The organism is Pseudomonas nabeulensis (assembly GCF_004682045.1).
Classification (GTDB): domain Bacteria; phylum Pseudomonadota; class Gammaproteobacteria; order Pseudomonadales; family Pseudomonadaceae; genus Aquipseudomonas; species Aquipseudomonas nabeulensis.
In genome coordinates, this window is record NZ_QUZT01000021.1 from 1 (window position 1) to 90,318 (window position 90,318).

Here is a 90,318-nt window from a genome sequence, read left to right on the forward strand (position 1 = left end):
GAAAGCCGCTCATCTGCTGTTTCCTTAACTGACTGGCATTAGGGCAAGCCCCCTCCCACAAAAAGAAAACCCCCGGCAAACCCAAAGGTTTGGCGGGGGTTTCGTTTACCGGTTCAGCTTATTGGCAAGCTTCGCAATCCGGCTCGTCAATCGCGCAGGCTTTAGGCACTGGTGCTGGACCGGCTGGCGCTGCAAGCACCGAGTCATCACCGTGGTTGCCGCCGCTGGAAACAGCGTTCAGCTTGCCGGTGTTGATGGTCGACTTCTCGGTGCTGGTCGCGGCCAGGGCACGGAGGTAGTAAGTGGTTTTCAGGCCACGGTACCAGGCCATGCGGTAGGTCACGTCCAGCTTCTTGCCCGAAGCGCCGGCGATGTACAGGTTCAGGGACTGGGCCTGGTCGATCCACTTCTGACGACGGCTGGCGGCGTCAACGATCCACTTGGTGTCCACTTCGAACGCGGTCGCGTAGAGCTCTTTGAGTTCTTGCGGGATACGCTCGATCTGCTGCACGGAACCGTCGTAGTACTTCAGGTCGTTGATCATGACCGAGTCCCACAGGCCGCGGGCCTTGAGGTCGCGAACCAGGTACGGGTTGATCACGGTGAATTCGCCCGACAGGTTCGATTTCACGTACAGGTTCTGGTAGGTCGGTTCGATCGATTGCGACACGCCAGTAATGTTGGCGATGGTCGCGGTCGGTGCGATGGCCATGATGTTGGAGTTACGAATACCTTTTTGTACACGGGCACGTACCGGCGCCCAGTCCAGGGTTTCGTTCAGGTCAACGTCGATGTACTTCTGGCCACGGGCTTCGATCAGGATCTGTTGCGAGTCCAGCGGCAGGATGCCCTTGGACCACAGCGAACCCTGGAACGTCTCGTAGGCGCCGCGCTCATCGGCCAGGTCGCAGGAAGCCTGGATCGCGTAGTAGCTGACCGCTTCCATGGACTTGTCGGCAAACTCGACCGCAGCATCCGAACCGTAAGGAATGTGCTGCAGGTACAGCGCGTCCTGGAAGCCCATGATGCCCAGGCCCACTGGACGGTGCTTGAAGTTGGAGTTCTGCGCCTGTGGCACCGAGTAGTAGTTGATGTCGATAACGTTATCGAGCATGCGTACGGCGGTGTTGACAGTGCGCTCCAGCTTGGCGGTGTCCAGCTTGCCGTTGACGATGTGGTTCGGCAGGTTGATCGAGCCCAGGTTGCAAACGGCGATCTCGTCCTTGTTGGTGTTCAAGGTGATCTCGGTGCACAGGTTCGAGCTGTGGACCACGCCCACGTGCTGCTGCGGGCTGCGCAGGTTGCACGGGTCTTTGAAGGTCAGCCATGGGTGGCCGGTTTCAAACAGCATGGACAGCATTTTGCGCCACAGGTCTTTGGCCTGGATGGTCTTGAACAGCTTGACCTTGCCTGGGTACTCGGTGAGGGCTTCGTAGTACTCGTAGCGCTCTTCGAAGGCCTTGCCGGTCAGGTCGTGCAGGTCCGGTACTTCGGATGGCGAGAACAGGGTCCACTTGCCGTCGTCGAAGACGCGCTTCATGAACAGGTCAGGGATCCAGTTGGCCGTGTTCATGTCGTGGGTACGACGACGATCATCACCGGTGTTCTTGCGCAGCTCGATGAACTCTTCGATGTCCATGTGCCAGGTTTCCAGGTAGGCACACACAGCGCCTTTGCGCTTGCCACCCTGGTTTACGGCTACGGCGGTGTCGTTCACCACTTTCAGGAACGGTACAACGCCCTGGGACTTGCCGTTGGTGCCCTTGATGTATGAACCCAGTGCACGCACCGGGGTCCAGTCGTTACCCAGGCCGCCAGCGAATTTGGACAACATGGCGTTGTCGTGGATCGCGTGGTAGATGCCCGACAGGTCATCCGGCACGGTGGTCAGGTAGCAGCTGGACAGCTGTGGACGCAGGGTGCCGGCGTTGAACAGGGTCGGGGTCGACGACATGTAGTCGAAGGACGACAACAGGTTGTAGAACTCGATGGCGCGGTCTTCTTTCTGCTTCTCTTCAATCGCCAGGCCCATGGCCACGCGCATGAAGAACACTTGCGGCAGTTCGAAGCGGATACCGTCCTTGTGGATGAAGTAACGGTCGTACAGGGTTTGCAGGCCCAGGTAGGTGAACTGCTGGTCGCGCTCGTGGTTGATCGCCTTGCCGAGTTTTTCCAGGTCGAAGGTAGCCAAGACCGGGTTCAGCAATTCGAATTCGATACCCTTGGCGATGTAGGCAGGCAGGGCCTTGGCGTACAGGTCGGCCATTTCGTGGTGGGTGGCGCTTTCGGCGACTTTCAGGAAGCCCAGGCCTTCGGCACGCAGGGTGTCCATCAGCAGGCGCGCGGTCACGAACGAGTAGTTCGGCTCACGCTCGACCAGGGTACGGGCAGTCATCACCAGGGCGGTGTTGACGTCGGTCAGGGCCACGCCGTCGTACAGGTTTTTCAGGGTTTCGCGCTGGATCAGGTCACCGTCGACTTCTTCCAGGCCTTCGCAGGCTTCGGTGACGATGGTGTTCAGGCGGCCCAGGTCCAGCGGTGCAAATGTACCGTCGGCCAGGGTGATGCGGATCGATGGGTGAGCCTGTACCGCAGCAGCTTCGGCGGGGGAGCGTACGGCGCGCTCCTTGGAACGGGCGTCACGGTAGATCACGTAGTCGCGGGCGACTTTCTGCTCGCCAGCACGCATCAGGGCCAGTTCAACCTGGTCCTGGATTTCTTCGATGTGGATGGTGCCGCCCGAAGGCATGCGACGCTTGAAGGTGGCGGTGACTTGTTCGGTCAGGCGGGCAACGGTGTCGTGGATGCGCGACGAGGCAGCAGCGGTGCCGCCTTCAACTGCAAGAAACGCTTTGGTGATGGCGACGGTGATTTTGTCATCGGTGTAAGGAACGACAGTGCCGTTACGCTTGATCACACGCAGTTGGCCAGGTGCAGTGGCGGACAGATCCAGGTTCGAATCAGCGGCCTGCGGCACGGAGCCTTGCGGGTTCTCGCGAGTTGTGTCGGTTTGCATGGGGGGTTGTCTCCACGTTCTATATTTGATTGCGAGTGTCAGGCTCTTCCTGCAACACCCGTACCGTTTTCCATATCGGGGGATGGGAAACAGCTGCCATCCGCGTGAGCGGTTTGGTCTACTGATTAATCTGTTGGTTCCACGTTGCGCTAGCAATAAAACGCTTGAGTTTTTAGCCACTTGTGTGGTTGGGCGCTGTCGTCGAAAACCCTACATATAGGGTCTTCTGTAGCGCCGAGGTACAAGATAATGCGTTTCGTGGGGGTTGGCAACGCAGTAACCTGTGGATAACGCTGTGGGTAAAATGTGTAAGAAAGGTGGAATGCACGTGTAGGCCGCATTACTGCTGGATTGCACCGTTTGTCATTAAATATTTCGGGCATAAAACCGCCTGCCCATTTTCGAAGGGCGCGAACCCTATCACAAAAAAACACGATCACCGAATGGATTTCCTGGCTTGTGTTTGGGCACTGGCCCATGGCTACAATCGGCCTCCGTTATGCCCTCAAAACATTACAAATAAGGTATGGCCCGTGGAGCAAGAAGCCTGGCAGGTATTGATTGTCGAAGATGACCAGCGACTGGCTGAGTTGACCCGCGATTATCTGGAGAGCAACGGCCTGCGGGTTTCGATCGAGGGTGATGGCGCGCGGGCTGCGGCGCGCATCATCGCCGAGCAACCGGACCTGGTAATCCTCGACCTGATGCTGCCCGGCGAAGACGGCCTGAGCATCTGTCGCAACGTACGCGAACGCTACGACGGCGTGATCCTGATGCTCACCGCCCGCACCGATGACATGGACCAGGTGCTCGGCCTGGACATGGGCGCCGACGACTATGTGTGCAAACCGGTGCGTCCGCGCCTCTTGTTGGCGCGTATCCAGGCCCTGTTACGGCGCAGCGAACCGGCAGAACCCGCGGTCGTGGAAAGCCAGCGCCGCCTGCAATTCGGCCCGTTGGTGGTAGACAACGCCCTGCGCGAAGCCTGGCTGCACGACGGCGGCATTGAGCTGACCAGTGCCGAATTCGACCTGTTGTGGTTGTTGGTGGCGAATGCCGGACGCATCCTGTCCCGCGAAGAAATCTTCATCGCCCTGCGCGGCATCGGCTATGACGGCCAGGACCGTTCCATTGATGTGCGCATCTCGCGCATTCGCCCCAAGATCGGCGATGACCCGATCCATCCGCGCCTGATCAAGACTATTCGCAGCAAGGGTTACCTGTTCGTCCCTGAAGCCTGCGCCGATATGCCGCTGTGAACTCGATCTTCCTGCGCATTTACGGCGGCATGTGCGCGGCGCTGATCCTGGTGGCGCTGTTGGGCGTGCTGGCCCTGCATATGCTCAATGAAGTGCGCAGCGGCCAGTACCGTGAGCGCCTGGCCCACGGCACGTTTGCGTTGATGGGTGACAACCTGCAACCCATGAGCCCCATCGAGCGCAAACGCGCCCTGGCCGTATGGGAGCGCCTGCTGGGGATCCCCCTGGAATTACGCACGCTGGCCGATGCCCAGCTGGACCTCAGCCAGCGCAACCGCCTGCAACGTGGCCAGGTGCTAGTGGAGCAGACCGGGCCCCATGCGGCGCGGGTGCTGCGCTTGGTCAGCGAACAAGAGCAACTGGTGCTCACCGGTGAAGTCCAGCAGATCAGCGAACAACTGGCCCGCGCAACCATTTACCTGCTGGCCGATGAGCTGGTGCGCTTTCCCGTGGCCGAGCAGCCGCAACGGCTGGCAGACATAAAAGAGGCCAAGGGCTTTGGTTTCGACATGCACCTGATGCCCATCGACCAAGCGGATATGGACGACGATCAGCGGCGTCGCGTCGCCGAAGGCGACACGGTGATGGCGTTGGGCAAGGGCGGCGATTCGATCCGCGTGTTTGCCGGCATGGTCGGTACACCGTGGGTGCTGGAGATCGGTCCGCTGTTTCAAATGAACCCGTACCCCGCGCAGTGGTTGATCCTGATTGCCTTGATCGGCCTGACCCTGATCGGTTTGATCGTCTATCTATTAGTGCGCCAGCTTGAGCGTCGGCTGAAAGGTCTGGAGGCCGCCGCCACTCGCATTGCCAAGGGCAGCCTGGAAGTGCGCGTGCCGGCGCGCGGTGCTGACTCGGTAGGGCGCCTGGCGGCAGCGTTCAACGGCATGGCCGAGCACTTGCAGCAACTGCTGGCGATCCAGCGCGAACTGGTACGCGCTGTGTCCCACGAGCTGCGCACACCGGTAGCACGTCTGCGCTTTGGCCTGGAGATGATCGGCGACGCCGCCACTCCTGAAGCCCGGCGCAAGTATATGGAAGGCATGGACAGTGATATCCAGGATCTGGATGGGCTGGTGGACGAGATGCTCACCTATGCCCGCCTGGAACAGGGCGCGCCAGAACTGAATTTTCAGCGGGTCGACCTTAGCGCTTTGCTCGATCAAGTCATCGGCGAATTATCGCCACTGCGCCCGCACGTGGAGGTGGCGCGTGGGATTTGCCTGTCCTCGGCCCATTGGGATGACGCGTGGGTAGACGCCGAACCGCGCTACCTGCACCGCGCCCTGCAAAACCTGGTGAGCAACGCGATGCGTCACGCCCAGGGGCGGGTGTTGATCAGCTATCAAGTGGGCCAGGTGCGCTGCCGCATCGACGTGGAGGACGACGGCCCTGGCGTGCCGGAAAGTGCCTGGGAACGTATCTTCACGCCGTTCCTGCGCCTGGACGACAGCCGCACCCGTGCTTCGGGCGGGCATGGCCTGGGGTTATCGATTGTGCGGCGGATTATCTATTGGCATGGCGGGCGCGCGTTGATCGGCAAGAGCAATAATTTGGGCGGGGCGTGCTTCAGCTTGAGTTGGCCCAGGGATCAGCAGAAACCCTGAGGGCGCTATCGGGGGCAAGCCCCCTCCTACATTTTGATCTGTGAACACATTCAAGTGTGGGAGGGGGCTTGCCCCCGATAGCGATAGATCAGGCACCGACAGCCACCAGACTCAACAACTGCCCATCCACCACCGCAAACTGCCCCACCAACTCCGCACCATCACACCACTCGCTGGACAAATCCGTCAGCAACCGCAACCTCACAGTCCCTGACTCAGACCACTCCACCACCTCGGCATGCTCAAAGTAAAAGCGCTTCTGCACAATGGGGTAGAGCGCCTTGAACAAACTCTCCTTGACCGAAAACGTCAGCGTCACCAGCAAGGCCATCTGCTCGCGGGGAAGCACGGCCATGCGCTGCATTTCATCGGCGGTGAGAATTTCTCCCGCCAACCGCTCCGCCCGCTCCAGGCTCAGCAGATTTTCCAAGTCCATCCCCAGCCCGCGCCACTGCGCCTTGTGCCCGACGATCGCCGCCGCATGCCCGGTGCTGTGGGTGATGGAACCACTGATGTGCCCCGGCCACACCGGCGCCCGGTCTTCGCCGATGGCCGGAATGAAATCCAGATGATCGAGCTGTTGCAATGCAGCTCGCGCGCACAGGCGACCCGCCAGGAACTCGGCCTGACGCTTGGCTACCGAGCGCTGGATGCTCGCCGGCGGTGGCACCGCGTATTGCTGGAAATCGCCAGGTGCCAATAAGGCAGGATCAAAGCGGGTGCCGAGAAACACCGTGCCCGGCAAGGGCTCGGGCAGCGGCCAATGGGCATCAAGTGGGGTGCAGCAAGCGGGTAGGGGAGTCATGGGCGGTAGTTTGCCCAGTTGCTGCGCCAGAGGCTAGCCCGCAACGGTTCAGCTAAGGTTCAGAGCCTGTTCAGGGGGAGTTCAGGGGCGCCTGCGTAGTCTGGCCTTAACAGCCAAACGCGTAGAGGTAAGCACCATGACTGCGATCAAAAAGCTGATGTTGGCGTTAACCATGCTCAGTGCTACTGCTGGGGTCCAGGCGTCCGATAGCGATTTCGCTGCATTCGGCAGCCAGAAAACCAAGAAATCCAGCACGTTGATCCAGCGTGTCAGCTTCGAAGACGCCGGCAGCCAGCCCACGCCCTGGGGCCAGTCCCTGGGCCTTGGCGCGCCGCAGCCAGCCTATCGCACCGGTTATGCGCACCTGACCGGCCAGTTCAATGGCATTAAACTGCGCCCGCAAGACCTGCAGGGCCGCTATGATATCCCTCTGTCGGACAGTTGATTTGCTTTGGAGAGCCCTATGAAATTGCTGGTGGTGGAAGATGAGGCGCTGCTGCGTCATCACCTGTTTACCCGCCTGACCGACAGCGGCCACGTGGTCGAGGCCGTGGCCAATGCCGAGGAAGCCTTGTACCAGACCGGCCAATTCAACCATGACCTGGCGATCATCGACCTGGGCCTGCCGGGCATGAGCGGCCTGGACCTGATCCGCCAACTGCGCACCCAGGCCAAGACGTTTCCGATCCTGATCCTCACCGCCCGCGGCAACTGGCAGGACAAGGTCGAAGGTCTCGCCGCCGGTGCCGACGACTATGTGGTCAAGCCGTTCCAGTTCGAAGAGCTGGAGGCGCGAATGAACGCCTTGCTGCGCCGCTCCAGCGGTTTTACCCAGTCGACCATCGTTGCCGGGCCCTTGCTGCTGGACCTCAACCGCAAGCAGGCGTCCCTCGACGAACAGCCGCTGGCCTTGACTGCCTACGAGTACCGCATCCTTGAATACCTGATGCGCCATCACCAACAAGTGGTCGCCAAGGACCGTTTGATGGAGCAGCTGTATCCGGACGATGACGAGCGTGATCCGAACGTCATCGAAGTGCTGGTCGGCCGTTTGCGCCGCAAGCTGGAAGGCCCGGCGGGGTTCAAGCCGATTGATACCGTGCGTGGCCTGGGCTACCTGTTCAATGAGCGCTGCCGTTGATCCGCTCGCTACGCGTGCGCCTGATGCTGGCGGCCGCCACCCTGGCCGTGTTGTTCATGCTGGGCTTGTTGCCTGCGATGCAAGGCGCATTCAGCCTGGCGTTGCAGGACTCCATCGAGCAGCGCCTGGCGTCGGACGTCACCACCCTGATCTCCGCCGCGCGGGTGGAAAATAACCGCCTGCTGATGCCGGCGCAGTTGCCGGACGAGCGCTTCAACCTCGCCGATAGCCGCTTGCTCGGCTATATCTACGACCGCGAAGGCCACCTGGTGTGGCGCTCGCGGGCGACCAAAGAAGAGAACATCAACTACAAGCCGCGTTACGACGGGCGTGGCAACGAGTTTGCACGGATTCGCGAGGCCAACGGCCAGGAATTCTTCGTCTATGACGTCGAGGTCAAGTTGCTGGGGGGCAAGAGCGCGGCGTTCAGTATCGTCGCCCTGCAACCGGTGCGCGAATACCAACTGACCCTCGAAGGCCTGCGCGAGAATCTTTACCTGGGCTTCGGTGCCGCCCTGTTGGTGCTGTTGACCTTGTTGTGGCTGGGCCTGACGTGGGGCCTGCAAGCCTTGCGACGGTTGAGTCAGGAACTCGACCAGATCGAAGGCGGCACCCGCGAAAGTCTTTCCGAAGAACACCCGCGCGAACTGTTGCGCCTCACCGGTTCCCTCAACCGCCTGCTGGTCAGCGAACGTGAGCAGCGTGCGCGTTATCGCGATTCTCTCGACGACCTTGCCCACAGCCTGAAAACTCCGCTCGCCGTATTGCAGGGCGTGAGCGAGGACATGGCGCAACGTCCCGAAGAGCGCGACCAGGCTCGGGTGTTGCAATCGCAGATCGAGCGCATGAGCCAGCAGATCAGCTATCAATTGCAGCGCGCCAGCCTGCGCAAAAGCGGCCTGGTACGCCATCAGGTACGCCTGGAACCGGTGCTGCAAAGCCTGTGCGATACGTTGGGCAAGGTCTACCGCGATAAGCGCGTCACGGTGTCGTTCGAGTTGCCGGAAGAGTGCGATGTGCCTATCGAGAAGGGCGCCTTGCTCGAACTGCTCGGCAACCTGTTGGAAAACGCCTATCGCCTGTGCCTGAGCGAAGTGCGGATCAGCCTGGTGGAAGGTCCTGAGGGCACTGAGCTATGTATCGAAGATGACGGCCCCGGTGTGCCGCCGGACCAGCGCGCGCGGATTCTGCAACGGGGCGAGCGCTTGGATCGCCAGCATCCGGGGCAGGGGATCGGGCTGGCGGTGGTCAAGGACATTATTGAAAGCTATGGCGCGCGGTTGACCTTGGGGGATTCGTCGTTGGGGGGGGCGGCGTTCAAAATTCACTTTCCGGCCTTGTGATCTTTATTGGTAGTGCCGGCCTCATCGGGGGCAAGCCCCCTCCCACACTTGAAGGCATTCACAAATCAAAAATGTGGGAGGGGGCTTGCCCCCGATGAGGCCCGTTCAGGCAGCACACCTCTAACTGCCTTGGGCCCGATAAGCTCCCGGCGTCACCCCCGTCCACTTCTTGAACGCTCGGTGAAACGCCGACGGCTCAGAAAACCCCAACTGCTCGGCAATCGCCTGCAACGACAAATCCGCCCGCCCCAAATGATAGATGGCGATGTCCCGCCGCAGCTCATCCTTGAGTGCCTGAAAGCTGGTGCCTTCCTCGCGCAAATGCCGGCGCAGGGTCTGTGGGCTGATATGCAGGTGCTGGGCGACGGCCTCCAGGTCTGGCCAGGGCGTGCGGTCGCGGCTCAGCAGGCGGCGCAATTGGCTGCTCAGGCTGTCGCCTTCATCCGGCCGGGACAGCAAGTCGGCGGGTGAGCGCTCCAGAAAATGCTTGAGGGTGCGTTCGTCCTGCAACAGCGGCAGGCTCAGGTAGCGGGCCGGGAACACCAGGCTACTGCTCGGCGCGCCGAACACCTGGGGGCAGGGGAACAGCAGGTCATATTCACCGGCATGCGCCGGCATCGGATAGCTGAAGGTGACCTGTTGCAGGCGGATGCGCTGGCCAATCAACCAACTGCCGAGGCGATGCCAGATCACCAGCAGGCATTCGCTGAGAAAGTGATCCGGATCCCACAGGTGCGAATCATCCAGGCTCAAGCGGGCCATTTCGCCCTCTCTCGTCAGCTGCCAACGCGGACCTTGCGGGAATAGGCTATAAAACAATAAGCCGCGTTCCAGAGCCTTCTCCAGGGTGCGGCAGTGGATCAGCGCGTGGCACATCATGGCGAAGGTGCCGCGTTTGCTCGGGCCTTCGGCAAATCCCAGGTACTCGTCGTCCAGCGCCAGCCACAGCATTTGCAACAGCCGGGTGAATTGCTCCGGTGCGATGCGGGCACGGGGTTCGGTCAGCAGTTCCGGGGTGATGCCCAGCTGTTGCAACAGGCCCGAATAGTCGTAACCGGCCCGGCGCGCACCGCCCAGTGCGGCCCGGGCGTAATGGCTGGCGATGGTACGTTCACGCATGCGGGGCCCTCGTCCATGGAATGGCCGATGGTAGTCATCGCCGGGCAAGGCAACAAGGCGGATATCCGCCAAATTGTAGGACGGGATTGGGTGAGTGGGCGGAAATCCGCCACGTGCTTGTGTGCGTTGCAGGCCGCTCGAAAGGGCCAAGGCCTGATGTCTAAAGGCCTCCAGGGATTTTCGACAAAGTGGCACGGCGTTTGCGATATAGATCGCAGCGCAGGACTGGTCCTACAGACTTCGCAAACAACAAATCCCTCCAGTGCAGGAGGGTTCGCAATTCAAGTGTCGTGGGCAATGGCGGATATTTGCCACACGGGACGATTGAGGAAACTTGCAATGACGACTCGTCAGCCAATCTACAAATCCCTGTATTTCCAGGTGATCGTTGCAATCGTTATCGGTATCTTGCTCGGCCACTTCTACCCGCAGACCGGCGTGGCCCTCAAGCCACTGGGTGACGGCTTTATCAAGCTGATCAAAATGGTCATTGCCCCAATCATCTTCTGCACCGTTGTCAGCGGCATCGCTGGCATGCAAAGCATGAAGTCGGTGGGTAAAACCGGCGGCTACGCGCTGCTGTACTTCGAAATCGTCTCCACCATTGCCCTGCTGATCGGCCTGATCGTGGTCAACGTTGTGCAACCGGGCGCCGGCATGCACATCGACGTCACCACCCTGGACGCTTCGAAAGTCGCGGCCTACGTGACTGCCGGTGCAGACCAGAGCATCGTTGGCTTCTTGCTCAACGTTATCCCTAACACCATCGTCGGCGCCTTCGCCAACGGCGACATCCTGCAAGTGCTGATGTTCTCGGTGATCTTCGGCTTCGCCCTGCACCGCCTGGGTGCCTACGGCAAGCCGGTACTGGACTTCATCGATCGCTTCGCCCACGTGATGTTCAACATCATCAACATGATCATGAAGCTCGCGCCAATCGGTGCCCTGGGCGCCATGGCGTTCACCATCGGTGCCTACGGTGTAGGTTCCCTGGTGCAGTTGGGCCAGCTGATGATCTGCTTCTACATCACCTGCATCCTGTTCGTGCTGGTGGTGCTGGGCGGTATCTGCCGCGCTCACGGTTTCAGCGTGATCAAGCTGATCCGCTACATCCGTGAAGAGCTGCTGATCGTTCTGGGTACTTCCTCCTCCGAATCCGCACTGCCACGCATGCTGATCAAGATGGAGCGTCTGGGCGCGAAGAAATCCGTAGTCGGCCTGGTGATCCCAACCGGCTACTCCTTCAACCTCGACGGTACTTCGATCTACCTGACCATGGCTGCCGTGTTCATCGCCCAGGCGACTGACACCCACATGGACATCACCCACCAGATCACCCTGTTGCTGGTGCTGCTGCTGTCCTCCAAAGGCGCTGCCGGTGTGACCGGTTCGGGCTTCATCGTATTGGCAGCCACCCTGTCGGCCGTAGGCCACCTGCCGGTTGCCGGCCTGGCGCTGATCCTGGGTATCGACCGCTTCATGTCCGAAGCCCGTGCACTGACCAACCTGGTGGGTAACGCCGTTGCCACCATCGTTGTGGCCAAGTGGGTCAAGGAACTGGACACCGACAAGCTGCAAAGCGAGCTGGCGTCTGGCGGTACTGGCATCTCTGACACCCGTCAGGAAGATGACCTGGGCGTGGCCGAAGGCCCTGCACCTGCCGTCAAGTAATGCGCTGATGGCGTGAACTGACGCCGCAGCCACTCACAAACGCCCCGACTTGTTCGGGGCGTTTGCGTTTCTGGCGATCTTTTGTTTTACAGTGAGTGAATCTGTTAGCCGTTGTAACGCTTGCTGGAGGTTGTGTGGACAGTGTGGATCTGAACGTCCTGCGTAGCGTGTTGGAGTGGCGTCGCGCCGGGCAGCGAGTGGTGTTGTACAGCGTGGTCCAGACCTGGGGCAGTGCACCGCGCCCGCCGGGGGCGATGCTGGCCCTGCGCGGTGATGGCGTGGTGATCGGTTCCGTTTCCGGTGGCTGCATTGAGGATGACTTGATCGCTCGCCTGCACGATGGGCGGTTGCCAGGCGATGGACCGTCGGTGCAGCTGGTGACCTATGGTGTTACCCGCGACGAGGCCGCGCGTTTTGGCCTGCCGTGCGGCGGCACGCTGCGCCTGACCGAAGAGCGCGTGGACGAGTGGGAATGGGTGGGCGAGTTGCTCGCCCGCTGTGAGGATCATCAGATCGTCGCGCGTGAATTGGACCTGGCCAGCGGGCGCGTGACATTAAGCCCCGCGAGCAAGACTGACGTGGTCAGCTTCGATGGCGAACGCCTGCGCGCGATCTACGGCCCGCGCTGGCGCCTGCTGTTGATCGGCGCGGGGCAGTTGTCGCGCTATGTGGCAGAAATGGCGCGCTTGCTGGATTTCGAAGTGCTGATCTGCGACCCGCGGGAAGAATTCGTCTATGGCTGGGAAGAACAGCACGGCCGGTTCGTACCAGGCATGCCCGATGAGGCGGTGCTGAATATCCAGACCGACGAGCGCACGGCCATTGTCTGCCTGACCCACGACCCGCGCCTGGACGATATGGCGTTGCTGACGGCGTTGAATTCGTCGGCGTTCTACATCGGCGCACTGGGTTCGCGAGTAAACACTCAGAAGCGCCGAGAAACACTGGAGGCGTTGGGCTTGTCGGCGGAGGCGATTGCGCGTTTGCATGGGCCGATTGGTTTGCATATCGGCAGTCATACTCCGGCGGAGATTGCGCTGTCGTTGATGGCGCAAATCGTCGCGATCAAGAATGGTGTGGTGCAGTGAATGTGACGGCAATTGTGCTGGCGGCGGGGCGAGGCAGTCGTTTTCGCGCTGAGGCCGGGGCTGATCAGGACAAGTTGCTGGCCGAGTGCGTAGGGCTCGATGGCGTAACGCGGCCGGTGATCGAGCAGGTGTTGAGAAATTTGCCTGCGCGTGCCGTTGAGCGCTGGTTGGTGACGTCACCCGACCGTATGGACGTTATTCGTCTGGCCCAGGCCTATGGCTGCGAAGTCTTGCTGCTGGACTCTGCTGGTATGGGCGACAGCCTTGCAGCGGCGGTGACCGCCAGTGGGCCCGCTGATGGGTGGTTGGTGGTGCTGGGGGATATGCCGTTTATTCAGTCGTCGAGTATTGAGCGGGTGATTGATGGGCTGGAGGGAGATGGCATCAGTGTGCCGGTGCAGGATGGTCAGTATGGGCATCCAGTGGGATTTGGTCGGGCGTGCGGAGCAGGGTTGATGACGCTGAGTGGTGATCGTGGGGCCAAGTCGTTGTTTGCGAAGGTGAGAGTACATGCGGTTGTCGTCGAAGATCCCGGTGTACTCTGGGATGTCGACTTGCCGCAATTCTTGAGCTTCAAGCAGGACTAAATGTGGGAGGGGGCTTGCCCCCGATAGCGGCGGGTCAGTTGGCCCATCTACCAACTGACCCGCCGCTATCGGGGGCAAGCCCCCTCCCACATTGGCATTGCGAAAATTTCAAGAATGCATAAAAAAGCCCCGCCTGATCACTCGGGCGGGGCTTTTTAGTTACTGCGCGAGGGATTTAGTCTCGTGCTTCTGCTTCCTGTGCAGCGGCGGCTGCGGCAGCTTCGGCTTCCTTGCGACGACGACGCACTTCACGTGGGTCGTTCGGCGCACGGCCGTTTTCGGTCAGGGCGCTGGCCGGTGCGGCTTCAACCACAGGGGCTGCCACTTCGGCAACGACCGGTGCTTCTTCAACCACTGGCGCAGGTTCGACGACCGGAGCGGCCTCAACCACTGGCGCCGGCTCGGCAACCACGACTTCGGCAACCGGAGCTGGCGCTTCTTCTACCACGGGGGCAGGGGCTGGCGCTTCAACCGGAGCGGCTGGCTCGGCATGCCATTGGAAGGCGGTCTGTTCTTCACGAACTTCACGAACTTCTGGCGCTGCTTCGACAACCGGCGCTTCAAACACTGGCTCAGGTTCAACCACAGGTGCTGGCTCAACCACAGCCACTTCAACTTCTGGCTGGGCTTCTTGAACCGGGGCAACTTCCACTTCCGGTACAACCGGTGCTTCGATTGGAGTGGTTGCTTCAACGACCGGGGCTTCTACCACTGGGGCTTCAACAACCGGTGCTTCGACCACCGGCGTTTCGGCAACCGGCGCTTCAACAACGACGGTTTCTTCAACGACAGCAGTAGCACGTTCAGCCTGCTCGTGAGCCTGGGCTTCGGCAGGTGCGCTGATCACCGAGCTGGCAACAGCGGCGGTAACGGCCAGGCCGGCAGCCAGTTCGGTAGTGGTTGGTTCGCTGGTCGCGGTTTCTGCGTTCTCGCCGGTCTCTTCCGAGCCTTCGATCACGTTGCCGTTGGCATCACGCTGACGCTCGCGACGGTTGCTGCGACGACGCTGGCCACGGGAGCGGCGGCGTGGACGATCGCCTTCGGCGCCTTCCTGACCGTCTTCCTGCAGTTGCTCGTCGCCAGTCAGTACTTCTTCTTCGCTGGCAGCCGCGGCTTGCTCGGCACGTGGTTGACGCTCTTCACGCGGGGCGCGTGGTTGACGCTCCTCACGTGGCGCACGTTCTTCACGCGGCTGGCGGGCAGGGCGCTCTTCGGCGACAACGGCAGCAGCGGCGACTGCTGGCGCTGCGTCCAGTGGCTCACGCAGTTCACGTACGCGCTCTTCACGTTCGCCGCGAGGCTTGCGATCTTCACGCGGCGCACGTGGGGTACGTGGAGCGCGCTCTTCACGCGGTGCACGTTCTTCGCGGGCTACGGCTGGCGTGTCTTCACGGGCTTCGCGAGGCGCACGTTCTTCACGCGGTGCGCGTTCTTCACGTGGAGCACGCTCTTCGCGCGGCTTGCGCTCTTCGTCACGGCGACCGTTACGGTTGCGGCTCTGCTGGCGACCGTTGCGACGCTCTTCGTTGCGTGCAGGGCGTTCGGTGGCAGGTTTTTCAACCACTACCGGGGCAGCAGGCTCTTCCTTGGTGGCGAACAGGCTGACCAGCGACTTCACCAGGCCTTTGAACAGGCTTGGCTCAGGCAGGGCGGCCGGCGCGGCAGCTGGAGCGGCGGCTTCGGTCGGCACCGGTGCGTTGGCACGGGCTGGCGCAGTCTTGACGGCCGCTTCCTGGCGAACCAGGGTGCGGGTCGCAGCGGCTGGCTGGACTTCTTCCACTTCGGCAGCCGCAGCAGCGATTTCGTAGCTGGACTGGTTGTTATGGGCTTCCGGGCTGTCATCACGCAGGCGCTGCACTTCGAAGTGCGGCGTCTCGAGGTGATCGTTCGGCAGGATGACGATACGGGCACGGGTGCGCAGTTCGATCTTGGTGATCGAGTTGCGTTTTTCGTTGAGCAGGAAAGCGGCAACCGGGATCGGCACTTGCGCGCGGACTTCGGCGGTGCGGTCTTTCAGGGCTTCTTCTTCGATCAGGCGCAGGATCGCCAGGGACAGCGACTCGACGTCACGGATGATGCCGGTGCCGTTGCAGCGCGGGCAGACGATGCCGCTGCTCTCGCCCAGGGATGGACGCAGGCGCTGACGGGACATTTCCAGCAGGCCGAAGCGCGAAATGCGGCCAACCTGTACGCGGGCGCGGTCAGCTTCCAGGCATTCGCGGACTTTCTCTTCCACGGCGCGCTGGTTCTTGGCCGGGGTCATGTCGATGAAGTCGATCACGATCAGGCCGCCGATATCACGCAGGCGCAGCTGGCGGGCGATTTCTTCAGCCGCTTCCAGGTTGGTCTGCAGGGCGGTTTCTTCGATGTCACTGCCTTTGGTCGCACGCGCCGAGTTGATGTCGATGGACACCAGGGCTTCGGTCGGGTCGATCACGATGGAGCCGCCGGAAGGCAGTTCGACCACGCGCTGGAAGGCGGTTTCGATCTGGCTTTCGATCTGGAAACGGTTGAACAGCGGCACGCTGTCTTCGTACAGCTTGATCTTGCTGGCGTACTGCGGCATCACCTGGCGAATGAAGGTCAGGGCTTCGTCCTGGGCTTCAACGCTGTCGATCAGCACTTCGCCGATGTCCTGGCGCAGGTAGTCGCGGATGGCGCGGATGATCACGTTGCTTTCCTGATAGATCAGGAACGGCGCGGAACGATCCAGGGACGCTTCTTTGATGGCGGTCCACAGTTGCAGCAGGTAGTCGAGGTCCCACTGCATTTCTTCGCTGCTGCGGCCCAGGCCGGCAGTGCGCACGATCAGGCCCATGTCGGCAGGTGCGATCAGGCCGTTCAGCGCTTCGCGCAGTTCGTTGCGCTCTTCGCCTTCGATGCGACGGGAAATGCCGCCGGCACGTGGGTTGTTCGGCATCAGGACCAGGTAACGGCCAGCCAGGCTGATGAAGGTGGTCAGGGCGGCGCCCTTGTTGCCACGTTCTTCTTTTTCGACCTGGACGATGACTTCCTGGCCTTCGCTCAGGACGTCCTTGATGTTCACGCGGCCTTCAGGGGCTTTCTTGAAGTACTCGCGGGAGATTTCTTTGAGGGGCAGGAAGCCGTGGCGCTCGGAGCCGAAATCGACAAAGGCAGCCTCAAGGCTTGGTTCGATGCGAGTAATACGGCCTTTATAGATGTTGGCCTTCTTTTGCTCGCGTGCACCGGATTCGATGTCCAGGTCGTAGAGGCGCTGGCCATCTACCAGTGCAACACGCAACTCTTCGGGTTGAGTTGCGTTAATCAGCATTCTTTTCATGTTGTACCGTCGGTTTCCGGGCTGCCGGAAACGGCGTTCGGCACACACGACTTCTCACGGTCGGTGTCAGGTGCGTCAAGAGTGGTTGGCCACTCCAGTGTCCAGCAAATACCAGCCAATTGGGCCGGTATCGCGACGGACGCGTCCTGCTTGTTAGCGGTGGTGACAAAGGCACCACTTCAACAAAAGCTAAGGTCAGGAGGAGGAATCAACCGGCGACTGTGGACGAGATGAAGCGTCTAAATATAAGCCTAGTGCTACACGGTCCGACGGTTGTGCATCTCCACCCTACACGTATCCCTGATAATTCGGGTGCTGCCGCGCGCAGAATCCGCAGCGGGTTGGCATTTACCGTGTTCTCCAATGGGGAGTCCACGCTCATGGCTAAACAAGACTAGGTGTGGGCGACTGCGCTCTCACTCAGCTCTTAACAGGCGTTGTTTCCGAAACATTCGCCATGGTCTGGCTCAAGACTGACTGCACTTTGTGAACTGGCCGTAAATATCGGCGCAAAACGCGAGTATTCACTCTGCTTTCTGCACTCGCTTCAGGCCTCATGTCACCTGCGCTTGTTACAATCCTGAGCCTTCCAAGGTGGCGAAAGCCCCGTAGGACGGCCTCGCGTCCTGATGAATTGCGATGGTCAGGGCCGGCTGTATGCCGCATGTCCTCTGGCCAGGCCGCTTTTGGCGGCGTTCGCGACTATAGCAGCAATGATTAAGTGCTTCAATTCCATAAAAAATTGTTATCATCGCCGCCATGACGACTACCACCCCCCCGACCCCCAGCGTCCAGCTGCTTGAGGTCTCGCCGGAATATGCCGGCCAACGCATCGACAATTTTCTCCTGGCCAGGCTCAAAGGCGTGCCCAAGACCTTGATTTACCGCATCTTGCGTAAAGGTGAAGTGCGGGTGAACAAGGGCCGGATCAAGCCCGAGTACAAGTTGCAGGCGGGCGATATCGTGCGTGTTCCGCCGGTGCGCGTGCCTGAGCGCGACGAGCCCGTGCCGTTGGCCCAGGGCCTGTTGCAACGCCTGGAAGCCTCGATTGTCTTCGAAGACAACAAGCTGATCGTGATCAACAAGCCGTGCGGCATTGCGGTTCATGGTGGCAGCGGCTTGAATTTTGGCGTGATCGAAGCCTTTCGTCAGTTGCGCCCGGATGCCAAGGAGTTGGAACTGGTCCACCGTCTGGACCGCGATACCTCCGGCCTGCTGATGATCGCCAAGAAGCGCAGCATGTTGCGTCACTTGCACACCGCCTTGCGCGGTGATGGCGTGGACAAGCGCTACATGGCGCTGGTGCGCGGCAACTGGGCCAGCTCCGTCAAAAGCGTGCGTGCGCCGTTGCAGAAGAGCAACCTGCGTTCCGGCGAGCGCATGGTGGAAGTGGACGAGGAGGGCAAAGAGGCCCTGACCCTGTTCAAGGTGCTTCGCCGTTTCGGCGACTTCGCCACCATGGTCGAGGCCAAGCCGGTCACTGGGCGTACCCACCAGATTCGTGTACATACCCTGCATGCAGGCCACTGCATTGCCGGTGATACCAAATACGGCGACGAGGATTTCTCCAAGGAAATCCGCGACCTGGGCGGCAAGCGCCTGTTCTTGCACGCCTACATGCTCACTGTGCCGCTGCCCGATGGTGGCGAATTGAAGCTGCAGGCCCCGGTCGATGAGATGTGGGCCAAGACCGTGGAGCGTTTGAGTGTCGCACCTTGATTACAAGCTGCTGATTTTCGATTGGGACGGCACCCTGGCCAACTCCATTGGCCGGATCGTCGAGTCGATGCATGCGGCGTCCACGCGTTCGGGTTATGCGCTGTGCACTGATCATGCGGTCAAGGGCATTATCGGCCTGGGTCTGCCCGAGGCGATTCGCACCCTGTACCCCGAGATCAGCGACGCTGAGCTGGCGACGTTCCGTGATCACTACGCCGATCATTACATTGCGTTGGAGGCCACGCCTTCGCCGCTGTTTGAGGGTGTGGTGCAGTCCCTTGATGCGTTCCGCGCCCAGGGTTACCACCTGGCCGTCGCCACCGGCAAGGCTCGTCGCGGCCTGGACCGTGTGCTCAAGGCCCATGGTTGGGAAAGCTATTTCGACATCACCCGTGCCGCCGATGAAACCGCCAGCAAGCCCCATCCTCTGATGCTGGAACAGATCATGGCGCATTGCGGTGTGTCGCCACGCGAGGCGCTGATGGTGGGTGATGCGTCCTTCGACCTGATGATGGCGCGCAACGCTGGCATGGACAGCGTCGCGGTCAGCTACGGTGCTCAGGCGGCTGAGTCGTTGCAGCAATATGAACCCAGGGTGACCATTGATCATTTTTCCGAATTGCAGGCCTGGCTCAGCCGGGCCCGATAAGTCTTTGCTGGGGGTAATGGCATGAGTGACGAGTGGAAAGCGCCGGAAAAGGCCGAAGATCGCGATGACAAGAGCTGGAAGCTGCTGGAGAAAACCCTCTTGGCCAGCGTTCAGGAACAGCGCCGTGCGCGGCGTTGGGGGATTTTCTTCAAGCTGCTGACCTTTATTCTGTTGCTTTCCATGCTGGTGTTGTTCAGCCCGTTGATGGACATGGAGAAAAACGCGACCCGTGGTGCCAACTACACGGCCTTGATCGAAGTGCGCGGGGTGATTGCCGACAAGGAGTCGGCGAGTGCCGACAATATTGTCACCAGCCTGCGTGCGGCGTTTGAAGATTCCAAGGTCAAGGGTGTAATCCTGCGCATCAATAGCCCTGGCGGCAGCCCGGTTCAGTCGGGTTATGTGTATGACGAAATTCGCCGCCTGCGAGGCCTGCACCCGGATACCAAGCTGTACGCGGTGATTTCCGATCTGGGCGCTTCGGGGGCTTATTACATCGCCAGCGCCGCTGACCAGATCTACGCAGACAAGGCGAGTCTGGTGGGCTCCATTGGTGTGACTGCCGCCGGCTACGGCTTTGTCGGCACCATGGAGAAGCTGGGGGTAGAACGCCGCAGCTACACTTCGGGTGAGCACAAGTCGTTCCTCGACCCCTTCCAGCCACAAAAGGCGGATGAGACTGCGTTCTGGCAGGGCGTGCTCGACACCACCCATCGCCAGTTCATTGCCAGTGTGAAGCAGGGGCGTGGCGATCGCTTGAAAGACAAAGACCATCCGGAGTTGTTCTCCGGTTTGGTGTGGTCAGGCGAGCAAGCGTTGCCGCTGGGCTTGATCGACGGTCTGGGCAGTGCCAGTTCGGTGGCGCGGGACGTGATTGGCGAGAAAGAGCTGGTGGACTTCACCGTGCAGGAATCGCCGTTTGATCGTTTCTCCAAGAAGCTGGGGGCCAGCGTGGCGGAGAAATTGGCGCTGTGTATGGGCTTCCAGGGCCCGAGCCTGCGCTGAGATCTTGAGGCTGATGTAGATCAAAATGTGGGAGGGGGCTTGCCCCCGATTGCGGTGTGTCAGTCATAGATAAGCTGGCTGGTCCACTGCTATCGGGGGCAAGTCGAGTCGTCGCACCGCCCCTCCCACATTTGGTTTGTAGTGTGCTTAAGGAATCTGTATGCCTTCCGCCAGGAGCATGTCTACCAGTCGGATGAGCGGCAAGCCAATCAGGCTCGTAGCATCCGGCCCTTCCGTGCTCTGGAACAGGCTCACACCCAGCCCCTCAGCCTTAAAGCTCCCCGCACAGTCATACGGCTGTTCAATCCGCAGATAGCGCTCGATTCGCTCCACGTCCAGCTCACGCATCTGCACGGTAAACGGCACACAATCGACCTGGCAGTGCCCTGTCTTGGTATTCAGCAGTGCCAACCCGGTCAGAAAGCTGACCCGCTTGCCGCTGGCGGCCAATAACTGTTCGCGGGCATTTTCAAATGTGTGGGGCTTGCCGATAATACGCCCCTCAAGCGCTGCCACCTGGTCGGAGCCGATGATCAAATGCCCGGGATGATCAGCAGCGAGCGCGCGTGCCTTCTGTTCAGCCAGGCGCTTGACCAGCTCCACGGCTGACTCGTTCGCGCGGTGGCTTTCGTCGATATCCGGCGAGCTGCAGATGAATGGCAAGTGCAGGCGGCTCAGCAATTCCCGGCGATAAACCGAGCTGGAGGCGAGTAATAAAGGCAGCATGGGCATCTCCTCAGGGCAGCCGGGGATTCTAGCTGCGTGACCGGCTGACGCACAGGGCTGAATTTCCTTTGACATGGCTGGGTGCATCCCTATAATGCTGCGCCTATGTTGAATGACCCGATTCCACCTCACGTTGACCCGCGCAAATTGGCTGATCGTGGCACTTCCCTTCAAGGTGAGTTGCTGCTGGCCGATTTGGAGAGACTCTGCGACCCGCTTTCCGACACTGTCGGTACGGTCCAGGCCAAATTCGTTTTTGAACGAGATGAACGTAAATCTGTGGTAATCCACAGTTTTATCGACACCGAAGTCAAGATGGTTTGCCAGCGTTGTCTTGAGCTGGTCACCCTGCCGATCCATAGCGAGTGCAGTTATGCTGTGGTGAAGGAGGGTGCGAATACCCAGTCGTTGCCGAAAGGTTATGACGTGCTGGAACTGGGCGAAGATCCTTTGGATCTGCATGCACTGATCGAGGAGGAGCTTCTGCTCGCCTTGCCCATTGTGCCTGCTCATCATCCGGAAGAATGCCAGCAGCCGGCGGGCCTCGATGACGAGCCCGAACCGAGCGAGGACGAGGTAACGCGGTCCAACCCGTTCAGTGTATTGGCGCAGTTAAAGCGTGACCCAAACGTTTAGGAGTTAATCAATTATGGCTGTTCAGCAGAACAAAAAATCCCGCTCCGCCCGTGACATGCGCCGTTCGCACGACGCTCTCGAGGCAAGCACCCTGTCCGTAGAAAAGACCACCGGTGAAGTTCACCTGCGTCACCACGTATCGCCAGAAGGCGTATACCGTGGCCGTAAAGTGATCGACAAGGGCGCTGACGAGTAATCACTTGTCTGCTCTAGTCATCGCGATAGACGCAATGGGCGGGGACTTCGGTCCCCGCAGCATTGTTCAGGCCTGCATTGCCAGCCTGTCCGCTACACCCTCGCTGCACCTGACCCTCGTCGGTCAACCCTCCTTACTTGAAGAACTGATTGCCAGCCATCCGGCGGTGGATCGCGCGCGCCTGACGATTACGCCAGCCAGCGAAACCATCACCATGGATGAAAAGCCGGCGGCGGCCCTGCGGGGCAAGCCTGACTCTTCGATGCGGGTGGCCCTTGAGCTGCTGCGTGATGGCAAGGTGCAAGCCTGTGTCAGTGCGGGCAATACCGGGGCGTTGATGGCGTTGTCGCGTTTTGTGCTCAAGACGTTGCCGGGGATTGACCGGCCGGCGATGGTCGCAGCGATCCCGACGCAGAAGGGCTATTGCCAGCTGCTGGACCTGGGCGCGAACGTTGATTGCAGTGCCGAGCACCTGCTCCAGTTTGCCGTGATGGGATCGGTGGCCGCCGAGGCTCTGGGCGTGGCTCGGCCGCGCGTGGCCTTGCTGAATATCGGCACCGAGGACATCAAGGGCAACCAGCAGGTCAAGCTCGCCGCTACCTTGTTGCAAGGTGCGCCGGGCTTGAATTACATCGGCTTTGTCGAGGGTGACGGGTTGTACCGTGGCGAAGCGGATGTGGTGGTGTGTGACGGGTTTGTCGGCAACATCCTGCTCAAATCCAGCGAAGGCTTGGCGACCATGATCGCTACGCGTATCGAAGCCCTATTCAAACAGAATCTGGTTTCGCGCATTGTTGGCGCCTTGGCGTTGCCGTTGATGCGCCGCCTGCAGGCCGACCTGGCGCCAGCGCGGCATAACGGTGCGAGTTTTCTTGGTCTGCAAGGCATCGTGGTGAAAAGCCATGGTTCGGCCGGCGTGGAGGGCTTTCAAAGCGCCATCGCGCGGGCGGTGATCGAGATCCAGGAAAACCTGCCGCAACGCTTGCACGGCCGTCTTGAGGACTTGTTGCCTTAGGCGAATCGGCCCGGAAATGCTTAAATGTGACCGGCCAGTTCAATTGACCATCCAATCTGTCAGTTTCGTGCGCTCCCACCGTAGGAGTGCGCATTTTTGACGACCAGATCATTAGGGGCTTGTTACATGTCTACATCCCTCGCATTCGTCTTTCCAGGGCAGGGTTCGCAGTCCCTCGGCATGTTGGCCGAGCTGGGCGCGCAATACCCGCTGATCCTGGACACCTTCAAGGAAGCTTCCGATGCCCTGGGCTACGACCTGTGGGCACTGACCCAGCAAGGGCCGGAAGAGCAACTCAATCAAACCGATAAAACCCAGCCGGCCATCCTGACCGCCTCGATCGCCTTGTGGCGCTTGTGGCTGGCAGAAGGCGGCGCGCGCCCGGCGTTCGTGGCCGGTCATAGCCTGGGCGAATACAGCGCCCTGGTAGCGGCGGGCAGCCTGACCCTCGGCGAAGCGGTCAAGCTGGTCGAGCGTCGTGGCCAATTGATGCAAGAAGCCGTTCCGGCGGGGCAGGGCGGCATGGCCGCGATCCTGGGCCTGGACGACGCGGTAGTGATCGAAGCCTGTGCCGAAGCGGCCCAAGGTGAAGTGGTCAGCGCGGTGAATTTCAACTCCCCTGGCCAGGTGGTGATCGCCGGCGCCAAGGCTGCCGTTGAGCGTGCCATCGAAGGCTGCAAGGTCCGTGGCGCCAAGCGTGCGCTGCCGTTGCCGGTCAGCGTACCGTCGCACTGCGAGTTGATGCGTCCGGCGGCCGAGCGTTTTGCCGAGTCCATTGCCGCCATCAACTGGCAGGCGCCGCAGATTCCGCTGGTGCAGAACGTCAGCGCGGCCGTGGCCGCCGACCTCGACACCCTCAAGCGTGACCTGCTGGAGCAGCTCTACAAGCCCGTTCGCTGGGTTGAATCGGTCCAGACCCTGGCGGCCAATGGCGCCACAGAGCTGGTCGAATGCGGTCCGGGCAAGGTCCTGGCCGGTCTGAACAAGCGCTGCGCCGACGGTGTGTCGACCGCTAACCTCAATACCCCGGATGCCTTCGCTGCCGCTCGTGCGGCACTGGCCTGAAGAATTAGGAGAAGCCTGCATGAGTCTGCAAGGTAAAGTTGCACTGGTTACCGGCGCAAGCCGTGGCATTGGCCAGGCGATCGCCCTGGAACTGGGCCGTCAAGGCGCCGTTGTGATCGGCACCGCCACTTCCGCCTCGGGCGCCGAGCGTATCGCCGCGACCTTGAAGGAAAACGGCGTGCAAGGCACTGGCCTTGAGCTGAACGTGACCAGCGATGAGTCCGTGGCTGCAGTGCTGGCCGAGATCACTGCACAGTTTGGCGCGCCGGCGATTTTGGTGAATAACGCCGGTATCACCCGCGATAACCTGATGATGCGCATGAAAGACGACGAGTGGTACGACGTGGTCGACACCAACTTGAACAGTCTGTTTCGCCTGTCCAAGGGCGTTTTGCGTGGCATGACCAAGGCGCGTTGGGGTCGAATTATCAATATTGGCTCCGTAGTGGGTGCCATGGGCAACGCAGGCCAAGTAAACTACGCCTCCGCCAAGGCCGGCCTGGAAGGTTTCAGCCGTGCATTGGCACGTGAAGTCGGTTCGCGGTCGATTACGGTCAACTCGGTGGCCCCTGGGTTCATCGACACCGATATGACCCGCGAACTGCCGGAAGCACAGCGTGATGCGTTGCTGACGCAGATTCCGCTGGGCCGTCTGGGCCAGGCTCAAGAGATCGCGAATGTGGTGTCTTTCCTGGCATCCGACGGTGCGGCATACGTGACTGGGGCTACAATCCCGGTGAACGGCGGGATGTACATGAGTTAAATTGTGACGGATCGCTTCAAAAAAATGTCATACGAGCTGTCTAAAATCCGTTATAAAGCTGCAACTTAATTTATAGGCAGATGGTTGGGCGGGTACGTGGTGAAGCTTTCAGTTGAAAAGCTGAAAAGGCTTTCTATACACTTACCCACTGGCCAGCTGCCTGAATTTGTCCATTAGGAGTTAAACAAGGTATGAGCACCATCGAAGAGCGCGTCAAGAAAATCGTCGCCGAGCAACTGGGCGTTAAAGAAGAAGAAGTGGTCAACACTGCTTCCTTCGTAGAAGACCTGGGTGCCGATTCCCTTGACACCGTTGAGCTGGTGATGGCTCTGGAAGAGGAATTCGAGACCGAAATCCCGGACGAAGAAGCTGAAAAAATCACTACTGTTCAAGCTGCTATCGACTACGTTACTGCCCACCAGGCGTAATAGTTTTTAGTCGTCGCTTGCTGTTGGGAAAAACCGCACTGCTGTTACAGCGTGCGGTTTTTTCTTTAGCTCTAAAGCAAAGTGTCGTCATTAGAAAAAGGAGAGTGCTGTGTCGCGTAGACGCGTCGTAGTCACCGGTATGGGTATGTTGTCGCCACTGGGTACGGATGTGCCGAGCAGTTGGCAGGGCATTCTGGCTGGCCGCAGTGGTATTGGTCTGATCGAACACACGGACCTTTCTGCCTATTCCACCCGTTTTGGCGGCTCGGTAAAGGGTTTCAATGTCGAGGAATACCTCTCGATCAAAGAGTCCCGCAAACTCGACCTGTTCATTCAATACGGCCTGGCAGCCGGTTTTCAGGCAGTGCGTAACGCTGGCCTGGAAGTCACCGACGCCAACCGTGAACGCATCGGCGTGGCCATGGGTTCGGGTATTGGTGGCCTGACCAATATCGAAGAAACCAGCCGCACGCTGCACGATACTGGCCCCCGTCGAATTTCACCGTTCTTCGTGCCGGGCTCGATCATCAATATGATTTCCGGCTTCCTGTCCATCCACTTGGGTGCACAGGGGCCTAACTACGCCATCGCCACCGCGTGTACCACCGGTACGCACTGCATCGGCATGGCGGCGCGCAACATTGCCTACGACGAAGCTGACGTGATGATCGCCGGCGGCGCCGAGATGGCCGCCTGCGGCCTCGGCATGGGCGGCTTTGGCGCGTCCCGTGCGCTGTCGACCCGCAACGACGAACCCACTCGCGCCAGCCGTCCGTGGGACAAGGGCCGTGATGGTTTCGTCCTGTCCGACGGCGCCGGTGCCCTGGTGCTGGAAGAGTTGGAACACGCCAAGGCGCGTGGTGCCACCATCTACGCCGAGCTGATCGGCTTCGGCATGAGCGGCGACGCCTACCACATGACTTCGCCACCGTCCGACGGTGCCGGTGCGGCGCGTTGCATCACCAATGCCCTGCGCGATGCGAAGGTCAATGCCGACCAGGTGCAGTACATCAACGCCCACGGCACCTCCACGCCGACCGGCGACCTGGCGGAAGCCGAGGCCATCAAGTCGGTGTTTGGCGAGCACGCCTACAAACTGGCGGTCAGCTCCACCAAGTCCATGACTGGTCACCTGTTGGGTGCGGCGGGCGCGGTCGAGGCGATCTTCAGCGTGATGGCCATCAAGGATCAGGTCGCGCCGCCGACCATCAACCTCGATGAGCCGGACGAAGGCTGCGACCTGAACTTCGTACCGCACGAAGCGCAGCCGATGCCGATCGATGTGGTGTTGTCCAACTCCTTCGGCTTCGGTGGCACCAACGGTTCCCTGGTGTTCCGCCGGTTCGCCGAGTGATGGACAGCTGGGTCGACGGTCAGCCAGCGGACAGCGTGCCCCTGAAAGATCGCGGCCTGGCGTATGGCGATGGGCTTTTTGAAACCATCGCCGTGAAGGCCGGGCAGCCTGTGCTGCTCGACCGTCACCTGCACCGTCTCGATGAGGGATGCAGGCGCCTCGCTTTGGTTGCGGATCACGGGGTGATCCGCAACGAAGTGCTGGCCTATGCCGCCGCCCTCGGTAACGGCGTTCTCAAGTTGATCCTGACCCGTGGCGACAGCCTGCGCGGTTATGGCATCAACCCCGGCGCCCCGGTGCGCCGTCTCTTGCAGGGCAGTGCGCCCGCGACCTATCCCCTGGCCCATGGAACCGACGGCATTTGCCTGTTTCCGTGCGCTACCCGTTTGTCTGAGCAACCGTTGCTGGCCGGGCTCAAACACCTCAATCGCCTGGAGCAAGTGATGGCCCGTGCCGAATGGCAGGATGCCGAACACGCTGAAGGCTTGATGCTGGACATGTCCGGTCGGGTCATCGAAGGCGTATTCAGCAACCTGTTCCTGGTGCGTAACGGCTTGTTACTAACCGCCGATCTGAATCGCTGCGGTGTTGCGGGCGTAATGCGCGCCGAGATCCTGGCTCAGGCGCAAACCCTGGGCATCCCGGTGGCCGTGGCCGACATCAGCGTTGAGCAGTTGCAACAGGCCGACGAAGTGTTTGTCTGCAACAGCGTCTATGGCATTTGGCCGGTGCGTGGCTGCGCTGAGATGAGCTGGTCGGTTGGGCCGCTCACCCGTAAACTGCAGGGCATTGTTCGCGCGCTATTGGATATTTGAGTTGATACGAAAACTGGTTGTACTGCTGCTGGTCGGTGTGTTCTCGGCGGCTTTGGTGTTGGGCTATGGCGCCTGGAAATACGACTCTGCCCTCAAGCAGCCTTTGCACCTGACCGAGGAGCAATTGCTCGACGTGCCTGCGGGGGCCACACCCACTGGCACCTTCAATCGCCTGGAAGCTGACGGTGTACTCGACGGCGCCTTCTGGTTGCGTCTGTACTGGCGTTTCAACCTCGATGGCCAGCCGTTGCACAGCGGCGAATACCGCATGTCCCCCGGCATGACCGCTCAGGAGTTGATCGGCCTGTGGCAGCGTGGCGAAGTGGTGCAATACAGCCTGACCCTGGTGGAAGGCTGGAATTTTCGCCAGGTCCGCTCGGCCCTGGCCAAACACGAAAAAATCGTACAAACCCTGTCGGGCCTCAGTGACAGCGAAGTCATGGAAAAGCTCGGCCACGCCGGCGTGTTTCCCGAAGGACGATTCTTCCCCGACACCTATCGCTTCGTGCGTGGCATGAGCGATGTCGAGTTCCTGAAAAAAGCCTACAACCGGCTGGACGATGTACTCGCCCAAGAGTGGAGCAAACGCGCCGCCGATGCGCCGTACACCGAACCCTATCAAGCGCTGATCATGGCCTCCCTGGTGGAGAAAGAGACCGGCGTACCCGAGGAGCGTGGGCAGATTGCCGGCGTCTTTGTCCGCCGCCTGAAAATCGGCATGCTGTTGCAGACCGATCCCACGGTGATCTACGGCCTGGGTGAGCGCTACAACGGCAAGTTGACCCGCGCGCATCTCAAGGAAGCCAACCCCTATAACACCTACATGATTGCCGGGCTGCCGCCGACGCCCATCGCCATGGTGGGCCGCGAGGCGATCCATGCGGCGCTGAACCCGGTGCCGGGCAGCAGCCTGTATTTCGTCGCCCGTGGCGATGGCAGCCATATTTTCTCCGATGACCTGGATGCGCATAATGCGGCGGTGCGCGAGTTTCAGCTCAAGCGCCGTGCCGATTACCGCTCCAGCCCGGCACCGTTGGTAAAACCGGTGGAAGAGGCAGCACCCGCTGCCGAACCTGCGCCGGAAACGGCCGCGCCGCAAAGCCCGCAATGACTCTGACTAAGGACTGCCTGTGACTGGCTTGTTTATTACCCTGGAAGGCCCGGAAGGCGCCGGCAAAAGCACCAATCGCGATTACTTGGCTGAACGCTTGCGCGCCGAGGGCATCGAGGTGGTGCTGACCCGTGAGCCCGGTGGTACGCCACTGGCTGAGCGCATCCGCGAAGTGCTGCTGGCGCCAGGCGAAGAACAGATGAACCCGGATACCGAGCTGCTGCTGGTGTTCGCCGCCCGCGCCCAGCACCTGGCCGAAGTGATTCGCCCGGCGTTGGCTCGCGGTGCCGTGGTGATTTGCGACCGTTTCACCGACTCCACCTACGCCTACCAGGGCGGTGGCCGTGGCTTGTGCCTGGAACGCATCGCTACGTTGGAAACCTTCGTCCAGGGCGATCTGCGCCCCGATCTGACCCTGGTATTCGACCTGCCGGTAGAAGTCGGCCTGGCCCGCGCCAGCGCTCGTGGCCGCCTCGACCGTTTTGAGCTGGAAGGCCAGGCGTTTTTCGATGCAGTGCGCACGGCGTTCCTCAAGCGGGCCGAGGCGGAACCCGCGCGTTATTACCTGCTGGACGCCGCGCAGCCGCTGGCTCAGGTGCAGCAGGCCATTGACGCACTGCTGCCGACACTGCTGGAGCGCGCTCGTGGCTGAAGCCTACCCGTGGCAGGACAGCCTTTGGCAACAGCTGGCCGGCCGGGCCCAGCATGCCCACGCCTACCTGTTGCACGGGCCGGCGGGTATCGGCAAGCGCGACCTTGCCGAACGCCTCATGGCCAGCCTGCTGTGTCAGCGGCCGGTCAACCTTGAAGCCTGCGGTGAATGCAAATCCTGCCTGTTGCTCAAGGCCGGCAGCCACCCGGACAACTACCTGCTGGAACCCGAGGAAGCCGACAAGGCGATCAAGGTCGACCAGGTACGCGACCTCGTCAGCTTCGTGGTGCAGACCGCGCAGTTGGGTGGGCGCAAGGTGGTGTTGATCGAGCCGGTGGAGGCGATGAACATCAACGCCGCCAACGCCTTGCTCAAGAGCCTGGAAGAACCGTCGGGCGATACCGTGCTGTTGCTGGTCAGCCACCAGTCCAGCCGTTTGTTGCCGACCATCCGCAGCCGCTGCGTGCAGCAGGCGTGTCCCTTGCCGAGTGAGGCCATGAGCCTCGAATGGTTGGGGCAGGCATTGCCCGATTGCAGCGCAGAAGAGCGCACCGAGTTGCTCACTCTGGCTGCCGGTTCGCCATTAGCCGCCGTGAAGCTGCAAGCCCAGGGCGTGCGCGAACAACGCGCGCTGGTGGTGGAGGGCGTGAAGAAACTGATCAAGCAGGAGCTTTCCGCTACTCAATTGGCTGAGAGTGCCTGGAAGGATATTCCGCTGCTGCTGCTGTTCGACTGGTTTTGCGATTGGTCCAGTCTGATCCTGCGCTATCAGTTGACCCAGGATGAAAATGGCCTGGGCCTGCCAGATATGCGCAAGGTGGTGCAGTACCTGGCGCAGAAAAGCGCCCAGGACAAGGTGCTGAATATCCAGGACTGGATCCTCGCCCAGCGCCAGAAGGTGCTCGGCAAGGCCAACCTCAACCGCGTGCTGCTGCTCGAAGCGCTGCTGGTGCAGTGGGTTGGCTTGCTCGGCCGCCGTTAAATTCCGTGGCCGACGGGTGTATCGTTGGCCAGACACTTTCCGTGACTCAAGTTGTAACTTCCTATGCTCGTAGATTCCCATTGCCACCTTGATCGCCTCGACCTTGCCCAGCACGGCGGTTCCCTCGATGCGGCCCTCGACGCCGCACGCCAGCGTGGGGTAGGGCACTTCCTGTGCATTGGCGTCAGCGCCGAAAACGCCGCCGACGTCAAAGCCCTCGCCGAGCGTTATGCCGATGTGGACTGTTCGGTCGGCATCCACCCGCTGGACCTCAAGCCCGGCGAAGCCCCGGCCCTCGATTGGCTGTTGGGCGAGCTCAACCATCCGCGCGTGGTGGCGATTGGCGAAACCGGCCTGGATTACCACTACGAACCCGAAGCCGCCGAGTTGCAGCAGGCGTCCTTCCGCCTGCACCTGCACGCCGCCCAGCAGACCGGCAAACCGGTGATCGTCCACACCCGCGGCGCCCGTGCCGACACCTTGACGCTATTACGCGAAGCCGCGCTGCCTCAAGCGGGCGTGCTGCATTGCTTCACCGAAGATTGGGAGATGGCCAAGGCCGCGCTGGACCTGGGGTTCTATATTTCCCTGTCGGGCATCGTCACGTTCCGCAATGCCGATGCGTTGCGGGATGTGGCGCGTCAGGTGCCGTCTGACCGTTTGCTGGTGGAGACTGACTCGCCGTACCTGGCGCCCATCCCCCATCGTGGCAAACCGAACTTGCCGGAATATGTGCGTGATGTAGCGGATTACCTGGCCATGCTGCGCGGTGAGTCCGTAGAGCGCTTTGCCGAACAGACCACCGAGAACTTCAAGCGCCTGTTCCCGCTGGCCCACGTCAAATCCTAGGCAAAAAAAACCCGGGTTCTGGGGGGTGAATCCGGGCTAAGACCATTAGGAGTAAAACAAGGGTACGCGGTCCGTTGGTACCCAGGTCGGCGCGTCACTTGGGGGAGATGTCACGCCGACAGTTCAAGTATTGATCAGTATCCGATTCAGTCCAGTCGCGACTGATCGTTTTTTAAACAGATTTGGAATACTCGCGCTTCGCTTGAGTTCTCATTAAGCAGGTGCACGGCAATAGTTGTTGCGTATTATTTCTGACTGTAAGGCGATGATTCGTTGGCGAGGGGTCAGGAAAGTGCGCAGATTGTTCACATAGGCGTTGCTCGGCGACCGTTCAGTCGGGATAATCCCTCGCATCGGCTAAATCGTATCGCCACATATCCGTGGCCCTGCGCATCCCGCCCCCCATTCACCTTTGCAGACTTCTTCCTCATGCACAAAGAACCCCGTAAGGTCCGTGAGTTTCGCCGCCGTGAGCAGGAAATTCTCGACACCGCGCTCAAGCTGTTCCTCGACCAGGGTGAAGACAGCGTCACCGTCGAGATGATCGCGGATGCCGTGGGTATCGGCAAAGGCACGATCTACAAGCACTTCAAGTCCAAGGCCGAAATCTACCTGCGCCTGATGCTCGACTACGAGCGTGACTTGAACGAGCTGCTGCATTCGGCCGATGTCGACAAGGATAAGGAAGCTCTGTCCCGCGCCTACTTCGAATTCCGCATGCGTGACCCGCAGCGCTATCGCCTGTTCGACCGCCTGGAAGAAAAAGTGGTCAAGGGCCACCAAGTGCCGGAGATGGTCGAGGAGCTGCACAAGATCCGAGCCTCTAACTTCGAACGCCTGACTTTGCTGATCAAGGGCCGCATCAGTGAAGGCAAGCTGGAAGACGTCCCACCGTACTTCCACTACTGCGCCGCCTGGGCGTTGGTGCATGGCGCCGTGGCGCTGTACCACTCGCCGTTCTGGAGCAATGTGCTGGAAGATCAGGAAGGCTTCTTCCAGTTCCTGATGGATATTGGCGTGCGCATGGGCAACAAGCGCAAGCACAGCGGCGAGCTGCCACCGGCCGAAACCCCCGCCGTGTAAGGATTTGCTGCCACACCGAGTAACCCAGGAATATACTCAGGCAAGGACTATTGCTAAAAGTTGATTTATCAGTCAGCTTTTAGCGCGCCCGAACTATCCTCTGCCGGAGTGATCCATGATCGTTGATCGTCAAGGCAGGCGTTTTCGCAATTTGCGGATCAGCCTGACCTCAGCCTGCAATTATGCGTGTACCTACTGCGTGCCCAACGGCAAGCGGCTGGTGGCTGCCCAGGACGAACTCTCGGCCGAGGCCATGGCCCGTGGCGTGGCTTACCTGATCGAAGCGGCCGGTATCGACCGGCTGCGCATCACTGGCGGTGAACCGCTGGTCAGCCCCAAGCTGGAAGCCTTCATGGGCGCGGTGGGGCAGATGGGCCTCAGTGATATCAGCCTGACCACCAACGGCCAACTGCTCGCCCGCAAGCTGCCGTTGCTGGTGGATGCCGGCATCAAGCGCATCAATGTATCCCTCGACACCCTGGACGCCGACGCTTTCCGCAGCATCGCCCGTGGCGGCGACCTGGCCACTGTGCTCGACGGCATGGACCAGGCCCGCGCCGCCGGGATCAAGATCAAAGTCAATATGGTGCCGTTGCGCGGCCAGAACCTCGACCAAGTGATGCCGCTGCTCGACTACTGCCTGGAACGTGGCTACGAACTGCGCTTTATCGAGCTGATGCGCATGGGCCACCTGGCCAAGGACTCCAATGCATTCCTGCAACAGTTCGTCAGCTTGCAGCAACTGCTCAGCCTGATCGGCGAACATCACGAATACCTGCAAGCCAACGCGCCCGTGGACGCCACGGCCGTACGCTATGAAGTGCCGGGCAAGGGTTATTTTGGTGTGATCGCCAATGAAAGCGTGCCGTTTTGCCGTACCTGTTCGCGGCTGCGCTTGTCCTCTACCGGTTGGTTGCATGGCTGCTTGTCGTCGAGCAATCGGCATTACGTCGGTGACTTGCTGGACTTGCCACGTCATCAGGCGTTGCCTGCGCTGCAAGGCCTGCTGATGAAGGCGTTGGGGGATAAGCAGGAAGTGGCCTTTTCGGGCGGTGCTACTGTCATGAAGATCATTGGCGGCTGAAACCACTTTTTAAGATCACACCGAAGCCCTGTGGGAGGGGGCTTGCCCCCGATAGCGGTGTATCAGCCAACTAATTTATTGCTGACCCACCGGCATCGGGGGCAAGCCCCCTCCCACATTTGACCTATGTTGATCTTAAGCTGGCGCAGAATCTGCATCTCACGCCCATTCGCCGGTTTTCCGTCACCGGCTTCTGGAGGAATAGGATGCGTAGTCTGGTTTTGTTGCTGGCGTCGTTGGCGCTGAGTGGTTGCATGACCGTCAGCGATATGGCCGAAGGCACCCGCTATCAGATGAGCGACGCCGGGCTGCTGGACCACAGTGATACGCGCCGGACCAACTCGGTTCGCGTGCAGCCGGACTCGTTTATCTTCATCGCCCAAGGCGCCTTTGTGCCGCCGGGCAGCGCCTACCCACGCCCGAACGTGGTGGCCGAAGAAGCCTTCAACGGTTTTGTCGAATACTTCCCGATGGTACGCCGCGCCCGTCAGGCCGAGGGCCTCGAAGAAGCGATGGCCGAAGCCCGTGGCGCCGGCGCGCATTACCTGCTGTATTGCCGTTTTGCGGCAGCCGATGACCGCATTGGCAATGCCGATGAGTGGTCCGACCAGGAGGCCCTCGACCGTCTTGGTCTCGACAGCGGCGTGATACAGGTCATGTTGATCGAGACCAGCACCCAGTATTTGATCGATACTGTGCGCATTCGTAGCCGTGGCGGTTTACTGACGTTCCACGACAACACGCCACAAGACCTGATCGCTCGCCCCCTCGCGCAGTACGCGCGCAGCCTGTTGGGCATGGGGGATCAATAAATCCAGAGGAGAAGCCCATGACCGATTCCGCCAAGGCCAATGATCTGTTGGCCCAACTGCCCAAGGGCAAGGGACCGGCGCCGGTGCACCTGTGGAACCCGGATTTCTGCGGCCATATCGATATGCGCATCGCCCGTGATGGCACCTGGTTCTACCAGGGCACGCCGATTGGGCGTAAGCCGATGGTCAAGCTGTTCTCCAACATCATTCGCCGCGATGGCGATGATTACTTTCTGGTCACCCCGGTGGAAAAAGTCGGCATCACCGTCGATGATGCGCCGTTTGTCGCCGTCACTCTGGACGTGGAAGGCGAGGGCGAAAACCAGCTGCTGCGCTTCACCACCAACGTCGACGAGCCCATCGAGGCTGGCCTGGAACATCCGTTGCGGGTGGTGACCGACCCCGTCACCCAGGAACCGTCCCCCTATCTGCGGGTGCGCACCAACCTCGAAGCCCTGGTACACCGCAATGTGTTCTACCAATTGGTCGAGTTGGCGGTGAGCCGTCCGATCAACGGTCAGAACTGGCTTGGCGTGTGGAGCGGTGGGGAGTTTTTCCGTATTGGCCTGGAGCCTTGAGGCCGGTTTTTCGATTCCCTTGAAATAATTCGCTTGCTGCAAATGGGCGCTTTCGGGTATCAATTTGTACATGATTAGACATGTCCGATTTGATAAGAAAAAACGCGTCGTCGACGAACTTATCCGCCGTATCGAAGGTGGGGTGATGGTCCATGGTTTCCTGCTGCCCGGCGAGCACCAACTGGCCGAGGAGTTTGCGGTCAGCCGTGGCACCTTGCGTGAAGCCCTTGCCGAGCTCAAACGCCGCAACTACATCGCCACCCAGAGCGGCGTCGGATCTATCGTCACATTTGACGGCATGGTGCTCGACCAACGCAATGGTTGGGCACAGGCCCTGGCCGACACCGGGGCACGGGTCAACACCGACATCCTGCGCCTCGAAGCCGTGACCCGTACGGACCTGTCCAGCCGTTTCGGCACCGATCAATTTATCGCCCTCGACCGTCTGCGCTACACCACCGATGGCACCGCAGTGTCGCTGGAACGCTCGCTGATGCCTGCGTCCGGCGGCCTGGAAAGCCTGCCAAGCGTAGGGCTGATCGATAACTCCCTGACCATCACCCTGGCGGCCTACGGTTATGTCGGCGCCGAGGGTGACCAATGGATCGGCGCCGAACCCCTCAGCGATGAAGATGCCGAACTGCTCGGTCGCCCGGCGGGTACGGTGTTCCTCAAGGCCTCACGGACCACTTACGACCGACGCGAGCGCTTCATGGAACATGTCGAAAGCCTGCTCGACCCTCTGCACTTTCGCCTGCACCTGCAATTTGGAGCATTGAAATGACCCCGCAAAACCGCGCGCTTGGCGCGTTTTATGGCTTGGCGTTGGGCGATGCCTTGGGCATGCCCACCCAATCCCTGAGCCGCGAGCAAGTGCGTGCGCGTTTCGGTGCAATCACTGCGCTGGAAGACGCGGATGCAGACCAACCCATCGCACCGAACATGCCGGCCGGCTCCATCACCGATGATACCGAGCAGGCCATCCTGGTCGGTGAGCTGCTGGTGGAAGGCCAAGGCACCATTGAGCCGACCGTCCTCGCCCAGCGCCTGATCGACTGGGAGGCCGTGATGCGTGCCAAGGGTTCCCAGGATTTGCTCGGGCCGTCGACCAAGCGTGCCATCGACATGATTCTGGCCGGCCACACGCCAGAAGAGTCAGGACGCTACGGCACCACCAACGGTGCGGCCATGCGCATCACGCCGGTGGGGATCGCCGCCGATGTCAGCGACCCGGCGCAGTTTATCCAGGCGGTGATCCAGGCCTGCCAAGTCACCCATAACACCACCTTGGGCATCTCCAGCGCGGCAGCGGTGGCGGCGGTGGTTTCGGCGGGCATCAACGGTGTTGACCTCGGCGAAGCCCTGAACATCGGCACCCAGATCGCCCAGCAGTCCGAAAGCCATGGCCACTGGATTGCCGGCGGGCGCATTTCCACCCGCATCAGTTGGGCGCGCACCTTGAGCGTGGGCAGTGGCGACAAGGCGCTGTTCGCGGATTTGCTCTACGAATTGATCGGCACCTCCGTGGCGTCCCAGGAGTCGGTGGTGGTGTCGTTTGCCCTGGCGCAGCAAGTGGCGGTGGGGGACATGAATGCGTTTGAGGCGTTGTGCCTGGCCGCGAGCCTGGGTGGGGACACCGATACCATCGCCGCCATTCTCGGCGCAATGCTCGGTGCCTGTTTGGGCATGCAGTGCTGGCCGGAGGCGATGGTCGAACAGGTCAAACGCGTCAATGGTTTGGATCTGCAGCCACTGGTTCAAGGGCTACTCGCAATGCGCTAATGCACTAAGCGCCGCAGGCAAACATGTGGGAGGGGGCTTGCCCCCGATAGCGGTGTATCAGTGAGCACACCTGTTTCAGATACACCGCATTCGCGAGCAAGCCCGCTCCCACATTAACCGTGTATGAACAAAAAAATGTTTATTTGCCACAACCACAACAATACAGGCACCAGGAGCACCCTTTCATGAGCAGCACCTCTTCCGGCCAAAGCGCCGGGCAATTGGAAACACGCGGCATCGAGCCGGTCCCGGAAGGTGAGTGCAATGGTCACCCACTGCAACTGTTCTGGGTGTGGTTTGCAGCCAATATCAGCATCCTCGGCTTGCCGCTGGGCGCAACCCTTGTCGCGTTCCGTGGCCTGGCCATCTGGCAGGCAATCATCGTGGCGATCCTTGGCGCTGCCGGTTCGTTTGCGGTGGTGGGCATTATCTCCATCGCCGGTCGTCGTGGCCGCGCACCGAGCCTGACCCTGTCCCGTGCCATCTTCGGCGTGCGCGGCAATATCGGGCCGACGCTGGTGTCGCTGATGTCGCGCCTGGGCTGGGAAACCGTCAACACCACCACCGCCGCGTTTGTGCTGCTGTCGTTGTGTTCGATCCTGTTCGGCTCTGCGGTCGAGGCGAAAAGCTCGCCGATCCTGACGCTCATCTTCATCGCCATTTTTGTGCTGCTGACCCTGTCGGTTTCCGGCCTGGGCCATGCCACCTTGCTGGTGATCCAGAAGTGGGCCACTTACGTATTCGGCGCCTTGAATATCCTGGTCGGCGGCTTCCTCTGCGCCACCATCGACTGGAGCGCGGTGTTCAATGCAACGCCGGCACCGCTGAGCGCAATGATCATCGGCATCGGCACCATGGCCGCCGGCACCGGCATCGGCTGGGCCAACGCGGGTGCCGACATGTCGCGCTACCAGCACCGCAGCGTCAAGGCCGTGCGCCTGGTGGCCTCCGCCGCGTTCGGCGCGGGTATTCCGCTGGTGCTGCTGATCACCCTCGGCGGCCTGCTGTCGGTGGGCAACAACGACCTGGCCTCGGCCACTGACCCGATCATCGCGATCCGCGACATGCTGCCGACCTGGATGGCCGTGCCGTACCTGATCACCGCGTTTGGCGGGCTGCTGCTGTCGAATAACCTGTCGGTGTACTCGGCGGGCCTCACCACCTTGACCCTGGGTCTCAAGGTCAAGCGCGTGCATGCGGTGATCGTCGACATCGTGGCGATTTTTGCCGGTTCCATCTATTTCATGCTGATTGCCGACAGTTTCTACGGCCCGTTCATTACCTTCATCTCGTTGCTGGCGGTGCCGATCACCGCGTGGGTCGGGATCTTCGTGGTCGACCTGATCCACCGCCACTACTACAGCCCCAACGACCTGCTGGACGTAAGCCCCAGCAGCGCCTACTGGTATCGCGGCGGCGTGGAATGGCGTGCCTTTGGCGCGTGGGCCGTGGCGATTGTGCTGGGGTTCAGCTTCACCACCATCGGCACTACCGCCGAAAATATCTGGTTCGCCGGGCCGTTGTCCGACTCCTGGCTGGGCCACAACGGCCTGGGCTGGATTGTCACCTTCCTGGTGGCCGGCGGGATTTATGCAGTACTGGGCGGCGCCGCTGATCGTCGTCCGGCTTTGGTAGAGAGTCACCATGTCTAGATTGCTGCACACCGGCCAAGTCATCGTCGACTTGGTGATGGCCCTCGACACCTTGCCTGCGACTGGCGGCGACGTGCTGGCGCAATCCGCCAGTTTTGAAGCAGGCGGTGGTTTTAACGTCATGGCCGCTGCCCGGCGCAATGGTTTGCCGGTGGTGTACCTCGGGCGCCATGGCAACGGCCGTTTCGGCGAACTGGCCCGTGCGGCCATGCAGGCCGAAGGCGTGGAGATGGCCCAGGCGGCCAGTGCCGATAAAGACACCGGTTTGTGTGTGTCGCTGACTGAGGCGACCACCGAGCGCACGTTCATCTCCCATATCGGCGCTGAAGGTGACTTGAGTGCCGAGGACTTGGCGAACGTGGTGCCGCAAGCGGGCGACTACGTGTACGTCAGTGGCTACAGCCTGATGCTGGAAGGCAAGGCGCAGGCGCTGCTCGATTGGGTGTTGGCGTTACCGCGTGATATCCGCGTGGTGTTCGACCCGGGGCCACTGGTCAAGGCACCGGATTCGGCGCTGATGGTAACGTTGCTGCCGCGTATCGATATCTGGACCAGCAACGGTCCGGAGGCCTTGGCGTTTACCGGCGCGGGGTCGCTGGCGGATGCATTGACCGAACTGAAACAACTCCTGCCCGACGACGCATTGTTGGTCGTGCGGGATGGCCCGAATGGTTGCTGGGTGAATGCCGAGCATGTGCCGGGTTTCAAGGTAAAAGCCGTAGACAGCAACGGCGCAGGCGATGCGCATGCGGGTGTGTTTATTGCGGGTTTGGCCAGTGGTTTAAAACCGGCTGACGCGGCGCGCCGTGCCAATGCGGCAGCGGCGTTGGCGGTAACGCGATGGGGGCCAGCGACATCCCCAGGCACTGCTGAAATCGACGCGATTTTAGCTGGCTGAATACGGACAAAATTGTGGGAGGGGGCTTGCCCCCGATAGCAGTGGGTCAGCAACAGATGTGCTGACTGAGACTCCGCTATCGGGGGCAAGCCCCCTCCCACATTGGGTTTTGCATGAGGGCTACTGACGGGGCTCAGATTCGAGCTTGCGCGCCTCGTCCACCCCTGACGCCGTCAGCTTGATCGGCAAGTTCAGCGAGTACTCACCGTCATCGCCGGTGGTCACATGCCCATCCTTGATGAACCCGCGGTCTTGTAGAAATGCCAGCACACTGGCCACCACTTTTTCACCGCGGTAGTTATCCAACACCTCCTTGCCCAAGCCATTCGGGTGGGCGTGCAGCAGGCGGGTGAGGACTTCTTTTTCAAGGTTTCGATCAACGTTCATGCGTACCTCTTCACTGGGGAATGATCGGGTGTCGGATTATGGCGCAGGCTGCTTGGGTGCCCCTGGGACATTGGAGTCGTCGCCCTTGTTGATGTTGGGCTGATTGATCCCCGGACCCATTTTGCCGTTGCCCACGGCTGCAGGCGCCTGGCGTTGGGTGTCGTTGCCTTTGGTGCGCGGGTCGGCGCTGTTGTCGATGATTGCACCGCCGTTGGTGTCCATCCCGGTGCCCATCGAATCCTGGGATTCCTGGGTCGCTGGGCTGGGTGGGCTGCCGACGGGGTTGGTTTTACCGGTCGACGAATCCGCCGCAAATACGCTCAACGAAGCAGCAGACAACAGGCCGGTGAGGGCGAGGGCAACAAACTTGGAATTCTTCATGAGAGTGTCTCCATAGAATTAATGTCCTTACCTTCTATTGGTCCGCCGGCTCTTTCCGTTCGTGCCGGGGTGGCGACGAACGGTCCTGGGTTACCTGTAAGATTTTGTGTGCCGGCGTGGCTCGATTTCCTCCGGTCATCAAAGCGCCTTAGTATGTGTGCTTTGAAATTGCCAAGGCTCGCCCATGACCATCGAGATTCGCCCCGCCGTGCCCAGCGATGCTGCGCAGATCCTGACCTTCATCACCGAACTGGCCGAATACGAAAAGGCCCGGCATGAAGTGATCGCCAGTGTGGTGGACATCGAGCGCAGCCTGTTCAGCGAAGGCGCCACCGCCCACGGCCTGATCTGTTTGCGCGATGGCTTGCCGATTGGTTTTGCGGTGTTCTTTTTCAGTTATTCCACCTGGCTTGGCAGCAACTGCCTGTACCTCGAAGACCTGTACATCAACCCGGAACAACGCGGCGGCGGAGCGGGCAAGAAGTTGCTGCGTCACCTGGCCAAGATCGCCTTTGATAACGGCTGCGGGCGTTTCGAGTGGAGCGTGCTGGATTGGAACGAGCCGGCGATTGCCTTCTACAAATCCATCGGTGCCCAGCCGCAGGAAGAGTGGGTGCGTTACCGCATGGAAGGGGATGCATTGCGAGATTTTGCGTTGGGTTGAATAACACTGAAATTCAAATGTGGGAGGGGGCTTGCCCCCGATGGCGGTGGATCAGTCAGCTTATCTGTAGCTGACCCACCGCTATCGGGGGCAAGCCCCCTCCCACATTGTTTATGTGTATATCTCAATATGTGGGACTCAAATTTATATATTGAGATATTTCAAACGATGGGTTTATAGTCGCCTGCATCAGCACTCACTACCAAAAATAAAACAGGTGAAGCGATGCAGGCACAACCGTTGTCACTCCCCGCCGTGCCCGAGCCCACCTATGGCGAGCGGCTCAAGGGCAAAGTGGTGATCATCACCGGTGCCGCCCAAGGCATTGGCGAGGCAATCGTCGCGTGTTTCCAGGCCCAGCAGGCGCGCCTGGTCATCGCGGATATCCAGGGTGACAAGGTCGAGAACGTCGCCGCCCATTGGCGTGAACGTGGTGCCGAGATCTACGCACAACCGGTCGATATCACTTCAAAGGATCAATGGCAGTCACTGGTCAACCTGACCCTCGAGCGCTTCGGCCGTGTGGATGTGCTGGTCAATTGCGCCGGGGTCAACGTCTTCCGTGATCCGCTGCAAATGACCGACGAAGACTGGCGCCGCTGCTTCGCCATCGACCTCGACGGCGCCTGGTTCGGCTGCCGTGCGGTGCTCCCGCCTATGATTGAGCAGGGCATCGGCAACATCATCAATATCGCGTCTACCCATTCCAGCCACATCATTCCCGGCTGCTTCCCCTATCCCGTGGCCAAGCATGGCTTGCTCGGCCTGACCCGTGCGCTGGGCATCGAATACGCGCCCAAGGGCATTCGCGTCAATGCCATCGCACCGGGTTATATCGAGACCCAACTTAACGTCGATTACTGGAACGGTTTCCCCGACCCCCACGCCGAGCGCCAGCGTGCGTTCGACCTGCACCCGCCCAAGCGTATCGGCCAGCCGGTGGAGGTGGCGATGACCGCGCTGTTCCTGGCCACCGACGAGGCGCCCTTTATCAATGCAACCTGCCTGATGATCGATGGCGGGCGTTCTGTGATGTACCACGACTAGATCTTTTCCAATAACAAGAAGAGGTGGTTCATGTTCAAGAAGACACTCGGCACCCTGGCGCTCGCCCTGGCTTTCAGCGGCGTTGTCTCGGCGGAAGAAGTGAAGATCGGATTTTTGGTCAAGCAGGCCGAAGAACCCTGGTTCCAGACTGAATGGGCGTTTGCCGAGAAAGCCGGCAAGGAGCACGGGTTCACCGTGATCAAGATCGCCGTACCCGACGGCGAAAAAACCCTCTCGGCCATCGACAGCCTGGCCGCCAACGGTGCCAAGGGCTTTGTGATCTGCCCGCCGGACGTCTCGCTCGGCCCGGCCATTGTGGCGAAAGCCAAGGCCAATGGTTTGAAAGTGATGGCCGTGGATGACCGTTTTGTCGATGCCAAAGGCAACTTCATGGAAGACGTACCTTACCTGGGCATGGCCGCCTTCGAAGTCGGCCAGAAGCAAGGCGCCGCCATGGCCGCCGAAGCGAAAAAACGCGGCTGGGACTGGAAAGACACCTACGCCGTGATCAACACCTACAACGAACTCGACACCGGTAAAAAACGCACCGATGGCTCGATCAAATCCCTGGAAGATGCGGGGATTCCCAAAGACCACATTCTCACCGCGGCGCTCAAGACCCTCGACGTGCCGGGCAGCATGGACGCCACCAACTCGGCCCTGGTGAAACTGCCCAGCGGCGCGAAAAACCTGATCATCGGCGGCATGAACGACAACACTGTCCTCGGCGGCGTGCGCGCCACTGAAAGTGCCGGCTTCAAGGCTGCCAACGTGATCGGTATCGGTATCAACGGCACTGACGCTATCGGCGAGTTGAAGAAAGCCGACAGCGGTTTCTTCGGCTCGATGCTGCCCAGCCCTCATATCGAAGGCTACAACACCGCGAAAATGGTGTTCGATTGGGTTACCAAAGGCACTGAACCACCGAAATACACCGCGATGGACGAAGTGACCCTGATCACCCGTGCCAATTTCCAGGAAGAACTGACCAAAATCGGTCTTTGGAAATGACCGGCGCGGCCTTGCGCTTCAACAGCATCGGCAAGGAATTTCCCGGGGTGAAAGCCCTGGCGCAGATCAGCTTTGAAGCGCGGCCGCATCAGGTGCATGCGCTGATGGGCGAGAACGGCGCGGGCAAGTCCACGCTGTTGAAGATCCTCGGCGGTGCCTACATGCCCAGCAGCGGCTCGCTGCAGATCGGCGAACAGACCATGGCCTTCAAGAACGCCGCCGACAGCATTGCCAGCGGCGTGGCGGTGATTCACCAGGAACTGCACCTGGTGCCGGAAATGAGCGTCGCCGAGAACTTGTTTCTCGGGCATTTGCCAACGCGCTTTGGCGTGGTCAATCGCAGCCAATTGCGCAAGCAGGCACTGGCCTGCCTCAAGGGCCTGGCGGATGAAATTGATCCGGACGAGAAGCTCGGTCGCTTGTCGTTGGGCCAGCGCCAACTGGTGGAAATCGCCAAGGCGTTGTCCCGTGGCGCTCATGTGATTGCGTTCGATGAACCTACCAGCAGCCTGTCGGCGCGGGAGATCGACCGCTTGATGGCGATCATCACGCGCCTGCGGGACGAGGGCAAAGTGGTGCTCTACGTGTCGCACCGCATGGAAGAGGTGTTCCGCATCTGTAATGCCGTCACGGTGTTCAAGGACGGTCGCTACGTGCGCACGTTCGATGACATGCATGCGCTGACCCACGACCAATTGGTGACCTGCATGGTCGGTCGCGATATCCAGGATATCTATGACTATCGCCCGCGCGAGCAAGGCGAGGTGGCATTGAAAGTGGATGGGTTGCTCGGCCCCGGGTTGCGTGAGCCGGTCAGTTTCCAGGTGCATAAAGGCGAAATCCTCGGCCTGTTCGGCTTAGTGGGTGCGGGGCGTACCGAACTGTTCCGGCTGCTGAGCGGCGTGGCCCGCAGCACCGCCGGCAGCCTGGAACTGTGCGGGCAAGACCTGCCCTTGCAGTCACCCCGCGACGCCATTGCCGCCGGCGTGTTGCTGTGCCCGGAAGACCGCAAGAAGGAGGGCATCATCCCGCTCTCCAGCGTCGCCGAGAACATCAACATCAGTGCGCGGGGCGCGCATTCCGCGTTCGGCTGGTTGCTGCGCGAGGGCTGGGAAAAGCGCAACGCCGACCAACAGATCAAGGCGATGAGGGTCAAGACGCCCAACGCCGAACAGAAAATCATGTACCTGTCCGGCGGCAATCAGCAGAAGGCCATTCTCGGTCGCTGGCTGTCGATGCCGATGAAAGTCTTGCTGCTGGATGAGCCGACGCGGGGCATCGATATCGGCGCCAAGTCGGAGATCTACCAGATCATCCATAACCTGGCTGCCAGCGGTATTGCGGTGATCGTGGTGTCCAGCGACCTGATGGAAGTGATGGGCATCAGCGACCGCATCCTGGTGATGAGCGAAGGCGCCCTGACCGGCGAACTCAGCCGCGACCAGGCCGACGAAGCACGGCTGTTGCAACTGGCTCTCCCGCGCTCGCGGGCTTGAAGAATGCGAGGTGAATGATGTCCGAGGTAAAGACTGCAAAGGGCTTCTGGCCGGGTTTCAACCAGCGCAAGTTTCTCGATGACTGGGTGATGCTGCTCGCGGCGTTGAGCATTTTTGTGCTCAGTGCATTGTTTATCGATAACTTCCTGTCGCCGCTGAACATGCGTGGCCTGGGCCTGGCGATTTCCACGGTGGGCATCGCCGCCTGCACCATGTTGTTCTGCCTGGCGTCGGGGCATTTCGATTTGTCGGTGGGCTCGGTGATCGCCTGCGCCGGTGTGGTGGCGGGCATCGTGATTCGTGACACCGACAGCGTAGTGCTCGGCGTATCGGCGGCATTGGCCATGGGCTTGGTGGTGGGGCTGATCAACGGCATCGTCATTGCCAAGCTGCGGATCAATGCGTTGATCACCACGTTGGCGACCATGCAGATTGTGCGTGGCCTGGCCTACATCTTCTCCAACGGCAAGGCGGTGGGGGTGATGGACGAAGGCTTCTTCGTGTTCGGCAACGGCCAGCTAATGGGCGTGCCGGTGCCGATCATCATCACCGTGTTGTGCTTTGTGTTTTTTGGCTGGTTGTTGAACTACACCACCTACGGGCGCAACACCATGGCCATCGGCGGCAACCAGGAAGCCGCATTGCTGGCCGGGGTGAATGTTGATCGCACCAAGATCATCATCTTTGCCGTGCACGGTCTGGTGGGCGCGTTGGCCGGGGTGATCCTCGCGTCGCGGATGACCTCGGGCCAGCCGATGATCGGCCAGGGGTTCGAGCTGACGGTGATCTCCGCGTGCGTGTTGGGCGGGGTGTCGTTGAGCGGCGGGATTGGCATGATCCGGCATGTGATTGCCGGGGTGTTGATCCTGGCGATCATTGAGAATGCGATGAACCTGAAGAATATCGATACCTTCTACCAGTACGTGATCCGGGGCTCGATCCTATTGCTGGCGGTGATCATCGACCGCCTGAAACAACGCTGAAATCCTTGGTGTACGAGGTTCAAATGTGGGAGGGGGCTTGCCCCCGATAGCAGTCTGTCAGATACACATGTGCAAGCTGACACACCGCTATCGGGGGCAAGCCCCCTCCCACATTGGATCTCCACTGTATTGAAATCCGGGTTTTGCCATCCATAATGCCCACGCTTTCATACTGAATAGGCCCGATATGCAGGAAAACGCCCCCACCCCCACCAAAGACACCGCCCCCACCGGCACCCAAACCCTGCTGCGTGGCCTGGGCGTGGTGCAAGCGGTGGCGGCCGGTGCGCGCGACTTGAAAGAGATCGCCAAACGCATCGGCACCACCCGCAGCACCACCCACCGCCTGGCCAGTTGCCTGGTGGACGAGCGTTATCTGCGCGTGGTGCCGCAAGTCGGTTACCTGCTGGGACCGAAGCTGATTGAGCTGGGTTTCCAGGCACGTGAAGAGTTGCCACTGGTAACCCTGGCCGTGCCCTATCTGGATGAGCTGTCGGCACTGACCGGCGACACCATCCACCTGGCCATCCGCGAATACGACGACGTGTTGTACCTGCACAAGAACCCTGGCCGCAACGGCCCGGAAATGCGCTCACGGGTCGGCCACCGCATGCCGCTGGCGCGCACCGGGATCGGCAAGGCGTTGCTGTTGGATGACACCGTGCAGGAATGGCAGCGCTTGTACGACGTGAGCCAGCCGGTCGCCGGCAAAAGCCAGCAGTGGCCGCAGCACCCGGAGCAGTCCTGGGCGCAGTTCGAGCAGCGCATGCACGAGTACGTGGTGGGGGGCTTTGCGTTCGATCTGGAAGACAACGAACCGTCGATCCGTTGCGTGGCGGCACCGGTGCGCGATGCCAGCCGGCGAATCGTCGCCGGCATCAGCATCGCCAGTACCGTGCCCTACATGCCGCTGGAAAAAATGGCCGAGCTGATCCCTGTGATCAAACAGGTCGCAGCGCGGCTGTCAGCAGAGTTGGGCGCGAAGGCCTGATGATCGTTCCCACGCTCTGCGTGGGAACGCAGCCCCGGACGCTCCGCGTCCATCGCCGTCAGACTTTCAAAGTCGCCATGTCGATGACAAAACGGTACTTCACATCACCGGCAATCATGCGGCTGTAGGCTTCGTTGATGTTGCGGATATCGAGCATCTCGATGTCGCAGCTGATGCCGTGTTCCGCGCAGAAATCCAGGACTTCCTGGGTTTCGGCAATGCCACCGATCAGGGAGCCGGCCAGTACCTTGCGGCCCATGATCAGCTTGGCGGCGTTCACCGGTGGGTCCACCGGCTCGATCAGGCCGACCAGGATGTGCACGCCGTCAAAGCGCAGTACGTCGAGGTAGGGGTTCAGATCGTGCTGCACCGGGATGGTGTCCAGCAGGAAGTCGAAGTGCCCGGCAGCGGCTTTCATCTGCTCGGCGTCGGTGGACACGATCACATGGTCGGCGCCCTGGCGACGGCCTTCTTCGGCCTTGCTCGCGGAACGAGTGAACAGGGTCACTTCGGCGCCAATCGCCTTGGCCAGCTTGATACCCATGTGGCCCAGGCCACCCATGCCCAATACGCCGACTTTGTCGCCAGCCTTGATGCCGTAGTGCTTGATCGGCGAGTACATGGTCACGCCGGCACACAGGATCGGCGCAGCGCTGGCCAGGTCGAGCTTGGCCGGGATCTTCACCACGAAATGCTCGCTGACCACGATGCTGTCGGAGTAGCCGCCCATGGTGTTGGTGCCGTCGACACGGTCCGGGGTGGCGTAGGTCATGGTCGGGCCTTCGAGGCAATATTGCTCCAGGTCCGATTTGCACGCTTCGCAGTGACGGCACGAGTCGACCATGCAGCCCACGCCCACCAGGTCGCCAACTTTATGCGCGGTGACGTTGGCGCCGACGGCGGTGACCTTGCCGACGATCTCGTGGCCCGGCATCAGCGGGTACACGGCGATGCCCCATTCGTTGCGCGCCTGGTGGATGTCGGAGTGGCACACGCCGCAGTAGAGGATCTCGATGGCCACGTCATCCACACGCGGGCTGCGGCGTTGGAACGACATAGGGGCGAGGGGAGTGGTGGCCGACTGGGCGGCATAACCGATGGCGGTGTACATGGCGGAACCTCGCTAAAGCAATCACAAGAGAGGCGGCGCATTCTCCGCGCCGAGCCCGTGGGCGGCCATGGCGATTGCTCCGAGTCTCATGCCTATTCGTCCGGCAGTGCCTCGAATTTGGATTTATGTGCCCTCAGACCTGCGATGATGCTCCAATCCCTTTTTCGCGAAGTTTTTTGCCATGTTGTTGACCCGCCATCTCGACGCCAACGCCACGCTGGTTGCCTTGATTGAGGGGCTTACGCCCTGCGACGGTTTTTCGCCCACTCACTTGCCGGGCGTGAAGGTCTTGCGCGCCAGTTGCGACGTGGCGCGCGGGCCGCAGATCTACGAGCCGAGCCTGATGTTCGTGGCCCAGGGCAGCAAGCTCGCCTACCTGGGCCCGCGTACGCTGGAGTACGGTGCCGGGCACTACCTGATCCAGGCGATGCCGGTGCCGTTCGAGTGCGAGACCTTTGCCATGGCGCCGGATGCGCCGCTCTACGGGGTGACCGTGGGCATCGACCGTGTAGTGTTGGGCGAGTTGGTCATGGCCATGGGCATTCAGGCCGGGCCGCCGCCGGCGGCGCAAACGCTGGAGTCGATGAGTTCGGTGGTGCTGGACGATGCCATGCGCGGCTGCGTCGAGCGACTGTTGCAGTGCCTGCACGATCCGCTGGAAAGCCGGATCATGGGCCCGGCGCGGGTGCGCGAATTACTCTTCACCGCACTGCGCGGGCCACAGGCGGATGTGTTGCGCGCGCTGGTGGAACAGCAAGGGCAGTTTTCGCGGATCGCCACGTCGTTGAATCACCTGCACGCACATTTTGACGAACCGCTGAATATCGAGACGTTGGCCGGGTACGCGCATATGAGTGCATCGACCTTTCATGAGCATTTCAAGCGCTGCACCTTGTTGTCGCCGGTGCAGTACCTCAAGCGCTTGCGCTTGCTCAAGGCCCAGCAGTTGCTGCTGGTGGAGGGCATGGGGGTAGCGCAGGCGGCGCATAGCGTGGGCTATCAGAGTACCTCGCAGTTCAGCCGTGAATACAAGCGCTACTTCGAACGCAACCCCGGCGAAGAGCGGGCTGCCTAATCATCCCAGGCAAAACACAGATCAAAATGTGGGAGTGTTGGCCATAAAAAAGGCTCCCATTTGGGAGCCTTTTTGAGGTTTACATATTCGGGTAAGTCGGCCCACCCGCGCCTTCCGGCGTAACCCACGTGATGTTCTGCGAAGGGTCCTTGATGTCACAGGTCTTGCAGTGCACGCAGTTCTGGGCGTTGATCTGGAAGCGCTTCTCGCCGTCTTCTTTCGTGATCACTTCATACACCCCAGCCGGGCAATAACGCTGTGCCGGTTCATCGTAGAGCGGCAGGTTGGTGCCGATCGGGATGCTCGGGTCTTTCAACTTCAAGTGGCACGGTTGTTCTTCTTCATGGTTGGTGCTGGAGAGGAACACCGAACTCAGCTTGTCGAAGCTCAGCTTGCCGTCGGGTTTCGGGTAATCGATTTTCTGGCTGTCCTTGGCGAGCTTCAAGCAGGCGTAGTCCGGCTTGGTGTCGTGCAAGGTAAACGGCATTTTGCCGCCGAGGATGTTCTGGTCGAACCAGTTGAAGCCGGCGCCGATGATCGGACCGAACTTGTGCATCGCCGGGCCGAAGTTACGGGTGGCAAACAGTTCTTCGTACAACCAGCTGGCTTTGAAGCTGTCGACGTAGTTGGTCAGCTCATCACCGCCTTCGGACTCCGCGAACAGGCGCTCGGCCACGGCGTCGGCGGCGAGCATGCCGGATTTCATCGCGGTGTGGCTGCCCTTGATCTTGGCCACGTTCATGGTGCCCAGGTCGCAGCCGATCAACGCGCCGCCCTTGAAGACCATCTTCGGCAGCGAGTTGATGCCGCCTTTGGCCAGGGCGCGGGCGCCGTAGCTGATGCGCTTGCCGCCTTCCAGGTACTGGGCCAGCACCGGGTGATGCTTGAGGCGCTGGAACTCATCGAACGGCGACAGGAAGGTGTTGCTGTAGGACAGGTCGACGATCAGGCCGACGACCACCTGGTTGTTTTCCAGGTGATAGAGGAACGAACCACCGGTGTTTTCGTTGCTCATGATGTCCAGCGGCCAACCAGCGGTGTGTACCACCAGGCCGGGCTGATGCTTGGCCGGGTCGATTTCCCAGATTTCCTTCAGGCCGATGCCGTAGTGCTGCACATCGCTGTCGCTGTCCAGGTTGAAACGCTGGATCAGTTGCTTGCCGATGTGACCACGGCAACCTTCGGCGAACAACGTGTACTTGCCACGCAGCTCCATGCCTGGGGTGTACACGCCTTCTTTCGGGTTGCCTTCGCGGTCGACGCCGAGGTCACCGGTGATGATCCCGCGCACCACGCCGTTTTCATCGAACAGCGCTTCCTGGGCGGCGAAGCCTGGGTAGACTTCCACGCCGAGGTTTTCGGCCTGTTGGGCCAGCCAGCGGCAGAGGTTGCCCAGGGAAATGATGTAGTTGCCTTCGTTGTGCATGGTCTTGGGCACAAAGAAGTCTGGAACCTTGGTGGAGGCTTCCGGGCTGCGCAGTACATAGATGTCATCGCGCACCACGGGGGTGTTGAGCGGGGCGCCGAGCTCTTTCCAGTCCGGGAACAGTTCGTTCAGGGCGCGGGGTTCAAACACGGCACCAGAGAGGATGTGGGCGCCGACTTCGGAGCCTTTCTCGACCACGCAGACGCTGATTTCCTTACCGGCTTCGGCGGCCTTCTGCTTCAGTCGGCAGGCGGCAGACAGGCCCGCCGGGCCAGCGCCGACGATGACCACGTCGAATTCCATGTATTCGCGTTCCACAGGTTATCTCCTACTCAAGGCTCAACAGGCTTTTTTTCTAATGGGTGGAGGTTCGGTGTCGTCTGGCGCCAAGGCCCGACCCACCTCTCTCTCTAGGTGGCGCATTATATATAGACCACTGTCAGCGTCCAATACAAACGTTTGTTTGAATTGCCCGCAGGCTAGGTAAATCAAAGCAACGCGGCTTATGACTGGCTATTTTGCCGTATTGACCAGAATAGGTGTTCCGGTCAATATACGGGCGGTTTTGCGCTTACCGTAGGCAGACAGCAGGTTTCAAGAGCACGTCCAAAAGCAAGACAGGTGACGCGCGCGCAAAGAATGGCGCGCAGTTTACACGCTGCGATAAAGAATGACCTCTCAGTCACCGCTGACGAACGGTCATCATTTCCCGTGAGCAAGGTCATCCGCCGACGTTTTTGGAGGTGCCCTTGTGTGCCGATGAGCATCAACCGCCAGGTTCGCCTAGGCGACTTTCTTTTCACCGGAGAGTAACGAGGAATCCATGAAGGTTCTTGTAGCTGTCAAACGCGTTGTCGATTACAACGTGAAAGTTCGCGTCAAGGCGGACAATTCCGGCGTCGATCTTGCTAACGTCAAGATGTCGATGAACCCTTTCTGTGAAATCGCTGTGGAAGAAGCCGTACGCCTGAAAGAGAAAGGCGTGGCGACTGAAATCGTCGTGGTTTCCATCGGTCCGACCACTGCTCAAGAGCAGCTGCGTACCGCCCTGGCCCTGGGTGCCGACCGCGCCATTCTGGTCGAGTCCGCTGAAGACCTGACCTCCCTGGCCGTTGCCAAGCTGCTCAAGGCTGTTGTCGACAAGGAACAGCCTCAGCTGGTGATCCTCGGCAAACAAGCCATCGACAGCGACAACAACCAGACCGGCCAGATGCTGGCTGCACTGACCGGTTACGGCCAGGGCACCTTCGCTTCCAAAGTTGAAGTGAGCGGCGACAGCGTTGCGGTCACCCGCGAAATTGACGGCGGCGCACAGACTGTTTCCCTGAAACTGCCGGCCATCGTCACCACCGACCTGCGTTTGAACGAGCCGCGCTACGCGTCCCTGCCAAACATCATGAAAGCCAAGAAGAAGCCGCTTGAGTCGGTTACTCCTGACGCTTTGGGCGTTTCCACTGCCTCCACCAACAAGACTGTAAAAGTTGAAGCACCGGCTGCACGCAGCGCGGGCATCAAGGTCAAGTCGGTGGCTGAACTGGTCGAGAAACTGAAAAACGAAGCGAAGGTAATCTAAAAATGACTATCTTGGTAATCGCTGAACACGACAACAAGGTCGTGGCCCCGGCCACCCTGAACACCGTGGCTGCTGCCGCTAAAATCGGTGGTGACATCCACGTACTGGTTGCTGGCCAAGGCGCAGCCGCAGTGGCTGAAGCCGCTGCGAAAATCGCTGGTGTGAGCAAAGTACTGCTGGCCGACAACGCCGCTTACGCTCACCAGTTGCCGGAAAACGTTGCCCCTCTGATTGCAGAGCTGGGCGCTGGCTACAGCCACATCCTGGCTGCCGCGACTTCCAACGGCAAAAACATCCTGCCACGCGTTGCCGCGCAGCTGGACGTTGACCAGATCTCCGAGATCGTTTCGGTTGAAAGCGCTGACACCTTCAAGCGCCCGATCTACGCCGGTAACGCCATTGCCACCGTGCAATCGACCGCCTCGGTAAAAGTCATCACCGTGCGTGCCACCGGTTTCGACCCGGTTGCTGCTGAAGGTGGTTCGGCTGCCGTTGAAGCCGTTGCCGCTGCCCACGACGCTGGCACTTCCAGCTTCGTTGGCGAAGAGCTGGCCAAGTCGGATCGTCCTGAACTGACCGCTGCCAAGATCGTCGTTTCCGGCGGCCGTGGCATGCAGAACGGTGACAACTTCAAGCACCTGTACGCCCTGGCCGACAAGCTGGGCGCTGCGGTCGGCGCTTCCCGCGCGGCCGTCGACGCAGGCTTCGTACCCAACGACATGCAGGTCGGCCAGACCGGCAAGATCGTGGCGCCACAGTTGTACATCGCCGTCGGTATCTCCGGCGCGATCCAGCACTTGGCCGGTATGAAAGACTCCAAAGTGATCGTTGCGATCAACAAGGACGAAGAAGCGCCGATCTTCCAGGTGGCCGATTACGGCCTGGTGGCGGACTTGTTCGAAGCCGTCCCTGAGTTGGAGAAGCTGGTCTAATCCAGTCGCTTCACTTATAAAGAGCCCGGTCCTTGTGACCGGGTTTTTTTTGACTGGCTGGAGAGCTACCCAATGGAATTGCGCCCCTGGACCGTATTGCTGGGCCTCACGCTGCTACCGAGCCTGGCGCTGGCCGCCGGCAAATGTGAGCGCCTGGTGATCACCGGCAGCCCGGACACACCGCCCTTGCTCTGGCGCGATCCCCAAGACCCCACGCACCTGATCGGCGCCACTGCCGATGTGTTGCAACAAGTGGGCAAGGACCTGGGCCTGAAAGTCGACCTGCTCTACGGCGGCAAACGCTCGCTAGCCTTGGACGAAGTGCGCAGCGGGCGCATGGACATCCTCGCCGATGCACCGTTGAACCTGGGCGAGTTGGAAACCCTCGACTACGTTCACCCCGCGTTGGTAAAGCTCGACTACCTGGTATGGACCCGCAAGGATTCGGTGCTGGCCTACACCACGGCCGGCGACCTGCACGGCCATAAGGGCGCCGTTTCGGAGCGTGCGCGCCTGAGCGCCGGTTTCGAAACGTTCGCCAGCCAGCAACTCACCCTGCAACGCCTGCCGAACCTGACCCCGGCGTTCCAGAAACTGCTGCTGGGCGAAGTGGACTACGTGCTCGCCGGGCGCTATTCCGGCATGGCCATGGCGCAGACCCTGGGGATGAGTAACGACTTGGTCGCCCGCGAAGTACCCGTCGATCAGCCCGGCCTGTACCTGGCCATTTCCCATAACTCCGCCTGCAATGATCCGTGGCTGCGCGGACAGCTCGCTAAAAAGATGACAGAATTGTCCGCCTCCGGTGTGGCCCAAGCCGCGTTGCAGAGCAATCTGGAACGCTGGAAAACGCAATTGCAGCAACCCGTCGGCACCCCAGCAAAGTAAGGATTTACAGTGATTATTCGACCTCTTTTCGCGGCCCTCGCCGTTGTCGCTTTGACGGGATGTGCCACCGATCCTGCGCCGAATGAACAAATGCGCCTTACCCAGCAAGCCCTGGAACAAGCCAGTGCCGTCGGTGCCAACGCGGAGGATTCCCCTGAGTTGAAACTGGCCGAGACCAAGTTCGCCCGAGCCCAGGGCAATATGGCCGACGAGTCCTACAAGAACGCGCGCATACGTGCCGAACAAGCCGAGCTGGACGCACGTCTGGCGGAGGCCAAAGTGCTGACCCGCAAGAGCCAGGAACAGTTGAACGTGCTGAACACCCGCATCACGCGCCTGCGCAAGCAATTGCAGTTGGGGGAAGCCCAATGACTTCGATGATCCGCGGATTGAGCTGTGCGTTGCTGCTGGGCAGTGCAGTATTGGGCGGTTGCGCCACTCACCCCGATAGCGAGCAGGCGTTGCAACAGGCCGGCAATGACTTCCAGAAGGTCAAGGAAGACGCCAATGTGCTGCGTTTTGCACCGAAGGATGTGATCCGCGCCGGGGAATCCCTGGCCCGTGCCGACCGCTTGTCCAGCTACTGGGGCAGCGGTGCCGACGTGGCGCATTACGCCTACTTGAGCCAGCGCTACAGCGCCATTGCCCGCGAACACACCGAGCAGGCACTGAATGCCGAACGCGGCACCAAACTCGAACTGGAACGCCAGCGCCTGCAACTGGCCCTGCGTGAAAGCAAGCTGATCAGCGTGCAGCAGCAGGGCAAATGGCTCGAAGAACAAATCGCCAGCCTGGCCACCACCCAGACCGACCGTGGCCTGGTGATGACCCTGGGGGATGTGCTGTTCGACACCGGCGAAGCGGAGCTGAAAAACTCGGCCAATCGCACCGTGCTGAAAATCGTACAGTTCCTGCAACTGAACCCCCGGCGCGTGGTGCGTATCGAGGGTTACACCGACAGTACCGGCGGAGAGCAGGAAAACCTCAAACTGTCCCGTGACCGGGCGCAGTCGGTGGCCGATGTGCTGGTTGACCTGGGGATCGATGAAAAACGCATCCAGGTCGAAGGTTACGGCGACCAGTATCCAGTGGAGGCCAACGCGTCGGAGCGGGGCAGGGCGCAGAACCGCCGGGTGGAGATTGTGTTCTCCGATGAAAAGGGCCAATTGGGCGCTGCGCGCTAAAGGTCTGGCATCGTTCAAAATGTGGGAGGGGGCTTGCCCCCGATTGCAGTGGGTCAGCTACAAATTTGCTGACTGGTCCACCGCTATCGGGGGCAAGCCCCCTCCCACATTTGTTTTGTGTGTATGCCCAAAACTCTATTTGTCACCCCCACAGTTTTCTATTGTCACTCCCGCCCGCGCTCGACTATTGTGTGAACTGTCCCCGTACACTTTCCAACTGTGCCGGTATGTTTCACACAAAAATAAAATACCCGTGAAATCGAGTGCTGCGTCATGACCAATCTGTTGCTCTACCAACGTATCGCCCAGCAACTGGCTGAGGATATCCGGCGCGGTGTCTATCAACCGGGTGAGCGTGTGCCTTCGGTGCGCAAGATGAGCTCCCAGCTCAATGTGAGCCATGCCACGGTATTGCAGGCCTACGCCAACCTGGAAGACCAGGGGCTGATCCGCGCACGGCCACAGTCGGGCTACTACGTGCACCAGACGCCTGCGCTGACGGCACCGACCCCGGATATCGCGCGGGTCGAACGCCCTGGGTTGGTCACCCGCAGCAGCATCATTCAGCAGGTCTTGGTTGAATCGCGCCGCGAAGGCGTATTCCCTCTGGGCGCTGCGGTGCCGAGTGTGGATTACCTGCCGGTGCGCGCGCTGCACCAGCAATTGGCCAAGGTCACACGCTTCCAGAGCCCACGGGCGTTCAGCTACATGTTCAGCCCCGGCTTTGAGCCGCTGCGCCGCCAGGTCGCGATCCGCATGCGCGATGCGGGCGTGGTGGTGGACCCTTCCGAAGTAGTGATTACCCATGGTTGTGTCGATGCGTTGCAGATGTCACTGCGCGTCTTGACCCGTCCCGGTGACCTGATCGCCGCTGAGTCACCGACCTATTACGGCTTGCTGCAATTGGCGGATTTGCTCGGCCTCAAGGTCATCGAGATCCCCAGCGACCCGTCCACCGGCATGAGCCTGGAAGCCCTGCAACTGGCCGCCAACCAATGGTCGATCAAGGCGTTGGTGCTGACGACGCGCCTGAGCAACCCACTGGGCGGCACCATGCCCGAGGAGCGCCAGAAGCAGTTGCTGCGCCTGGCGTCGGACTTCGATATCCAAGTGGTCGAAGACGATATCTACGGCGAGCTGATGTTCGAAGTCGGTCGCACCAAGGCCCTCAAGGCCTATGACCGCCTGGACCGGGTCATCTACTGCTCCAGCTTCTCCAAGACCCTGTCCCCCGGTGTGCGCATCGGTTGGATGATCGCCGGCAAATACCAGCAAGAGATTCAGCGCCTGCAGATGTTCAGTACCCATTCGGCCTGCAGCGTCACGCAGATGGGCGTCGCGGCATACCTGGAAAACGGCGGTTACGACCGGCATCTGCGCTACATTCGCCAGGAGTACCGCAAGAACCTCAACGCCTTCCAACTGGCGGTGCAGCAGTATTTCCCCGAAGGCACCCAGATGACCCGTCCAAGTGGCGGCTTCATCTTGTGGGTCAGTTTGCCGGGGCGGGTCAATACCCAGGAACTGCACGTGCGTGCCCTGCAGCAGGGCATCAGCATCGCGCCGGGGCTGATTTTCAGTAACACCGAGCAGTTCAACCACTGCATCCGCCTCAACTGCGGCACGCCGTGGAACCGCGAGGCAGAGCGGGCGCTGATGACGTTGGGGATGCTGGCGAGCCAGTTATGCCAGGAAACGGCCGCGGGCTTTTGAGCCAAGGAACCGGGACAACGCCGATAGCAGGCTAATCACCACGCTTGTCATGCCGCCCACAACAAGCGAGCATATGGCCCTCTGCCGTTAATGCTGTTGGCGATATGACCTCTATTTTTCGTGCTGCCCTGGTGATTGGCCTGTTAAGCCTGTGTAACGTCAGCCCCCTGCTGGCCGCATCACCCGTGACGCCGAACAAGCCCGCTGCCAGCACCCAGCCAAAATCCCCCGCGAAAAAAGCCGCTCCCGTTAAAAAGGCTGCGGTTGCGAAGAAAAAAGCCGCCCCCGTGAAAAAACGTGCGCCGATTGCGACCAAGTCCAAGTCGGCCCACGAAGTGGCGCAAACCAAACTGCCAGCGGCACAGTTGGACCTGTCGTTGCCGTCCGACATGGTCAGGCACTTGCAACCGATTGGCACCATGCCCAAGCCCAAGAGCGCACCCCTGTTGCCGCCGATGTTTGGCGAGAAGCCCACCGACAACAGTGCCTTCCAGATCAACGGCCGCCTGATCAGCAACGAGATGAAGCTGCAACTGCGCAACGAAGAACGGCGCGAGGTGGAAGGCGCCGCATTGGAATTCGAGTTCAAGCAGTAATCTTTTCCTGCAAACGTGACGTCACTCTTCGACCATGTGTCGGAGACTGGTCGGTCATTTTTGTTTTCTGCGAAAAACCCCTGTTAACCCATTTTAAAACGGCTGTTTAAGGGCGTACTCTAGCCCGGCCATCCACATTGAGTCGTCGAGGACCTGTTGGTCATGAATTGCCGTGAAGGCTGTGGCGCTTGCTGCATCGCCCCCTCCATCAGCTCGCCATTACCGGGAATGCCCCACGGCAAACCCGCGGGTGAACGCTGCCTGCACCTGTCAGTCGAACAGCTGTGCCTGCTGTTCGGGCAACCGGAGCGACCGGCGGTGTGCAGTGATTTCAAGGCAGACGTTGAGGTCTGTGGCACCGACCAGGCCGATGCAATCCGGCTGATCGGCTGGTGGGAGCAGATGACGGCGGCTTGATGGGCTTTACTATCGGAACTTCAACAATAAGGAATACAACAATGGGTTCGCTGAAACGAATGGCTGTGTTGTGCGGTTTTACGGTGTTGTTCGCTGCCACTGCCCAGGCAGAGGATTGGCAGGTCGCCAAGGACGAAGACGGTATCAAGGTGTCCCTGAGCGAAATTGCCGGTTCCAAGTACAAGGCGTATCGCGGCGTTACGACGATCAAGGCGCCGGTCGCCAAGATCCAGGCGTTGCAGGAAGACGTGGCCGGTGCCTGCGCCTGGATTCACGAGTGCAAATCGCAAAAGCTCATCGACAAGAAGGGCGATGAGGCTTGGACATACACCCAATTCAAGGCGCCATTCCCGGTGACCGACCGTGACTCGTATATCCATGTCACCACCACCAAAAATGCCGACGGCAGCGTCACCCGCACATTGCAGGGTGTGCCAACCTACAAGCCTGAAGAAAAAGGCTACGTACGTGTGGCCCAGGTGGAAGGCTTCTGGAAGCTGGTTCCCAAGGGCGACAACCTCACCGAAGTCACCTACCAGGTGCACACCGAGCCAGGCGGCAGCGTGCCATCGTGGTTGGCCAACAAGTTCGTGGTGGACGCCCCGTTCAACACCTTGAAAGCCCTCAAGGAACACGCTGAAAAGTAAGCGCAGTTGATCAGGTGCCTCCGGCCTTGGGTGGAACGTTTGGCGACCGCCCAAGGTCCAGATGGATGTAGGCCCACACACGGGTTTTATCGAGGAGGCACCGATGAAAAAGTGGCAAATTACCTTCGTTGACGATCACGGTGAAAAAGCCGTGGAACAGGTGACCTGCGATCAACAGCCCAGCCTCGAAGACGCTGCGCACATGATTCGCAACAAGCTGGTGCCTGTCGCCGCCGAACTCGACCTCAATGACCTGGAGGGCCGCAAGCCCGAGCCCACGGTCAAGATCCTCAAAGACCAGAACAGCATTCAAATCCTCGACATCTCGCCTGCCGTCTGAACATTCCCTGTATGCCATTAAAGCGCCTCTGGTGGAGGTGATAGCTTCGCGCTACTCTGCAATCGAGATCAGCGAATGAATCGCTAAGGTCTGGTCTTGTCAGCTACATGCTTGTTTTCCAGCGGTGAGGTCATTGCCGTAGCCCCCACGCCAGTCAGGTGCGGGCTCGGGAAGCACGGAAAGTCTATCCATCGGTTAGAGGAGCACTTTTCATGAGCACAGCCTATCAAGAAGACATCAGCACCAACGTTCTACGCCGCATGAAAGAGGGCGGCTTCGACTTTTCACGTTTCCACCCCATCGAGTTCTACGCCATTTTCCCGGATGAGGAACGGGCGCGCAGGGCGGCGGGCGAGTTTCGTGGGGAATCCCTGAATGCCCAGGTCAGCGCGCGCGACGATGGCGCCTGGTACCTGGAACTGAGCAAAATCATGTTCGCGACCTACGACGGCATAGGAGACTTCGAGCAAGACTTTGGGGCGGTGGTCGAGCCTTTGGGCGGAATCATCGAAGGCTGGGGCGTCAAGCAGGAAGTGCGCGGGCGTCCCATGTAATTGCAGTTGAAACAGCGCATAACGGCTGACCTTCGGGTCGGCCGTTTTTGTTTGTGCAGTAGGAAAAGTATTCGGAACTTGCGCGTCATTTTTACGCACCAAAAAAAAGGCCACCCGACAAGGGTGGCCCAAAGGGAAGAGCGATGCGCTGAAGGTCGTTCAGCAGATGGCGCGATTATCCGCAGACGTGGCCGGGCAGTGAAATCAACTCTGACTATGCTGTTGATAGTCAAAGCCCGCCTTGCGATGAAGCGCGGGACATGGCAGCGGGCGTTCTGCGCACCAGGATGGTGCGGTCAGATTCTCGCTTATATTTAACCAATTGATTCTTAAGTGTTTATGCCGCTGGCACGGGCCTTGCGATGGTTCTTGCGCCCGGGTGACAAGGAGTTCGGCATGATCCGCACTTATTACGACGAAATGTACGACGGGGCAGGCCAGGTCCGCCCTCACTATCGGGAGTTCGCCCGCTGGTTGGCCGACACCCCCGCTGAACTGCTGGCGCAGCGCCGGCGCGAAGCCGATTTGCTGTTTCACCGCGCCGGGATCACGTTCACCCTGTATGGGGACGAGCAAGGCACCGAGCGACTGATTCCCTTCGATACCATCCCGCGCAGCATTCCTGCCAGTGAATGGCGGATTGTTGAGCAGGGCTGTATTCAACGGGTCAAGGCGCTGAACATGTTTCTCGCCGACCTCTATCACGAACAACGCATCATCAAGGCCGGGATCATCCCTGCCGAACAGGTGCTGGCCAACGAGCAATACCAGTTGGCGATGCAGGGGCTGAACCTGCACCGTGACCTGTATTCCCACATCTCCGGTGTCGACCTCGTACGCGATGGCGACGGCACGTACTACGTGCTGGAAGACAACTTGCGCACACCGAGCGGCGTCAGCTACATGCTCGAAGACCGCAAGATGATGATGCGTCTGTTCCCCGAGTTGTTCGCGGCCCAGCGCATCGCGCCCATCGATCACTACCCCAACCTGCTGCTCGACACCCTCAAGAGCTCCAGCCCGCTGGACAACCCCAGCGTGGTGGTGCTGACCCCTGGCCGCTTCAACAGCGCGTTTTTCGAGCATGCGTTTCTGGCGCGGGAAATGGGCGTGGAGCTGGTGGAGGGTGCCGATCTGTTCGTGCGTGACGACCGTGTGTTTATGCGTACCACCGATGGCCCCAAGGCCGTGGATGTGATCTACCGCCGACTTGACGATGCATTCCTCGACCCCCTGGCATTCAACCCGGCTTCGATGCTCGGCGTGCCCGGCCTGCTCGCGGCGTATCGTTCGGGCAACGTGGTACTGGCCAATGCCATCGGCACCGGGGTGGCGGATGACAAATCGGTGTATCCGTTCGTCACCGAGATGATCCGTTTCTACCTGGACGAGGAACCGATCCTGAAGAATGTGCCTACCTACCAATGTCGTAAGCCCGACGAACTGTCCCACGTACTGGCGAACCTGCCGGACCTGGTGGTGAAGGAAACCCAAGGTTCCGGCGGCTACGGCATGCTGGTGGGCCCGGCGTCCACGAAGGCAGAGATCGAAGCCTTTCGCGCACGTATCAAGGCCAAGCCCCACGCGTATATCGCCCAGCCGACCTTGTGTTTATCCACGTGCCCGACCTTTGTTGAAAACGGCATCGCGCCGCGCCATATCGACCTGCGCCCGTTCGTGTTGTCCGGCAAAGAAACCCGCGTAGTCCCCGGCGGTTTGACCCGCGTGGCGCTGCGCGAGGGTTCGCTGGTGGTCAACTCATCCCAGGGCGGCGGCACTAAAGACACCTGGGTGGTCGAGGACTGATGCCATGCTGAGTAGAACTGCCTCGGATTTGTACTGGATGTCGCGTTACCTGGAGCGCGCGGAAAACCTCGCGCGCATGCTGGATGTCAGTTACTCGCTGTCGCTGATGCCCCAGGACGGGCGCGGTGATGGCCTGCACGAACTGGCCATGCCGCTGCTGATCACCGGCACCCTGGATGATTACCTCGAACGCCATGGCGAACTGCACGCCGAACGCTTGCTGCACTTTTTCGCGTTGGACGCGGCCAACCCGGCCAGTATCTATAGCTGCCTCGGTGCCGCGCGGGCCAGCGCCCATGCGGTGCGTGGGCGGATTACCGCCGACATGTGGGAAAACATCAACGCCACCTGGCTGGATATTCGCGACATCGCCCAACAAGGGTTGAGCCGCTACGGCATGAGCCGGTTCTGTGAGTGGGTCAAGGAGCGCTCCCACCTGTTCCGGGGCGCCACCTACGGCACCATCATGCGCAACGATGCCTTTCGGTTTATTCGCCTGGGCACCTTTATCGAACGTGCCGACAACACCCTGCGCCTGCTGGACGCCCGCTACGAAATGGCCGGCGACCGCGCCGAAGCCGTCACCGATGGCACGGCCCACGCCTACTATCAGTGGAGTGCCTTGCTGCGGGCCTTGTCGTCCTTCGAGGCCTATACCGAGATCTATCGCGATGCACCGGGCGCCCGGCAAGTCGCCGAGTTATTGCTGTTGCGCGCCGATGTACCGCGCTCGCTGCGTGCCTGTACCGAAGAGATCGACCAGATCCTGTCCAGTCTGCCCGGCCTCAACGGTCGCCCGGCCCAGCGCCTGGCCGCCGAGATGGACGCTCGTTTGCGCTTTACCGCGATCGACGAAATCCTCGAGGAAGGCCTGCACGCCTGGCTGACCGACTTTATCCCCTTGGTGCGCCAGTTGGGCGACGCCATCTACAGCTCCTACCTGGAGGCCGCATGAGACTCTCCATCAGCCACGAAACCACCTACCACTACGACGACCAGGTGCGTGCCAGCATCCAGTACCTGCGGCTTACGCCCCACGACAGCGAGCGTCAGCATGTATTGAGCTGGCAGCTCGACCTGCCGCGGCCGGTGCGCGCCCAAGTGGACCCGTTCGGCAATATCCTGCACGTGCTGACCCTGGACGAGCCCCACGACGCCATCATCATCGGCGCCCGCGGCCAGGTGGACATTGACGAGCTGCGCGAGGCCGAACACGAGAGCCAGTCGGCGTACCCGTTCCTGCGCAGCACGCACCTGACCGAAGCCGATGACGCCTTGCGCGGTTTTGCCGAGCAGCATTGCCATCAACGGCGCGACCGTACCGCGTTGATCGACCTGATGCAGGCCCTCAACCACACCATGGTCTACACCCCCGGCGCCACGGAAGTCGACACCAGCGCAGCGCAAGCCTTCGCCGGGCGGGCAGGTGTGTGCCAGGACCATACCCACGCATTCCTGGCCTGCGCGCGCAGCCTGGGGATTCCGGCGCGGTATGTGTCGGGGTATCTGTACAGCGAAGACAGCACGCACCTGGCCAGTCACGCCTGGGCCGAGGCCTGGCTGGATGACGCCTGGTACAGCTTTGACGTGACCAACCAATTGGCGCGGCCGGAGCGGCATCTGAAGTTGGCGGTGGGGCTGGATTACCTCGATGCCTGCCCGGTTCGCGGCATGCGCCGAGGCGGCGGGCATGAGCAGATGCATGCGAAGGTGTTTGTGGCGCCGACGCCGGTTATCTCGGTGCAGCAGCAATAAAAATGTGGGAGGGGGCTTGCCCCCGATGACTGTGGGTCAGCAAATATTTCATTCACTGAACCACCGCTATCGGGGGCAAGCCCCCTCCCACATGTGACCTAGACACATTTCAGGGCTGTTGTTTACGCCCCGCCATATGCTTCAAATACCCCACCAGCAACTCCAGCTCATTGTCGGGCAACACACTCTCCGCAAACGCCGGCATCTTCGCCTGCGGCCAATGCCGCAGGCTCTGCGGATCGCGGATATATCGCTTGAGGAAATCCCCACCGAAATATTCGGTGGGGTTGTACGGAATATTCAGATCCGGCCCCACCTGCGCGTCCCCGGCGCCATTCAGCCTGTGGCACGCCAGGCAATTCTTCTGGAACAGCGCAAAACCCTGGTTGATCGGATCATTCGCCGCCAGTTTTGGGTCGGGCAACAACGCCGGAAAACGCTCGGCCACGGTCTTCAACTGCTTGATCCGCGATATCTGGAACGGCCACTGCTCCGGGCTGATATGTCCGGCTTGCGGGTCGGTCCATACCAGATAGAACGGTCCGGCACTTGGCTTGCCGTCCGCCAGAGCCGGCCAGGGATGCGCCGGATCTTCCACCGCCAACCATGCACGGGCCCCGTTTTTTTCCAGCAACGGTGCGGCCGCAAGTTCAGCGGCGAAGCCATCCAGGGCGACCGCTTGCAGATGACTTTCTGGCGTGAGGCCGGGCAGGAGCATTGCCAGCGGCACCGCGCGATACGTCATGTCGCGCTTGTAGGAAACGTCATCAACGATCTGCACGGTCTGCGCCTGCTTGAGCAAGTCGGCGGTTTGCCAGGTCTTGCTGGCGTGGTCCAGTTCGATGGTCAGTTGCGCCGCTGAAACAGGCAGGGCGAGCAATAAAGCGAAGAGGGCGAGGATCGATTTCAAGAGTGGGCCCAAGGCAAGGTGACAATAGGGCTCACGATACCGGAAATTCACGCGCAAAAAGACAGCCCCTGCAACAGGACCGCTATGCGCAGTGTCCCGGCAGGTGCTGCCAAAAGCTGCAGTCCCGGTGCTGTGTGTGCACGAAATGTGAGGGTTGGACCTTCACCCAATAACCTTGGTTAAATTGGGCAAGATCAGAATCAGTGTGGTGGCGAAGAGAATAAGCCCCGCCTGGCGTACTTTCGTATGTTTGAACATGGCTGACTGCCTTTTGTTGTTATTCCTGAGCGTCAAATGCGTGCCGGTCAATTTCAGTATCGCGATGTGACGTGACATTTTTCTTACAGCTACTCCGGCAAAACCCGGCAGCAACTTCCTACTGATTGAACCTTAGAGCCCTCGTTCTGCGTGGCTTAGATCCATTTCGTATCAGCTAATCAGAATTTCTGCTGAAAACGGCATGAGGCTTAACGCCATCTTGGCGCCAGCCCCTTGGCTAGACAGCTAAATCGATTAATCGAGCGGCGCCGCTGTATGCCTACCGTTCGTCCGAGCAAGAGGGTCAAAAGCAATGAGCGCATCCGTCATTGAAACCGTGTCAATCGGGCCTAAGGTAGGGGCACACACGCACAGCGGTTCGAGGACATCATGACCCAAGCTTTGATCTTTGATGCGATACGCACGCCCCGTGGCAAAGGCAAGCCCGACGGCGCCTTGCACAGCGTCAAGCCGGTGAACCTGGTGGCGGGATTGCTCACCGCGCTGGCCCAACGCAACGACCTCGATACCCATCACGTCGATGACATTGTGCTTGGCTGCGTCACTCCCATTGGCGACCAGGGCGCCGACATTGCCAAGACCGCCGCCCTGGTCGCCGATTGGGATATCAGCGTCGCCGGCGTGCAGATCAACCGCTTCTGCGCCTCAGGCCTGGAGGCGGTGAACCTCGGTGCGATGAAGGTGCGCTCCGGGTTCGAAGACCTGGTGGTGGTTGGCGGTGTGGAGTCCATGTCCCGCGTGCCCATGGGCAGCGATGGTGGCGCCTGGGTAGTTGACCCGCAGACCAACCTGCACAGCCACTTCACGCCCCAGGGCATTGGTGCGGATTTGATCGCCACCCTCGAAGGCTTCACCCGTGAGGACGTCGACGCCTTCGCCCTACAGTCCCAGCAGAAAGCCGCCAGGGCTCGCGCAGACGGTTCCTTCAATAAGTCACTGATTGCGGTGCAGGACCAGAACGGCATTGTCCTGTTGGACCACGACGAATTTATCCGCGCCGACTCCACCCTTGACGGCCTGGGCAAGCTCAAGCCCAGCTTCGAAATGATGGGGCAGATGGGCTTCGATGCCACCGCATTGCGGGTCTACAGCCACGTGGAGCGCATCCACCATGTGCACACGCCGGGCAACAGCTCCGGCATCGTCGACGGCGCGGCGCTGATGTTGATCGGTTCCGAGGCCAAGGGCCGTGAACTGGGCCTGCAACCGCGAGCGCGCATCGTCGCCACGGCGGTCACCAGCACCGATCCGACCATCATGCTCACCGGCCCGGCGCCGGCTACGCGCAAGGCGCTGGCCAAGGCCGGGCTGCGGGTCGAGGACATCGACCTGTTTGAAGTCAACGAGGCGTTTGCTTCTGTCGTCCTCAAGTTCATCAAGGACATGGGCATCGACGCCGGGCGGGTCAACGTCAATGGCGGGTCCATTGCCATGGGCCATCCGCTGGGGGCCACCGGCTGCGCGATCCTCGGCACCTTGCTCGACGAACTCGAAGTGCGCCAGCAACGCTACGGCTTGGCCACGCTGTGTGTCGGCGGTGGCATGGGTATCGCCACGATCATTGAACGCCTCTGAGCCCAAGGAATTTGTCATGACCCAAGCCATTCGTTACGAAAAAGGCCAGGACCAGATCGTGGTGCTGACCCTCGACATGCCCGGCCAGAGTGCCAACACCATGAACGGCGTGTACCGCGAAGCCATGGCCGCCACCGTGGCGCGCCTGGAAGCGGAGAAGGACACACTGGCCGGCGTGGTCATCACCTCGGCGAAGAAAACCTTTTTTGCCGGCGGCGACCTCAATGAGCTGATCAAGGTCGACAAGGCCCACGCCAAGGATTTCTACGACGGCGTGTGCGAATTGAAGGCGCAACTGCGCCGCCTGGAAACCCTCGGCAAACCGGTGGTGGCGGCGATCAACGGCGCGGCCCTGGGGGGCGGTTGGGAGATTTGCCTGGCGTGCCATTACCGGGTCGCGCTGGACGATAAATCGGTGCAACTCGGCCTGCCGGAAGTGACCTTGGGTCTGCTGCCGGGCGGTGGCGGGGTGGTGCGCATGGTGCGCCTGCTGGGGCTGGAGAAGGCGCTGCCGTATTTGTTGGAAGGTAAGAAGGTGCGGCCGCAACAGGCCCTGCAAGCCGGTTTGATCCATGAGTTGGCGGCGGATCGCGACGCGTTGCTGGCCAAGTCCCGTGCGTGGATTCTGGCCAATCCACAGGCCAAACAGCCTTGGGACAACAAGGGGTACCAAATCCCCGGTGGTACGCCGTCCAACCCCAAAGTCGCGCAGATGCTCGCCATTGCCCCGTCGATCCTGCGCAGCAAAACCCACGGTTGTTTCCCTGCTCCGGAGAAAATCCTCTGCGCCGCCGTGGAAGGCGCCCAAGTGGACTTCGACACGGCGCACTTGATCGAAACCCGTTACTTCACGGAGCTGGTGACGGGGCAAGTGGCGAAAAACATGATCGGCACGTTCTGGTTTCAGCTCAATGAAATCAATGCGGGCAGTTCGCGTCCGCAAGGTTATGCGCCCTGTGTCACGGGCAAGGTGGGCGTACTGGGTGCCGGGATGATGGGGGCCGGTATTGCCTATGTCAGCGCCAGTGCGGGCATCGAGGTGGTGCTCAAGGACATCGACCTGGCAGCAGCCGAAAAGGGCAAGGCACATTCGGCGGCGTTGCTGGACAAGAAGGTCAGCCGTGGGCAATTGACCGCTGAACAGCGGGAAACCATTTTGGCGCGGATTCATCCTGCGGCGTCTGACGCCGACCTGTCCGGCTGTGACCTGATCATCGAAGCGGTATTTGAAGATCGCGAACTCAAAGCCAGGGTTTGCGCGGCGGCTCAGCAGGTGGTGGGTGCCGATGCAGTGATCGCCTCCAATACTTCAACCTTGCCCATCAGCGGATTGGCCAAGGCGGTGCCCGATCAAGCCAAGTTCATCGGTCTGCATTTCTTCAGCCCCGTGGACAAGATGCCCTTGGTGGAGATCATCAAGGGAGCGCAGACCTCAGACGAAACCCTGGCACGAGGTTTCGACTTCGTACTGCAAATCAAGAAAACCCCGATTGTGGTCAACGACAGCCGTGGCTTCTTCACGTCGCGGGTGTTCGGCACCTTTACCAACGAAGGCATCGCCATGCTCGGCGAAGGCGTGGCCGCGCCGATGATCGAGACCGAGGCGCGCAAGGCCGGCATGCCGGTGGGGCCGCTGGCGGTGTCGGATGAAGTGTCCCTCAGCCTTATGAGCCATATCCGACAGCAAACGGCCAAGGATCTGCAGGCCGAAGGCAAGGCGCTGCCGACGCATCCGGCGACCGTGGTGATCGATCTGTTGGTGAACGAGTACAAGCGCACGGGCAAAGCGGCGGGTGGTGGTTTTTACGACTACCCCGCCGGTGGCCAGAAGCACCTGTGGCCTGAGCTGAAAAACCGGTTTGAACGGCCTGACCAGCGGATCTCGCCGCAGGATGTGCGCGACCGTTTGCTGTTTATCCAGGCCATCGAAACCGTGCGCTGTGTGGAGGAGGGGGTGTTGATGTCCACGGCGGATGCCAACGTCGGTTCGATCTTTGGTATTGGCTTTGCCGCATGGAGTGGCGGCGCGTTGCAGTTTATCAACCAGTACGGCTTGAACGACTTCATCGCCCGCGCGCGTTATCTGGCGGAGCAGTATGGCGAGCGTTTTACGCCGCCTGCATTACTGCTCGAGAAGGCGGCGCAAGGCTCAGTTTTTTAGGCAATCAACGTGTGGGAGGGGGCGTGCTCCTTCCACAGCGGGACTTGCTTTGCAGGTGGGTTTCAAGGCAGGCTTGGGTGTGCATTATTCCAATCGCCGTGTCAGGTATTTTTTATGTCGCTACGCGTCTGCATCCTGGAAACCGATATCCTGCGTCCAGGCTTGATCGATCAGTACCAAGGTTACGGGCAGATGTTCAAGCGCCTGTTCGCCAAGCAGCCGATTCCTGCCGAGTTTGTCGTGTACAACGTGGTCAACGGTGAATACCCGGCGGACGAGGAACAGTTTGACGCGTACCTCATCACGGGCAGCAAGGCCGATTCCTTCGGCACCGATCCGTGGATCCAGACCCTCAAGACCTACTTGCTCGAACGTTACGAGCGTGGCGACAAACTGCTGGGCATCTGCTTTGGTCACCAATTGTTGGCACTGTTGCTGGGCGGCAAGACCGAGCGCGCCGGCCAGGGCTGGGGCATGGGCATCCACGATTACACCCTGGACGCCAAGGCGCCCTGGATGAGCCCGGAAGTGGAGGAGCTGACCCTATTGATCAGCCACCAGGACCAGGTCACCACGTTGCCGGACAATGCCACCGTCATCGCCTCCAGCGCATTTTGCCCGTTCGCCGCGTACCACATTGGCGATCAGGTGCTGTGCTTCCAGGGGCATCCGGAATTTATCCAGGACTATTCCCGCGAGTTGCTGGAGATTCTTCAGACGACGCTGGGGGAGAAGGTCTACACAGACGGCGTCGCCAGCCTGGAACGCGACCACCACGGTGCCACCGTGGCGGAATGGATGATGCGCTTCGTGGCCCACAAGGCCTAAAGCCAGCCCGAGCGCTTGAAGCTGGCCCACAGGCCAGTACAGCCCACCGCAATAAACCCGAGCACCGCAAAGTAGCCGTAGTGCCATTGCAGCTCGGGCATGTTCTGGAAATTCATCCCATAAATTCCCGCCACCGCCGTGGGGAACGCGAGGATCGCCGCCCACGCGGCGAACTTGCGCTGCACCACGCTTTGGCGCGACGCCTCCAGCAACACACCGATCTCGATGGTCTGGCTGGCCATATCGCGCAGGGTGGTGAGGTCTTCCATCTGCCGCGTCACGTGGATCTGCACATCACGGAAGTAGGGGCGCATGTTCTTGTCGATAAACGGGAAACTCAGCTTCTGCAGCTCCTGGCTGATCTCCACCATCGGCGCCACATAGCGCTTGAGCCGCAGCACATCGCGGCGCAGGCCGTGGAGGTTCTGGATATCACCTTCGCTCAGCGAACTGCACAGCACGTTGCGCTCCAGCTCATCGATCTCGGCATGGATCGCTTCGCTGACCGGCTGGTAGTTTTCGGTGACGAAATCCAGCAGCGCATAGAGTACGAAATCTTCCCCGTGCTCCAACAACAACGGCCGCGCCTCACAACGCTGGCGCACAAAACCGTAGGACGCCGAGTGACCATTGCGTGCGGTGATGATGTAGCCATTGCCGGCAAAGATATGGGTCTCGATAAACTCTAGCTTGCCGTTCTCGCGCACCGGTGAATAGGTGACGATAAACAGCGCATCGCCGAAGGTTTCAAGCTTGGGACGGCTGTGTTTTTCCAGGGCGTCTTCGATGGCCAGTTCATGCAGGTTGAACTGGCGTTGCAGGTTGGCCAGTTCCTGGGCGCTGGGTTCTTCCAGGCCGATCCATACAAAGTGGTCGGGTTTGGCGGCCCAGGCGGCGCCTTCGTCAAGGGTGATATCCGTGACTTTCTTACCGGCGCTGTACACAGCGGCCGCAACAACTCTACCCATGGTGCTGATCACTTCTTATTGGGAGGACAGGTGTTGGGCAGCTTAGCCTGAATGACGTTCCATTGCGGCCGTCGTTGTGATGGGCTTTTGTAGTGAGCGAGCTTGCTCGCGCTGGGGTGCGAAGCGCCCCCAATCAGGCCGCCCCCAACTCCCGATCCATCTGCGCAATACAAGCGTCCATCTGCGCCTGACACGCCTGCATCAACCCCGGGACGTCATCCGCCGTCATACCAGCCGTAGGAATCGGCGCCAGCGACCGTATGAGCACATCCCCACTGTGCCAGCGATTGAGCTTCATCTGCGTCACGTAATTACTCACGCACACCTGCACGATCGGCACCCCGGCGGCAATCGCCATATGGAACGCGCCTTTCTTGAACGGCAGCAGCCCCTTGCCCAAGTTGCGCGTACCTTCCGGGAACACCCAGATCGACGTGTCCTCATGTTGCAACGTGTGCGTCGTGGTCAACATCGCCCGGCGTGCCTTGTGCGCATTGCCACGGTCGATCAACACATTGCCCGCCAGCCAGAACAACTGGCCGAACAGCGGCACCCATTTCAGGCTCTTCTTGGCGATGCACACCGTGCGGTGCGGCACCACGTTGCCAAACACAAACAGGTCATAGTTGGACTGGTGGTTGGCGATGACCACGCAGGTGCCGGGCTTGTTGCGCAGTGAGTCCACATCGGCCTTCACGTTCAGCCCAAGAATCCGCATGGCCGGCAGGGCGTACAGGCGAGCGCACAAGCGGCTGTTGTCCGGATTGAATGGCCGGCAGATACCGATCAATACGCCCAGCACACCGGCGATCATAAAGTGCAGGCCCATCAACAACATACGCAATAGAAACAGCATCGACACGGCCTATCCGGACAAAAGGTGGCGCAGTGTACGGATGTGCACTGTATTCGGCAATTAGCCGGGCAGAGGGAGGAGATAGGCGATGTTTAAGCACATGTTTCAACATATACGGATACCACCCGGCTAGAGCGGCTAAGGAGGTTTCGGATTTGTTTGTAAGAAAAAGCCCGACACTAGATCGGGCTTTGGTGTGGAGGCTGTAAGGGCTTAGCTCAGAATATGGCCCTGATCCTGAATGATCGCGTCATCCAACGCTTCCAGCAGTGCCTTACGGACTTTCAGCTTGGTGTGTTTGTGGGCGTTCATATTGATCTTCTTCAGCTGACGCGCCGCTTCCAGCGCTGCGGCATGCAGCTCTTCCGGTGCCACCACCTTATCCAGGAAACCGGCCTGCAACGCGCCCTGCGGATCAAACATCTCGGCATTGATCACCGAGCGATGAAACGCCGACTTACGCAAACGATCCCGTGCCAGTTCAATCCCGGCATGGTGCATGGTCATGCCGATGGCCACTTCATTCAGGCCAATGCTGAAGGGGCCTTCCACACCAATCCGATAATCCGCCGACAACAGCAGGAACGCACCCTTGGCCACCGCATGCCCAGGGCACGCCACAATCACCGGGAACGGATGCGACAACAACCGCCGCGCCAACGTCGAGCCGGACGTCACCAGGCCGATGGCCTCTTTCGGGCCGGCCGTCATCACCTTCAAATCATAACCACCCGACAAAATCCCCGGCGTACCGGTGATCACCACCACCGCCCGATCTTTCTCCGCCTGGTCCAGCGCTTCATTAAACGCACTGACCACCGCCGGAGAAATGGCATTCACCTTGCCGTTGCTCAAGGTCAGGGTCGCGATACCGTCTTCGAGGTGGTAAGCAATCAACTCACTCATGACGCGGTTCCTTGTAGGATTTGTTATAGAAGGCTTGTTAATAGCAGTGCATGCGCAGACGTTACCCACCACGCCCGCCCCGGTAAAGCACGATGACTGACTACCCAGTCAGACTTTTCCCGCCGACCCCACGCTGCGCAGCCTACGGCACGGCGCAGTAACCGTTCTAGACGCCGGCCCGTGATGCCTGAGAATGGCAGAATCATCACCCTTTGGCGCACGTGTTCCGGCATATCCAGCTAACCGCATGAAAATTCTGAAAAAAACCTTTGCCATCAGAAAGGCTTTCGACTACATTAGCGCGCCTCGACAGACTGAACTGGTTTGACGAGATACGGTGAAGTGTCCGAGTGGCTTAAGGAGCACGCCTGGAAAGTGTGTATACAAGAAATTGTATCGAGAGTTCGAATCTCTCCTTCACCGCCAAATTCTTGAAGAAATCCCGCGAGTTAGAAGCTCTGCGGGATTTTTTTTGCCCGCGATTTGAAAACGTACCCCCGTCTGTACCCCCGTTCGTGGCAGGACTTGAGGGGGCGCCTAGGGCCGGTACGAAGGAAAGTCTGGGCGTGAAATGGATCGCCGCCCTGGCAGAGCTGCACGTTCGCTTGCGTTCATAAAAACGGCTTGAAGGCAATGGAACGGAAAACTACTATTTATTGGTAGTTAGGGTCGTCACGGGAGAGCCACATGTCCACCAGCGTTGTCTTGAGTTCGCATTTCGAGTCCTTTGTTCAGCAGCAGCTGGACACGGGGCGCTTCAACAACGTCAGTGAGGTCATCCGAGCAGGCTTGCGCCTATTGGAAGAGCAGCAGCAACAGTTTGCGACCAGGACGCTGGAGTTGAAGGCGGCGCTGGCCGAGGGTACGCAGAACGGACAATCGCGACTGGTCGACGAGGTTTTCGACGAAATCGAGGCGCACGTGCGTGAGCTGGCCAAGTCCCGGCACTGATGTCGGTGGAGTGATCTATCTGCAAGATATCGGCACGTGCTTGGGCTGACAGGCCTCAACATCCCGGGCCATTTGTAAGCTGGGGCAAGAGTCTAGGTCCATTGCAGCCGGAGTCTGAAGCATGAGCGCGTTGCTTTCTGTAGTGCTGCTTGCGCGAGCAGGCCCGGGCTTATAGCTTAGATCTATTGAGCCCCTCGTGGCACTTGACCTTCTTAAAAATCAAGCAGAGTCAACAGGTTGCCATTCATCTGAGTTCTGCCAAGGGCCAGGAGGAGCCATTGTGTTCTGGAGTGACGGCAGGTAAATTTGACGTTTGGCCTGAACAAGTGGGTCGATGCTCCTCTATCCACGGTTCGACGATGCTCTGCGAGCCCATGATCGCTTCAAGCCGCTATTACTGCACCCTGACAGTCTCGCATTCTCAGTGCTTTGCTGTCCGAGGCGTCGATCTGAATCCTGGGAGGCCAGAAGGCAATGGCTACGAGTATTCTGAGTTTTGAGGTTGCACGGAAAATTTACTCAAACTCTTTCGCCATGGAAGCGCGATGAAGTACGCCTATGAAGACCTAAGTGATGCACAGTTCGAGAGCCTTATCGTGTTCTTGTGCCAACGGCTGCTTGGCATTTCCGTTCAGGGCTTTGCTAAAGGTCCGGACGGAGGGCGTGATGCGAAATTTGTCGGTACCGCCGAGTTGCACCCTAGCAAGGCTGCACCCTGGATAGGTACGACCATCATTCAAGCCAAGCATACCAATGGGTACAATCGGAATTTTTCCGAGCCTGATTTTTACAGTGCTAAAGCTGCCAATACCGTACTGAATAAAGAGCTTCCCCGGATTCAGAATCTGCGGGCTAAAAAACAGCTAGATCACTACATGCTGTTTGCTAATCGACGTCTTGCCGGTAATGCCGAAAGTGAGATCCGCAAGCATATCTCGATTCAGTGCGGTTTGCCGGAGTCATCTATTTATTTGTGCGGTTTGGAGCAGCTGGAAGTATTTCTTAAGGTATTTCCGGAAGTCGCGGCCTTGGCAGACCTCGACCCAATCGATTGCCCATTAATTGTCAGTCCGGATGATCTGGCTGAAGTTGTTCAAGCACTCGCAAGCCATAAGGATGCGGTAGGTGCCTTGTTGGATGACCCTCCTACTGCGCGAGTCTCCTATGAAACAAAGAATGCGCTGAACAATATGAGTGCGGAGTATGCCAAGGCACAGCGCAGACGTTTCCTAAAAGAAACTGCCCAGATACGTGCGTTTTTGGCTGCGCCGGAAAACCTTGAGCTGCTTCACCTATATGAGTCTGTAGTTGACGAGTTTCAATTCAAGGTCATCGCAAAGCGTAAGGACTATCAGACCTTCGATGAGGTTATGGAGTACTTGATTGATCTTTTGTTCAGTCGCGATCCTGTTTTGCGTCAGCACGCGCATAAACGGCTTACGCGAGCTGTACTGTTCTACATGTACTGGAACTGCGACATCGGTGAGGTGGATGATGCTGAGACCGACTAAACACTCCCACCCAGATCGCACCGTGATCAATGTCTCATTGCTAATACTCGCGCGGCTGAGGTCGCGTAGAGTCGACGAGTATGATGCGTTGCGAAGATATGCGAAAAAAGCAGTCACCGGTGGTGATGTTCTGTTTTTGCCAGCATTGAATTTTCTTTATCTACTGGGGCTTGTTGACTATCGCCCTAAAACAGATGCCGTGGAATACGTGGGTCCGAATGAAACTCTCTAAAATCTATACTAATAAACCGGAGCTGTTTGCTCCGGTGGAGTTTGTTGAAGGGCTTAATGTTGTCCTGGCCGAGATTCGTTTGCCCGAGAATAAGGCCAAAGATACCCATAACCTTGGAAAGACTACGCTTGGGCGTCTGCTCGACTTCGGTTTTTTGTCTGGGCGCGATGCTAAGTTTTTCCTCTTCAAACATTCTGAGTTATTCAAGGATTTCGTTTTCTTCTTGGAAATCGAGTTGAATGACGCCTCCTTTATCACTGTGCGGCGTGGCGTGAAGGATGCGACGAAGATCGCTTTCAAGAAGCATGAGGCGGGTAAGCAGGATCTTTCATTGCTGCAAGCTGCTGAATGGGATCACTACGATGTCCCATTTGACCGTGCGCGGGACCTGCTGGATGGCTTGCTTGATTGGCGAGCCTTGAAACCATGGTCATACCGCAAAGGTCTGGGATACTTGTTGCGCGCCCAAGAGGACTATCGTGAGGTTTTTCAGCTTCGCAAGTTCGCGTCCAAACATGCCGATTGGAAGCCGTTTCTCGCGCATTTGCTGGGCTTCAATGCGCAGCTGATTTCTCAGCACTACCTCAAAGAAGAAGAGTTGGCGAAAAAGCAGGAAATAGCTCAGACGATAAAAAATGAGCTTGGCGGTTCTGTTGAGGACGTCAGTAAAATTGAAGGCATTCTGCTTCTTAAGAAAAACGATGCTGATAAAAAGCAGAAGCTGCTGGATGCGTTCGATTTTCGCTCCCAAGACAAGGACCATACTAAGCTGCTAGTTGAAGGGATTGATGAAAAAATTTCTGTGCTGAACGCAGAGCGTTACTCGTTGAGTCAAAATCGAAAGAAAATTCTTTTGTCGCTGGAGGACGATCAAATTCTGTTCAATCCTGATGAGGCGCAGCAATTATTCAGCGAAGTAGGAGTGCTCTTTCAGAATCAGATCAAAAAGGATTTTGAGCAGCTGATTGCGTTCAACAAGGCCATCACAGAAGAACGCCGCGGATACTTGCAAGAAGAGCGGGTCGAGATTGAGGCAGAGTTGAAGCGTTTGAACGCGGAACTCAACACTCTCGGGAAGAAGCGTTCGGAGATGCTTTCGTTTTTGAGCGGCACCGATGTCTTCACCAAATACAAGCAGGTGGCTGATGAGATGGTGTTGCTGCGTGCGGACATCACTTCACTTGAGCGTCAGCGTGGCTTCGTGCATCGGCTGCAGGAACTGAGGGCTGAGATCCGGACGTTGACGGAAGAGCGGAGCCATCTGCAGACGCAGATTGAAGAAGATGTTGAGCGTCAAAACTCGACGCAGGACAGCCTGTTTTCGGTGATTCGTGTCTACTTTAATGAAATCGTTGAGGAAGTTATTGATCGCAAAGCACTGTTGAGCGTATCCCCAAACCAGCAAGGACATCTGGAATTCAAGGCTGAGATTTTGGATGAGTCAGGCAATGCTACCAGTGCTGACCAGGGGCATACCTATCGTAAGCTGCTCTGCATTGCTTTTGACATGGCAGTGCTGCGCGCCTATATCGATGAGAAGTTCCCGCGCTTTGTTTATCACGATGGTGTATTCGAGTCGTTAGACGATCGCAAAAAAGAGAACCTGTTAACGGTTATTCATCGATACGCTGAATTGGGACTGCAGCCAGTCATTACTTTGATTGATTCGGATCTTCCTATTCGCATTGGTGAAGATCCAGTGTTCTCGGATGATGAAATTGTACTGTCCTTGAACGATGAGGGTGAACAAGGTCGCCTTTTCAAGATGCGGACATGGTAGGTGCCTATCCTACGTCGGTGGAGCGGAGAAGCGCGTATTTTAGCCTCACCCTGTTGGTGATCTGTACGGGTTGCTTTCGCTCTTGAATCGGCGATGTCGATCACTGTTTTTGTAACTTGATATTGGTTCACTGGAAGCATTGGCGACATCGTCGTATAAAACGCCGATGGCAGATGTGCTTTTCGCCCACCTCCTGTGGCCGTCCAGCTCGCATCTGCAACCTGTTGATCGGAGGTGTGCGATGCGTAAGTTGATCTTCTTCAGCTTTCTTTTCGTAGGCGCCGGGTTCGGCTTTCTCTGGGGGCCGCCTGACGATTGGCTCACGCGCTTGTTGATGATGGGCATCAGCATGATATTCGCTGGCGCGATAGGGGGGCGGCAGCGGATATCGGTCGAGGTAAGGCGGAGCCTGATGCCCATGATTGGTACGAGATCCATCGGCCAACGGGATCTGGCATTCATGCGAATGACTACGCGACCAACTATTGGCGAGATAAGTGGCACGCTCCTTTTTCAAACCCGAAGAACTTTGAGCACGAGCCTGCAGAGCGGTCCCACATTCCACATAAGTGGTAGTCGCATCATTTTTTAAATAGGTCCGTCACGGCATCCTTCGCGCGCTTGAAGGTGGAGCGACCATCATTGCTGACTTGCTTTGCGGCTTGCTCCACCTGCGACCTGTTCGACGCGAGCGTTCCGTCATCGGTGTCTACCAGATCCGCGCGGCGGTCAAAGCCTGCTTGGTCGGTTTGGGTTTGATCGCGCATCTCATCAGCACGCGTTTGCACTTGTTCCCGGACGGGCGTGCTGAATGCCGGTGGTGCTTCTGGTAGCGCATTGTTCCAGCCTGCGACGGCACGTCGCTGTTGAGCAAATGTGCTGGTGGGATCGCTCTGTTGGTTCACTTGCTGCTGCATTGTGTGGTGACGATTGCTCATTTCGCCGAACGAGGTGGGCATTGCGGTGCCATCGGAGAACACTCGGTTAGGTGACAGGGCTTGGCGTGCCAGTTCGGCGTCCATCATCACCTTGGCCGCCGCACTGTTGCCGCCATACTGTCCGGCATAGCGCATGAACATGGCCAGATTGTGCGGATCCTGCGCGACGTCAATGGCGATTGATTCGCCCTGCTCGTAGGCCGAGGACATGCGTTCGGCATAAGCTACGCGCTCGGTCAGGCTTGCTTGTGTCTGCTCTGCGCGGGAAGCGCTGGTCGCAAGCCGAGTACTCAGGTCTTGTGCCTCACTGGTACTGTTCGTTATCGCACCGCTGTAGCCCGTGCTGTTTGAAATCTGATCTGCAAATTGCTTGAAGCTGTCCACCTGTTCTTGGCTCATGCTGGCAAGCGCCTTTTCCTCCTGGTCCGCCGCTCCCACGGACTGATATTGTAACCACCGCCAACTGTCAGGATGCCTGACAGCAACCAGAGTAGTCATAACCGTGGTGCCAAGGAGCAAGTATGCGAAGGATCAACCGGCCCAAGGAGTCTCCGCGGTTCTTGAGGTCCGACCACGTCAAGAGCGAGCGCAACCGGGTGCTCGCCTACCTGCGGCGCGAACCTGAGGAGCGGCGCCAGCGACGTGACCCGCTGAATGATGACATCTTTTTTGATTCGGAATTACGAGACGAGCTTTCGTCCGTCTTCCATGAGAAGTGTGCGTTCTGCGAGACGCATATTGGTCGCGATGGAGGCGTAATCCATCTCCGGCCGCTTCGTTTTGCGGCAGAGGGTACGGGGCTCGACAAGAACTACTACCTTTGGATTGCATTTGAGTGGCGAAATTTGTTTTACGGCTGCCGTCGGTGCATCAAGTCAAAGGGCGACCGATTTCCGGTGGCGGGACAACGGGCGTCCTTTCTAGCGACATTTGACGATATCGTTGAAAGTGAAGATGCGCTTCTTATAGACCCTACGGCAGAAGATCCTCACAAGGGTCTCCGGTTCCTATGTGACGGCAGCGTTGTTCCACTTTCACCCAAGGGCACGGAGTCAATTGAGGTGTTCGACCTCAATAGGCACGATCTTGAGTACGAGCGTAGGTATCTTGTTGAGGGGATGTTTGCTTCGCTTAAAAATGAGGATGATGGTGCGCTGCGGCGTATGCTGAGCAGCGGTGAGGCTCATTCTGGTGCATTGCTCAACATCCTTAAACGGATCGCAGCGGCGTGGCTCGTAGCGGATCGCCCAATCAAAGGGAGTGGTGATCTCTTTGTGAGCCGGTTCTTTGAGCGATGGATGACTGCAAGTAGTGCACAGCACAGACAGTTGTCCAGTGCCGTCAGGCAAGTAGAAGGGGCGGATGCGGATGCGCGGAATCAGCCCAGTATGTTGCCAATCTTTTCAATTGTAGATACAGACAAAGAGGAGTTCTGGATCGCGGATGGAGAGATTGCGCGCATTGATATATCGAATTTCAAGGCTATCAGCCGTTTGGGTATCGAAATGCCTCCAGCTCGTTCGGCTCGGTCGGGTGCGCCAGCATTGATGATCCTTGGTGAAAATTCTACCGGTAAGTCGAGCACCCTTGCGGCCATTGCTCTAGCCCTGATTGGCCGCCGAGAAGCGGGCAAGCTCAAAAGGTTCCTACCCACGCTTGTGCATAGCACCGGGACGGATCGCTTTGACCAGTTAGACTCTCCGCCTGTTGAAGTCCGTATTGATTTCCACTTCTCTTCGGCCCATTCCTCGTTTCTATTCGACGGCTCCCAACAACTTATCGAGGGGGATGCGGAGCCGCCAATGCTCGTCCTGGGGTACGGTGCACGTCGGTTCTTCAACACTAAAAAGCGCCAACGCCCACGTGGTGGTGCAGCGCGTGTACGGACATTGTTCGATCCCCTGGCGACGATTCCCTATCCAGCGGATTGGCTGCGTGCCCAAACTGGCTCACGTTTCGATACGGTTGCGGCGGCCTTGAGAGTTGTACTGGCACTCAACGAAGAGGACGAGCTGATTGTTGAGCCGGACTTTCTTGCTGTGCGCGCGAATGGGCGAGTGACGCCCATTGATGCGTTGAGTGAGGGCTATCGGTCCGTATTTGTCATGACCGTCGATATCATTCGTGAGCTTCTAGACCACTGGGGAAATCTCGAACAGGCTCAGGCAGTGGTGTTGATTGATGAGCTGGAGACGCATCTGCACCCGCGCTGGAAAATGCAGGTTATGACGTCGCTGCGCCGGGTCCTGCCTCGTGTCCAGTTCATCGTGACGACACATGATCCACTTTGCCTGCGTGGGATGGATGACGGAGAAGTCATCGTGCTTCAGCGCGATGATAAAAAACACATACAGAAAGTTGAGGACTTACCCACCATCTCAGGGATGAGCGCCGAACAATTGCTGACTTCAGACTACTTTGGACTTGCCAGCACTGCGGACCCTGGGACCGAATTTGCGTTAGCGCGAATGGCTGGTGATGTCGCGCGCCGCAACACTTTTGGTGAACAAGAGGTGGCGCCGTCAGACGCGGCTATGGAGGTGGTGAGGCGGCTGGTGGTGGGGAATAGCCAGAGCGAGCAGATCGTCCAGGAGGCGATGGTTAAGTACCTGGAGGAACGAGAGCGCCGGAGTGGTTCGGCTCTTGCTACGCTGCGAGCGGACGCCGTCTCGGCAGTGATTGAAGCCCTTAAGGCGGATTAGAGATCAGATATGCGCTACGTGAATCGAAAGGACATCGCAGAGCCGGATTCGTTAAGCAAGCCCTCTGCAGCGGTGAAAGACGAAAAGGACGCGGCTGAATTGTTCTATGCGACATTTGACCCGACGCAGTCGCCGAGGCCAGCCGCCTTCACGTTCAAGGCCTATAAAAGTTACGATGTTCAGCATGCATTGCGGCAGTTGTTCCTAGCTAAATGTGCCTACTGCGAATCCCATCTTGGCGATAGCTTGGAAGTGGAACACTTCCGGCCCAAAGGTGGGGTGACGGAGGATCCTTTGCACTTCGGTTACTGGTGGCTGGCCCACAGCTGGGAGAACCTACTGCCCGCGTGCCCGGGTTGCAACAAGAACCTCTGCCATCACCTCGTTACCGAACATACGACCGAGGAAGAGTTCAAGGCAGCGCAATTGAAGAAGTCCAAGAGCAGTTATGGGAAGGCAAATCAATTTCCAGTCTCGGGCAAGCGTGCTACTGACACAACCCATAGGCTCAAGGATGAGGCTCCAGACTTGCTGGATCCGACTGTCGATGATCCTGCCTCATTTCTGGGGTGGTCCAGAGCGGGCCATTTCAGTGTGGCGATTGCGAAGTCTTCAACGGCGAATGTGGCCAACCGCGCGCTCGCGACGATCAATGTTTTTGCGCTCAATCGTGCGAGCCTGGTCCGCACACGTACTGAGGTGTTGACCGAGCTGCGATTTCAGAGAGTGGAGATCCTCAGTGAGCTTGAGGAAGAGCTGGCTCAGGGGATCTCTGCAGCTCGTATCGCTCGCATCATGAGGAGAGTGGAGGTGATGCGACGGATGCAGCAGCCGGAGAAGCGGTATTCTATGCTGGTCCAAGAGTTCATTGACGATTTCGTGGCTGAGCTTTCGACTCATCCGGGACTGGCAGCTATCTAAGTGTGGGTAGATGGAATAGCTGCTGTTCGATTGAAGTTTGAAAGATGGGGTTCCTATGGTCATCCGAGTGCCGACGCTTGACGAGTACCTGAGCCACACCGGGCTTCACTATCATCAGCTATGGAAGCAAATTGGCCCTGACTGGTATTGCATCAGTTGCCGCAGAAGTCGTTTTCAAATTATGCGATGGAGTAAGCGTTTCCCAAGATCGCCCAATGCGTTCATGGATTGGGTGGCAATCGTTAACACGCATCATGACCATGCAGGTGATTATCCCGGGTGCGCACCGCGATTTCCCCGCACCGTACTGTGCAATCAATGTAACGCTGCGGATGGCGCTGCAAAAAGACGCCTTCAGCTTCCACAGAACTTCTCCTACAGTCCTGAGGAGCTAGGCCGAATCATCACGGCGGTACCCCATTCGGCGCACAAGCTTGACTATGATGTCGCACTTGCTATCTATCAAGACTTGTTGGTTTCAAAGTTGTTCACGCCGTGTGCTGGTTAATTGGGTTTGAAAGCTGCCGCTCGCCTGCGGGGCTATCTGGTTGTGCCGTAATGCTTGTTTTACATTTTGCGCCACTCGATGCTTGAGCAATGGGCTCGCTCAAAGGTGGCGAAGATGCGGCGGCAGTGCCCGGCTCGGTTGACCGAGTGCCTCTAAGAACAGGCGTCGGATCCGGTTTTGATTGAACTGCACGATGAGGCGATAACCCTGTACGCAATTCATGTAGTAGAGCTCACTGCGTGGGCCCGATGCTGTTTCCAGCTTGCTTAGCTGTGGCTTTCGCCCCAAGGCAGACTCGAGGGGGAGTCGCATGTTCAGTCCCTCCACCTGGCAGCGCATGGAGAAGTTACCGTAGAACCAAACTGACAATAACCGGTCATCGTCCCCTATGCGTGCCATAAAGCCATCTGAGTACCTGGCGGGTCGCCACCAACCGTCATCGTCCACACAGGGGGCTGACCACGACGCTCCCAGTGCGGCTTGCAGTCGGTCCTTGGTGTGGCCTGGACGCAGCAAGGCAAGGCTGGGGTAGTCGAGGCGGGTGTCCGAGGCTGGCATAGTGTGATGCAGCACGCAGAACTGTGTGGCGAGGCTTTCACAGCGTGTCGCGGTAACGGGAGGAGGGCAATAGGAATGGTACGAAAAGGGCGGCTTTTCCTACTTAGGCGATACGCGGACGATGAACTCGCTCACATGTTGATTTGCGTGTCCGCCTAGATGGCGCCCAAGCGTCATCGCAGAACATCTGCACGAACTGCTTATGCTTCGCAAAAGCGTGTAGGAAGCCTGTATTCTTCCGTTATTGATATCTGGCCGTATAACAGGAGCTCAGGGAATGGCAGGAATACGGTATGTGGAGATTCAGAACTTCCGAGGCATTGAACAGCTGAGTTGGGCTCCCAACGAAGGCATCAATTGCCTCATCGGGCCCGGAGATAGCGGGAAGACTTCAATCCTGGATGCAATCGAAGTCTGTATGTCGGTGCGCCGCAATGTAGATTTCTCGGACGCAGACTTTTTTGGAATGAATGTTGCCAAGCCGATAATCATCAGAGTGACAGTCGGTGCGCTCCCAGACCACTTGATGGACCTAGACAGTCTGGGTGACGTGCTACGTGGTTTCAATAATGCCAGCGGCTGTGTTGAAGATGAGCCCGGTGATGGGCTTGAGGTCGTTTTGACGTTTCAGCTGGTAGTTGGAGACGACTTGGACCCCAAGCGGGGCTTGTACTCGGAGCGGACAGAGTCTGATCCCTATCAACGGCAGTTGCCGTGGAAGGAAAGAGCAATTCTTGCACCGAGCCGCATAGGCAATCACTCGAGCACTAATCTGTCATGGAGCCGAAGCTCTGTATTGGCGCGCTTATCAGAAGAAAAGCTTGCTGTCGGGAATGACCTGGTGTCGGCGGCAAGAGAAGCTCGGCTCGCGTTTGGTGACAAGGCTGGCGCCAACATTGGTGACATGCTTGATCTAGTCACGACCAAAGCAAAAGAGATGGGCGTTGACGTCGGCGCGAAAGCAAAGGCTTTGCTGGATGCGGAGGCGCTTTCTTTCTCTGATGGGGCGATTACGCTGCATTCCGACGGTGGAGTGCCCTTGCGCAACCTTGGCACGGGCTCCAGCCGCCTGTTGCTGGCAGCCCTTCACCGTGAGGCATCATCTGCAGCAAGCTGTTTGTTGGTTGATGAGGTCGAACATGGGCTTGAGCCTCATCGCGTGATCCGCCTACTGCACTCCCTCGGGTCAAAGGATACAGATGTCCCGTTCCAGGTCTTCATGACAACCCACTCGGCAGTGGTGGTGAGGGAGCTCAGTGGTGATCAACTCGTCATAGTTCGGAAAGTTGACGTCGGACAGCACCAGATGCGCTTGGTCAGTAGCGAGAACGCAATCCAGGGGGTAGCTCGTCTCTACCCGGAGGCATTCCTTGCAAAGACTGTGATCGTTTGTGAAGGCGCTAGCGAGGTCGGGCTCCTTCGAGGCATTGATCGATACCTGGTGTCGAAAGGAAGGCAATCGGCGTATGCAAGCGCGACTTCGTTTGTCGATGCCGGAGGCAGGAGTCCAGAGCATATCTTGGAGCGGGCGCGGGTCTTCGCGCAGTGGGGCTACCGAACCAAGGCGTTCTTGGACGCAGATGTGGACATTCCCGCAAAGGCAAGAAAGGCTGCTGAAGCAGATGGTGTTACGGTTTGTACTTGGGGCGATTCTCTAGCTCTTGAGGAGGCCTTGTTCAGATGGCTCCCTGACCATGGGGTGGACGATCTCATTGAACTGGCGATTGAACTCAACTCGGAGGAGTTGGTTGGTGGTGCGCTGGAGGAGGTTTCGAAGAAGAAGCTCGATTTGGAGCGTGTGTTAGATCTTGTGCGTGGCGATGCCCAGTACGAAGACGAAGAACGGGCGTTTTTGGGGAGGGCAGCGAAGCTTTCAACAAAGGACTCCAAGGTTGGACCGGGTCGCAAAGGCTGGTTCAAATCCATCAGCAAGATGGAGTTGGTAGGAGAAAAAGTGGTTGGCCCTTGGATAAAGGACGCTAAGCCTGAGCTCAAGAAACCGATCGTTGCACTGTTCAGGCACTTCGATGTGTGACGGTGATTTGGACATCCTCACGTTCCGCCGCGCGAGCGTCAGTGCACCTGCGGGATGTGGCAAAACGCAGCTGATCACCTCTGCTCTCCTGAGAAGCGACGATAGCAAGCCTGCCCTAGTACTGACACATACCAATGCGGGGAGGGCAGCACTTGAGCAGCGTTTGAAGGCACTAGGCGTGCACGGCAGTGCAGCACGTGTGGCAACGCTGGATAGTTGGGCCATTCGCTTGGTCCAGTGCTTTCCTCAGAGATCGCGTCTTGCGCCGGCTGTTCTTCGGGTGCAAGGAAACAGCGCAAACTATGCAGCAATTCGGCAGGCCGCATTGGACATCCTGAAGGCCGGGCACGCTGATCAGATCGTCTCGGCGACATACTCACGGGTCATTGTGGACGAGTACCAAGATTGCGGAAGTTTGCAGCACGAGATGATTCTGTCGCTTGCTAACTTACTTCCGACGGTGGTCCTGGGTGACCCTCTTCAGGTCATCTTTGACTTCGCTGGCCCAGTTGTGAATTGGCACAAAGATGTGGTTGGTGCTTTTCCCCCTCTGACGTGGAAGCCGGAACCTTGGCGTTGGAACAACGCAGGTGCACCAGAGCTTGGCAATTGGCTTCTCAATTCCGTGAGACCGTTACTGAGTCGAGCTGGCGGCTCTATTGATCTTTCCAAAGCTCCAGAGGGGGTTGAGTGGGTTCGTCTTGAAGGTTCGGCGATCCAGATGAACGAAACACGTCTCGCCACAGCAAAGCGAAAGTTTGCAGGCACAACTCTTATCATTGCAGACTCAAAAAACAAGGAAAGTCAGTGGCAAACCGCTCGCAGAGCTCGTGCGACAATGGTTGAAGCCAATGATATGGTGGACTTCATGAAGTTTGCTGGGATGTTTGATCCTCGTACCCAAACGTCCCTGGACGATGCGGTAAGCTATTTTGGCAGCTTGCTGTCTGGACTGTCGCCAGAAAAGCTGATTGCTCGAACTCATTCGCTACATGCCGGGAGGGCGCGAACTCAGGCAAGTAACATTGAAGAGATTGCACTGGCGTATTTGCGGGCCCCGACTTATCGAAGTGCCGCCAATATGCTGGATGCCTTCTACAGTACCGCTGGTATTTTTGCTTTCCGGCCGGACATCATGCGCTTATGCATAAAGGCGTTACGGGCAGCGAGCGACGCGGTGAGTTTTCACGCTGCGGCGATGAGGGAGCGGGAGCGATTTCGGCATATGCCTCGCATGATGCGTCCTAGGTCTGTAGGAAGTACCTTGTTGTTGAAAGGACTTGAGGCGGACGTAGCCGTCATCCTTGAGCCAGAAAAGATGAATGCAAAAAACCTCTATGTCGCAATGACCCGCGGCAGCAAGCAACTTGTCATCTGCTCAAGCTCGCCGATACTGAAATGGTAGGTGTCGGATTGACAGTGTTGGCGATTTTACCCCCGTCGGTACCCCCGTTTGTGACGGGATTGTTTGGGTGGGTGTGGGCCGTTGAGAGGTATCCTCATCTCCCGGCATGGCTTGTGCCACCTGTCTATTTCGGGCTTTGTGAGCCTTCATGGGGTGGGTGGAAATGGACACCGCTTCCGCCACTCTCTCCGCCATGCCTGCCTCCTTCACCGCCAAATTTGATATAAACAAAACCCCTGGTTTCGAAAGAAACCAGGGGTTTTGCGTTTCTGGGGGAGAACACTCCAGATATTTGCCTTAAGCGCTTGGCATATCCGCACGCCGCCCTATGGCATCCAGTATGTCACACCCATCGCGCAACGGGATTGAGCAGAGCAGTGCGAAGTCGCTCAGTACGACGGAATCGCTACTGATTTCCTCCCTCAGTGCGAGATTTTCAAGAACTTGGGTGACTGCGCGGATTCGATAGCTCGCCGCGTCGAGCAGTATTTCCAGTGGAGCATTCGTGTCCACGAAAAGCGCAGGAGTAGCGCTGTCGTTGTTGGTCAGTGCCATGTATTGGTTCATGCGTTAAGTCCGTTCACTTAATGGAAAATTCACCACCTATTTGTCGCCAAACAAAAAGGTGGCAGCTGTACGCAGGTTGGCGAACCGGAACAAGAACGGACAAAGACCGGCAGACTCGAAAGTCTCCCACGCACAGCTACCATTGCGCAGCTTATTGCGTGCAGGGGCATCCCGCAAATCAGCCGGGAGGCTTCTGCCATCTTGTTGTCGAGTCGCCAAACCCGGTCGCCATGAGGGCGACCGAGCGACTATAGGCGTGGCCATTTTGAAATGGGAGGTCACCACTTCCGAGCGGCGCGTAGGACTTTGCCCAAATGACCTCACTTCGAACTGCGCTTTCTCTTCGTGCCGTACGTGCGATTTGCTGGCAATCACTAGTCAGCACATCGCCAACGTAGGTATGTACCCACGCTAACGTAGTCTGCTTCCGAAACGTCAAAAGCCCTTCAGCACTCGTCTTACCTCGCCTGTAGCGGATTTTTATAGTCGCCCAAGACAAAAGCTTTGGTATGTGATGAAGAAAACCGGAGGAACTGACTGATGTCCAGCAAGCTTCGCATCTCTGCTGTGCAACCAGTTGCCGGCGAGCATGCTCTTGAGGTTGAGTGGAATAACCGTATGCGGCACACCGTTGATCTCACCGATCATATAAACACTTTCTCTATCCTCAAGCCGCTCCGGAATTTGACGCTATTCGCTCAAGCCGAACTCGGCGAATGGGGCTTTGACGTGACCTGGGGTAATGACCTTGAATTGCCAGTCGTCACGTTGCACCGCTTGGCGTTGGAGCAGTCGTGTGAGGGGTGGGATTATGTGCATGGAAGTCACACGGGTCGGCACGCCTAAGCAGGGTCGTGTTTTATAGAGTGGGGCGGCGGATACAGTCGCCCTAAATCATTCTGGAACCCACACACATCACTTTTCCCTCAATGCCTATGCCAATGATGCACATCCGGAAAATGCGCATGACTATGCCGCAACGGACGATGCGCATGCACATGGCTATGGGGCACTTTCGGGTCCCATTCAAACCCATGTTCATGCTGGTGATGCTCATCGTGCACATGCCAATGCCCGTGTTCCGTGGCCTCATGCTGATGTTCATGGGCATGCCGTTCCGTCAGGTGCAGCCACACCCCCACGGCCATCAGCGCCGAGGCGATCCAGAACGCCACGGTCACCGACTCGCCCAGCACCAGCAACGCAACGGCGGCCCCCAGGAACGGTGCGGTGGAGAAGTAAGCGCCGGTGCGTGCACTGCCCAGTCCACGCAATGCCAGCACAAACATAACCAGGCTGATGCCGTATCCCAGAAAGCCCACCAGCAAGATCGGCAACAGTTGCGCCACCGCCGGAACCTGCGCCCCGATAGAGAGCGCCAATCCGCAGTTGACCAGCCCCGCAACCAAGCCTTTGGTGCCCGCAATAAACAGCGCGTCAGACCCAGACACCTTGCGCGTCAGGTTGTTATCGATCCCCCAGCACAGGCAGGCCAGCGCTACTGCAAGTGGCCCGGTCCAATCATGGGTTGTTCCCCCGCCGCCAGACCATGACAAGGCGACGCCGCCCAATACGATGGCGAGCATGCCGAGGACGATGCGGCGGTCGGCGTTTTCCCTGAACACCAGCCAGGCGATCAACGCCGTGAGCACCGACTCAAGGTTGAGCATCAGTGATGCGGTGGCGCCACTGGTGCGGGTGAGGCCGAACATCAACGCGACGGGCCCGAGGATGCCGCCGAACACGATGGCGCCGAGTAGCCAGGGCCATTCCGAGGGGGTGAGTCCGCTGGGTTTCCAGCCGCGATCACGCACCAGGCGTACGCCCGCGAGGCCGACGCCGCTGCCGAGGTAGAGCAGGCCGGCAAGAAGAATGGGGGAGAGGCCCAGGCCAAGGCTTTTGGCGAGCGGGGTGCTGGCACCGAAGAGGGCGGCGGCGGCGAGGGCGTAGGCGATGCTGAGGTTCATGGGCGGTCCTCGGTGGAGGCGCCCATGATACGACTTATGTGGCGCTACTTACGCCTGCACATACACCCAGGCTGTCAGCCCCGATGCCAGCGCCACTTCCACTCGTTTGTAGTCCGACACTTCATAGGCATCCGCTGCCGCCAATTCCGCCTCGGTAATCTGGAACACCATGCCTTTCACCTCGGCGCCCGCTTCTAAGGTGGGCGCCACGATGGGGTGATGGGTCTTGCCGCTGCTCGCCAGCACCTGCGGGTCGGTGATTTCTACCCAGCTTTGCGCGTAGCCGAGCATGGCGTCGTGCTGGCCGACCAGCTCGCGGCCAAAGTGGGTCAGTTGTACGGTTTTGTCCTGCAACGTGCCGTAGGAAAACAACAGCACGGGGTATTCGGTGGAGCGTTTCATGGTGTTCCTTTAGGCCAGTAGGTCTTCGTAGAAAGCGCCGTAGGGCTTGGTGGGGTGGGCGATCTGGATTTCGAGAATCCATAGGCCCGCGTTCGGGTAGTGCTCAAAGTCGCCGAGGTCGCCGCCACGGTGGATCGCGTGGGGAAAGTCGCTGACGCGGTGGCCCTTGATATCGAGGTTCAACTGCCAGCCCATGGCCTGGGCTTGTTCTTCGGCGTAACGGTAAAGCTCCAGACCCACGACCTGGTCGTTTTTCCAGCGGGCTTGAACAAGGTCGAACAGTTCTTTTGCCGCGTTGGCACAGGCGACCATTTTCACGTCGTTGCCCGTGCTGAACGTGGCACCCGCGTCCCCTTCGTGGCCTTGCCACACCGCGCCCATGTCGATGAAGTAGATGTCGTTTTCGCCCAGCACCGGATCGCCTTCGGAGCGTTGCTTGAAGGTCTTGAGGGTGTTGGTGCCAAAGCGCACCAGCAACGGATGCCAGATGCGTTGCATGTCGAGGTCGGCGAGGACTTGCTTGCCCAGCTCGCGAGCCTCGGACTCGAGCATGCCGGGGCGGATGCGCTGGGAGAGGTTTTCGATGGCTTTCCAGGTCATGGCCTGGGCGTAGCGCATGGATTCAATACTGTAGGCGGCGCCTACGGCTTCTTTGGGTTGTGCACTCACCAGCGTGTCCTCGGCTTAAATTATCTGCGGCGTTATACGTTTTACTATATAGCGCGATGCTGATGCAGCAAAAGGCAAATTGCGTCAGGTATACGCAGGGTGGATCGACCCGGGTTGCTTGCAGGCAATGTAGCCCGCTATTGTGCTGAATCCTTTTAGTCCTTCGCCCCAAGGATCTGTTTTGATGAACGCACCGCGTACCGCCGGCCCGATCAAGGCCGTGATTTTCGATATGGACGGTTTGTTGCTGGATACGGAAGGCATCTACACCGAAGTCACACAGATCATCGCTGAACGTTATGGCCGTACCTATGACTGGGGAATCAAGCAGCACATCATCGGGCGGGGTGCCCAGGACCTGGCCGACTATGTGGTCAAGGCGCTGGAGTTGCCGATCACCCCGGCCGAGTTCCTGAAAATCCGCGAACCGCTGATGAGCGAGCGTTTTCCCAAGGCCTTGGGTATGCCGGGCGCCGAGGCGTTGGTGCGGCACTTGAAGGCGCACGATATTCCGATTGCCGTAGGCACCAGTTCGTCGCGCAATTCGTTTGGGTACAAGACTACTTTGCACCGTGAATGGTTTGCGCTGTTCGACACCATCGTCACGGCTGACGACCCGGAAGTGGGGGCTGCCAAGCCTGCGCCGGATATTTTCCTCACTGCCGCTCGACGCTTGGGCGTGGCGCCAGAGGATTGCCTCGTGTTCGAAGATTCGCCGTTTGGGGTAACGGCGGCGAAGGCGGCCAATATGACGGCCATTGCTGTACCGGATGAGGCCATGGCTGACAGCAAGTACGACCACGCCGACCAGATCATCCGCAAGCTCGCGGAGTTCGACTTGGCGGCCTATGGCTTGCCGCCAATGCGCTGAATAAATGGGGTCAAAATGTGGGAGGGGGCAAGTCGAATCGTCGCACCGCCCCTCCCACATTTGGTTTTGCAGTGTTCCTGGAATCCTAGGCGCTGAAACCACCATCGATGGTCAGGCTTGCCCCAGTGATGTACCCGGCTTCCGGCCCTGCCAGGTAGGCCACAAAACTGGCAATCTCCTCCACATGCCCATACCGCCCCACCGCCATCAACCCAATCAAACTCTCGGCAAAATCACTGTCCGCCGGGTTCATATCGGTATCCACCGGCCCAGGCTGCACATTGTTGATGGTGATGCCCTTAGGTCCCAGATCCCGCGCCAGGCCTTTGGTCAAACCCACCAGCGCCGCCTTGCTCATCGCATACGGGCCACCGCCGCCAAAGGGCATGCGCTCGGCGTTGGTGCTGCCGATATTGATCACCCGACCGCCTTCGCCCATATGCTTGGCCGCTTCTTGTGTCGCGATAAATACGCTGCGCACGTTGATCGCCAGGGTCTGGTCGAAGTCTTCCAGCTTGAAATCTTCCAGCGGGGCGATGGCCAGCACGCCAGCGTTGTTCACCAGGATATCCAGGCGACCGAAGGCCTCGACGGTGGCATTCACCGCGTTGCGGATGGCGCCGGCATCACCGCTATCGGCGTGGATCGCCAAGGCCTTGCCGCCTTCGCTGATCACGCTGTTCTGTAAATCTTCGGCTTTGGCGGCCGAGCTGACGTAGGTAAAGGCAACCGCTGCGCCTTGTGCCGCAAGGCGCTTGACGATGGCGGCGCCGATGCCGCGGGAACCGCCTTGAATCAAGGCGACTTTGCCGCTGAGGTTTTGTGTGGTCATGTCGATCTCCTGGCTGTTCAAGGCGGAATGCCTTGTTGTTGGAACCGAGTATCGACCTCGCCCGTCCCGCCCGGTAGACCGTGATTGCTATAGTCTGTGTAAACCAAAAGTTTGGAATGGTGTGTTATGGAAAGCTTTGGCAGTATCGAATGCTTTGTGCGCAGTGCCGAAGGCGGCAGCTTTGCCGAGGCGGCGCGGCACCTGAGCCTCACCCCGGCAGCGGTTGGCAAAAGTGTCGCCAAGCTAGAGGCGCGCCTCGGTGTGCGGCTATTTCAGCGCAGCACCCGGCGCCTCACCTTGACCGAGGCCGGCAAGCTGTTTCTTGAAGAGGTCAGCGGCAGCCTCACCACCATCCAAAATGCTGTGGCCAACCTGGCCAGCGCTGAGGGGCGGCCAGTGGGCACGCTCAAGGTCAGCATGGGCACCGTGTTTGGCAATCGCTATGTGGTGCCACTGTTGGGTGAGTTCATGGCGCGGTTCCCGGATATCAGCCCGGACTGGCATTTCGATAACCGTCAGGTCGACTTGATCGGGCAGGGCTTTGATGCCGCCATCGGCGGTGGCTTCGAGTTGCCCCAGGGCGTGGTGGCGCGCAAGCTGGCGCCGGCCCATCGAGTGTTGGTGGCTTCACCGGATTATCTGGCGCGGCGCTCGCCGGTGGTGGTGCCCGAGGATTTATCCCACTGTCACGGCATCCTGATCCGTTCACCGCAGACCGGGCGCGTCCGTTCCTGGCAACTGAGCAGCCGCGAGCGCGAGCAACGCCCGTTGGTGCTCAAACCCGGCATGACCATGAGTGACTCCGAGGCCGCCTGCTGCGCCAGTGCCCAAGGGTTGGGGATCGCGCTGGTGAGCATGCCGATGGCGGTGCCGTTCCTGGACAGTGGCGCAGTGGTGCGGGTGTTGCCGGATTGGTATGTGGATGATGGCAACATTTCCATCTACTACGCCGAACACAAGCTGCTGCCCGGCAAGACCCGGGCGTTTGTGGACTTCATCATTGAGCAGTTTGCCGGACAGCAGTTGGGGCAGCGGTTCAGTGCCATCTAAAACTGTACACGACTCAAAATGTGGGAGGGGGCAAGCCCTAATGCCAGTCAGTTAAGAGATGACGGTAGCGACACCGCCTCTGTAGTGAGCGGGCTTGCCCCGCGCTGGGGGGCGAAGCCGCCCCAAATCCATCCACTGCGGTCTGTCTGAAGCACCGCGGTACCAGGG

The 90,318-nt window shown here is 59.4% G+C and carries 86 protein-coding genes and 1 tRNA gene; 67 read left to right on the forward strand and 20 right to left on the reverse strand.

What is annotated here, in order from left to right; translation table 11 throughout:
• Positions 1-118: 118 nt before the first annotated feature.
• A complete protein-coding gene (locus tag DYL61_RS13055) occupies positions 119-3,016 on the reverse strand; it encodes a ribonucleoside-diphosphate reductase subunit alpha (RefSeq protein WP_135308640.1) in 2,898 nt (965 codons plus the stop codon).
• A 533-nt stretch (positions 3,017-3,549) separates the two neighbouring features.
• Between DYL61_RS13055 and DYL61_RS13060 the strand changes: the two genes are divergently transcribed.
• Positions 3,550-4,275, forward strand: a complete 726-nt coding sequence (locus DYL61_RS13060; protein WP_135308641.1) for a response regulator — start codon at positions 3,550-3,552, stop codon at positions 4,273-4,275.
• The gene (locus DYL61_RS13065; RefSeq protein ID WP_135308642.1) at positions 4,272-5,882 is read left to right on the forward strand and encodes an ATP-binding protein; all 1,611 of its coding nucleotides are present in this window, start codon (positions 4,272-4,274) and stop codon (positions 5,880-5,882) included. Before DYL61_RS13060 ends, DYL61_RS13065 begins: the two co-directional genes overlap by 4 nt.
• Positions 5,883-5,970: 88 nt before the next feature.
• Here DYL61_RS13065 and DYL61_RS13070 read toward each other — a convergent pair whose 3' ends face one another.
• Positions 5,971-6,687 carry a 4'-phosphopantetheinyl transferase family protein gene (locus tag DYL61_RS13070; protein WP_135308643.1) on the reverse strand — a complete coding sequence of 239 codons (717 nt, stop codon included), beginning with the start codon at positions 6,685-6,687 and terminating at the stop codon, positions 5,971-5,973.
• Between the two features lie 136 nt (positions 6,688-6,823).
• Between DYL61_RS13070 and DYL61_RS13075 the strand changes: the two genes are divergently transcribed.
• The 3 genes from DYL61_RS13075 to DYL61_RS13085 are packed head-to-tail and all read left to right on the forward strand — an operon-like array spanning position 6,824 to position 9,171.
• Positions 6,824-7,132: a hypothetical protein gene (locus DYL61_RS13075; protein WP_135308644.1), complete on the forward strand. Its 309-nt coding sequence runs from the start codon at positions 6,824-6,826 to the stop codon at positions 7,130-7,132.
• Between the two features lie 18 nt (positions 7,133-7,150).
• On the forward strand, positions 7,151-7,828 hold the full coding sequence (locus DYL61_RS13080; protein WP_135308645.1) for a response regulator: 678 nt from the start codon (positions 7,151-7,153) through the stop codon (positions 7,826-7,828).
• A complete protein-coding gene (locus tag DYL61_RS13085) occupies positions 7,825-9,171 on the forward strand; it encodes an ATP-binding protein (RefSeq protein WP_135308646.1) in 1,347 nt (448 codons plus the stop codon). The genes DYL61_RS13080 and DYL61_RS13085 overlap by 4 nt, the downstream gene beginning before the upstream one ends.
• A 120-nt stretch (positions 9,172-9,291) precedes the next feature.
• On the opposite strand, the gene DYL61_RS13090 is transcribed toward DYL61_RS13085, so the two are convergent.
• Positions 9,292-10,290: an AraC family transcriptional regulator gene (locus tag DYL61_RS13090; protein WP_135308647.1), complete on the reverse strand. Its 999-nt coding sequence runs from the start codon at positions 10,288-10,290 to the stop codon at positions 9,292-9,294.
• A 339-nt stretch (positions 10,291-10,629) separates the two neighbouring features.
• Between DYL61_RS13090 and DYL61_RS13095 the strand changes: the two genes are divergently transcribed.
• The 3 genes from DYL61_RS13095 to DYL61_RS13105 all read left to right on the forward strand — a co-directional run bounded on the left by DYL61_RS13095 (position 10,630) and on the right by DYL61_RS13105 (position 13,636).
• Positions 10,630-11,961 (forward strand): dicarboxylate/amino acid:cation symporter, encoded by a 1,332-nt coding sequence (locus DYL61_RS13095; RefSeq protein ID WP_135308648.1) that lies wholly within the window; start codon positions 10,630-10,632, stop codon positions 11,959-11,961.
• Between the two features lie 134 nt (positions 11,962-12,095).
• Positions 12,096-13,049, forward strand: a complete 954-nt coding sequence (locus DYL61_RS13100) for an XdhC family protein (RefSeq protein WP_135308649.1) — start codon at positions 12,096-12,098, stop codon at positions 13,047-13,049.
• A complete protein-coding gene (locus tag DYL61_RS13105) occupies positions 13,046-13,636 on the forward strand; it encodes a nucleotidyltransferase family protein (protein WP_135308650.1) in 591 nt (196 codons plus the stop codon). Before DYL61_RS13100 ends, DYL61_RS13105 begins: the two co-directional genes overlap by 4 nt.
• Before the next feature lie 175 nt (positions 13,637-13,811).
• Here the strand turns inward: DYL61_RS13105 and rne are convergent, their stop codons facing one another.
• Positions 13,812-16,937 (reverse strand): ribonuclease E, encoded by a 3,126-nt coding sequence (gene rne, locus DYL61_RS13110; RefSeq protein ID WP_135308651.1) that lies wholly within the window; start codon positions 16,935-16,937, stop codon positions 13,812-13,814.
• 759 nt (positions 16,938-17,696) lie between these two features.
• On the opposite strand from rne, the gene rluC reads away from it, so the two are divergent.
• Genes rluC through DYL61_RS13125 form a run of 3 tightly spaced genes read left to right on the forward strand, consistent with a single transcriptional unit; the run spans position 17,697 to position 20,310 of the window.
• Positions 17,697-18,656 carry a 23S rRNA pseudouridine(955/2504/2580) synthase RluC gene (gene rluC / locus DYL61_RS13115; protein ID WP_105699238.1) on the forward strand — a complete coding sequence of 320 codons (960 nt, stop codon included), beginning with the start codon at positions 17,697-17,699 and terminating at the stop codon, positions 18,654-18,656.
• Entirely contained in the window at positions 18,643-19,305 is a 663-nt protein-coding gene (locus DYL61_RS13120) for an HAD-IA family hydrolase (protein ID WP_135308652.1), read from the forward strand. Before rluC ends, DYL61_RS13120 begins: the two co-directional genes overlap by 14 nt.
• A 21-nt stretch (positions 19,306-19,326) precedes the next feature.
• A complete protein-coding gene (locus DYL61_RS13125) occupies positions 19,327-20,310 on the forward strand; it encodes a S49 family peptidase (protein ID WP_135308653.1) in 984 nt (327 codons plus the stop codon).
• A gap of 147 nt (positions 20,311-20,457) precedes the next feature.
• Here DYL61_RS13125 and DYL61_RS13130 read toward each other — a convergent pair whose 3' ends face one another.
• Positions 20,458-21,036: a Maf family protein gene (locus tag DYL61_RS13130; RefSeq protein ID WP_135308654.1), complete on the reverse strand. Its 579-nt coding sequence runs from the start codon at positions 21,034-21,036 to the stop codon at positions 20,458-20,460.
• 105 nt (positions 21,037-21,141) lie between these two features.
• On the opposite strand from DYL61_RS13130, the gene DYL61_RS13135 reads away from it, so the two are divergent.
• The 20 genes from DYL61_RS13135 (at position 21,142) to DYL61_RS13230 (ending at position 38,791) form a co-directional block, all read left to right on the forward strand.
• Positions 21,142-21,672, forward strand: a complete 531-nt coding sequence (locus DYL61_RS13135; RefSeq protein ID WP_010566563.1) for a YceD family protein — start codon at positions 21,142-21,144, stop codon at positions 21,670-21,672.
• A gap of 13 nt (positions 21,673-21,685) precedes the next feature.
• The gene (gene rpmF / locus DYL61_RS13140) at positions 21,686-21,868 is read left to right on the forward strand and encodes a 50S ribosomal protein L32 (RefSeq protein ID WP_003179396.1); all 183 of its coding nucleotides are present in this window, start codon (positions 21,686-21,688) and stop codon (positions 21,866-21,868) included.
• A gap of 4 nt (positions 21,869-21,872) precedes the next feature.
• Positions 21,873-22,883, forward strand: coding sequence for a phosphate acyltransferase PlsX (plsX, locus tag DYL61_RS13145; RefSeq protein ID WP_105699242.1), 1,011 nt, complete (start codon positions 21,873-21,875; stop codon positions 22,881-22,883).
• A 126-nt stretch (positions 22,884-23,009) separates the two neighbouring features.
• Positions 23,010-23,948: an ACP S-malonyltransferase gene (gene fabD, locus DYL61_RS13150; protein WP_135308655.1), complete on the forward strand. Its 939-nt coding sequence runs from the start codon at positions 23,010-23,012 to the stop codon at positions 23,946-23,948.
• A gap of 19 nt (positions 23,949-23,967) precedes the next feature.
• On the forward strand, positions 23,968-24,711 hold the full coding sequence (fabG, locus tag DYL61_RS13155; RefSeq protein ID WP_105699243.1) for a 3-oxoacyl-ACP reductase FabG: 744 nt from the start codon (positions 23,968-23,970) through the stop codon (positions 24,709-24,711).
• Positions 24,712-24,902: 191 nt separating this feature from the next.
• A complete protein-coding gene (acpP, locus tag DYL61_RS13160) occupies positions 24,903-25,139 on the forward strand; it encodes an acyl carrier protein (protein ID WP_007987170.1) in 237 nt (78 codons plus the stop codon).
• Between the two features lie 109 nt (positions 25,140-25,248).
• Entirely contained in the window at positions 25,249-26,493 is a 1,245-nt protein-coding gene (gene fabF, locus DYL61_RS13165; protein ID WP_105699244.1) for a beta-ketoacyl-ACP synthase II, read from the forward strand.
• Positions 26,493-27,308: an aminodeoxychorismate lyase gene (gene pabC, locus DYL61_RS13170; RefSeq protein WP_135308656.1), complete on the forward strand. Its 816-nt coding sequence runs from the start codon at positions 26,493-26,495 to the stop codon at positions 27,306-27,308. The genes fabF and pabC overlap by 1 nt, the downstream gene beginning before the upstream one ends.
• 1 nt (position 27,309) lies before the next feature.
• On the forward strand, positions 27,310-28,419 hold the full coding sequence (gene mltG, locus DYL61_RS13175) for an endolytic transglycosylase MltG (RefSeq protein WP_135308657.1): 1,110 nt from the start codon (positions 27,310-27,312) through the stop codon (positions 28,417-28,419).
• 19 nt (positions 28,420-28,438) lie between these two features.
• Complete coding sequence (tmk, locus tag DYL61_RS13180) at positions 28,439-29,071, forward strand: dTMP kinase (RefSeq protein ID WP_135308658.1); 633 nt, start codon at positions 28,439-28,441, stop codon at positions 29,069-29,071.
• On the forward strand, positions 29,064-30,053 hold the full coding sequence (locus tag DYL61_RS13185; RefSeq protein WP_105699248.1) for a DNA polymerase III subunit delta': 990 nt from the start codon (positions 29,064-29,066) through the stop codon (positions 30,051-30,053). The genes tmk and DYL61_RS13185 overlap by 8 nt, the downstream gene beginning before the upstream one ends.
• Positions 30,054-30,116: 63 nt before the next feature.
• Positions 30,117-30,902 carry a TatD family hydrolase gene (locus DYL61_RS13190; RefSeq protein WP_135308659.1) on the forward strand — a complete coding sequence of 262 codons (786 nt, stop codon included), beginning with the start codon at positions 30,117-30,119 and terminating at the stop codon, positions 30,900-30,902.
• Between the two features lie 429 nt (positions 30,903-31,331).
• Complete coding sequence (locus DYL61_RS13195; RefSeq protein WP_105699250.1) at positions 31,332-31,985, forward strand: TetR/AcrR family transcriptional regulator; 654 nt, start codon at positions 31,332-31,334, stop codon at positions 31,983-31,985.
• A 115-nt stretch (positions 31,986-32,100) separates the two neighbouring features.
• Complete coding sequence (locus DYL61_RS13200) at positions 32,101-33,069, forward strand: GTP 3',8-cyclase MoaA (RefSeq protein ID WP_135308660.1); 969 nt, start codon at positions 32,101-32,103, stop codon at positions 33,067-33,069.
• 206 nt (positions 33,070-33,275) lie between these two features.
• Complete coding sequence (locus tag DYL61_RS13205; protein WP_135308661.1) at positions 33,276-33,881, forward strand: DUF4823 domain-containing protein; 606 nt, start codon at positions 33,276-33,278, stop codon at positions 33,879-33,881.
• A gap of 17 nt (positions 33,882-33,898) precedes the next feature.
• Positions 33,899-34,459, forward strand: a complete 561-nt coding sequence (locus DYL61_RS13210; RefSeq protein ID WP_135308662.1) for a DUF1285 domain-containing protein — start codon at positions 33,899-33,901, stop codon at positions 34,457-34,459.
• A 70-nt stretch (positions 34,460-34,529) separates the two neighbouring features.
• Positions 34,530-35,243: a GntR family transcriptional regulator gene (locus tag DYL61_RS13215; RefSeq protein ID WP_135308663.1), complete on the forward strand. Its 714-nt coding sequence runs from the start codon at positions 34,530-34,532 to the stop codon at positions 35,241-35,243.
• Entirely contained in the window at positions 35,240-36,241 is a 1,002-nt protein-coding gene (locus DYL61_RS13220) for an ADP-ribosylglycohydrolase family protein (protein ID WP_135308664.1), read from the forward strand. Before DYL61_RS13215 ends, DYL61_RS13220 begins: the two co-directional genes overlap by 4 nt.
• 185 nt (positions 36,242-36,426) lie before the next feature.
• A complete protein-coding gene (locus DYL61_RS13225; protein ID WP_135308665.1) occupies positions 36,427-37,893 on the forward strand; it encodes a purine-cytosine permease family protein in 1,467 nt (488 codons plus the stop codon).
• Positions 37,886-38,791 carry a PfkB family carbohydrate kinase gene (locus tag DYL61_RS13230; RefSeq protein ID WP_135308666.1) on the forward strand — a complete coding sequence of 302 codons (906 nt, stop codon included), beginning with the start codon at positions 37,886-37,888 and terminating at the stop codon, positions 38,789-38,791. The genes DYL61_RS13225 and DYL61_RS13230 overlap by 8 nt, the downstream gene beginning before the upstream one ends.
• 120 nt (positions 38,792-38,911) lie before the next feature.
• Here DYL61_RS13230 and DYL61_RS13235 read toward each other — a convergent pair whose 3' ends face one another.
• Both DYL61_RS13235 and DYL61_RS13240 read right to left on the reverse strand, forming a co-directional pair.
• A complete protein-coding gene (locus tag DYL61_RS13235) occupies positions 38,912-39,178 on the reverse strand; it encodes a hypothetical protein (RefSeq protein ID WP_135308667.1) in 267 nt (88 codons plus the stop codon).
• 36 nt (positions 39,179-39,214) lie between these two features.
• The gene (locus DYL61_RS13240; protein ID WP_135308668.1) at positions 39,215-39,559 is read right to left on the reverse strand and encodes a hypothetical protein; all 345 of its coding nucleotides are present in this window, start codon (positions 39,557-39,559) and stop codon (positions 39,215-39,217) included.
• 184 nt (positions 39,560-39,743) lie between these two features.
• Between DYL61_RS13240 and DYL61_RS13245 the strand changes: the two genes are divergently transcribed.
• The 6 genes from DYL61_RS13245 to DYL61_RS13270 all read left to right on the forward strand — a co-directional run bounded on the left by DYL61_RS13245 (position 39,744) and on the right by DYL61_RS13270 (position 45,751).
• On the forward strand, positions 39,744-40,223 hold the full coding sequence (locus DYL61_RS13245) for a GNAT family N-acetyltransferase (protein ID WP_010208407.1): 480 nt from the start codon (positions 39,744-39,746) through the stop codon (positions 40,221-40,223).
• 225 nt (positions 40,224-40,448) lie between these two features.
• Positions 40,449-41,270 carry an SDR family oxidoreductase gene (locus DYL61_RS13250; protein WP_135308669.1) on the forward strand — a complete coding sequence of 274 codons (822 nt, stop codon included), beginning with the start codon at positions 40,449-40,451 and terminating at the stop codon, positions 41,268-41,270.
• A gap of 30 nt (positions 41,271-41,300) precedes the next feature.
• Positions 41,301-42,281, forward strand: a complete 981-nt coding sequence (locus DYL61_RS13255) for a substrate-binding domain-containing protein (RefSeq protein ID WP_135308670.1) — start codon at positions 41,301-41,303, stop codon at positions 42,279-42,281.
• The gene (araG, locus tag DYL61_RS13260) at positions 42,278-43,777 is read left to right on the forward strand and encodes an L-arabinose ABC transporter ATP-binding protein AraG (RefSeq protein WP_135308671.1); all 1,500 of its coding nucleotides are present in this window, start codon (positions 42,278-42,280) and stop codon (positions 43,775-43,777) included. Before DYL61_RS13255 ends, araG begins: the two co-directional genes overlap by 4 nt.
• A 17-nt stretch (positions 43,778-43,794) precedes the next feature.
• Positions 43,795-44,760 (forward strand): L-arabinose ABC transporter permease AraH, encoded by a 966-nt coding sequence (gene araH, locus DYL61_RS13265; RefSeq protein WP_105699263.1) that lies wholly within the window; start codon positions 43,795-43,797, stop codon positions 44,758-44,760.
• Between the two features lie 187 nt (positions 44,761-44,947).
• On the forward strand, positions 44,948-45,751 hold the full coding sequence (locus DYL61_RS13270) for an IclR family transcriptional regulator (protein WP_135308672.1): 804 nt from the start codon (positions 44,948-44,950) through the stop codon (positions 45,749-45,751).
• A gap of 58 nt (positions 45,752-45,809) precedes the next feature.
• On the opposite strand, the gene DYL61_RS13275 is transcribed toward DYL61_RS13270, so the two are convergent.
• Positions 45,810-46,862 (reverse strand): NAD(P)-dependent alcohol dehydrogenase, encoded by a 1,053-nt coding sequence (locus tag DYL61_RS13275; RefSeq protein ID WP_135308673.1) that lies wholly within the window; start codon positions 46,860-46,862, stop codon positions 45,810-45,812.
• Positions 46,863-47,043: 181 nt separating this feature from the next.
• Here DYL61_RS13275 and DYL61_RS13280 point away from each other — a divergent pair, with 181 nt between their 5' ends.
• On the forward strand, positions 47,044-47,937 hold the full coding sequence (locus DYL61_RS13280) for an AraC family transcriptional regulator (protein WP_135308674.1): 894 nt from the start codon (positions 47,044-47,046) through the stop codon (positions 47,935-47,937).
• 79 nt (positions 47,938-48,016) lie between these two features.
• On the opposite strand, the gene DYL61_RS13285 is transcribed toward DYL61_RS13280, so the two are convergent.
• On the reverse strand, positions 48,017-49,681 hold the full coding sequence (locus DYL61_RS13285) for an electron transfer flavoprotein-ubiquinone oxidoreductase (protein ID WP_135308675.1): 1,665 nt from the start codon (positions 49,679-49,681) through the stop codon (positions 48,017-48,019).
• A gap of 505 nt (positions 49,682-50,186) precedes the next feature.
• Here DYL61_RS13285 and DYL61_RS13290 point away from each other — a divergent pair.
• The 14 genes from DYL61_RS13290 to DYL61_RS13355 all read left to right on the forward strand — a co-directional run bounded on the left by DYL61_RS13290 (position 50,187) and on the right by DYL61_RS13355 (position 61,768).
• Positions 50,187-50,936 (forward strand): electron transfer flavoprotein subunit beta/FixA family protein, encoded by a 750-nt coding sequence (locus DYL61_RS13290; protein WP_105697633.1) that lies wholly within the window; start codon positions 50,187-50,189, stop codon positions 50,934-50,936.
• Positions 50,937-50,938: 2 nt separating this feature from the next.
• Positions 50,939-51,868: an electron transfer flavoprotein subunit alpha/FixB family protein gene (locus tag DYL61_RS13295; RefSeq protein WP_135308676.1), complete on the forward strand. Its 930-nt coding sequence runs from the start codon at positions 50,939-50,941 to the stop codon at positions 51,866-51,868.
• Positions 51,869-51,940: 72 nt separating this feature from the next.
• Positions 51,941-52,756: a substrate-binding periplasmic protein gene (locus DYL61_RS13300; protein ID WP_135308677.1), complete on the forward strand. Its 816-nt coding sequence runs from the start codon at positions 51,941-51,943 to the stop codon at positions 52,754-52,756.
• Between the two features lie 9 nt (positions 52,757-52,765).
• Entirely contained in the window at positions 52,766-53,128 is a 363-nt protein-coding gene (locus DYL61_RS13305; RefSeq protein WP_135308678.1) for a DUF4398 domain-containing protein, read from the forward strand.
• Positions 53,125-53,940 carry an OmpA family protein gene (locus tag DYL61_RS13310; RefSeq protein WP_135308679.1) on the forward strand — a complete coding sequence of 272 codons (816 nt, stop codon included), beginning with the start codon at positions 53,125-53,127 and terminating at the stop codon, positions 53,938-53,940. Before DYL61_RS13305 ends, DYL61_RS13310 begins: the two co-directional genes overlap by 4 nt.
• A gap of 273 nt (positions 53,941-54,213) precedes the next feature.
• Positions 54,214-55,653, forward strand: coding sequence for an aminotransferase-like domain-containing protein (locus DYL61_RS13315; protein WP_135308680.1), 1,440 nt, complete (start codon positions 54,214-54,216; stop codon positions 55,651-55,653).
• Positions 55,654-55,757: 104 nt separating this feature from the next.
• Complete coding sequence (locus DYL61_RS13320; protein WP_135308681.1) at positions 55,758-56,249, forward strand: translation initiation factor 2; 492 nt, start codon at positions 55,758-55,760, stop codon at positions 56,247-56,249.
• Positions 56,250-56,411: 162 nt separating this feature from the next.
• Positions 56,412-56,666 carry a YkgJ family cysteine cluster protein gene (locus tag DYL61_RS13325; RefSeq protein WP_135308682.1) on the forward strand — a complete coding sequence of 85 codons (255 nt, stop codon included), beginning with the start codon at positions 56,412-56,414 and terminating at the stop codon, positions 56,664-56,666.
• 41 nt (positions 56,667-56,707) lie between these two features.
• On the forward strand, positions 56,708-57,313 hold the full coding sequence (locus DYL61_RS13330; protein ID WP_135308683.1) for an START domain-containing protein: 606 nt from the start codon (positions 56,708-56,710) through the stop codon (positions 57,311-57,313).
• A gap of 103 nt (positions 57,314-57,416) precedes the next feature.
• The gene (locus DYL61_RS13335) at positions 57,417-57,653 is read left to right on the forward strand and encodes a hypothetical protein (RefSeq protein WP_135308684.1); all 237 of its coding nucleotides are present in this window, start codon (positions 57,417-57,419) and stop codon (positions 57,651-57,653) included.
• A gap of 212 nt (positions 57,654-57,865) precedes the next feature.
• On the forward strand, positions 57,866-58,207 hold the full coding sequence (locus tag DYL61_RS13340) for a ribonuclease E inhibitor RraB (RefSeq protein ID WP_105697623.1): 342 nt from the start codon (positions 57,866-57,868) through the stop codon (positions 58,205-58,207).
• A gap of 396 nt (positions 58,208-58,603) precedes the next feature.
• Positions 58,604-60,013, forward strand: coding sequence for a circularly permuted type 2 ATP-grasp protein (locus DYL61_RS13345; protein WP_105697640.1), 1,410 nt, complete (start codon positions 58,604-58,606; stop codon positions 60,011-60,013).
• A 4-nt stretch (positions 60,014-60,017) separates the two neighbouring features.
• The gene (locus DYL61_RS13350) at positions 60,018-60,968 is read left to right on the forward strand and encodes an alpha-E domain-containing protein (RefSeq protein ID WP_135308685.1); all 951 of its coding nucleotides are present in this window, start codon (positions 60,018-60,020) and stop codon (positions 60,966-60,968) included.
• Positions 60,965-61,768 (forward strand): transglutaminase family protein, encoded by an 804-nt coding sequence (locus tag DYL61_RS13355; RefSeq protein ID WP_135308686.1) that lies wholly within the window; start codon positions 60,965-60,967, stop codon positions 61,766-61,768. The genes DYL61_RS13350 and DYL61_RS13355 overlap by 4 nt, the downstream gene beginning before the upstream one ends.
• 109 nt (positions 61,769-61,877) lie before the next feature.
• On the opposite strand, the gene DYL61_RS13360 is transcribed toward DYL61_RS13355, so the two are convergent.
• A complete protein-coding gene (locus DYL61_RS13360; RefSeq protein WP_135308687.1) occupies positions 61,878-62,678 on the reverse strand; it encodes a c-type cytochrome in 801 nt (266 codons plus the stop codon).
• Between the two features lie 648 nt (positions 62,679-63,326).
• On the opposite strand from DYL61_RS13360, the gene DYL61_RS13365 reads away from it, so the two are divergent.
• From DYL61_RS13365 to DYL61_RS13375, 3 genes are all read left to right on the forward strand, one after another.
• Positions 63,327-64,532 (forward strand): acetyl-CoA C-acetyltransferase, encoded by a 1,206-nt coding sequence (locus tag DYL61_RS13365; RefSeq protein WP_135308688.1) that lies wholly within the window; start codon positions 63,327-63,329, stop codon positions 64,530-64,532.
• 16 nt (positions 64,533-64,548) lie between these two features.
• Positions 64,549-66,693 (forward strand): 3-hydroxyacyl-CoA dehydrogenase NAD-binding domain-containing protein, encoded by a 2,145-nt coding sequence (locus DYL61_RS13370; protein ID WP_135308689.1) that lies wholly within the window; start codon positions 64,549-64,551, stop codon positions 66,691-66,693.
• Between the two features lie 114 nt (positions 66,694-66,807).
• Positions 66,808-67,521 (forward strand): amidotransferase, encoded by a 714-nt coding sequence (locus tag DYL61_RS13375; RefSeq protein WP_135308690.1) that lies wholly within the window; start codon positions 66,808-66,810, stop codon positions 67,519-67,521.
• Here the strand turns inward: DYL61_RS13375 and DYL61_RS13380 are convergent.
• The 3 genes from DYL61_RS13380 to DYL61_RS13390 form a co-directional block, all read right to left on the reverse strand.
• Positions 67,518-68,489 carry a magnesium and cobalt transport protein CorA gene (locus tag DYL61_RS13380; RefSeq protein ID WP_135308691.1) on the reverse strand — a complete coding sequence of 324 codons (972 nt, stop codon included), beginning with the start codon at positions 68,487-68,489 and terminating at the stop codon, positions 67,518-67,520. The two genes, DYL61_RS13375 and DYL61_RS13380, sit on opposite strands and share 4 nt — an antisense overlap.
• A gap of 133 nt (positions 68,490-68,622) precedes the next feature.
• Complete coding sequence (locus DYL61_RS13385) at positions 68,623-69,345, reverse strand: 1-acylglycerol-3-phosphate O-acyltransferase (RefSeq protein WP_135308692.1); 723 nt, start codon at positions 69,343-69,345, stop codon at positions 68,623-68,625.
• A gap of 213 nt (positions 69,346-69,558) precedes the next feature.
• Positions 69,559-70,251, reverse strand: coding sequence for a crotonase/enoyl-CoA hydratase family protein (locus DYL61_RS13390; protein WP_135308693.1), 693 nt, complete (start codon positions 70,249-70,251; stop codon positions 69,559-69,561).
• A gap of 336 nt (positions 70,252-70,587) precedes the next feature.
• Between DYL61_RS13390 and DYL61_RS13395 the strand changes: the two genes are divergently transcribed.
• From DYL61_RS13395 to DYL61_RS13415, 5 genes are all read left to right on the forward strand, one after another.
• Positions 70,588-70,677: transfer RNA gene (locus DYL61_RS13395), tRNA-Ser, on the forward strand.
• A gap of 261 nt (positions 70,678-70,938) precedes the next feature.
• Positions 70,939-71,202 (forward strand): type II toxin-antitoxin system ParD family antitoxin, encoded by a 264-nt coding sequence (locus DYL61_RS13400; protein WP_135308694.1) that lies wholly within the window; start codon positions 70,939-70,941, stop codon positions 71,200-71,202.
• Positions 71,203-71,747: 545 nt separating this feature from the next.
• Positions 71,748-72,713 carry an ABC-three component system protein gene (locus DYL61_RS13405; RefSeq protein ID WP_135308695.1) on the forward strand — a complete coding sequence of 322 codons (966 nt, stop codon included), beginning with the start codon at positions 71,748-71,750 and terminating at the stop codon, positions 72,711-72,713.
• A complete protein-coding gene (locus DYL61_RS31760; RefSeq protein WP_135308710.1) occupies positions 72,697-72,945 on the forward strand; it encodes an ABC-three component system middle component 8 in 249 nt (82 codons plus the stop codon). The genes DYL61_RS13405 and DYL61_RS31760 overlap by 17 nt, the downstream gene beginning before the upstream one ends.
• A complete protein-coding gene (locus tag DYL61_RS13415; RefSeq protein ID WP_135308696.1) occupies positions 72,932-74,725 on the forward strand; it encodes a DUF2326 domain-containing protein in 1,794 nt (597 codons plus the stop codon). The genes DYL61_RS31760 and DYL61_RS13415 overlap by 14 nt, the downstream gene beginning before the upstream one ends.
• Positions 74,726-75,306: 581 nt before the next feature.
• Here DYL61_RS13415 and DYL61_RS13420 read toward each other — a convergent pair.
• On the reverse strand, positions 75,307-76,062 hold the full coding sequence (locus DYL61_RS13420; RefSeq protein WP_135308697.1) for a hypothetical protein: 756 nt from the start codon (positions 76,060-76,062) through the stop codon (positions 75,307-75,309).
• 122 nt (positions 76,063-76,184) lie between these two features.
• Here DYL61_RS13420 and DYL61_RS31590 point away from each other — a divergent pair, with 122 nt between their 5' ends.
• Both DYL61_RS31590 and DYL61_RS13430 read left to right on the forward strand, forming a co-directional pair.
• Positions 76,185-78,365: an AAA family ATPase gene (locus DYL61_RS31590; RefSeq protein ID WP_238704560.1), complete on the forward strand. Its 2,181-nt coding sequence runs from the start codon at positions 76,185-76,187 to the stop codon at positions 78,363-78,365.
• A 9-nt stretch (positions 78,366-78,374) separates the two neighbouring features.
• Positions 78,375-79,286, forward strand: a complete 912-nt coding sequence (locus tag DYL61_RS13430; protein WP_135308698.1) for an HNH endonuclease family protein — start codon at positions 78,375-78,377, stop codon at positions 79,284-79,286.
• A gap of 607 nt (positions 79,287-79,893) precedes the next feature.
• Here the strand turns inward: DYL61_RS13430 and DYL61_RS31900 are convergent.
• Entirely contained in the window at positions 79,894-80,352 is a 459-nt protein-coding gene (locus DYL61_RS31900) for a DUF7256 domain-containing protein (RefSeq protein WP_420825075.1), read from the reverse strand.
• A 277-nt stretch (positions 80,353-80,629) separates the two neighbouring features.
• Here DYL61_RS31900 and DYL61_RS13440 point away from each other — a divergent pair, with 277 nt between their 5' ends.
• Entirely contained in the window at positions 80,630-82,387 is a 1,758-nt protein-coding gene (locus DYL61_RS13440) for an ATP-dependent nuclease (protein WP_135308699.1), read from the forward strand.
• Positions 82,380-83,792: a UvrD-helicase domain-containing protein gene (locus tag DYL61_RS13445; protein ID WP_135308700.1), complete on the forward strand. Its 1,413-nt coding sequence runs from the start codon at positions 82,380-82,382 to the stop codon at positions 83,790-83,792. The genes DYL61_RS13440 and DYL61_RS13445 overlap by 8 nt, the downstream gene beginning before the upstream one ends.
• A gap of 297 nt (positions 83,793-84,089) precedes the next feature.
• Here the strand turns inward: DYL61_RS13445 and DYL61_RS13450 are convergent, their stop codons facing one another.
• The gene (locus tag DYL61_RS13450) at positions 84,090-84,359 is read right to left on the reverse strand and encodes a short-chain dehydrogenase (protein ID WP_135308701.1); all 270 of its coding nucleotides are present in this window, start codon (positions 84,357-84,359) and stop codon (positions 84,090-84,092) included.
• A gap of 540 nt (positions 84,360-84,899) precedes the next feature.
• Between DYL61_RS13450 and DYL61_RS13460 the strand changes: the two genes are divergently transcribed.
• On the forward strand, positions 84,900-85,205 hold the full coding sequence (locus tag DYL61_RS13460) for a DUF2442 domain-containing protein (protein WP_135308703.1): 306 nt from the start codon (positions 84,900-84,902) through the stop codon (positions 85,203-85,205).
• Between the two features lie 80 nt (positions 85,206-85,285).
• On the opposite strand, the gene DYL61_RS13465 is transcribed toward DYL61_RS13460, so the two are convergent.
• From DYL61_RS13465 to DYL61_RS13475, 3 genes are read right to left on the reverse strand one after another with little or no spacing between them, the layout of a single operon-like run.
• Positions 85,286-86,326, reverse strand: a complete 1,041-nt coding sequence (locus DYL61_RS13465) for a DMT family transporter (protein WP_135308704.1) — start codon at positions 86,324-86,326, stop codon at positions 85,286-85,288.
• 48 nt (positions 86,327-86,374) lie between these two features.
• Positions 86,375-86,728 (reverse strand): gamma-glutamylcyclotransferase family protein, encoded by a 354-nt coding sequence (locus DYL61_RS13470; RefSeq protein ID WP_135308705.1) that lies wholly within the window; start codon positions 86,726-86,728, stop codon positions 86,375-86,377.
• 9 nt (positions 86,729-86,737) lie between these two features.
• A complete protein-coding gene (locus tag DYL61_RS13475) occupies positions 86,738-87,397 on the reverse strand; it encodes a M24 family metallopeptidase (RefSeq protein ID WP_135308706.1) in 660 nt (219 codons plus the stop codon).
• A gap of 184 nt (positions 87,398-87,581) precedes the next feature.
• Here DYL61_RS13475 and DYL61_RS13480 point away from each other — a divergent pair, with 184 nt between their 5' ends.
• Positions 87,582-88,268 (forward strand): HAD-IA family hydrolase, encoded by a 687-nt coding sequence (locus tag DYL61_RS13480; protein ID WP_135308707.1) that lies wholly within the window; start codon positions 87,582-87,584, stop codon positions 88,266-88,268.
• Positions 88,269-88,353: 85 nt separating this feature from the next.
• Here DYL61_RS13480 and DYL61_RS13485 read toward each other — a convergent pair whose 3' ends face one another.
• Positions 88,354-89,100, reverse strand: a complete 747-nt coding sequence (locus DYL61_RS13485) for a 3-oxoacyl-ACP reductase family protein (protein ID WP_135308708.1) — start codon at positions 89,098-89,100, stop codon at positions 88,354-88,356.
• Positions 89,101-89,226: 126 nt separating this feature from the next.
• Here DYL61_RS13485 and DYL61_RS13490 point away from each other — a divergent pair, with 126 nt between their 5' ends.
• The gene (locus DYL61_RS13490) at positions 89,227-90,150 is read left to right on the forward strand and encodes a LysR family transcriptional regulator (RefSeq protein WP_135308709.1); all 924 of its coding nucleotides are present in this window, start codon (positions 89,227-89,229) and stop codon (positions 90,148-90,150) included.
• Positions 90,151-90,318: the final 168 nt, after the last annotated feature.

What these genes read in the sequence shown, in the direction of transcription:
- fabD (WP_135308655.1), top strand. Translation starts at nt 23,010, where the DNA reads ATGTCTACATCCCTCGCATTCGTCTTTCCAGGGCAGGGTTCGCAGTCC.
- DYL61_RS13460 (WP_135308703.1), top strand. Translation starts at nt 84,900, where the DNA reads ATGTCCAGCAAGCTTCGCATCTCTGCTGTGCAACCAGTTGCCGGCGAG.
- DYL61_RS13245 (WP_010208407.1), top strand. Translation starts at nt 39,744, where the DNA reads ATGACCATCGAGATTCGCCCCGCCGTGCCCAGCGATGCTGCGCAGATC.
- DYL61_RS13480 (WP_135308707.1), top strand. Translation starts at nt 87,582, where the DNA reads ATGAACGCACCGCGTACCGCCGGCCCGATCAAGGCCGTGATTTTCGAT.
- DYL61_RS13275 (WP_135308673.1), bottom strand. Translation starts at nt 46,862, where the DNA reads ATGTACACCGCCATCGGTTATGCCGCCCAGTCGGCCACCACTCCCCTC.
- DYL61_RS13405 (WP_135308695.1), top strand. Translation starts at nt 71,748, where the DNA reads ATGAAGTACGCCTATGAAGACCTAAGTGATGCACAGTTCGAGAGCCTT.
- DYL61_RS13430 (WP_135308698.1), top strand. Translation starts at nt 78,375, where the DNA reads ATGCGCTACGTGAATCGAAAGGACATCGCAGAGCCGGATTCGTTAAGC.
- DYL61_RS13280 (WP_135308674.1), top strand. Translation starts at nt 47,044, where the DNA reads ATGTTGTTGACCCGCCATCTCGACGCCAACGCCACGCTGGTTGCCTTG.
- DYL61_RS13335 (WP_135308684.1), top strand. Translation starts at nt 57,417, where the DNA reads ATGAAAAAGTGGCAAATTACCTTCGTTGACGATCACGGTGAAAAAGCC.
- DYL61_RS13240 (WP_135308668.1), bottom strand. Translation starts at nt 39,559, where the DNA reads ATGAAGAATTCCAAGTTTGTTGCCCTCGCCCTCACCGGCCTGTTGTCT.
- DYL61_RS13255 (WP_135308670.1), top strand. Translation starts at nt 41,301, where the DNA reads ATGTTCAAGAAGACACTCGGCACCCTGGCGCTCGCCCTGGCTTTCAGC.
- DYL61_RS31760 (WP_135308710.1), top strand. Translation starts at nt 72,697, where the DNA reads ATGCTGAGACCGACTAAACACTCCCACCCAGATCGCACCGTGATCAAT.
- DYL61_RS13470 (WP_135308705.1), bottom strand. Translation starts at nt 86,728, where the DNA reads ATGAAACGCTCCACCGAATACCCCGTGCTGTTGTTTTCCTACGGCACG.
- DYL61_RS13365 (WP_135308688.1), top strand. Translation starts at nt 63,327, where the DNA reads ATGACCCAAGCTTTGATCTTTGATGCGATACGCACGCCCCGTGGCAAA.
- DYL61_RS13320 (WP_135308681.1), top strand. Translation starts at nt 55,758, where the DNA reads ATGACCTCTATTTTTCGTGCTGCCCTGGTGATTGGCCTGTTAAGCCTG.
- DYL61_RS13325 (WP_135308682.1), top strand. Translation starts at nt 56,412, where the DNA reads ATGAATTGCCGTGAAGGCTGTGGCGCTTGCTGCATCGCCCCCTCCATC.
- DYL61_RS13345 (WP_105697640.1), top strand. Translation starts at nt 58,604, where the DNA reads ATGATCCGCACTTATTACGACGAAATGTACGACGGGGCAGGCCAGGTC.
- DYL61_RS13445 (WP_135308700.1), top strand. Translation starts at nt 82,380, where the DNA reads ATGTGTGACGGTGATTTGGACATCCTCACGTTCCGCCGCGCGAGCGTC.
- fabG (WP_105699243.1), top strand. Translation starts at nt 23,968, where the DNA reads ATGAGTCTGCAAGGTAAAGTTGCACTGGTTACCGGCGCAAGCCGTGGC.
- DYL61_RS13215 (WP_135308663.1), top strand. Translation starts at nt 34,530, where the DNA reads ATGATTAGACATGTCCGATTTGATAAGAAAAAACGCGTCGTCGACGAA.
- DYL61_RS13135 (WP_010566563.1), top strand. Translation starts at nt 21,142, where the DNA reads ATGTTGAATGACCCGATTCCACCTCACGTTGACCCGCGCAAATTGGCT.
- DYL61_RS13330 (WP_135308683.1), top strand. Translation starts at nt 56,708, where the DNA reads ATGGGTTCGCTGAAACGAATGGCTGTGTTGTGCGGTTTTACGGTGTTG.
- DYL61_RS13080 (WP_135308645.1), top strand. Translation starts at nt 7,151, where the DNA reads ATGAAATTGCTGGTGGTGGAAGATGAGGCGCTGCTGCGTCATCACCTG.
- DYL61_RS13375 (WP_135308690.1), top strand. Translation starts at nt 66,808, where the DNA reads ATGTCGCTACGCGTCTGCATCCTGGAAACCGATATCCTGCGTCCAGGC.
- araG (WP_135308671.1), top strand. Translation starts at nt 42,278, where the DNA reads ATGACCGGCGCGGCCTTGCGCTTCAACAGCATCGGCAAGGAATTTCCC.
- DYL61_RS13315 (WP_135308680.1), top strand. Translation starts at nt 54,214, where the DNA reads ATGACCAATCTGTTGCTCTACCAACGTATCGCCCAGCAACTGGCTGAG.
- DYL61_RS13070 (WP_135308643.1), bottom strand. Translation starts at nt 6,687, where the DNA reads ATGACTCCCCTACCCGCTTGCTGCACCCCACTTGATGCCCATTGGCCG.
- DYL61_RS13230 (WP_135308666.1), top strand. Translation starts at nt 37,886, where the DNA reads ATGTCTAGATTGCTGCACACCGGCCAAGTCATCGTCGACTTGGTGATG.
- DYL61_RS31590 (WP_238704560.1), top strand. Translation starts at nt 76,185, where the DNA reads ATGCGAAGGATCAACCGGCCCAAGGAGTCTCCGCGGTTCTTGAGGTCC.
- DYL61_RS13350 (WP_135308685.1), top strand. Translation starts at nt 60,018, where the DNA reads ATGCTGAGTAGAACTGCCTCGGATTTGTACTGGATGTCGCGTTACCTG.
- rne (WP_135308651.1), bottom strand. Translation starts at nt 16,937, where the DNA reads ATGAAAAGAATGCTGATTAACGCAACTCAACCCGAAGAGTTGCGTGTT.
- DYL61_RS13190 (WP_135308659.1), top strand. Translation starts at nt 30,117, where the DNA reads ATGCTCGTAGATTCCCATTGCCACCTTGATCGCCTCGACCTTGCCCAG.
- acpP (WP_007987170.1), top strand. Translation starts at nt 24,903, where the DNA reads ATGAGCACCATCGAAGAGCGCGTCAAGAAAATCGTCGCCGAGCAACTG.
- DYL61_RS13400 (WP_135308694.1), top strand. Translation starts at nt 70,939, where the DNA reads ATGTCCACCAGCGTTGTCTTGAGTTCGCATTTCGAGTCCTTTGTTCAG.
- DYL61_RS13220 (WP_135308664.1), top strand. Translation starts at nt 35,240, where the DNA reads ATGACCCCGCAAAACCGCGCGCTTGGCGCGTTTTATGGCTTGGCGTTG.
- DYL61_RS13210 (WP_135308662.1), top strand. Translation starts at nt 33,899, where the DNA reads ATGACCGATTCCGCCAAGGCCAATGATCTGTTGGCCCAACTGCCCAAG.
- DYL61_RS13125 (WP_135308653.1), top strand. Translation starts at nt 19,327, where the DNA reads ATGAGTGACGAGTGGAAAGCGCCGGAAAAGGCCGAAGATCGCGATGAC.
- DYL61_RS13485 (WP_135308708.1), bottom strand. Translation starts at nt 89,100, where the DNA reads ATGACCACACAAAACCTCAGCGGCAAAGTCGCCTTGATTCAAGGCGGT.
- DYL61_RS13075 (WP_135308644.1), top strand. Translation starts at nt 6,824, where the DNA reads ATGACTGCGATCAAAAAGCTGATGTTGGCGTTAACCATGCTCAGTGCT.
- DYL61_RS13465 (WP_135308704.1), bottom strand. Translation starts at nt 86,326, where the DNA reads ATGAACCTCAGCATCGCCTACGCCCTCGCCGCCGCCGCCCTCTTCGGT.
- DYL61_RS13420 (WP_135308697.1), bottom strand. Translation starts at nt 76,062, where the DNA reads ATGAGCCAAGAACAGGTGGACAGCTTCAAGCAATTTGCAGATCAGATT.
- DYL61_RS13390 (WP_135308693.1), bottom strand. Translation starts at nt 70,251, where the DNA reads ATGAGTGAGTTGATTGCTTACCACCTCGAAGACGGTATCGCGACCCTG.
- DYL61_RS13300 (WP_135308677.1), top strand. Translation starts at nt 51,941, where the DNA reads ATGGAATTGCGCCCCTGGACCGTATTGCTGGGCCTCACGCTGCTACCG.
- DYL61_RS13270 (WP_135308672.1), top strand. Translation starts at nt 44,948, where the DNA reads ATGCAGGAAAACGCCCCCACCCCCACCAAAGACACCGCCCCCACCGGC.
- DYL61_RS31900 (WP_420825075.1), bottom strand. Translation starts at nt 80,352, where the DNA reads ATGCCAGCCTCGGACACCCGCCTCGACTACCCCAGCCTTGCCTTGCTG.
- DYL61_RS13055 (WP_135308640.1), bottom strand. Translation starts at nt 3,016, where the DNA reads ATGCAAACCGACACAACTCGCGAGAACCCGCAAGGCTCCGTGCCGCAG.
- DYL61_RS13200 (WP_135308660.1), top strand. Translation starts at nt 32,101, where the DNA reads ATGATCGTTGATCGTCAAGGCAGGCGTTTTCGCAATTTGCGGATCAGC.
- DYL61_RS13340 (WP_105697623.1), top strand. Translation starts at nt 57,866, where the DNA reads ATGAGCACAGCCTATCAAGAAGACATCAGCACCAACGTTCTACGCCGC.
- DYL61_RS13490 (WP_135308709.1), top strand. Translation starts at nt 89,227, where the DNA reads ATGGAAAGCTTTGGCAGTATCGAATGCTTTGTGCGCAGTGCCGAAGGC.
- DYL61_RS13250 (WP_135308669.1), top strand. Translation starts at nt 40,449, where the DNA reads ATGCAGGCACAACCGTTGTCACTCCCCGCCGTGCCCGAGCCCACCTAT.
- pabC (WP_135308656.1), top strand. Translation starts at nt 26,493, where the DNA reads ATGGACAGCTGGGTCGACGGTCAGCCAGCGGACAGCGTGCCCCTGAAA.
- DYL61_RS13370 (WP_135308689.1), top strand. Translation starts at nt 64,549, where the DNA reads ATGACCCAAGCCATTCGTTACGAAAAAGGCCAGGACCAGATCGTGGTG.
- DYL61_RS13195 (WP_105699250.1), top strand. Translation starts at nt 31,332, where the DNA reads ATGCACAAAGAACCCCGTAAGGTCCGTGAGTTTCGCCGCCGTGAGCAG.
- DYL61_RS13290 (WP_105697633.1), top strand. Translation starts at nt 50,187, where the DNA reads ATGAAGGTTCTTGTAGCTGTCAAACGCGTTGTCGATTACAACGTGAAA.
- DYL61_RS13235 (WP_135308667.1), bottom strand. Translation starts at nt 39,178, where the DNA reads ATGAACGTTGATCGAAACCTTGAAAAAGAAGTCCTCACCCGCCTGCTG.
- DYL61_RS13385 (WP_135308692.1), bottom strand. Translation starts at nt 69,345, where the DNA reads ATGCTGTTTCTATTGCGTATGTTGTTGATGGGCCTGCACTTTATGATC.
- DYL61_RS13090 (WP_135308647.1), bottom strand. Translation starts at nt 10,290, where the DNA reads ATGCGTGAACGTACCATCGCCAGCCATTACGCCCGGGCCGCACTGGGC.
- DYL61_RS13295 (WP_135308676.1), top strand. Translation starts at nt 50,939, where the DNA reads ATGACTATCTTGGTAATCGCTGAACACGACAACAAGGTCGTGGCCCCG.
- rluC (WP_105699238.1), top strand. Translation starts at nt 17,697, where the DNA reads ATGACGACTACCACCCCCCCGACCCCCAGCGTCCAGCTGCTTGAGGTC.
- DYL61_RS13380 (WP_135308691.1), bottom strand. Translation starts at nt 68,489, where the DNA reads ATGGGTAGAGTTGTTGCGGCCGCTGTGTACAGCGCCGGTAAGAAAGTC.
- DYL61_RS13310 (WP_135308679.1), top strand. Translation starts at nt 53,125, where the DNA reads ATGACTTCGATGATCCGCGGATTGAGCTGTGCGTTGCTGCTGGGCAGT.
- DYL61_RS13440 (WP_135308699.1), top strand. Translation starts at nt 80,630, where the DNA reads ATGGCAGGAATACGGTATGTGGAGATTCAGAACTTCCGAGGCATTGAA.
- DYL61_RS13095 (WP_135308648.1), top strand. Translation starts at nt 10,630, where the DNA reads ATGACGACTCGTCAGCCAATCTACAAATCCCTGTATTTCCAGGTGATC.
- DYL61_RS13130 (WP_135308654.1), bottom strand. Translation starts at nt 21,036, where the DNA reads ATGCTGCCTTTATTACTCGCCTCCAGCTCGGTTTATCGCCGGGAATTG.
- araH (WP_105699263.1), top strand. Translation starts at nt 43,795, where the DNA reads ATGTCCGAGGTAAAGACTGCAAAGGGCTTCTGGCCGGGTTTCAACCAG.
- DYL61_RS13205 (WP_135308661.1), top strand. Translation starts at nt 33,276, where the DNA reads ATGCGTAGTCTGGTTTTGTTGCTGGCGTCGTTGGCGCTGAGTGGTTGC.
- DYL61_RS13415 (WP_135308696.1), top strand. Translation starts at nt 72,932, where the DNA reads ATGAAACTCTCTAAAATCTATACTAATAAACCGGAGCTGTTTGCTCCG.
- DYL61_RS13225 (WP_135308665.1), top strand. Translation starts at nt 36,427, where the DNA reads ATGAGCAGCACCTCTTCCGGCCAAAGCGCCGGGCAATTGGAAACACGC.
- rpmF (WP_003179396.1), top strand. Translation starts at nt 21,686, where the DNA reads ATGGCTGTTCAGCAGAACAAAAAATCCCGCTCCGCCCGTGACATGCGC.
- DYL61_RS13355 (WP_135308686.1), top strand. Translation starts at nt 60,965, where the DNA reads ATGAGACTCTCCATCAGCCACGAAACCACCTACCACTACGACGACCAG.
- DYL61_RS13450 (WP_135308701.1), bottom strand. Translation starts at nt 84,359, where the DNA reads ATGAACCAATACATGGCACTGACCAACAACGACAGCGCTACTCCTGCG.